Below are 92794 nucleotides of genomic sequence, written 5' to 3' on the forward strand. Positions count from 1 at the left end.
GCCCGGGGTCAGTGCGAACAGGGTGTCGTCACCGCCACGGCCAACGCCGGCGCCCGGGTGGAAGTGGGTGCCACGCTGGCGGACGATGATCTCGCCTGCGGAAACTACCTGGCCGCCGAAGCGCTTGACGCCGAGGTACTGAGCGTTGGAATCGCGACCGTTGCGAGTGGAGCTCGCGCCCTTTTTATGTGCCATCTGAAATGCCTGCCTTTAAAATTCTGGGGAATCTGTTGGAAAACCTGAACAGTAACCGGTGGGTTACTTGATGCCGGTGATCTTGACCTTGGTCAGTTCCTGGCGGTGACCCTGGCGCTTCTTGTAGCCGGTCTTGTTCTTGTACTTCTGGATGACAATCTTAGGACCACGGAGGTCCTGGAGGATTTCAGCCGTAACAGTTACCTTGGCCAGGTCAGCGGCGGCGGAGGTGACTTTGTCACCGTCAACCAGGAGCAGTGCGGGCAGCTCGATGGTGCTGCCGGCTCCACCGGCGACGCGGTTCAGGGTAACGAAGTCTCCAACGGAAACCTTCTCTTGGCGGCCGCCTGCGCGGACAATCGCGTACACCACTTGGGAACTCACTTCTCTCGACGTTTATTACAAAATTTGCGTGCGGCACCCGGCTCGGAAATTGGCTGGGATCCCGCTGTGCCTCAACGCCGTGGATTCCCCGGGGAAATCCGTGAGCCGTCCCGGTGGAGCAGTCCGCTTGTTATACACAGCAGAATGCCCCAGGGTCATAACCCAAGTGTTGGCGTAAGCACCGAAGATCCAGAATACGCTAAATCCGTCCACGGCCGCAAATGAGGCTGGTTCCGGCGGCCCCGCTGTGGTAGTAACCACAAACCCGGCGGGCAGCACCGCAACCATGCCACTCCATCATAGCGGCGGCGCTGCCGGCAGCGGTCAGGAATGAAGTCTCGGCGCGTCGAAGAATTCCACTTCCAAGCGGCAGGACTGCTTGAACGCGGTGACCATCGCTGCTCTTTCATGGTCCGACGCTTTCCGCCCCGCCCCATCCACGATGGCGATGGCCCGGCGGGTGGCTTCGGCGAAGCCCTCGTCGGCGTAGGTGCGCAGCCACGCCGCGTAGGCGTGCCCTTCAGGCTCACAGCTGGAAAGGAACTGGGAGTGCAGCTTCCTGCCCACCTCGGCGTAGAGCCAGAAGCAGGGCAGGACGGCTGCCGCCAGGACTGCGTAGCTGCCCGACGCCGATGCTGCTGTGAGGTGGTCAACGTAGGCCTTGGTGACGGGGCCCAGGCCGCCCTGGACCGGCCGTGTGCTGAGCCAGGAGCGGTGGAGTTCCGTTTCCACTTCGAGGCAATTCTGGGCCGATCCTGCCCAGAACAATTGTTCGGCCTCCGAGGGGGCCAGGGCGCTGGTGCGGGCCAGAACGCGGGAGTACCCGTTGAGGTAAAGGGCGTCCTGGGCCAGGTAGTAGGCGAAGTCCTTCTCGGCCAGGTCTCCCGCGGCCAGGCCGCGGATGAAGTCAAGCGCGTAGATGTCGTCGAGGTCCTGTTGGGCTTCCGTCCATAGCCGGGCCGCGAAGCCGCCTTCCTGCAGTGCCGGCCGCAGATGGTGGAAGTGGTGCACTGGCCCGTTCCCCCGGCCCACTGACAGCTGGCCCGAGTTCTCGAGGGCGCCGGCCAGCCAGGGCTTGACGGTCCGCAGTGTTGCTTCCCAGTCGCCCAGGCGTGCCTGCACGGTTGCCATTGCGGAGGAAAGGGAGCATCCCGTGCCGTGGCTGTTGCGGGTGGCAATACGGGGTCCCGGGACTTCCACTATCTCCTCCCCGAGCAGGCCCGCGGTGTTGACCAGAGCGTCCGGACAGCGCTCCCCCGCCAGGTGCCCGCCCTTGACCAGGATTGTGGCCCCGGTGGCATCGGCCAGGCGCCTGCCCTGGGCCAGCGCCTCATCCCAGCTCTCCGCAGGGGCAGCGCCCATCAGCATGGCAAGCTCGGGCAGGTTGGGGGTGATGAGGTGGGCAAGGGGCAGCAGTTCCCGAAGTGCCGCTTCCGCCGATTCCTTCAGCAGCCGGTCGCCGCTGGTGGCAACCATCACCGGATCGAGAACCACGACGTCGGGACGCACCTTTTCGAGCCAGCCGCGCACAGTGCGGATCACTTCCCTGTCACCCAGCATGCCGATCTTGACGGCGTCGATGTTGATGTCGTCGCTGACGGCATCCAGCTGCTGGGCCAGGAAAGCGGCCGGAGGAACGTGCACGGCCTGCACGCCCTGGGTGTTCTGGGCTGTGAGGGCGGTGATGGCGGCCATGCCATAGCCGCCATGCGCGGCGATGCTCTTAAGGTCTGCCTGGATGCCCGCTCCGCCTGACGGGTCCGAGCCCGCGATGGAGAGGACGCGTGGAACGTCACGGCCTGCCGGCAACTCAATGGGTGCATCGAATGCAGCTGGCAGGGGCATGGAAAGGGTTGAAGACAAGAGACATCCCTTCGCCGGTACTAGCCGGACAGGTTCAACGGGTGTGGATCTCAGCCGGCCTTTTGCGCGGCACCCCGTGTCGGTTTCCAGCCTAGCCGCTGGGGCGTATTCCCAGGAAAGGTGACAGCACCTGCCGCAAAGGGGTGGGTGCCGCACGCAGGAGTCCCCGCCCTGGGACTGTTCCCCGTGTCATTCACCGGGGAACCGTCCACAAAGCGGGGACTCCTGAATGTGTCTTTGTTGCCTGTCCGGGGCTTCCGGCTTACAGCTCCGAAGCCGGGACGCCGACGCCGAGGATAATCGGTTCCGCTGCCGCCTTGCCCGGTTCGGCGGTGGCCTGTGCCTTATCCATTTCCGGGGCCTTGGCCGCGTGCGAATGGCCTCCGGCAGTCGACTGGACGTTTTCGTGGTGCTGGACGGCGGTCTCGTTGGCGGCACCCTGCGCACGGCTGGCACCCCGGTGGCGCCGCGGACGGCGCTGCCGGGACTGTTCCAGCGTGTGGTCCGAATAGTCCTTTTCGCCTGGAACTTCCACCGCGGTGCGGGCTTCCGCTCCCCCGGCTTCAGCCCCTGATTCCGGCGTGGCCGGTGCCGGTGCGGACGGTTCGGCTGCCTGCGGCACCTCCGCGGTCCTGGCCGGAGCGTCCTCCACGGACGACGCCGGCTGGCCCAGGTGGGCGAACGCTTCAGCGAGCCGGTCCAAGGTGAGAGCCGGCTTGGGCTGCTGCTCCTCCGCATGCTCCACGAACGGAAGCGGGACTTCCTCGCCACCGAATGTCAGGACAGCCGCCGGACGCGTGGGGGCGTCGGCGTCGTGTTTCTCCTCCGCCGGAGCCGGCGCAGGCGGGGCGGCGGGCACCTGCCGGGTTGCCGCCACCTCTTCGTCGTGCAGGTGGGCGGCGTGGGCAGCAGCGGCGATGTTGGCCAGGGCAAGGCGGGTTGCTTCTGCCTTGGCATGCCGCTCAGCGTCCGTAGGGTCCGGGTGGACGGTGTGGACCTGGACGGCAGGAGCCGGAGCGGCCTCGGGCTGCTGGCCGTTGCGTCCGCGCCGCCGCTTTCGTTCCGAACGTGCGCCCGGCTGGTTGTTGTCGGTCCGCTGGCTTTCGGTGCGGTGGGCTTCCGGCCGGGCTTCGGGCCGGTTGTCATTGCGCTGGACGTGGTGGTGCTCGGCGGCCACGACATTGGCCCGGCGGTGCTCCACGGGATCGTCGTGGGTCACCACGCCGCGGCCGGCGCAGGCCTCGCACTGCTCGCCGAAGACTTCCAGGAGCCCGGTGCCCATGCGCTTGCGGGTCATCTGGACCAGGCCGAGAGAGGTCACTTCGGCAACCTGGTGCTTGGTCCGGTCGCGGCCCAGGCATTCCACCAGGCGGCGCAGCACCAGGTCGCGGTTGGATTCGAGCACCATGTCGATGAAGTCGATCACGATAATGCCGCCGATGTCGCGCAGCCGCAGCTGGCGTACCACTTCCTCGGCAGCTTCGAGGTTGTTCTTGGTGACAGTTTCCTCGAGGTTGCCGCCGCTGCCGGTGAACTTGCCGGTGTTGACGTCCACCACGGTCATGGCCTCGGTGCGATCGATCACCAGGGAGCCGCCCGAGGGAAGGAAGACCTTCCGTTCGAGGGCCTTGTGGATCTGCTCGTCGATGCGCCAAGCGGAGAAGATGTCCTGGTCCTTGGTCCACTTCTCGAGACGGCCCACCAGGTCCGGGGCCACGTAGGTTACGTAGGCCTCGATGGTGTCCCAGGCTTCCTCGCCCGAGATGATGAGCTTGGAGAAGTCCTCGTTGAAGACGTCGCGGACCACCTTGATGGTCAGGTCCGGTTCGCCGTAGAGCAGTTCGGGGGCCAGGATCTTGGTGGAGGCCGACTGGCTTTCGATGCCTTCCCACTGGGCCCGCAGCCTGTTGATGTCGTGCGTGAGCTCTTCCTCGGAAGCGCCCTCGGCGGCAGTGCGGACAATGACGCCGGCGTGCTCGGGCAGGCGGTCTTTGAGGATGCGCTTGAGGCGGTTCCGTTCGACGTCGGGCAGCTTGCGGGAGATGCCGGTCATGGACCCGCCGGGTACGTACACCAGGTAGCGTCCGGGCAGCGAGATCTGGCTGGTGAGGCGGGCACCCTTGTGGCCCACGGGGTCCTTGGTGACCTGGACCAGGACGGTATCGCCGGACTTCAGCGCGTTTTCGATGCGGCGCTGCTTGCCCTCGAGGTTCACCGCTTCCCAGTTGACCTCGCCGGCGTACAGGACCGCGTTGCGGCCGCGCCCGATGTCCACGAACGCCGCTTCCATGGACGGCAGGACGTTCTGGACCTTGCCCAGGTACACGTTGCCGATCAACGAGTCCTGCTGGGTCTTGGATACGAAGTGCTCGGCCAGCACGCCGTCTTCGAGGACCGCGATCTGGATTCTGTCGTCGCGCTGGCGAACGATCATCTGCCGGTCAACGGACTCCCGGCGGGCCAGGAACTCGGCTTCGGTGATGACCGTGCGGCGGCGGCCCGTGTCGCGGGATTCACGGCGGCGCTGTTTCTTGGCCTCCAGGCGGGTGGAACCCTTGACGCTGGTGACGCGGTTGCTGGCGGGCGCCTCGGTCACAGCGCGCGGGGCGCGCACGCGCGTGACCGTGTTGGGGGGATCGTCGTCCCCGCCACCCGTAAGCTCAAGGTCCTGGTCCCCACGGCGGCGGCGACGGCGACGGCGGGAGGTCACGCCGTCCTCCACCGTCCCGGCCGTGTCCTCGTCGGCTTCGTCCTGGGCGTCGGCGTCAACGCTGCCGTCCTCGTTGTCCTCTTCAGCCCTGTCGCCGATCCGGCTGCGGCCCCTGCGGCCACGGCTGCGGCGCCGGCGGCGGCTGGAGGAATCGTCCGTGTCTTCGGTTTCTTCCTCCTCAGGCTCCTCGGCGACGGGCGCTGCGGGACGGACCACAGTGCTGAGGTCCGGTGCCTGGAAGAGCACGGAGGTGGGCGAAGCGGGTTCCAGGAACAGGGAAGCGAAGGGGCTTGCGGCGGCTTCAGGTTCTCCGCCGCTGGACGCAGCCGGGGTTTCCTGCGCCGGTTTGGCGGCTTCCGCGGCCGGCGCGGGCTCCTGGGCGGCGACAGGTTCCTGCGCCTGCTTGGCAGTTTCCGCGGTCGGCGCGGACTCCTGCACCGGCGCCTGCGCGGCGGCGGGCTCCTGCACTGCTTCCTGTACTGCGGCTTCAGGTGCTGCTGATCCCGCAACCACGGCTTCGGCTGCGGCAGGTGCCGGTTCGGCGCTGGCGGGGGAAGCAACCTTGCGGGTGGCTACCCGACGGCGGCGGACCGGTTTGCTTTCGACGTCTGCCGCTGGTTCGGCAACAGGTGCGGCGGCGGGACTGCCAGCGGCGGCAGCATCAACAACGGGGCCGGCAGCAACGGCAGCCGACGCCCCGGCGGAGGCGTCAACGCCGGCACCGTCGGCGGCGACACGCTCGTCAGCGGGGCCGGCTTCCTCCGCGAAGGTGGGCAGCGGTTCCGCAGCCTCCACCTTCTTCCGGGCGCGGGTGCGTCGGGCCGGAGCCTTGGGCGCCTTTTCCGCGTCATCAGCCTGTGTTGCGTCGACGTGGGGGGAAACCGCTGCTTCCGGAGCCGTGGCGACGGCTTCCGTCACGTCGTCCATCGCCTTGGGAGCTGCTTTGCGCCGGGCGCGTGGGGCCCTCTTCGGTGCCGCAGCATCCGCCGCGGCTTCTACGTTAACGGCCAGTTCCTGATCATTGTCCATATGTGGCAACACTCCTGCCCCTGACGTACCGCCACATCCGGCACCCATTGGGGCACATATTGTCAAAACCCGCAGGCGTTGACAGAAGTCAAGTGGATACTCCCAGGTTCGCACCGTCGTTGGGGTGCGGCAGCCCGTAGGAGCCGGTGGATGTTCTGAAAACCCGTTGTTCTGCGTGCCACAACCAGGTGCCGCCCAATGGAGTTGCGGGTGTGCCGGAAGAATCCGAAGCCTGCCCTGCTCATCATTGGCGGTCTTGGGAACAAACCACCGGACCGGAGTCCGAATGTGGATCGGCTTCCAGCCACGTTTATTCTCTCATACCCAAGCTGGATCGCCGCGGAGGCAGGGGCGGCTGTTCCCGTTACTGTGTAGTGGCACCAGCTGCCGGCGTTACAATCAGGCACAGGAGCACCGGACGAAAAGGACGCCAAACCCATGCCCAGCATCTCCCCAGTCAGCGCCCGTGAAGAGGATCGGAGCGCCGATCAACAAGCTACGCCGGCCGCTACCGTTCCGCCGATGGCCCGGAAGCGGCCTTTCGGCTGGCTGCTGGTCATCACCGGCGTCGTTGGCTGGCTTGCCTCCGGAACCCTGGTGCTGGAAAAGCTCGAAGTGCTCAAGGACCCCAGCCACACCACGGTGTGCGACGTGAATCCCTGGATCTCGTGCGGGCAGGTAATGCAGACGTGGCAAAGTTCCGTCTTCGGTTTCCCCAACATGTTTATCGGCATCGTGGCTTTCGCGATCACCACCACCGTGGGCATGGCCCTGCTTTCGGGAGCCACTTTTGCCCGCTGGTACTGGCTGGGACTGCAGGCAGGCGTCACGCTCGGCTTCGCGTTCGTGGTGTGGCTGTGGTCCCAGGCCCTGTACTCCATCCACATCCTGTGCCCGTTCTGCATGATCGTCTGGGCGGCCATGATCCCGCTCTTTGTGTGGACCACCATCAGGAACATCACCGCTGGCGTCATCCCCATGCCTTCAGGCGCAGCCCGCATCCTCGGTGATTCCGGCTGGATCATCACTGCGCTGCTGTACGTGGCCGTCATCGCCACCATCTTCTTCGCGTTCATCCAGGTCTTTGTGGGGACCTCGGGCTTCTAAGTCCGCTCCGCTCCCCCGCCAGGTGACAGATAAGGCCAATGTTCATGAAGAACATTGGCCTTATCTGTCAGTTCGCGGTCATCAGCCCCTGGGGCGGGCGAGCGGTTACTGGAACCAGATCTTGATCTCGCGCTCAGCGGAATCGGTGGAGTCGGAGCCGTGCACCAGGTTCTGCTGCACCTTCAAGCCCCAGTCCCGGCCGAAGTCGCCGCGGATGGTGCCCGGCGCCGCCGTCGTGGGGTCCGTGGTGCCGGCCAGCGAGCGGAAGCCTTCAATGACGCGGTGGCCTTCGAAGATGGCAGCCACCACGGGTCCGCTGAGCATGAACTCCACCAGCGGCTCGTAGAACGGCTTGCCCACGTGCTCCTCGTAGTGCTGCTCCAGCAGTTCACGGGTGGCGTCAACCTTCTTCAGCTCAACCAGGCTGTAGCCCTTGGCTTCGATGCGGGCCAGGATGGCGCCGGTCAGGTTACGGGCGACGCCGTCGGGCTTGATCAGGACGAGGGTGCGCTCTGTAGTCACAACTGCTCCAATGCGTTGGTGGGATTTGGGGATAAGTCTACGGGGACAGGCCTACGGGGACTGTGGCTGGGCCGGACCGGAGGCCTGGTCGGGATGGGCCGCTTCCCATTCCGCCTGCTCGCGGGCGCGCTGTGCAGCTTCGCGGTCCAGCCGGATGCCGGTGCGGATGCCGTACCACCAGGCAACCGCAAAGAGGGCGCCCACCAGGAACATGGCCGGCTCGAATATGCCCGTGAGGATCAGGACGAGCTGCAGGATCCATCCCAGCCCGATGCCCCAGGGCCTGTTGAGGACTGCACAGGCGCCGATCATCACCACGCTGAGGGCAATGCCAACGCCCAGGATCAGCGCCGGCGGGAACTCACCGCGGCGGAGGCCGAACACCACCAGGGTGGCGAAAAACATCACGAAGGCTTCGAGGAGCAACACCGTGGAGGCGAACATGACCTTGGTGGAGCGCCGCTTCTTCGGCATGCCGGGGCGCCACTCGCGCTGCGCTTTGGTCAGTCTGGCCATGGTCACGCCTCCGTTTTTCCAAGCAGGATCCGTGCTTCGGCCACCAGCGTGATGGACCCGGTGACCAGCACGGCGCCGGAGAGGTCCTCGTTGGCTTCGGCGCGTTCCACTGCCCACTCCAGTGCGTCGTCCAGTTTCTCGGCGATGTGCACGTTGTCCTCGCCGAAGCCCAGGTCGATCGCGAGCTCCGCCAGTTCGGCGGCGGGGACGGCACGCGGCGAGTTGGACTGGGTGAAGCAGTATTCCTCCGCCACGCCTCCCAAGGATTCCTTGAGTTCGCGCAGGATCTCCTCGGCGTCCTTTTCCTTCAGTACGCCCACTACCGGCACCAGCCGGGTGAAGGTGAATGCTTCCTGGAGCGCCACTGCGGAGGCCTTGATGCCGTCGGGGTTGTGGGCAGCGTCAACGATGATGGTTGGCGCAGTGCGCACCACCTCGAGCCGGCCGGGCGAGGTGACGGCGGCGAAGCCTTCCTGCAGGACGTCGAAGGGCAGTTCCTTCTCACCGCCGAAGAACGCCTCCAGGGCGGCGACCGCCACGGCAGCGTTCTGTGCTTGATGCGCGCCGTGCAGCGGCACCAGCAGGTCCGGGTAGCGGCCGGCGATGCCCTGGATGGTGACCATCTGCCCGCCGACGGCCACTGTCCGTGACTCGACGCCGAACTCCACGCCCTCGAAGCGGAACGGTACGCCCACCTCCCTGGCCTTCTCCAGCAGCACCTGGGCGGCGTCAACCGGCTGGGCTGCACTGATGAGGAAGCCGCCGGGCTTGATGATGCCGGCCTTTTCGTAGGCGATGTCCGCCGTCGTGTCCCCCAGCAGGTCCGTGTGGTCCAGCGAGATGGGGGTGACCACCGACACCTGGCCGTCGCCCACGTTGGTGGCGTCCGTGATGCCGCCCAGGCCCACTTCGATGATGGCCACGTTGACGGGCTGGTCGGCGAAGATGGCGAAGCCCAGGATGGTGAGGCATTCGAAGTAGGTCAGCCGCGGCTGGCCCTCGGCTTCGAGCTCGGAGTCCACAATCTCCAGGTAGGGCCGGATTTCGTCCCAGATCCGGACGAACGTTTCGTCGGATACCGGGTGGCCGTCGATGCTGATCCGTTCGGTGACCTTGGACAGGTGCGGGCTGGTGTAGCGGCCGGTGCTCAGGCCCTGGGCGCGGAGCACGGACTCGATCATGCGGGCCGTGGACGTCTTGCCGTTGGTGCCGGTCACGTGGATGATCGGGTACGCCTTGTTGGGCTCGCCGAGCACGTCCATGGCACGGAACAGCGGCGCCAACCGGGGCTCCATTTTGTTCTCGGGCGCCCGCCCCAACAGTTCGGCGTAGACGCTTTCCACGGAAAATTCGTCGGACATGTCCTAGGCCTCCACTTTTTCAACCACGACGGCGGGTTCGGAAAGGTCAGCCGGTTCAGCCGCCAGATCCACGGTCAGGGTCTCGCCCTTGACCAATTCGGCGTTGGCCAACAAGGCATCCACCACGTTCTGCCCTGCTTTGACGGTGGTCCGGATCCGGTCGCTCACGTTGAGCCCTGCATCCTTCCGGGCCTGCTGGATGGCGCGGACCATGTCGCGGGCCAGGCCTTCGGCTTCAAGCTCCGGGGTAACTTCCGTGTTCAGCACCACGAACCCGCCGCCGGGCAGCACGGCGACAGCTGCCGAACCGCCGTCGGACTCCGCCACCACCGTCTCCAGCGTGTACTCCTGGGGCTCCAACTGAAGGCCGCCCGCGGTGACAACACCGCTTTCGTCCACCGACCAGTCGCCGGACTTGGAGCCCTTGATGGCCACCTGGACGTTCTTGCCCAGGCGCGGGCCTGCGGCGCGGGCGTTAACCACCAGCTTCTGCTGGATGCCGAACTCCTCCGGGGAGGCCGTGGCGGCGTCCAGCAGGCGGACGGACCGGAGGTTGAGTTCATCGGCGACGACGGCGGCAAAGCCTTCCAGGGCGTCTGCGCCGGGTGCCACCACGGTGAGTTCCTGCAGCGGCAGCCGGACCCGAAGGTTGGCTGCCTTGCGGAGCGAGGAGCCGGTGGAGCAGATCTGCTGGACCCGGTCCATGGCTTCCACCAGTGACGGGTTCGCCGGGAAGAGGTCCGCATCCGGCCAGTCGGCAAGGTGCACGGACCGGCCGCCGGTCAGGCCGCGCCAGATCTCTTCCGAGACCAGCGGCAGCAGCGATGCCGCGGCCCGGGTAACGGTCTCCAGGGCGGTGAACAGCGCATCGAAGGCGTCCTGGTCCTCGTCGAAGAACCGCTGCCGGCTGCGGCGGACGTACCAATTGGTCAGCATGTCCAGGTAGCTGCGCAGCGAGTCGCAGGCACCGGAGATGTCGTACGTGTCCAGCTGCGCGGTCATGCTGCGCACCAGGTCGCCGGTGTTGGCCAACAGGTACTGGTCCAGGGTGTCCCGGTAGCCCTCGTAGCGCAGGTTCGCGTCATAGCCGGCACCGCCGTTCGCGGCGTTCGTGTACAGGGTGAAGAAGCTGTACACGTTCCACAGCGGCAGGATGACCTGGCGGACGCCGTCGCGGATGCCCTGCTCGGTGACGATCAGGTTGCCGCCGCGGAGGATGGGGCTGGACATGAGGAACCAGCGCATGGCGTCCGAGCCGTCGCGGTCCAGGACCTCGGAAACGTCGGGGTAGTTGCGCAGGCTCTTGGACATCTTCTGGCCGTCGGAGCCCAGCACAATGCCGTGGCTGATGACGTTCCGGAAGGCGGGACGGTCGAACAGCGCCGTGGACAGGATGTGCAGCATGTAGAACCAGCCGCGGGTCTGGCCGATGTACTCCACAATGAAGTCAGCCGGGTTGTGCGTGTTGAACCAGGCTTCGTTCTCGAACGGGTAGTGCACCTGGCCGTACGGCATGGAGCCGGAGTCGAACCAGACGTCCAGGACGTCCTCCACGCGGCGCATCACGGACTGGCCCTCTTCGGGGGTGCGGGGGTCGTCCGGGTTGGGCCGCGTGAGTTCATCGATGAACGGGCGGTGCAGGTCCACCTGGCCGTCCTTGTTCAGGGGCAGCCGGCCGAAGTCCGCCTCGATCTCCGCAAGGGAGCCGTAGACGTCGGTGCGCGGGTACTCGGGGTCCGTGGACTGCCACACGGGGATGGGGCTGCCCCAGAACCGGTTGCGGCTGATGGACCAGTCGCGGGCGTTTTCCAACCACTTGCCGAACTGGCCGTCCTTGACGTTGTCGGGGATCCAGTTGATCTCCTGGTTCAGTTCGGACATCCGGTCCTTGAACTTGGTGACCTCCACGTACCAGGAGGACACGGCGCGGTAGATCAGCGGGTTCCGGCAGCGCCAGCAGTGCGGGTAGCTGTGCTCGTAGCTGGCCTGGCGGACCAGGCGGCCCTGGGCGCGGAGCACCTGGGTGATGGGCTTGTTGGCCTCGAAGACCTGCAGGCCGACGATGTCGTGCAGGTCGCCGTGCTTGAACAGCGGCAGGAACTTGGCGCCCTCGTCCACGGAGAGCACCACGGGGATGCCTGCCTCCTCGCACACCTTCTGGTCGTCTTCGCCGTAGGCGGGCGCCTGGTGGACGATGCCGGTACCGTCGGTGGTGGTCACGTAGTCGGCCACCACGAAGCGCCAGGCGTTCTCCATGCCGTACTTCTCGTTGTCGGCGAAGTCGTCCCAGAGCCGCTGGTACTCCAGGCCTTCCAGTTCGGCGCCGGTGTGGGTGGACACGACTGCGGCTTCCGCAGCTTCGAAGCTGTCGTAGCCCAGGTCCTTGGCGTAGCTGCCCAGCAGGTCGGCTGCGAGCAGGAAGCTGCCATTGACGGGGGCGTCGGCAGAGGCGGCCTTGATGCCGTTGGGCCCGGCGGGCAGCACGGCGTAGGTGATGGAAGGCCCGACGGCGAGCGCGGCGTTGGTGGGCAGTGTCCAGGGGGTGGTGGTCCAGGCGAGGGCCTGCACGCCGGCAAGCTCCTTGGAAAGCTCCGACTCCCCCGCAAGGATGGGGAACGTGACGGTGACGGTCTGGTCCTGCCGGTTCTTGTAGACATCGTCATCCATGCGCAGCTCATGGTTGGACAGCGGTGTTTCGTCCTTCCAGCAGTACGGAAGGACGCGGTAGCCGTTGTAGGTCAGGCCCTTGTCGTGGAGCTGTTTGAAGGCCCAGAGGACTGATTCCATGTACTCGACGTTGAGTGTCTTGTAGTCGTTGTCGAAGTCCACCCAGCGGGCCTGGCGGGTGACGTAGCTGCGCCATTCGTCGGCGTACTTCATCACGGACGCACGGCAGGCATCGTTGAACTTGTCGATGCCCATGGCTTCGATCTGCGTCTTGTCCGTCATGCCCAGCTGCTTCATGGCTTCAAGCTCGGCGGGCAGGCCGTGGGTGTCCCAGCCGAACCGGCGTTCGACGCGCTTGCCGCGCTGGGTCTGGTAGCGGCCCACCAGGTCCTTGGCGTAGCCGGTCAGGAGGTGGCCGTAGTGGGGCAGGCCGTTGGCGAAGGGCGGCCCGTCGTAGAACACGAACTCGTTGCTGCCCGGCTCGCCGCCGGGAACGTCGGCGCTGCGCTGGTCGATGCTGGCCTGGAAGGTGCCGTCCTGGTCCCAGTACTTCAGGATGCGCTCTTCGATCTCCGGAAACTTCACGGAGGCGGATACGCCGGCGCTGCCGTTGGGGGAAGTGCTGGAGGCTGAGGCCTTGGGGTAAAACGTCATGTTCGACATCCTGGGTTGAGCGTGGTGAACCCCCGGCAGGGCCGGACGTTCCGTTCAGGATGCGAGGACGGCTGCCGTGCCGTCCCGAAGACGTCACGCCCACCGCGGTACCACCTCACTTACCGGCGCTGCGTGTTCCGTGAGGAACACCTGCCGCTCCGGCCTCTCATTACTGCTGTGACGGGCTTACCCGTCCGGTTCTACTGACGCGATGTGCCTTGGAGGCAGCGGCCGCGGGTTCTTCCGGAAGCTCACCGGTGATTGCCGGGTCATAACCATTGAAAAGTCTACTATCGCCGCAGCTCCAGTGCCATTCAGAGGGCCGGGGCGGGACAGGCCTTCCCGCCCGAAGCCCTTCCTGCCCGCTCAGCCCTTCCGGATGAGCTTGTAGTTGGCGGCCTGCGCCACCGGCCGGATGACGATCTGGTCCAGGTTGACGTGGTGCGGGACCGTCACCGCGTACCGGACGACGTCGGCCACATCCTCCGCCGTCAAGGGCTTCTCCACGCCCTGGTACACCTTGCCGGCGGCCTGCGGGTCCCCCAGGCGGTTCAGGGCGAACTCCTCGGTCTGCACCAGTCCCGGCGCCACCTCGATGACCCGGAGGTTGTGCTCTGCTTCCTCAAGCCGGAGGGCGTTGGTGAGGGCGTGCTGGCCGAACTTGGCGGCGTTGTAGCCACCGCCGCCCTCGTATGCATCCAGACCGGCGGTGGAAGTCAGGTTCAGCACCGTTCCTTCCCCGGTGGCCCGCAGCATCGGCAGGAAGGCCCGGGTGAGCTTCATGGTGCCCAGGACGTTGACGCGGTACATCCACTCCCAGTCCGCCGTGCTGGCGTCGGCCACCTTGTCGGCGCCGCGGGCGCCGCCGGCGATGTTGATCAGTGTGTCGATGCCGCCCGCCTCGGTGACCCGCGCGAGCAGCCGGGACACGTCGTCGTCCTCTGCAATGTCCGCGGGAATTGCGATGGCGCCTGTTTCGCTTTCCAGGGCCGCCAGGCGCTCTGCGCGGCGTGCCACGGCGAAGACCGTCCACCCGTCGGCGCGCAGCGCACGCACTGCTGCCTCCCCGATTCCGCTGCTCGCTCCGGTTACCAGTGCTGCCTTTTTCTGCAAGTCCTCAGTCATGGCACCACCCTAGCGGGATCAGCCGGGTGGCCGTCCCAGGAGGTAATCAAGCAGGACCCTGGCATTGTTTTCCTCTGTATTGCGGGCAGCGTAGAGGAGGGTGACCCGGGAGTGGCGGGCGGCCAGCACCAGCAGGGTCTCCACTGCCGGATTGGAGTCCAGTTCCAGCCGGTAGCGTGCGCTGAAATCGGCGAACCGCTCCGGGCGGTGGTTGAACTCCTTGCGCAGTTCCGTGGAGGGCGCAACGTCCTTGAGCCAGAGGTCGACGGCGGCACTTTCCTTGGGCACCCCACGGGGCCAGAGCCGGTCCACCAGCACCCGGAAGCCGTCGTCGATCGCCGGCTGCTCGTAGATGCGCTTTACTCGAAACGTGCCCTGAATATCGCCCATACGGCGCATGCTACCCGCGCCCGTGCCCCGCCGGGTGGTGCGGGTTGGGTGGGATGGAAGCCGGCATGAAAGAATTGCCCAATGGCTGAAGACACGCAGGGTACAGACACGCCCATCACCGCCCCCATCAACGTCCCGGACAAGCCGGCCCTCGAAGGCCTCGAAACCGCGCTCACCCAGCGCTGGCTGGCCGAGGGAACCTACAAGTTCAACCCCGACACCACCCGGGAGCAGGTCTACTCGATCGACACTCCCCCGCCCACCGCGTCGGGATCCCTGCATGTGGGGCACATGTTCTCCTTCACCCAGACGGACGTCCAGGCCCGCTACATGCGCATGACCGGCAAGAACGTCTTCTACCCCATGGGCTGGGACGACAACGGACTGCCGACGGAACGCCGCGTGCAGAACTACTACGGCGTCCGCTGCGATCCCGCCATCCCCTACAACGCGGACTACCGGCCTCCGGCACAGCCTGCCAAGAACCAGCGCGATTTCGACGTTGTGTCGCGCCAGAACTTCATCGAACTGTGCGAGGAACTGGCTGTCGAGGACGAGAAAGTCTTCGAAAACCTGTTCCAGACCCTGGGCCTGTCCGTGGACTGGGACCTGACCTACCGCACCATCGATGACACCTCCCGGGCAGTGTCCCAGCGCGCCTTCCTGGCCAACCTGGCCGCCGGCGACGCCTACATGGCCGAAGCGCCCACGCTATGGGATGTCACCTTCCGGACGGCCGTTGCGCAGGCCGAGCTGGAGGACCGCGAGGTTCCCGGCGCCTACTACCGCTACCCCTTCTTTACCGAAGACGGGGACAAGGTCTTCATCGAAACCACCCGCCCGGAACTGCTGGCTGCCTGTGCCGCGCTGGTGGCAAACCCCGACGACGAGCGGTACCAGCCGCTGTTCGGCAAGACGGTGAAGTCCCCCCTCTTCGGCGTCGAGCTCGAGGTCAAGGCCCACCCGCTGGCCAAGGCGGACAAGGGTTCCGGCATCGCCATGGTGTGCACCTTCGGTGACCTCACAGACGTCACCTGGTGGCGGGAACTGCAGCTTCCCACGCGCGCCATCATGGGCCGCGACGGCCGTATCATCGCCGAAACCCCCGACTGGATCACCAGCGAGGCCGGCAAGCAGGCGTACGCGGCGATCGCCGGCAAGACTGCCTTCTCCGCCAAGGAAGCCGTGGTGGAACTGCTCAAGGAAGCGGACCTCCTGGACGGGGAACCGAAGAAGATCACCCACCCGGTGAATTTCTTCGAGAAGGGCGACAAGCCCCTGGAAGTGGTCACGTCCCGGCAGTGGTACATCCGCAACGGCGGGCGCGACGAAGAACGCCGCGAACGGCTCATCGGCCGGGGCAAAGAGATCGACTTCCACCCGTCGTTCATGCGCTCCCGCTACGAAAACTGGATCGCCGGCCTGAACGGTGACTGGCTGGTTTCCCGCCAGCGCTTCTTTGGCGTCCCCATTCCGGTGTGGTACCCGCTCGATGCACAGGGCAACCCGGACTACGACAACCCCATCCTGCCCTCCGACGACCTGCTGCCCGTGGACCCCGCGGCCGACGTCGCCCCCGGCTTCGACGAGGCACAGCGCGACCAGCCCAACGGCTTCACGGGTGACGCGGATGTCCTGGACACCTGGGCCACGTCCTCCCTGACCCCGCAGATCGTGGGCGGGTGGAGCCGGGACGAGGACCTGTTTGCCAAGGTCTTCCCCTTCGATCTCCGCCCCCAGGGCCACGACATCATCCGCACCTGGCTGTTCTCCTCCGTGGTCCGCGGTGATGCACTCCAGAAGTGCGCGCCCTGGAAGCACGCGGCCATTTCCGGCTGGATCCTGGACCCGGACCGCAAAAAGATGTCCAAGTCCAAAGGCAACGTGGTGGTCCCCACTGATGTCCTGAACGAGTACGGCTCCGACGCAGTCCGCTACTGGGCTGCCTCGGCGCGGCTCGGCGCCGACACCGCCTACGAGATCGCCCAGATGAAGATCGGGCGCCGCCTGGCCATCAAGCTGCTGAATGCCTCCAAGTTCGTGCTGAACCTCGGCGCCACGGAGAACTCTGTGCTGTCGGGCGACCTCGGCGTCCTGACCAATCCCTTGGACCGCGCACTGCTGGCCCAGCTGGCCGACGTCGTGGCCCAGTCCACCAAGGCGTTCGACAACTACGACTACGCCCGCGCCCTGCAGCTCACGGAGTCATTCTTCTGGCAGTTCACGGACGACTATGTGGAGCTGATTAAGGACCGCGCGTACGGGGCTGCGGGCGAAGCGGAGCAGGCATCCGTGCTTGCCGCCCTGGCCACCACCCTGGACACCCTGCTGCGGCTGTTCGCACCGTTCCTGCCCTTCGCAACGGAGGAAGTATGGAGCTGGTGGCGCAACGGGTCCGTGCACCGGGCCGCGTGGCCGGCAGCGCTGGAGATCCCCGGTGGGGACACCACCATGCTGGCGACGGTCGGCGTGGCCCTCAGCGGTGTCCGCAAGGCCAAGTCCGAGGCAAAGGTCAAGCAGCGCACCGAAGTGCTGTCCGCCACCATCACAGCCCCGGAGATGCTGACTGCACAGCTGCAAGCCGGGCTGGCTGATTTGAAGGCGGCGTCCAACGCCCGGGAAATCACCCTGGTGGTGGGAGAGGGAGACCTCGCCGTGACCGATGTTGCCCTCGCTCCGAGCGACGAGCCCGCCAAGGCCTGATCCTGATCACGCCTGGTCCCGGACACCCCGGGTTCCAGACACAGGGGAAGCCCCATCAGCGTGTTGCCGTTGGTGGGGCTTCGACTGTTTCGACCATCCGGTGACGTGCTCTGATGGTCTGGCAGGATCCGCTGATCTTCAGGTCTTACTACGCCGTCACTGGTAGCTGCATTCAACTTTGCCGATGGCTGCGTCAAACTACATATCACTGAATCTTTGGTTCCTGCGTCCCCTTCTTTCGAAGTGGTAAGGACAATTGTTCTCCCGCCCCGGTCCACGTGCAAGGGCCCCGGGAAAACTACATATTGGTAGTTTTCCCGGGGCCCTTGGCGTCCCGGTTCGGCGGCCCGAAGCTGGTCAGGCAGTCCTGGGCGTCAGTGGAATTCGGGGCTTTCCGTGCGGCTGCGCTTCAGCTCAAAGAAGTGAGGGTAGGCGGCGATCGTGGTAGTGGCGTCCCAGATCCTGCCGGCTTCCTCGCCCCGCGGTATGCGGGTCAGGACCGGGCCAAAGAATGCGGTTCCATTGAAGGCGACTACGGGGGTGCCGACGTCCTGGCCCACCAGCGAAATGCCTTCCTCGTGGCTGGCCCGGAGCAGCTGGTCGTAAGCGTCGGTGTTGGCTGCGTCAGCAAGGGAGGCCGGGAGACCGCAGTCGGCAAGGGCCTTGGAAATGACCGCCGTCCGGTCCTTTTCACCCTGGTTGTGGATCAGGGTGCCCATGGCGTCATAGAGCGGTTTGATGAACTGCGGCCCGTGTTCTTCCCTGGCGGCGATGATCACGCGGACCGTGCCCCAGGCGTTGTCCATGGACTCGCGGTACCCGGGGTCCAGGTCCCGTCCCTCGTTCAGGACGGCCAGGCTCATCACGTGCCACTCGGTCTCGATGTCTCGGACGGTTTCGACCTCGCCAATCCACCGGGAGGTGACCCAGGCAAACGGGCACAGGGGGTCAAACCAGAAATCGGCCTTGTTCTTGGCAGGTGAAGTCATGAAGGTCCTCTCGGTCAGGCAGATTTACGGCGCTTGGCCACGTGCGGAATCATGGTGGGCTCGGCTCCCCGCAGGACCACGTCTTCAGTGATTACCACGCTGGCAACGTCCTCGCGGCTGGGAAGATCGAACATCACGGGAAGCAGGACCTCTTCGAGGATGGCCCGGAGGCCGCGGGCACCGGTGCCGCGCTCCAGGGCCTGGTCCGCGATCGCGTCCAGGGCGGTGTCATCAAAGACCAGTTCCACGCCGTCGATCTGGAACATCTTCTGGTACTGCTTCACCAAGGCGTTCTTGGGGGTGGAAAGAATCTGGATCAGGGCGTCCCGGTCCAGGTTGGACACGGTGGTGATCACCGGGAGCCTGCCGATGAATTCGGGGATCAGTCCGAATTTCAGCAGGTCCTCCGGCATGACCTCGCCGTAGGAGTCCACCTTCTTGCTGGCCTCGTTGAGCGGGGCACCAAAACCAATGCCCTTGCGGCCGGAACGGGACCCGATGATCTCCTCCAGGCCTGCGAAGGCGCCGGCCACGATGAACAGGACGTTGGTGGTGTCGATCTGGATGAATTCCTGGTGCGGGTGCTTCCGTCCACCCTGCGGCGGAACGGAGGCCACTGTGCCCTCCAGGATCTTCAGGAGCGCCTGCTGCACACCCTCACCGGAGACGTCACGGGTGATGGAGGGGTTCTCGCTCTTGCGCGAGATCTTGTCGATCTCATCGATGTAGATGATGCCCTGTTCGGCCTTCTTGACGTCGTAGTCCGCGGCCTGGATGAGTTTGAGGAGGATGTTCTCCACGTCCTCACCCACATAGCCGGCCTCAGTCAGTGCGGTGGCGTCCGCCACGGCGAAAGGAACGTTGAGCCGCCGCGCAAGGGTCTGGGCGAGGTAGGTCTTGCCACAGCCCGTGGGGCCGATGAGGAGGATGTTGGACTTGGCGATTTCGACGTCGTCGTGGTGGCCGCCCTCCCCCAGGCTCCCGGACTTTGGCGCATGGCCTGCCTGGATCCGCTTGTAGTGGTTGTAGACCGCGACGGCGAGGGAGCGCTTGGCAGGCTCCTGGCCGATGACGTATTCCTGGAGGAAGTCGAAGATTTCACGCGGCTTGGGCAATTCGAAGCTGCCCAGATCGGCGACCTCAGCCAGCTCCTCTTCGATGATTTCGTTGCACAACTCGATGCATTCATCGCAGATGTAGACACCGGGCCCGGCAATGAGCTTGCGCACCTGCTTCTGGCTCTTTCCACAGAAAGAGCACTTCAGCAGATCCGTGCTCTCGCCAATCCGAGCCATATGTGAACCCCTTAGTATCCTGCTGCCAGGCAGCCCTGCACCATTGCTGAAATCTTCCGGGCCAGCGAGGACCGGTTTGTGACACCATCCACTCTAGGTCACATTCGGCCCCAAGGGTGGAAAGAAAAGGCCGGTGCGGCCAAATGAACTGGCCGCACCGGCTTTCCGTACTGCTACCTGGTGATCGCCTGGGGCTTGATCTTGCGGGAATCAAGCACCTGGTCGATGAGGCCGTATGCCTGGGCCTCGTCGGCGGTGAGGATCTTGTCGCGTTCGATGTCATTGTTGACCTGCTCCGACGTACGGCCGGAGTGCTGTGCCAAGGTGTCCTCAAGCCAGGAGCGCATGCGCATGACCTCGGCTGCCTGGATCTCCAGGTCGGATGCCTGCCCGCCCTGGCCGCCGGACAGCGCGGGCTGGTGGATCAGGACGCGGGCGTTGGGCAGGGCAAGCCGCTTGCCGGGGGTGCCGGCCGCGAGCAGGACTGCAGCGGCGCTGGCGGCCTGGCCCAGGCAGACAGTCTGGATCTCCGGGCGGATGTACTGCATGGTGTCGTAGATGGCCGTCATGGCCGTGAACGAACCGCCCGGGGAGTTGATGTAGAGGGTGATGTCGCGGTCCGGGTCCGTGGACTCCAGGACCAGCAGCTGCGCCATGATGTCGTCAGCGGAAGCATCGTCCACCTGCACGCCGAGGAAGATGATGCGGTCCTCGAAGAGTTTGGTGTACGGGTCCTGGCGCTTGAAGCCATAGGGGGTGCGTTCCTCGAACTGCGGCAGTACGTAGCGGCTGGACGGAAGATTGCCGGCTGACCACCCGAAGTTGTAGTTCATTGTTTTTGCTCCTGATCGAAAGGGTTCTGGATGCCGGTTAGCTCTGGGAGGCGGATTCGCCGGAGGAACCGTTCGAGGTTCCGCCGCCGCCTGACACGGAGCCGGCGTGCGCGGCGATCTTGTCGAAGAAGCCGTACTCGAGGGCCTCGGTGGCGGTGAACCACTTGTCGCGGTCGTTGTCCTTGAGGATGGTTTCAACGGTCTGGCCGGTCTGCTCAGCGGTCAGTTCCGCCATGACCTTCTTCATGTGCAGGATGAGCTCGGCCTGGATCTTGATGTCCGAAGCCGTGCCGCCGATGCCACCGGAGGGCTGGTGCATCAGGACGCGGGCGTTGGGGGTGGCGTAGCGCTTGCCCTTGGTGCCCGAGGAGAGCAGGAACTGGCCCATGGACGCGGCCAGGCCGGTGGCGACGGTGACGACGTCGTTGGGGATGAACTGCATCGTGTCGTAAATGGCCATGCCTGCCGTGACGGAGCCGCCGGGCGAGTTGATGTAGAGGTAGATGTCCTTTTCCGGGTTCTCGGCCGAGAGCAGGAGCAGCTGCGAGCAGATCGCGTTGGCGTTGTCGTCACGCACCTCCGAGCCCAGCCAGATGATCCGCTCCTTGAGAAGGCGGTTGTAAATGTAGTTGTCCTGGGCTGCAGGATCGACGGTCGCCATCCGGGGGGCCTCTGAGTGCTGTGACATGTTTACTTACCTCTCACTGGTGACGGTGACATCACTGAAAATCACTACTTGGACACTAACCGGTTTCCCCGGTGTTTTGTTCGCGCACCGACGGCTGTTCGCTGACGGCGCACGATCGTCGAATCCGCAGTGTGTTGTTACAGCTCCAACGCGAACGGCCCCCGGATCGGAACGATCCAGGGGCCGTGCTGCGGGTCCGGTGAGGACTAGGCCTTGGCCTCTGCGGTGGCGTCCTCAGCTTCGACAGCCTCGGTGTCAGCGGCGTCAGCTTCGATGGCGTCAGCGTCGGCTGCAACGGCTGCGGGAACTTCCTCGCCGCCGGGGCGGACGAAGTCGCTCAGGTCCACTGCCTTGCCCTCGGTGTCGGTCACCGTGGCCTGGCCGAGGACGACGGCCAGCGCCTTGCGGCGGCGAACCTCGGAGACCATCATGGGCACCTGGCCGCTCTGATCGATGATCTGGGCGAACTGGTTGGGGTCCATGCCGTACTGGCTGGCGGTGGTGACGATGTAGTCGATCAGCTCGTTCTGGCTGACGTTGACTTCTTCCTTCTCCGCGATGGCGTCGAGGATGATTTCGTTCTGGAAGGCGCGGGCCGTGTTGGCGCGGACCTCTTCGCGGTGCTCCTCGGTGTCGTGCTCGCCGTCTCCGTGGCCGTTGGCCTCCTGGAAGTGCGCTTCGAGCTGCTCTTCGACGACGGAATCCGGAACGGGAACCTCAACGAGCTCCACCAGCCTGTCCAGGACCTTGTCGCGGGCCTCAACGCCCTGCTCCACGATCTTGGAGTCAGCAGCCTGCTTGGCGAGGTCTTCGCGCAGCTCGGCGAGGGTGTCGAACTCGGAAGCCAGCTGGGCGAAGTCATCGTTCGCCTCGGGCAGTTCGCGTTCCTTGACGGCCTTGACCACTACCTTGACCTGGGCTGCTTCGCCGGCGTGGTCGCCGCCCACCAGCGTGGTGTCAAAGATGGCGTCCTCATCGGCGCTCAGGCCGGTAACGGCCTCGTCCATGCCCTCGAGCATGGTGCCGGCGCCAACCTGGTAGGACAAGCCGGCAGCGGAGTCGACCTCTTCGCCGTCGATGGTGGCGGTGATGTCGATGGTGAGGAAGTCGCCGTCAGCAGCGGGGCGGTCGACGGACTTCAGGGTGCCGAAGCGGCCGCGAAGTTCGTCGAGGGCCTTGTCCACGTCGGCTTCGGAGGATTCGGCAGCCGCAACCTGGACCTCGATGCCGGAGTAGTCCGGGAGTTCGATTTCGGGGCGGACGTCAACCTCGGCGGCGAACTTCAGGCCGCCGTCGGTTGCTGAGGGATCGGGCACCTCGGTGATCTCCACCTCGGGACGGCTCAGGGGACGGATGCCGGACTCCTGCACGGCAGCCTGGTACCAGCCGTTAAGGCCCTCGTTAATCGCGGTCTCCAGGACGTAGCCGCGGCCGACGCGCTGGTCGATGAGCTTGGCGGGAACCTTGCCCTTGCGGAACCCGGGGACCTGGATCTGCGAGGCAACAGTCTTGTAGGCCGAGTCGATGCTGGGCTTCAGTTCCTCAAAGGGGACCTCAACATTGAGCTTGACCCGCGTGGGGGTGAGGTTCTCGACAGCGCTCTTCACGGTCTAAGTACTCCTGGGTTGTGGGATGGGTTTCTGCAAACGCATTGGATGTCCAGGCCGACTGGTCCTGGCCGCAGAGTCGGGGTGACAGGATTTGAACCTGCGACTTCCTGCTCCCAAAGCAGGCGCTCTAGCCAAGCTGAGCTACACCCCGTAAGTGCACAGGCAAGTCTACGGTGATACGCGTCGGGATTGCACATTTGACACGTAGGCCATGGATTAGGTTTAGTTGTATCCGGCTTGAACAGCCAGCCCGGAGTTTCCGCGAAAAACGGATCTTCCTTCGGGGACGTAGCTTAATGGTAAAGCCTCAGTCTTCCAAACTGATTACGCGGGTTCGATTCCCGTCGTCCCCTCCATAAAAAGGGACCCCTCTGCAGAGGGGTCCCTTTGGTTTTAAGCCGTGTCGCGAACCGTCATGGGGCATTTTGACGGCGCATCAGCAGTAATTCCCGACGGCGGGCGGCGTGTCCGTGCCAAAGTGCCCCGCGAAGGCGCGGCCCAGGCAGGCTGGCCTACTCCTGCGGCTGCTGGCAGAACGGGCACCAGTAGAGGTTCCGTCCGGCCAGCTCGGCAATCAGCACGACAGTGCGGCACACCCGGCACGGCAGGCCCTGCCGCTTGTAGACGAAATGGACGTCGTCACCGTGCGGGAAGCCGGCGCTCTTGGCCGGCACGGGCACGCCCGCCGCGGCGGCCTTGGCTGCGGTGGTGCCATCGAGCCTCCAGTACTTGGGCGGGGTGGTGATGATCCGCCCGTCCGCCACCCCGTCGGTCATGACGGCGACGATGTCCCGCCAGAGCTTCCGGGCGTCGCCGTCCGGCAGCGCGCTTCCGGGGAGCCACGGGTCCAGGCGGCGGCGGAACAGGACTTCCGCCCGGTAGACGTTCCCGACGCCGGCAATCACCTTCTGGTCCATGAGCAGGGCTGCGAGCGGGGTCTTCCTGGATCGAAGCTTCGCGGCGAACCGGCCGGCGTCACCGCGCAGGTTCCGCAACGGGTCGGGCCCCAGCCGTGCCAGCACCGCATCCGCTTCCGCTGCGGTGATGGTTTCACAGGTGGTGGCACCGCGAAGGTCCGCCCAGCCGTGCCTTCCGGCGAGCCTGACGCGCACCGCCCCAACGGGTGCCGGCGGCCCGGCGTAAGGTGCGCTGCCGTCGTCGTCCGGGTCCCCGAAGGCCTCCTGCTCCCCTACCCGCCTGTGGGCGCCGATGCTGGAGGCACCGGTGAAGGTGCTGTCGCCGCCGAAGCTCCAGGCGCCGTACAGTCCCAGGTGGACGTGCAGCACCAGCGAGTTGTCGAAATGCAGGAACAGGTGCTTGCCGTGTGCCTCGGCGGCGACCATGGTGCGGCCGTCCAGCAGCGCCGCTCCCCCGCTGAACCTGCCCTGCGGACTGGACACGGCCAGGGCCTCGCCGGTGAAGACATCACCGAACTGCCGGGCGAGCCTGCGGACGGAATGGCCTTCAGGCACTACTCGATGACCTCGCCGGTTGCCTCGAACACTGCGATCTTTTCGATCCTGCGGATGTGGCGTTCATCGTTGCTGAACGGTTCGGCCAGGAATGCCTCGACCAGTTCGGTGGCTTCTTCCACCGTGTGCTGGCGGCCGCCCAGGGCCACCACGTTGGCATCGTTGTGCTCGCGGGCCAGGGTTGCAGTGGAGAGGTTCCAGGCGAGGGCGGCGCGGATGCCCCTGACCTTGTTGGCGGCAATCTGTTCGCCGTTGCCGGAGCCGCCAAGCACGATGCCCAGGGCGTGGATGCCGGCCTCCCGGTCCGCTACTACGGCAAGGGCCGCGTTGATGCAGAAGGACGGGTAGTCGTCCTGGGCGTCGTAGACCTTGGGCCCGTGGTCCACCACCTCGTACCCCTTCCCGGTCAGGTGGGACACCAGGTGGGCGCTGAGCTCCATGCCTGCGTGGTCGGTGGCAATGTGGACCCGCGGGAAGGCAGGGGTTGTGGTCACGTGCTAAGTCCGTTCATTTCGTGGGGCTGGCAGGCCGCCGGTGGAGGCCGGAACGACACCGATAAGGATACTCGGACTGCCGCGGGTCAGGTCCCGGGGCGTCCGGTGGCGGGTGGCGTGCTTCCGCCGCGCCGGGCCCGGGCGGCCACCCGGGTGAGGACTTCGGCCAGCCGCGCGGCCGAGGCCTGGCTGCCGCCGCTGACGGCGACGCGCTGGCCGTCGGTCTTGCTGACGACGACGGCGGGCCCGCTGCTGACCAGCATGGCCGCGGTTCCGCCGTGGTGCCGGTAGCCCCACCCGCCGTAATCGGCGGCCTTGACGTCCGCGGCGCTGGCATCCGCAATGGCGCCGGCCGGCACGTCCATGACCGGGACGAGCCCGGCCAGCATGACCTTCAGCCCTCGGCGGTCTGCCCGGACGCGGGCGAAGAGGAACGCGGCGCCGATGACGGCCAGGACCACCAGGAGGATCCCCAGCCACGGCACCACCACCGCAATCAGGGCTGCCGGGAACAGGGAAGCGATGGCGATCATCACGAAGACCGAACTCCTGGCATGCACCCAGAGCCTGATGCTGTCCCGGGCAAGGTCTGGATCCAGTTCCCTGGCGATGGCTATCTGCAGTGCGCGGTCGTCATCGGGAGACCATTGCCGGTCAGCCTTGTACACCATGCCCATGGCCACGCCGAGCGAGACTGCGGCACCGCTGCCGAGGGCGAGGACCGTCATGTCCACGTGCGACTGCCGGGCGTCGGCCAGCCCGGTTTGGCCAATCAGCCCTGCGGCAAGGGCGGAGGTCATGAAGAGGCTGAGGAAAAGCCCTGCCCCCATCATGATCCGGCGCATCATGACCGGCCGGCCAAGGGGTACCGCCTGCAGCAGGACCAGCCAGCCTGCCACGACGATTCCCGCCGCACCAACCCCCACGTAGGCGCCGAACGGCGCAAAGGCGGCACCGCCGTCGTCCGTCCACTGGATGGCGAGTGGATCCGGAAGGTCCGGACGCAGCAGGAACGCGCAGTAGACGAAGGCGGCGGCCAGCACGACGGGGAACCCGACAGCGAAACGCATTGCCTTGGTATCCACCGAATCCAGCAGCTTTCCCATGTATTTAACGCTACCCCTGGGGCCGCCCCGCCAATCGCCGGACCCTGCGGGGAGCACGCTGTGACCTGCGCAACTTGCCAAGGCCTGCAGGGATGGAAGAATGCATCACAGTGCCGGAAACCGGGACCACCGGCCGGCAGCCGAAACTTCTCTGGAGGACCTCCTTTGCCAGGCATGAACCTGACCCGCGCCGAAGCCCGTGAGCGCGCCGATCTGATCACCGTCGAATCCTACGATGTCAGCCTCGACCTGACCCGCGGCGGCGAGGTCTTTGGCAGCACCACCACCGTGAAATTCACGGCGGCGCCGGGGTCATCCAGTTTCATCGACGCCATTACCCGCACAGTGCACGGCGTGACCTTGAACGGCCGCAGCCTTGATCCGGCCACCGTCTCAGATGGCGTACGCATCCAGCTGCCGGACCTGGCGGAGCAGAACGAACTGACCGTTGTGGCCGATATGCCGTACATGAATACCGGGGAAGGTTTGCATCGGTTCGTGGACCCGGTGGACAACGAGGTCTACCTGTACACGCAGTTCGAGGTTCCCGACTCCCGCCGGATGTTCGCCGTCTTCGAGCAGCCGGATCTGAAGGCAACCTTCGCCTTCACGGTCGCGGCGCCGTCGCACTGGGACGTCATTTCCAACTCCCCCACGCCTTCTCCGGCGGAAGCCGCGCCGGCCGAGGACGGCTCGGCAAGATCCGTGTGGACGTTCGCCCCGACGCCCCGGCTGTCCTCCTACGTCACGGCCCTGATTGCCGGCCCCTACCAGGCCGTCCGCAGTGAGGTCACCAGCTCCGACGGCCGCGTGATCCCGCTCGGCGTCTTTGCCCGGAAATCACTGATGCAGTACCTGGATGCGGACAACATCTTCGAACTCACCCGCCAGGGCTTCGGGTTCTTCGAGGCCCAGTTCGGCTGCCCGTACCCGTTCGAGAAGTACGACCAGCTGTTCGTTCCGGAGTTCAACGCCGGCGCCATGGAGAATGCCGGCGCCGTGACCATCCTGGAAGGCTACGTTTTCCGCAGCAAGGTCACCGGCGCCCAGATCGAGCGGCGCGCCATCACGGTCCTGCACGAACTGGCCCACATGTGGTTCGGCGACCTGGTGACCATGCGCTGGTGGAACGACCTGTGGCTCAACGAGTCCTTCGCCGAGTACATGTCCCACCTGGCGGCGGTGGAAGCCACGTCCTTCACCAGCGCCTGGACCACGTTCGCGTCGGTGGAGAAGTCCTGGGCCTACCGGCAGGACCAGCTCCCCACCACGCACCCGATCTTCGCCGAAATCAACGACCTGCAGGACGTTGAGGTCAACTTCGACGGCATCACCTACGCCAAGGGTGCCTCGGTGCTCCGGCAGCTGGTGGCCTGGGTGGGGCCCGAACAGTTCATGGCCGGTGTCCGTGAATACTTCGCCAAGCACTCCTGGCACAACACCGAACTCCAGGACCTGCTGGTGGAACTGGAAAAGGCCAGCGGCCGCGACCTGGATGACTGGGGCCGGCAGTGGCTGGAGACCGCAGGCGTCAACACCCTGGCCCCCGAGCTGGATGTGGACCCGGACGGGAAGCTGCGCTCCTTCGCGGTCCTGCAGTCCGCGGTGCCCGAGTGGCCCACGCTCCGCCCGCACCGCCTGGCCGTAGGGTTGTACAACCTGAACGGCGCCGGCAAGCTGGAGCGGGTGCACCGCGAGGAGCTGGATGTCGACGGCGAACGTACTGAAGTGCCGGCGCTGGCCGGCCTTGCCCAGCCGGACCTGATCCTCATCAACGACGACGACCTCGCTTATGCCAAGGTGCGGCTGGATCCCAAATCGCTGGCCACCGCCACCGCCCACCTCAAGGACTTCGCCGGAAGCCTGCCCCGGACCCTGGTCTGGAACTCGGCGTGGGACGCTGCCCGGGACGGCGAGACGCCTGCCCGGAAGTACGTGGAACTGATCCTGGCCAACGTGGCCGCAGAGACCGACTCGTCCGTGATCCTGGTCCAGCTCCGCCAGCTGGCCACCACCCTGAACTTCTATGTGGCGGAAGAGCACCGCGAGGCCGCCACAGTGGCGGCGGCGGACCGGCTGTGGGACCTGGCTGCGGAGGTTCCGGCGGGCTCCGACGGACAGCTGCAGTTCATCAAGGCCTTTGCCCTCCTGGCGCGCAGCGGGTCCCAGTTGGACCGGGTGGCCGGCCTGCTGGATGGGTCGGTGGCTTTGGCGGGACTGAGCCTGGACCAGGACCTCCGGTGGGAACTGGTGGCCTCGCTGGTGGCGGGTGGCCGGATGGGGCAGGACGGCATCGACGCGGAACTGCAGCGGGACAACACCTCCAGCGGACAGAATGCGGCCGCGCTGGCCAAGGCTGCCATCCCCACCCCGGAGGCGAAGGCCGCGGCCTGGGAGTCCATCGTGGTCAAGGGCGAACTGTCCAACGCGCTGCAGGGATCGGCGGTGACCGGCTTCATGCGGGTGCTGGACCGCTCGCTGCTGGAGCCGTACTCCGAAAAGTATTTCGCGGCTGTGCCGGGCATCGTGGCAACCCGCACCCACGCACTGGCCCAGCAGATCGTCGTCGGGCTCTACCCGGCGCTGCTGACCACCCAGGCCACCATCGACCGGACCGACGGCTTCCTGGCGTCGCTGCCGGCTGAAAGCGCCGCGCTGCGCCGCATGATGCTGGAAAACCGCGACGGCGTTGCCCGCGCCCTGCGTGCACGCGCCGCCGACGTAGTGGCGGACGGCAGCCTGCAGTGAGCCTCGATGAACACCGCTACTCCCTGACAGTCCAGTGGACCGGCAACCGTGGGGACGGGACTTCGTCCTACCGGAGCTACTCGCGCGACCACGATGTGCTCATTCCGGGCCTGCCGCCCCTGAAGGGCTCGGCGGATCCCACGTTCCATGGGGACCGGGAACGGTACAACCCGGAGCAACTGCTCCTGGCCGCGCTGGCCCAGTGCCACATGCTGTCCTACCTGCACGTGGCGGTGAAACACGGTGTGGTGGTCACGGACTACCGGGACGAGGCAACCGGGCTGATGCGGCTGAACCGGGACGGCAGCGGCCAGTTCGAGCGGGTTGTCCTGCATCCGCAGGTGACGGTGGCCGACGCCGCGCAGGCCGAACTGGCGGCGTCGCTGCACCACGAGGCCAACCAGGTTTGCTTCATCGCCCGCAGTGTGAACTTTCCGGTGGAGCACCAGCCGGAGACTGTGGCGGGCTAGCGTCCGGGGCCGCTGCGGAGCAGGTTCACAAGCCGTTGTTCCGTGGCGGGAGACAGGCCGGCCTTCCGGGGCCGGTCCAGCCCGCGGGCGCGTTCGTCACCCAGGGTATCCCCCAGGGTTTCCTGCCATGGCCTCAGCGCCATGCCGGCGGCTTTGGCTGCCCGGTTGCTGCGGGCCATGAAGCCCTCGTGGTGGGGTGGCAGCCAGAGGGGAAGGGACTCCGGCCCGGACCAGTAGTTGACCCCCTGTTCCACCAGCCAGTCTGCGGAAGCAGCAACGGCGGCGGTGTCCGTGGCGGACGCCGCGCGGCAGGCGCTCACGAGGTCCGCGAAGGGGACCTGGTCCCCCATGGCGTTCAAAGGACCCGGTATCCTGCGTTCTGCGGCCAGCAGGATCCAGGCCGCCAGGTCCCGGACGTCGATGACCTGCGTGGGGTGGCCGCCGATGTCCGGGACAAGCACTGGTCCGGAGTCACGGGCAAAGCGGCCCGGCCAGTACCCGTAACGGTCGGTGGGGTCGCCGGGGCCGCTGATAAGGCCTGCGCGGCAGACGTGGGCCTTGCCGTTCGTGGCCAGCACCGTGGCTTCCTCGATGGCCACCTTGGATTCGCCGTAATTGTCCGGGGTGGAAGGCGTCCCGGCGGGCAGGGGCGGCAGCAGCGATGCGTCCCCCGCCGCACCGGGGACGGAGTTGTCCGCATAGGCCGAACAGCTGGACACGAAGGTCCAGTGCCCGGCCCGGCATGCCAGGGCCGCCAGGGCTTCCCGTGCCGGTTTAGGATCCCGTGCCACCTCGACCACGGCATCCCAGACGCCGGCCAGTTCCCCATACGCGGCCTGGCCTGTTGACCGGTCAGCCCTGATCCACGCTGTGCCGGGTGGTGCCGCGACCGTTGTTCCGCGCGCCAGGCAGGTGACGTCATGCCCGGCAGCAACCGCCTGCGTGGCAATCTCCTTGGAGAGGAAGGCCGTTCCGCCGAGGATGAGGATGCGCATTGCTCCACGCTACGGCGCTAGGGTTGAAAGAGAACAGAGCAATATCCCAAGGAGCTACTTCCACCAATGGTCAGCATGTTGTCCCTTCTTCCCCCTGCCACCAGCCAGCCAAGCGGCGTGAGCATCCCGGGCATCGTGATCAGCCTCGGCGTTGGCGTGGCCGTCTGGCTGGTGGCGACATTCGTCATCTCGCGCATCACCAAGCGCGTCGCGGCGGGAAGCAACTTCTTCAAGAAGCCAACCTTCAAATGGGTGGCCCCGGCTTTCCGCGCCCTGGACCACGAACGGCGGGTCCAGCGCGCGGAGACGATCGGTTCGCTCCTGAACAGCGTGGTGGGCGTGCTGGTGGTCATTATCACCGGCATGTACGTGCTGCAGAACCTGGACATCAATATCGCCCCGCTGCTGACCAGCGTGGGCATCCTGGGTGTGGCCATCGGCTTCGGCGCCCAGCAGCTGATCCGGGACTTCCTGGCCGGAATCTTCATTACCATTGAAGACCAGTACGGGATCGGCGACGTGATCGAAACCAGCGAAGTGGTGGGCGTGGTGGAGTCCATGGGCCTGCGGATCACCCGTGTCCGCTCCGACGACGGCGCCATCTGGTACCTGCGCAACGGTGAGATCCTGCGCGTGGGCAACCGGTCGCAGGGGCGCTACGTCCCGCTGCACGAATCCGACGACGGGACCACCGACCAGGGCTCGGCGCACGTTGAGACCAAGAAGACAGACCAGAAAGCCGGGGACTAGCATGTCGCTTCCCATCGAGCCACGCCGCCCTGTCCCAGGGCAGCGGCCCCAGTTGATGCAGAACGATCCCTTCAGCAAGCCGGAGTACACCGACAGCTTCTATGATGCCGTGGGCGGCCACGACACCTTCGTAAAGCTCATCGACGTCTTCTACGACGGCGTGGCCACCGATCCGGTGCTGCGGCCGATGTATCCGGAAGAGGATCTGGCCCCGGCGAAGCGCCGGTTCCTGATGTTCCTGGAGCAGTACTGGGGCGGCCCCACCACATACGGCGAGGAACGCGGCCACCCGCGCTTGCGGATGCGCCACATGCCGTTCAAGGTCACGCCCGAGGCGAAGGACCGGTGGCTGTTCCACATGCGGACCGCGGTCGATGCGCTGGAACTGCCGCCACTCTACGAAGGCACACTGTGGGACTACATGGAGCGGGCCGCCTTGTCCATGGTGAACAGCCCTTCCGGAGCCTAAGCCCGATTTTCCCGCCGCCCCAACGCGGCCGCGGCAGCCTGGCCTTAGAGCAGGCCGCTGCCGGTCCGCGCCAGGACGTGGCCGCGGGGCCCGGTCAGCCGGAACCAGCGGCCGGCCCGGTAAAGCTTCTGGTCTCCGTCACCCAGGAACCCCAGCGCGAAGGCCGCGAAGGCTGCACCGGCGGGCAGGCCGGCGTCGTCCAGTTCCCGCCCCCACACCGCAGCCCGTGCGTTGTTGACGATGAGGGCGCCCGGCTTGTCCGGCACAATGCCTGCCACCTCGGCGATGCCCGCCTCCGCCGCAGCCCGAAGGCGGGCGTCGCTGACGGACCCCAGCAGCTCCCAACCGCCCCGCGGTGCGCCGACCCCCGTCCATGATTCGCTGACAGTGGTGGGCGGAACTGGGAATTCGACGTCCTGATCCCCCGCCCGTGCCAGCCGGTCCAGGACCGATGACAACGCAACGGTGACATCGGTCCCCGACGGTTCCGCCAGGGCCATGGTGCGCAGGCCCAGGATGGTGGGCGTCGATTCGCCCAGGAGCCTGGGCCGCAGGACGCAAACGTAGGCGGCAAGGACTATGCCGGCGGCCTGCAGGCGCATCGCTCCGCCGTCGTCTATGGCTTTGGCGCGGGTGGCGAACGTCTTGAGGTCGGCCAGATCCCGGGGATCGGCGAAACGGAAGGACGAAGTGAGAAGTTCAGACACACCTAAGACACTACCGGCTGCACTCCGGTTGAGTGGTTCCCGGGGCGCCGTCTAGAGTCGGACCATGACTGAAGCCGAAGCCGGACTGCTGGCGCCGCCAAGCGGAGACCCAACCTCATCGCTGATCGAACTGCTGGACCTTGGTGAGCTTGAGGGCGCACGGACGGATGAGGATATTTTCCTGGGCCCTTCCCAGCAGCAGCCCCACCATAGGGTTTTCGGCGGGCAGGTGCTCGCGCAGTCACTGGTCGCGGCCACCAGGACGGTGGATCCGGAGCGGTTCGTCCACTCCATGCACGGCTACTTCCTGAGGCCGGGCGACGCCAACAAGCCCATCACCTTCGGGGTGCAGCGGTTGCGCGATGGCCGGTCCTTTTCCGCCAGGCGCGTCCACGCCTATCAGGACGGGGTGCCCATCCTGTCAATGATTGCCTCCTTCCAGGGTGACGATGCAGGCATCGACCACTCCTCCGTCATGCCGGCCGGAATCCCGGACCCCGAGTCGCTGCCCAGCACAGCTGACCTGCTGGGGAAGTTCGACCACCCCGTGGCCCGGCATTGGGCGTACGAGCGCCCCTTCGACATCCGGCACGTGGACCCGCCGCTGTATGTCTCCGCAACCGGCCCGCGCGAGGCCCGCAACGCCGTCTGGATGAAGACCTTCGGCCCGATGCCGGACGACTCCAACCTGCACCGTGCCGCCCTCGCCTATGCCAGCGACTACACGCTCCTCGAGTCGATTCTTCGACGCCACGGCCTGAACTGGACCACCCCGGGCATGAACGTCGCAAGCCTGGACCACGCCATGTGGTGGCACCGCCCGGCACGGGTTGATGAATGGCTTCTCTACGTCCAGGAGTCCCCCAGCGCCCATGGCGCCCGGGGCCTGGCCACGGGCAAGATCTTCAACCGTGAGGGCCACCACATTGCCTCGGTGGCGCAGGAGGGCATGGTTCGGGTTCCCAACCTCCCGGAAGACGCCTAATCCTGCCGGGACGACGGGCCGCGCATGAAGAAGGCCTGCATCCGACGTGAAAAGCTCACCTCGGATGCCGGCCTTCTTCCTTTGCCCTGCTAGTCGCGGGTGAGGCGCCGGTGGGTGACACGGTGCGGCTTGGCGGCGTCGGGACCCAGCCGCTGGACCTTGTTCTCCTCGTAGGATTCGAAGTTGCCCTCGAACCAGTACCACTTGGAGGGGTTTTCGTCGTCGCCTTCATAGGCCAGGATGTGGGTGGCCACCCGGTCCAGGAACCAACGGTCGTGCGAGACCACCACGGCGCAGCCCGGGAACTCGAGCAGCGCGTTTTCCAGGCTGCTGAGGGTTTCGACGTCAAGGTCGTTGGTGGGCTCGTCAAGCAGCAGCAGGTTGCCGCCCTGCTTCAGGGTGAGCGCGAGGTTCAGCCGGTTCCGCTCACCGCCGGAGAGGACGCCTGCCTTCTTCTGCTGGTCCGGGCCCTTGAAGCCGAATGCGGCCACGTAGGCGCGGGACGGCATTTCGACGTTGCCCACCTGGATGAAGTCGAGTCCGTCGGACACGACCTCCCACAGCGTCTTGTTGGGGTCGATGCCGCCGCGGCTCTGGTCCGCGTAGGAGATCTTGACCGAGTCACCGATCTTCAGGTCGCCGCCGTCGAGCGGTTCCAGGCCGACGATGGTCTTGAACAGGGTGGTCTTGCCCACGCCGTTGGGGCCGATGACGCCCACGATGCCATTGCGGGGCAGGGTGAAGGACAGCCCGTCAATCAGGACCCGGTCCTCAAAGCCCTTCTGGAGGTTCTTGGCCTCCAGCACCAGGCCACCCAGGCGGGGTCCCGGCGGGATCTGGATCTCTTCGAAATCAAGCTTGCGGGTGCGGTCTGCCTCTGCGGCCATTTCCTCGTAGCGGGCCAGGCGGGCCTTCGACTTGGTCTGGCGGCCCTTGGCGTTGGAGCGCACCCAATCGAGTTCCTCGGCGAGGCGCTTGGCCTGCTTGGCGTCCTTCTTGCCCTGGATTTCCAGGCGGGCGCGCTTCTTCTCCAGGTAGGTGGAGTAGTTGCCCTCATAGGGGTACAGGTGGCCGCGGTCCACTTCGGCAATCCATTCAGCCACGTGGTCGAGGAAGTAGCGGTCGTGGGTCACGGCAAGGACGGCGCCGGGGTAGCTGGAGAGGTGCTGTTCGAGCCACAGTACGCTCTCGGCGTCCAGGTGGTTGGTGGGCTCATCGAGGAGCAGCAGGTCCGGCTTCTGCAGGAGCAGCTTGCACAGCGCCACGCGGCGGCGTTCACCACCGGAAAGGTTGGTGACATCGGCATCGGCCGGCGGGCAGCGCAGCGCGTCCATGGCCTGTTCCAGCTGGGAGTCGAGATCCCAGGCGTCGGCGGCGTCGATGGCTTCCTGCAGCTTGCCCATCTCTTCAAGGAGGGTGTCGTAGTCAGCGTCGGGGCTGGCCATTTCCTCCGAGATCTCGTTGAAGCGCTGGATCTTTCCGTAGATCTCGCCAACGCCTTCCTGGACGTTGCCCAGGACGGTCTTTTCCTCGTTAAGGGGCGGTTCCTGGAGCAGGATACCCACGCTGTAGCCGGGGCTGAGCCTGGCCTCACCGTTGGAGGGCGTGTCCAGCCCGGCCATGATCTTGAGGATGGTGGACTTACCGGCACCGTTGGGGCCCACAACACCAATCTTGGCGCCCGGGAAGAAGGACATGCTTACGTCATCAAGGATGAGTTTCTCGCCAACGGCCTTGCGGGCCTTGGTCATTGTGTAGATAAATTCCGCCATGGTCTCAAATCTAGTGGGTTGGCGGGCAGATCTCACATTTGCGGCCGGCAGGCTGACGCGATCAGGATCCGACGAAACATTTACCGCTGGCCAGGACCGGAAGGACCGTGACGGTTACGGCTCCTTCGCGCACCTGTCCGATGACGCAATCCCTCCCCTGCAGGACAGCCGCCTCGATGGCATCTGCTTCCAGTCCGGTGGGCGTCCGGCTTTGCGAGACCTGGAGAACGGCGGGCGCTATGCCGGCACCGGTGAGGGCTTCGCTGACCTGGCCCGTCGCAGGCTTTGGAGTTCCGCTTGCCAATTTGGTCAGGGTGTCCGTAACGGTGCGCTTCACCTTGTCGGTGGCCGCTTCAGCCGCAGCCGCGGAGGCCGCAGCGGATGTGCCTGGGACCCCGCCGGATGTGCTGGCCAGCGGCTCTCCGCCGGGACGGCTGCTGCCCGGGGCCGAGCCAGCGGCCTGGGCCGGCTCCTGCGTTGCACCGGCGGCTGCCGTCGCCGGCAACGACCCCTGCCCTTCACTGGATCCAAGTACCGGTTGACTTGCGGAAGGGCCGGCAACACACCCTGACAGGGCAAACGCCAGGACGGCGCATGCCAGCGCTGCACCGGCGCGTTTATTCGGCCGTTGGTAAGGGGTGGGACGCATGGAGTCATTCTGCCATGGACGCAGGCACGGGCCGGGGTGAGTGAACGGCACCGGGCGTGGTCGTGCGGGAGACACATCGTGCGGAAGCATCGCCGGCAATAGGCGCCCGGCATCAGGCATGTGGCGGGCGGACGGAGGGCGGCCGGGGGGTGCCGCCGTCCGTCCGCGCGCGAATGAACGGGGACACTGATACCTGATACGTGATTCCTAGACTTCCGCGAGTTCCCCCGTTTCCAGGTCCAGCGAGGCGAGGGCACCATCACTGTCCTCGATGACGACGGCGGGCTGGCCGTGGTCTTCGGGGTGTTCGTCCTCGTGGTCCTCCAGGTCATCCGGAACCTGGTCCATTCCGGCGGCGTCGTCAGGAACCGGCGGCTGCTCCACCAGGGAGAGCGCCGGCCTGGAAGCGGTACGAATGAAGTTTGCCGATCCAAAGGTGAGATCGTGCCCCACGGCCTCAGCATCGATGATGGTGGAGTGATACACCCGGCCGTCCTTCTCCCAAGTGTGGATCTTCAGCTTGCCCACGACGATGACCGGTTGTCCCTTCGTGATGCTGCAGCCAAGGGTTCCGGCAAGGTTGCGGTAGCCCTGGACCGTGAACCAGTTGGTGTGTCCGTCACCCCAGGTCCTGGATGCCCGGTCAAAACGACGGGCGGTGGAGCCGAGCCGGAAGGAGGCCGTTGCCACTCCGCCTGGCGTGGTGGAACTCGTAATCTCCGTGGCCACGAAGCCCCGGATGGTGATGATCGTTTCGCTCATGTCTACGTCCTGTCTGGATGGTGGCGCCTTTAGCAGGCATGACCAGCATCGCGCCGGACAACACCGGACGGCAGGCATGGATTTTCCTATGTGGACAACGAGCGCCGACAAGGAAGGTGTGGAGGAGGGGTGGCGGCAGAATGCCGCTCCCGGCGCCCCGGGCAATGTAAACTTTTTGAGGCGCCGGCTTGCAGGCCGGAAGCCGATGCCTCAGTAGCTCAGGGGATAGAGCAGCGGCCTTCTAATCCGCCGGTCGGGGGTTCGATTCCCTCCTGGGGCACTTTGAGGGCAATGCCCCGGTCTTCGGACCGGGGCATTGTGCATTCCGGTTAAGCGTGCAGCCGGTGCGGCGCCTCCACCAGGGAGCGGATGACGCTGCCGGCCGCACCCAGCAGGGCTCCCGACTCGCCCACGGCGGAGACAGTGACCTGCTCCGGCGCGTACTTGCCCGGCGCGTACTTCTGCACGCTGTCGAGCAACGGACCGCGCAGCCAGGGCTCAAGGACCGCGAAATGTCCGCCCAGGACGGCCGACTGGATATTGACCACCCGGGCCGTTGACGCGAGCGCTATGCCCAGGCAGCGGCCCGCCTGTTTGACGGCGGACACCGCGTTGGGGTCTCCGGCCTCCAGCGCCTGCAGGAGCGCGGACATGCTGGCGGACCGTGACGCAGCGTCCGGAGCCAGGCCGGCTGCAGCGAAAATGGCGTCCTGGCCGGCGACGGTTTCCAGGCAACCGGTCCCCCCACAGGAACAGTGACTGCCGTCCGGGTCCACCACGATGTGTCCGACTTCGCCGGCATGGCCTTCCGGGCCCGAGAACAGCTCGGACCCGATGACGATCCCGCCACCGACGCCCACTTCACCGGAAACGAACAGGAAGTCGGAGGCACCGTCCGGCCGGTACCGCAGTTCTGCCAGGGCAGCTGCGTTGGCCTCATTGAAGAGCGCCACGCCCAGGGGCGTTTCGGGCAGCAACGCATCAAGGTCAAGGTGCACATCGACCCAGCCAAGGTTAGGGGCGGTGAGCACCCGCGCCGCAGCAGGGTCAACAAGGCCCGGAACGGCCAGCCCTCCGCCGAGGACCTCGACGCCCTGCTCCCCCGCCGCGCTCCGTACCCGGGCGGCCAGGACTGTAAGCGCCGCCAGTACCGGGGCGTCCGGGCTGTTGCGGTTGTCCCGCTCCTTCACCTCCCGGATCAGGACACTGCCGGCCAGGTCAACCACGGCCGCAGAGATGTAGTCCACGTTAATTTCCATCCCCATGACAGCGCGGCCCGGGTTAAGCTCCAGTCCGACGCCCGGCCGGCCGCGCCCCTGCGGGTTCAGGCCTACTTCCCGGATGATGCCGACGTCCAGGAGGTCCAGCACCAGGCTGGACACCGACGCTTTGGTCAGCCCGGTGGCGCCCGCGATCTGTGCGCGGCTGGGGCAGGTGCCGCGTGGGAATTCCGCGATCGCACCCAGGACCAGGGCAAGGTTGCTGCGCCGGACGTCCCCCACACTGCCGGGGGCTGCGCCTCCCGGTCCCGCCACTGCAGGCACCGGCATCACCATCACAAAGCTCCTCGATCTATGGCTCCGTTAATTTTTCCGGCTGTCGCAAGCTGGACCTCTTGACCCCACCCTACGTCGGCTCATATAGTTCAGGCACTGAACTAATGCTTCGCAATCCCGCGGAGCGCTCGATCGCAAGGACGCGTCATGACTCTTTCCCCCACCCCCGCCGACAAGTTCACTTTTGGCCTCTGGACGGTCGGCTGGACCGGCGCCGACCCGTTCGGCGTCGCCACCCGCTCGGCGCTGGACCCCGTCGAAGCCGTTCACCGCCTGGCCGAACTTGGCGCGTACGGCATCACCTTCCATGACAATGACCTCGTCCCGTTTGGTGCCTCCGCTTCCGAGCGGGAGCTGATCCTGAAGAACTTCAGAGCAGCCCTTTCCGAGACCGGGCTGAAGGTTCCGATGGTTACCACCAACCTGTTCAGCCACCCCGTTTTCAAGGACGGCGGCTTCACCTCCAACGACCGTTCCATCCGGCGCTTTGCCCTGTCCAAGGTGCTGCGCAACATCGACCTCGCCGCCGAACTCGGCGCCGAAACATTCGTCATGTGGGGCGGCCGCGAAGGCAGCGAATACGACGGATCCAAGGACCTCGCCGCAGCCCTGGACCGGATGAAGGAAGGCGTGGACACCGCCGCAGGCTACATCAAGGAGAAGGGCTACAACCTCCGCATCGCCCTCGAACCCAAGCCGAACGAACCGCGCGGCGACATCTTCCTGCCCACCGTGGGCCACGGCCTGGCCTTCATCGCCCAGCTGGAACACGGCGACATCGTGGGCCTGAACCCCGAGACCGGACACGAGCAGATGGCGGGGCTGAACTTCACCCACGGCATCGCCCAGGCACTGTGGGCCGGCAAGCTCTTCCACATCGACCTCAACGGCCAGCGCGGGATCAAGTACGACCAGGACCTGGTCTTCGGCCACGGCGACCTCACCAGCGCCTTCTTCACCGTGGACCTGCTGGAGAACGGCTTCCCGAACGGCGGCCCGAAGTACGACGGCCCGCGCCACTTCGACTACAAGCCCTCCCGCACCGACGGCTACGACGGCGTGTGGGAATCCGCCAAGGCCAACATGGCAATGTACCTCCTGCTCAGGGAACGGGCCCTGGCCTTCCGCGCAGACCCGCAGGTGCAGGAAGCCCTCAAGACCTCCGGCGTCTTCGAACTCGGCGAAAGCACCCTCGCCGCCGGTGAGAGCACCGCGGACCTGCTCGCTGACGCCGCAGCGTTTGAGGACTTCGACGCCGACAAGGCCGCCGAGCGCTCCTTCGCGTTCGTCCGGCTCAACCAGTTGGCCATCGAGCACCTCCTGGGCGCCCACTAGCCACCCGATACCCGCTGCGGGGCCTGGGAGACACAACCTCCAGGCCCCGCAGCGTTTCCATTCCTGCACTGAGACATTCCTGCACTCAGACATTCCTGCACAAAGAAAAGAACCCCATGCCGCTTGTAGCCGGAGTCGACAGCTCCACCCAGTCCTGCAAGGTAGTCATCCGCGACGCGGACACCGGAGCGCTGGTCCGCCAGGGCCGCGCCGCCCACCCCGAAGGCACCGAGGTCAACCCCGACCACTGGTGGACGGCCCTGCAAAAAGCCATTGCCGACGCCGGCGGACTCGACGACGTCAGTGCCGTCTCCATCGGCGGCCAGCAGCACGGCATGGTCTGCCTGGACAGCGACGGTGCAGTGGTCCGTCCGGCGCTGCTCTGGAACGACACCCGCAGCGCAGGCGCAGCGGCGGAACTTATCGAAAGTGCCGGCGGCGGCGATCCCGCCGCCGGCGCGCAGTACTGGGCCAACGCCACCGGTACCGTCCCGGTGGCGTCCCTGACCGTGACCAAGCTGCGCTGGCTGGCAGCCCACGAGCCGGACAACGCCGCAAAGGTGGCCGCCGTCTGCCTTCCGCACGACTGGCTCACCTGGCGGCTCGCCGGCTACGGCCCCGGCAGCGGAGAAGAGGGATTGGCCGCCCTGGCCACCGACCGCTCCGACGCCTCAGGCACCGGGTACTACTCGACGGCCGAGGGCAAATACCTTCCTGACGTCCTCACCGCCTCCCTTGGGCACGTGCCCGTCCTCCCCAGGGTCCTTGGGCCGTTGGAAGCGGCGGGAAAGACGACGGCAGGCGCTCTCCTGGCTGCCGGCGCCGGGGACAACGCCGCCGCGGCCCTCGGCGCGGGGGCGGGGCTGGGCGACGTGGTGGTGTCGCTGGGCACCTCCGGCACAGTGTTTGCGGTTTCGGATAAGCCGGCGGCAGACCCCTCGGGACTGGTGGCAGGGTTCGCCGCCGCTGACGGCCACTACCTGCCGCTCGTCTGCACCTTGAATGCCACCCGCATCTTCGATGCCACGGCCGCGCTGCTGGATGTGGACCTGCCGGAGTTCAACCGGCTTGCCCTGTCCGCTGGGCCCGGCGCCGGAGGCCTCACCCTGGTCCCCTACTTCGATGGGGAGCGGACGCCCAACCTGCCCGACGCCACAGGTTCCCTTCATGGAATCACCCGGGCCAACTACACCCCCGCCAACCTGGCGCGCGCCGCCGTCGAAGGCGTGGTTTGCTCCCTGGCCGACGGTTTGGCGGCCCTGCAGGCGCAAGGCGTGCAGCCAAAGCGGATCCTGCTGGTGGGCGGGGGCGCCCAGTCGGTTGCCGTGCAGGAAGTCGCCGCAGGCCTTTTGGGAACGGCCGTCACCGTCCCCCAGCCGGGTGAATACGTTGCCGACGGCGCCGCACGGCAGGCAGCCGCGGCACTCACCGGACAGTTCCCCGCTTGGGCGGCAGACGCCGTCGACCTTCCACACGGAACGGACGACGCCGGCGTGCTGGCGAGGTACCGCAGGTTCGCCTCGCTGTACGCCCAGGGCTAGCAGCAAGGGCGGGCAGCGGGGAACGGGCAGGAAAAAGGACCCGGGCCAGCGGTGGGAAACCACCGCTGGTCCGGGTCCTTCCATGTGGGGCGCAGGCTCCTGCCGTGACGTAGCAGGAGCCCGCGGTCTGGTATCAGATCAGGCGTACGGGAGGACAAGCTCCGCGTACCGCTCCTTGACCGTGGCCAGGACAATGTTGCCGTCCGTGTCCCAGATCTCCTGATTGAAAATTTCCACCTCAATGTCGCCGGTGTACCCGGCGTCACGCACCCAGGTGCCAATGGTGGCAAAGTCCACCACGCCGTCGCCCATGTACCCGCGGGACAGCAGCGGGTCTGCGGCGATGGGCATGTTGAAGTCACACACCTGGTAGGAGGCGATCCGGTTCTCACGTCCGGCACGCTCAATCTGCGCCTTAAGTTCCGGGTCCCACCACACATGGAAGGTGTCGACGGCGACACCTACCGTCGCGGCATCGAACGGCGCCGCGAGGTCCAAGGCTTGGCCCAAGGTGGAGATGAGCGCCCGGTCAGCGGCGTACATCGGATGCAGCGGCTCCAGCACCAGGCGGACGCCGTTCTCTTCCGCGAATGGGACCAGGTCCGCGAGCCGGTCGGCGACGCGTTGGCGTGCCGCCACGACGTCCTTCTCCCCCGGCGCCAGGCCACCGACCACCAGGAACAGCTCCCTGGTGTCCAGGGCCACGGCCTCGAGGATGGCGGCGCGGTTGTCGGCGAGCGCTGCCGCCTGCCCCTGGGCGTCGGCGGCGGTAAGGAACCCGCCACGGCACAGGGACGAGACGCGGAGGCCGGCGTCCTTGATCAGGCGTGCCGCTTTGTCCAGTCCGGCTTCCTCGACGCGGTCCCGCCAGGGGCCGATGGCCGGGATGCCGCCCTTGACGCAGCCCTCGACGACCTGGGCGAGCGTCCACTTCTTGGTGGAGGCGCTGTTGATGGAGAGGCGCGAAAAGTCGCTCATACGCCCACCCCGTTGATCCGCAGGTAGTCCGACATCCGGAAGGCTGCCAGTGCCGGGTCCTTCAGCAGGCCGGCCTGGTCGGCCAGTTCGAAGGTCCTGGACAGGTGGCACACCGAGCGCCCGGAATGCAGTCCGCCCACCATCTGGAAGCCGGGCTGCTTGCCGTTGAGCCAGGACATGAAGGCGATGCCGGTCTTGTAGTAGAACGTGGGGGCGCTGAAGATGTGCTTGCCCAAGTCGCGGGTGGAGTCCAGGATTTCGCGTGCCTTGGCGGCGTTTCCGGTCTCGTAGTTCTGCAGGGCCACCGAGGCGGCCGGGTAGATGGCGGCAAAGATGCCGAGCAGGGCGTCGGAGTGGTGGGTTCCGTCCCCGTCAATCAGTTCGGGGTAGTTGAAGTCGTCGCCGGTGTAGAGGCGGACGCCTTCGGGCAGGGCTGCGCGCAGGCCAACCTCGTGGCTGGCGTCGAGCAGCGAGACCTTGACGCCGTCCACCTTGTCCGCGTTGTCCCGGATCAGGCCCAGGAAGGTTTCGGTGGCGGCAGCGACGTCGTCAGAACCCCAATATCCTGCGAGGGCGGGGTCGAACATGGTGCCCAGCCAGTGCAGGATGACCGGCTGGTCCACTTCCTGCAGCAGCGTGGAGTAGACGCTGAGGTAGTCCTCCGGGCCACTTGCCACCTTTGCCAGGGCCCGGGACGCCATCAGGATGACCTTGGGTCCGGCCTCGGTGATGACGGCAATCTGTTCACGGAAGGCCTCCAGGACTGCCTTGATCCCGGCCTCACCGGCGGGCAGGGAGTCGATGTCCAGCTGGTCGGTGCCGGCCCCGCAGGACACGAGGTCCCGGACGGATTTGCCCGCGGTGGCCGGGGTGTTGGACGACACCACTGCGGCGGCCTCCACCCCTGTGCGCTTGATGAGCTGCTGCGTGGCAGCCCAGTCCAGGCCCATGCCGCGCTGGGCTGTGTCCATGGCATCGGCAACGCCCAGGCCGTAGGACCACAACTCGTGCCGGTAGGCCATGGTGGCGTCCCAGTCGAGGCGCGCGGGGGCGCCCGGGGTGTTGTCGGCGAGGACCTCGGGAATGACGTGGGCGGCCGCGTAGGCACGGCGTGCCGTCAGGGGGGCAGTGGGCCGTGCCCAGGCAGTGCCGCCCTGCAGGCGGTACTCCCTGGTGCCGCCGTCTTCGGAGGGAAGAATGAGTGAAGTCATTAGAGGGTGATCTCCGGGATGTCGATGGTGCGGCGTTCGTCGCTGGAGCGCAGGCCAAGCTCGGCCAACTGGACGCCGCGGGCTGCGGACAGCAGGCCGAAGCGATGTTCGCGGCCGGCAACCACATCGCGCAGGAACTCTTCCCACTGCAGCTTGAAGCCGTTGTCCAGCTCGGCGTTGGCGGGAACTTCCTGCCACTGGTCGCGGAAAGACTCGGTGACGGGCAGGTCCGGGTTCCACACCGGCTTGGGGGTGTGGGCGCGCTGCTGGGCGACGCACTTGTTCAGGCCGGCCACGGCCGAACCGAGGGTGCCGTCCACCTGGAATTCCACCAGTTCGTCACGGTAGACGCGCACGGCCCAGGAGGAGTTGATCTGGCCGATGACCTCGTCGCCGCCCGGGGTCTCAAGCTCGAAAATGCCGTAGGAGGCATCGTCCGCGGTGGCCTTGTATTCCTTCCCGGCCTCGTCCCAGCGGGTGGGGATGTGGGTAGCGGTTTTGGCGTTGACGCTCTTGACCTGGCCGATGATGCCTTCCAGGACATAGTTCCAGTGGCAGAACATGTCCGTGGTCATTCCGCCGCCGTCTTCCTTTCGGTAGTTCCAGGACGGACGCTGGGCCGCCTGAATGTCACCTTCGAAGACCCAGTAGCCGAACTCGCCACGGATGGAGAGGATGCGGCCGAAGAAGCCCTCATCCACCAGGCGGCGGAGCTTGACCAGGCCGGGAAGGTAGAGCTTGTCATGGACGACGCCGGCGGTGACGCCGGCTTCCTTGCCGATCCGCGCCAACTCGATGGCCTCTTCCAGCGTTTCCGCAGTGGGCTTTTCGGTGAAGATGTGCTTTCCGGCCAGCATTGCCTTCTTCAGGGTGGCGGCGCGCAGGCTGGTCATGGAGGCATCGAAAACGACATCGACAGTGGGGTCGTTGATCACGGCGTCCAGGTCGGTGGTCCATTCTGCAACCTTGTGCTTTTTCGCCAGCTCGCGGATCTTGGCCTCGTTGCGGCCCACCAGGATGGGTTCCACCTGGACCCGGGTGCCGTCCTCAAGGGTGAAGCCGCCGGCGTCACGGATGGGCAGGATGGAGCGCAGCAGGTGCTGGCGGTAACCCATCCGGCCGGTGAAGCCGTTCATGGCGATGCGGATCGTTTTCGTTTCGAAGCCCATGTGTCCTCCACGGTGAGTGAGCGATGTACTGAAGCTGACTGGGAAAGCGCGTTCCCACTGCTTCAATGATGCACGGCGCGGTTCCCGCTGGCAAGCGCTTTCCGGAAGTAGTTTGAACTGCCATAATGTGCTTAGCCTTTGAGCCCCGACCGACGACCAGGAGATGCAGTGGCTGCAAGTACCCTTACCGAGGTGGCACGCCTTGCCGGCGTCTCCCCCGCCACGGCTTCACGCGTCCTGAACGGCTCGGCCCGAAAGCCGGGCAAGGACATCGCCGAGCGGGTCCGGCAGGCGGCGGACTCGCTCGGCTACATTCCGAATGCGCAGGCCCAGGGGCTGGCGAAATCCAGTTCGGGCCTGATTGGCTTGATTGTCCACGACATCGCGGACCCCTACTTCGCCGCCATCACACGGGGAGTGCAGGAAGCCGCGAGGGAACAGCGCAAGATGGTGCTGCTGGCTGCCACCGGGGGTGGCCCGGCCGAGGAGAAGGAGGCGGTGGCCGCCTTCGCTGCCCGCCGCGCAGATTCGATCGTCATCGCCGGATCCCGCTCCTGCCGAAAGGAGGACCAGGACGGCAACGCCGAACTGGCGGCGGAGCTTGACCGGTACTGCCGGAACGGCGGCCAGGTGGCTGTAGTCGGACACCCCGTGGTGGGTGCCACCGTCCAGGAGGGGTACCACGTGGTCAAAGTCCCCAACCAGGAGCTCGCCGGCCAGCTGGCCACCGAACTTGCGGCAGGCTGGGACGGCGGCTTCGTCATTGTCGCCGGTCCCGAGGGCCTCCTGACCTCCGATGACCGCGTGCGCGGCTTCCAGGAGGGACTGGAGCGGGCTGGGCGGGGGCAGGCCGAAGTGCTCAGGACCGCATTCAACCGGTCCGGCGGATATGAGGCCGGGCTTCGACTTGCCGGACGGATCAAGGCCGACCAGTCCGGCGGGACGGCAGAAGGGAAACTCTGCATTTTCGCCGTCAACGACGTGATGGCCATAGGGACGGCGGCTGCCCTCCGCGCTGAGGGGCTGCGTATCCCGAGGGACGCTGCGATCGCCGGCTTCGATGACATCGAAACCCTCCGGGACTTCCGGCCGGCCCTTTCCACTGTCCGCCTGCCGCTGGAAGACATTGGACGCTTTGCCACCCGGGCCACGGGTCCGCAGCCCAACGGCGAAGATGCGGACGACGCCCTCCCCGGTGACGTAACCGGCGAGGTCACGCTGCGGCGCAGCACGGAAGCGGCAGCGTGACGGCGCCCCGCGGGCTAACCTCCGTTCCCGCACATGCGGAAGCTGCGGGGCCCCGGCCGGCTATCCTGGTCCTCCCCGGCGGAGGTTATGCCCGGCAGGCGGATCATGAGGCCGAACCAGTGGCGGAGTGGCTCGCTTCCCTTGGCATCCACGCCTTCATACTCCGCTACCGCGTGGCACCGCACCGGCATCCGGCGCCGCTGGAAGACGCCAAGGAAGCCATGCTCCACATCCGGAGCGGGCAGCACGGCCTCGCTGTGGACCCGGACCGCGTGGGCGTGCTGGGCTTCTCGGCCGGGGGACATCTCGCCGCCACCCTGAGCACGGCCGCGGCCACGGGGAATCCGGAGCTGGACCTTCCCGCCGCGGTGCCGGATCTTTCGGTGCTGTGCTACCCCGTGGCGTCGCTGACCCACGAAACGCACCAGGGATCGGTAGCGAACCTCCTTGGCGACCCACCGCCGTCGAACCTCCTGGCGGCCCTGTCGGCAGAACTGAACGTCACGCCCAGGACTCCCCCGGCGTTCCTCTGGCACACCGCCGACGACGAAGCCGTGCCGGTGAGCAACAGCCTGAACTACGCCGGAGCCTTGTTCGCTGCCGGTGTTCATGCCGAGCTCCATGTCTTCCCGCACGGACGGCATGGACTGGGACTTGCCCCGGGCGAGCCAGGGCCGGAGCAGTGGACTTCGTTGTGCGCCGCGTGGCTGGAACGGGCCGGGTGGGCGGACGCACGCGCGGGGGCCGCCCCGGCCGGCCGGCGCTAGTGCAGGGCCCGGATGGTCCAGGCAGCTGAATGGGACTGGCCGGGCTGCAGGTGCACCAGGTCCGTTCCTGAGTGCAGGGCGTCCGGCGGGCAGGTCATGGGTTCAACGGCCAGCCCCAGCCGGTCCGGGCCGATGGGCTTGTCGCCGGTGTGCACCTGGACCCAGGGCCACTCGGTCCCCCATTCCAGCTCCACGCCGGTGCCGGAAGGGTCGTGCACCCGCACGCGCGCCAGGCCGGAAGCGTCCCATGAAATGTCGGTGAAGGCGTGGTCGATCCTGACCTGTCCCAGGCGCCGGACCGAACGGAAGTCGAAGGCGTCCCCGGCAACCTGGCGCAAGCCTATGGGCAGCAGCCGGTCGGGCGTGACCTCCAGATAGGTGCTGGCAGGAAGCTCCAGCGACCAGTCATCCAGTGGGGAGGGCCCGGCCACCAGATAGGGGTGGGGGCATACGCCGTACGGCGCCGCAGCGGATCCAGTGTTGACCGCATGCACCATGCCGTGGAGCCCTCCGTCCGACAGGGAGTACGTGACGGTGAGCTCAAGGTCGCCGGGGTAATCGGGACCGGATGGGATGTGGCAGCCCAGGACGGCCCGGTCGACGGCCGCTTCCTTAACCTCCCAGGCCTGGTGGATCGCCAGGCCGTGAAGGGCGGAGCCGCGTTCCGGTTCGTTGACCGCCGCAGCATATGACTTTCCGGCGTAGGTGTAGGTGCCGTCCGCCAGCCGGTTAGGCCAAGGCGCACAGATGACGCCCCTGTAATCGGGTACGGCGCCTTCCGGGCCGAAGCCCACCACCAGGTCCCTGTCCCCATGGCGCAGTTCGCGAAGCGCTCCTCCCCGGACGGTGACGACGGCGGAGTAAGCTCCGTGGGCCAGGTGGACTTCGGTTCCGGGCATGGGTTCCCTCTGTTTCCTACGTGTTAGCGCTCACCAGCGTACCGTACGCCGGCCGCCAATACTGGCTAAAGTGGCGCACATGGAAACGGCCGCTGACCAGGACCTCGTTGCCGCCGTCAGGGGTGGGCTCCGGGAGCTCGCCGATCCCGAACGGGCGGCAGGCGCCCAAGCGTACATGAAGTCCTCACTCCCCTGTTTGGGTGTGCGGGTTCCCGACGTTAGGCGCATCGCCGCATGGGCTGCCCGGGAGTTTCCACCGGCCTCTGCCGGGCAGCTGCGCGCCACAGTCCTGGAGCTGTGGCGCAGCTCGACCTTCCGGGAGGAGCGCTACGCCGCTATTGACCTGACGGCACACCGGATGCTGGCCGGGGACCTGGCCATGCTGCCGGTCTATGAGGAAATCATCCGCACAGGCGCCTGGTGGGATTTCGCCGACGGGGTGTCCGGCCGGATCTGTGCCCTGCTGCTGGCCCACCCCGCCGAGATGTCCAGGGTGCTCACCCAATGGAGCCGGGATCCGGACCTGTGGATCCGCAGGGCCGCCATCACTTCACAGTTGAGGGCCAAAGAGGCCACCGATCCGGAGCTGCTCGCCGCCGTCATTGAGCCGAACCTCTCAGACCGGGAGTTCTTCATCCGGAAGGCGATCGGCTGGGCGCTGCGCGAGTACGCCAAGACGGCGCCGGAGTGGGTGGAGGGATTCGTCATCCGGCACAGCGGGGATATGAGCCCGCTGTCACGGAAGGAAGCCCTGCGCCGGCTGACGGCCGGCCTACAGCAGTAAGCGGAGGCCGCTAGATCACCGGACGTTCGACGACGGGCCGGCGCGTCTTGCGGAACAGCCGGCGGGTGCCGGGGTCCCAGAAGATCAGGTACAGCGCAAACAGGAGGGCTGTCAGCGCCGCAGCCACGCGGGCCAGGGCCAGCGCGAAGCCCAGATCCTGGGTCTGGAGGTACGGGAAGACGTCCAGCTGATCGGAGATGGCGTAGATCATGAAGAACGACACCACAAAGTACAGTGCCTTGACCTGCCAGTCGTTGCGGATGCCCGTCACGGCAAAGAGCGGAATCAGCCACACGACGTACCAGGACTGGATGATGGGGGCCAGCAGGACCACGGCGGCAAGGGAAAGCGTCAGGCGGCGCATCAGCCGGTCGTAATCCCCCTTGAAGATCTGCCAGGCGATGATGCCCACGGCAACCAGCTTCCCGGCGTCGAACACCCACCCTGCGGGCACCGACCCGTCAAAGCCAAGCGCACCGGCCAGCGACCCCACCACCATGCCGATCAAACCCACCGGGGCGTACCAGATGGAGATGCTGCCCGGGGCGGAAAGCCCGTTGATCCAGCCGAAGCCGAAACCGTTAACCATGCTCATCGCGGTCAGCAGGACCAGGCTGAGGCCGGCCGTCATCGCCCAGAACGCCACCTTCCGCAGCCACCCGGCATTCCTGCCCGCCCACAGCAGCCCGATGAACGGCAGGAAGACAATGGTGATGGGCTTCACCGCAATGGACAGGGTCACCAGCAGGATGCCTCTGAGCTGCCGCCGGGTGGCTGAGTAGTACAGTCCGGCCAGGGCCAGCCCGATCATCAGGGAGTCGTTATGGACACTGGCGATGAAGTTGGTCAGGAAGAGTGGGTTGGCTACGGTGAGCCAGAGGGCGCGGTGCGGGTTGATGCCGTGCAGCTCGGCCAGCCGGGGGACATAAATGACACACAGCACCACGCCGGCCAGTGCCACCAGCCGGAAGAGCATGACGCAGGCCTCCGGCTGGACATTGGTCACCCAGACGACGAACTGCTCGATCCACAGGAACAGCTGGCCATAGGGAACGGGCGCTTCGGTCCACATCTTGTCTGCGCCGAGCTGGAAGTAGTTGGACAGTGCGGAGATGCCGTTTTCATAAGGGTTGAACCCCTCCACCATCAGCCGGCCCTGCCCGATATAGGCGTAGACGTCGCGGCTGAACAGCGGCACGCTGAACATCATGGGCAGGCCCCAGGCCACCACTGCGGCCAGGGTTGCCCTCCGCGCCTCTCCGCCCCACACCCGGACCTTCTGGCCGAGCCGCAGCCACGCGCGCACCAGAAGCATGCCACCCACAGCCACCAGGATGATGGACAGCGCGACACCGGGGGCTTCGGTGCGCATCCAGATGAAGAGGGGCATGCGGCGCAGTTCCGAGACGGGGGCCAGCCAGCCCACGCCGAAGGATCCGACCAGCATGAACATGGAGCCCACGAAACCGGCAATCAGGGGTGAGCGCGGATTGTCCACCTCGGCACTGCCGTCTCCGGCAATGCCGGCCGCCGCCATCTCCCCCGTTGCGGGCACAGGCGCCGTCATCTCAGGATCGTCCAATCTTCTTGTGTTTCCGCGGTTCGCCCGGCGGGCCATGCGGGCCGGGCCGGGACATGGTTCAGGGTCGAAGGGCGACCCGCCGCGTACCCGAAATCCTAGCATCGGCCGGGCGCCGAGAGGTGTAACGGTAGGCTGGTCCGGTGCCTATATCTAACGAACGAATCGTCTGGATCGACTGTGAAATGACCGGTCTGGACATCAAGAACGACGCCCTCATTGAGGTGGCAGCCCTGGTCACCGATTCGGAATTGAACATCCTGGGTGACGGCGTGGACGTGGTGATTAAGCCCGACGATGCCGCGGTGGCCCAGATGTCCGATTTTGTCCGGGACATGCACACCAAGTCCGGGCTGCTGGCGGAACTCCCGCACGGCAAGACGATGGCAGAAGCAGAAGCCGCCGTGATGGAGTACATCTCTGCCTGGGTTCCGGATCCGCGGAAAGCACCGCTGGGCGGCAACTCCGTGGGCACCGACAGGGTGTTTCTGTCACGTGACATGCCGGCCGTGGTGGAGCACCTGCACTACCGCGTGATCGACGTCAGCACCATCAAGGAGTTGTCGCGCCGCTGGTACGCCAGGGCCTACTTCCAGTCGCCGGCAAAAAAGGGCGGCCACCGCGCGCTTGGGGACATTAAGGATTCCATCGACGAACTGCGGTACTACCGCGAAGCGGTCTTCGTGCCCGCGCCCGGACCGGACAGTGCCACGGCCCAGAAGATCGCCCAGGGAATCGTCAACGGAGACGCCGCCGGGCAGCCCGCGGAGTAATCTGCGCCACGTTTTAATGATTTTTGCTCCAAATCGCAGAAAGTGGACAAAGCACCCCTTCCGAGCAGGTAAGCTATTTGAGTTGCGTTTCCGGGGAGCCGCTAAGGCGGAAATCCCCTGAGGCACATGGTGGGCGTAGCTCAGTTGGCAGAGCGCCTGGTTGTGGTCCAGGAGGTCGCGGGTTCAACCCCCGTCGCTCACCCTCACGGGGCGGCACATGCAGCCGTCAACAAAGGAGGCCGCACCGGATATCCGGTGCGGCCTCCTTTGTCGTGCCCCACCGGGGTACGTGCACTGCAGCCGGGGACACCGCGAAGCCGAAGGACTACTGAAATGACTGTTCTGCCGATCACCATCTGGGGCGAACCTGTCCTGCACCGGCGCGCCAGCGAGGTGGAGGTTTTCGACGACGAACTGCGGAGCCTGATAGCCGACATGTTCGAAACCAACGACGCCGCCAACGGCGTGGGCCTTGCAGCCCCGCAGATCGGTGTCGGCAAGCGGATCTTCGTGTACAAGTACGCCAACGACGACGGCGCTCCCCCAACAGGCGTGCTGGTGAATCCCGTCCTGACCCTGTCCAAGGTCTCCGGTGCCGCCCCCGACCCCGACGAGGAGGAAGAGGGCTGCTTGTCCTTCCCCGGCGAGCAGTATCCGCTCAAACGGGCAGAGTGGGCACGGGTGGAAGGCTTTGACGGGCACGGAAACCCGGTGAAGTTCGAGGCGACAGGCTGGTTCGCCAGGGTCATCCAGCACGAATACGACCACCTGGACGGCAAGCTCTACGTCAACCGCCTGATGGACCGCTATTCCCGAAAGGCCATGAAGCAGGCCAAGAAGAACGGATGGGGCGTGCCCGGACTGACGTGGATGCCGGGCGTGGATCCCGACCCGTTCGGCCACTGAGGCTTGAAAGCCCCGTTCCACTGACACGCGCAAAGGCCCAATGGCCCTTGGACAGCGCGTTGCTTATCGGGCAGTGACGGCCTGCTGCACCCTGATGGTTTGCTGCTGCGGGCAGGATGAGAGGGCACGTTTCATGGCGTCCTTTTCAGCTGCCGTCACCCAGAGGCCGTAAGCCGCCTTCACCGAGATTTGTCGCGCAACGTAATGGCATCGGATAGCAGTGTTTTTCGGCAGCCAGGTGGCTGCATCCCCTGCGCTCTTTTGCTGATTGGCAGCGCCGTCGGCGGCAATGAGGTTGAGGGGGTCGTTCGCCAGGCTTTGGCGTTCCTTCGGCCCCAGTCCCTGGGCTCCCTTTTGCCAGGCATCGCCGAGGGCCACCACATGGTCGATTTGGACGGCACGGCTGCTGTCGGAGCCGCGGCGGAAGTCCACATCCTGGCCTGTGTAGGGTTCACGGAAGTGCCCGGCCGTTACCTTGCACGTGGACCCCTCGGCGAAGACCACATCGGCAAGGTCCCTGCGCAGGATGTCGTTGCGGGTGTCGCAGCCATTACGGTCAACATCCAGCCAGGCCTGCCCGAACGCCTCCCGGCTGTAACCAGTGTTGGGCGCCCGGCCCTTCACGGCGAGGCCCTCCAGCGCGGATGCGGCGGTCCCGGCAGGTACGGGGTTGGGCTCCTGTACCGGTTTCATCCACGCGGCGTCGAAGACCGGTGCCTCAGTTGGTCCCTGCGGTGCGGGTCCGGCCGCGGCGAACTGGCCGGCGGTGAAGAACCAAAAGAGCGCGGCCAGGATGCCGGCGGCCGCTGTGATGAGCAATGCCCAGGCCTGCCGGGAACGGCGGCGTGCGCGGCGGTAGGCAGACCAGCTGACGGTCACGGGGTGGACGGCGGAAGGGAATAGTCGGGCACCCCAGCGAGCTTAGGACAAAGAGCCCGTCCCGCCGTTGATATCCACACTGTTGGGGACGAGTGATGGGTCACACGGCGGGCGGTGAGTACTGGGCTACTGCTCCTTGGTGACCCTGCGGAGGTCTTCCTCGGCGATGGCCAGCAGTCCCTCGAGCTGGCGCACCCGCTCGTCGGAGACGTCGCCGGTCTTCTGCGCGGCGCGGGCACGCTCCAGCAGCCGGACGGCTTCCTTGTGGTTGGCCTTGGCTACGTCCAGGGCGTGTTCGAGGGTGGTTTCGTGCTGAAGTGTCGATTCGTTGTCCATGCCACCAGTGTGGTCCCGATTCCCGGCTGATTCCAGAGAACCAGCCGGGAATTCGCAGGACGACACCTAACTCGTTAGACAGCGATCGCGGCCAGGGCGGCGGCGCTTTCCTTGGCAGGGAACGAGGGCGGGTTGACCCCTGCCATTTCTTCCATGACCCGGACCACCTGGCAGCTGTAGCCGAACTCGTTGTCGTACCAGACGTAGAGGACCAGGTTCTTGTCCGTGGACACGGTGGCCAGGCCGTCCACGATGCCGGCGCGGCGTGAACCAACGAAGTCGGTGGAGACAACCTCGGGCGAGTCGATGTAGTCGATCTGCTTGCGCAGGTCAGAGTGCAGCGACATCTCGCGCAGGTAGTTGTTGATCTCGTCCTTGGTGGTGCCGTTCTCCAGGGTGAGGTTCAGGATGGCCAGGGACACGTCCGGGGTGGGAACGCGGATGGAACTGCCGGTGAGCTTGCCCAGGAGTTCGGGCAGGGCCTTGGCCACTGCCTTCGCGGCACCGGTTTCGGTGATGACCATGTTCAACGCTGCGGAACGGCCGCGGCGGTCGCCCTTGTGGAAGTTGTCGATCAGGTTCTGGTCGTTGGTGAACGAGTGGACGGTTTCGACGTGGCCATGGACCACGCCGAACTTGTCGTTGATGGCCTTCAGGACCGGCGTGATGGCGTTGGTGGTGCAGGACGCCGCGGAAACGATCTTGTCCGAATCGGTGATGTCCCGGTGGTTGATGCCGTGGACGATGTTCTTCAACTCACCCTTGCCGGGGGCCGTCAGCAGGACCCGGGCAACGCCCTTGCTCTGCAGGTGCTGGCCAAGCCCTTCGGCGTCGCGCCAGCGGCCGGTGTTGTCCACCACCAGGGCGTTGTTGATGCCGTAGGCCGTGTAGTCGATCGTGGCGGGGTCGTTCGAGTAGATGACCTGGATTCGGACGCCGTTGGCCGTGATGGTGTTGGCTTCCTCGTCGATCCGGATGGTTCCTTCAAAGGAGCCGTGGACGGAGTCCCGGCGCAGGAGGCTGGCGCGCTTGGAAAGGTCGTTGTCGGAGCCGCGGCGCACCACGATGGCGCGCAGCCGCAGGCCGTGCCCGCCGCCGGCCTTTTCGATGAGGAGCCGTGCCAGGAGCCGCCCGATGCGGCCAAAGCCGTAGAGCACGACGTCGGTGCTGGTGCGGTCGTCGGCACCACGCTTGCCTACGATCTCTGCCAGCTCGTCCCGCAGGAATTCTTCAAGGGTGGCGCCGTTGCCTTCTTCCTTGAACTTCTGGTTCAGCCGCGCGATGTCGATCGCGGCGGCGCCCAGCTCGAGTTCGGCCAGGGTGTTCAGCAGGGGTGCGGTCTCCTCCAGGAGCAGTTCGTCCTTGGCCATCCGGCGCGCAAAGCGGTGTGCCTTGAGGATGTTCATGGTGGACTTGTTGATCAGGCTCCGTCCGTGGATGCTGGTCACCACGTTGTTTTCGCGGTACAGCCTGCCGATGACCGGGATCATGGCCTCGGCAAGGGCCTCCCGGCCCATCCACGTATCAAGACAAGAATCAGACGTCTGGCTCACAGAAATACCTTCCTCGGTTCAGCCGTGTACGTCCTCGTACACAGATGTTGGCCACCTGATGATGTCCAGGGGCACCGGCACCTGCAGGGATGACCCCCGGGCGCCTGGATCGCGTGCAAAGAAAAACCGCCGGCTGCGAACGCAACTTTCGGCGGTAGAACTCCTGCGTCCGGGTTCCATTCTAATTTGGCGCGCCCCGGGGAACACGCTTGCACTGCGTGAAATCACTCACACAGGCCCGGCCCGCCCGCAAGGCTGCAGCTGCGCCTCAGTTGTGGATGGCCGAATACAGGTTGAGGCTGGCGGAAAACACCAGCCAGGAAAAGTACGGCAGCACGAGGTATCCGGCGGCGGCGTCCACCGGTCCGAACCTCAGGACGAGGAACCCCAGGGTTGCGGTGAGGGCACAGATGACCGCGAAGGCAGACCACAGGGCCACCTCTCCGAGCATTGGGTACAGGGCAAAGAAGGTCACCGGCCACGCGGTGTTGAGCAGCAGCTGAAGTGCGTAGCCGACAAGGGCGCCTCCGGTGAGTCCGCCCTTGCGCCAGACCAGCCAGGCGGCAGCGGCCACACCCGCATACAGCGCCATCCAGGTGGTCCGGAACATCCACGACGGCGGCATCCACGGGGCCTTCAGTGACGTTGCGTACCAGCCGTTGGAGTTGAGGACGATCGGAAGGGAGGCGAGGACGCAGGCCAGGGCGGAAAGGCCCAGGAAACCGGCGAGCGCCACACCTTGTGAACGGGCGCCGGGAATGCCCGCGGCAGGTGCGGGGCGGGATTCAGGAATTACGGGCACGGTTCAGCATCCCCGACACGTTGCCCGTGGTCAAACACGGGTTTGCGGATGGGACAGCCGGTACGCCGGGTTCTGTTCTCCCCCTCCGTTACCGGATGTGGGAGCGACGGCCATCCATCTACGAGTGCCGTTGCCGGCACCCTCCAGCGGCCTACCCGGACACTCGGGCGGGCAGCCCTCGAACGTGTCCTGTCTGGCCTTGCTCCGGGTGGGGTTTACCTAGCCTTCCCGGTCACCCGGGAAGCTGGTGGTCTCTTACACCACCGTTTCACCCTTACCTGCTCTCCCCGGCCGGAACCGGAAATGCGGGCGGTCTGTTTTCTGTGGCACTGGCCTGCGGGTTACCCCGAGTGGGCGTTACCCACCACCCTGCCCTGCGGAGCCCGGACGTTCCTCGAGCCACTTGCGTAGCGCGCGGCCGTCTGGCTGTCCCATCCGCGTCCAGTCTACCGGCGCGGCCGGCCGCTTTCGTCGCCGGTAGGATCGGACGGTGCTGATTCTGCTTCCCCCTTCCGAAGGCAAGACGCCCGCCCTGCGTGGTTCCGCCATCGACTGGTCCGCCCTGGGTTTCCCGGAGCTCAACCCATACCGCGCCAAGGTCCTTGAGGCATTGGGAACTGTCAGCGCACACCAGGACGCCCTCGCCATGCTGGGCGTGGGTGCGTCGTTGCGTGGCGACGTCGAACGTAACACGCGCCTGCACGCCGAACCGGCGGCGCCGGCACACAGCATCTACTCCGGCGTCCTCTACGACGCGCTGGGTTACCGGACACTGACGTCGGCCCAGCGCCGCAAGGCCGATGAATCGGTCCTGGTGATCTCGGCGCTGTGGGGGGCCCTGCGCTTTTCCGACAGCGTTCCCGCCTACCGCCTGTCCATGGGGACGGCCTTGCCCGACATCGGCCGGCTGGCTTCGTTCTGGAAGGCGCAACTCACCGATACTTTGGGCGCCGCAGCCCAGGGGCACCTGCTGGTCGACTGCAGGTCCAGCACCTATGCCGCTGCCTGGGCGCCGCCGCCCGAACAAACGGTCTCCGTGAACGTCTTGACCGAGACCGGCGGGGTCCGCAAGGTGGTAAGCCACTTCGCCAAGCACACCCGCGGCGAACTGGCGCGGCACCTGCTGGTACGCCGCGGAAAAGCCCCCGCCGCGCCGTCGGACCTCTTGAAGGCCGCCCGCGAAAAGTGGGATGCAGAACTCGTGCCGGGCATCGCCCGCAAGCCGCACGCCCTCAACATCATCCTGGCCGGCTGATCTGTCGGGTTGATGAAGCCGGGCTAGGCCACCGGGCGCTCAGGACCACTCGTCGGAGCGGACCAGGATGGCGCCGGAGTCCGGGCAAAAGACGATCTCGTCGGCAGCTGCAGCCTTGATCTCGGCGAGGTCGCCGGGGCTGAGCTTCATGCCGGAGGCTTCCGAGGTGCCGTGGAAGAGCCGTGCCGCGCCCACTCCGCGCTTGGCCAGGGTCTTTTCGTAGACCGCGAGCATGGCCGCGTCCAGGCCGGCGGCGAATTCGGCGCGCTGGGAGCGCAGCCCTGCGGCTTCAGTTTCCACCTCGGCCAGGGCGCCATCAAGTTCGGCCCGGATGGTGCCGAAGGAGCCCTTGATGTCATCGACGATCTGCTGCTGGGCCGCCTGGCGTTCCCGCAGCGATTCGAGCCGCTCCATGACTTCCAGTTCCGCATCTTCCAGGTCCGAGCGGCGCTTGTTCAGGGAAGCGATGTCCTTTTGCAGGGCCACCAGGTCCTTGGAAAGGCCGGTACCGCTGTTGAGCCGGGCCTCGTCGCGTTCGATGCGCGAGGCAACCTGTTCGACGTCGGCCTCGGCCCTCTTCAGCTCGGCCTCGGCGTCGTGCACGGCCACCTTGGCCGCGCCCAGTTCACCGTTCGCTAAGGACAGCGCGGCCTCAAGGTCTTTGATGCGGGGATCGTTTTCCAGCGTCCGGCGGCGGTTGGCGAGGCCCTTCAGCCTTGCATCAAGGCCCTGCAGTTCGAGCAACTTCAACTGTTCCGCCGGTGCTGCCTTGGCCACTGTTACCTCCGCTAGATTCCTTCCGGCCGGGGCCGGGCACCGTACCGGCGCTTCCTAGACTCTAGCGCCTGCCCTGCTCCCCCGCCTCGCTTAGCCGGGAGTCAGGATGAAGTCCCAGGGATCGGTGTTGGTGGTGCTGACCCGGAGCTCCACCTCATGGCCCTGGTCAGCCAGGACGTTGCCCAAAGCTGCTGCCGCGGCAGGCAGCCAGAGCCACTCACTGGCAAAATGCGAGACATCCACCAGGTAGGGCCGGCCGTTGAGGGCAGCCTCGCGTGCCTCCGATGCCGGGTGGTGGCGAAGGTCGGCGGTGACGTAGACGTCGGCGTTGCTGGCCCGTACTTCAGCGAACAGCGAGTCCCCTGCACCTCCGCACACCGCGATGCGCCGCACCAGTCCGTCCTTGTCTCCGGAGACGCGCACTCCCCCGGCAACGGACGGAAGAATCCCGTACACGCGCGCCGCGAAGTCACCCAGGCTCATGGCTTCAGCCAGGTCGCCCACCCGCCCAATGCCTTCCTCCGGCAAGCCGTTGGCGGCAGTGGTGAGCGGGGCCGCGTCCTGGAGCCCCAAGGCGTCGGCCAGGACATCGGAAACACCTCCGACGGCGGAGTCCCCGTTGGTGTGCACGGTCAGCAGCGCCGTGCCCGATTCGATGAGCCGGTGGACAGCCCGGCCCTTGGCCGACGTGGCGGCCACCGACGTGACGGCCTTCAGCAGCAGCGGGTGGTGGGTGATCAACAGTTCGGCGCCCCACTCAACGGCTTCCTCGATGACCTCGAGCGTGGGGTCGACCGCGAACATCACTTTGGATACGGGCGCGGACGGGTGCCCTGCCACCAGCCCAACCTCGTCCCATCCCTCCGCCAGGGACTCCGGCCACAGTTCCTCCACCGCGAGGAGCAGTTCGGCCAAGGTGGGAGCCTCCGCGGAACCGGCCGGAGCCGGCGTGTCGGAGGAGGCTTCGCCGTCGTGATCTGCCTTGCCGGTAACGTCGGTGTTCTCAGGTTGCATAGTCTTAGTTTTACCCCATCGGCTTCGGGCCGCCGCAGTTTGCGCCGGGCGCGCTGCAGGGTGCCGGGAATGATCCGGCGCCGCCAACCATTGAAGAGGTCATGAAAACTTTTGTTCTGGGCGGAGGCTGCTTCTGGTGCCTTGACGCCGTCTACCAGAAGACCAGGGGCGTGACCTCGGTGGTATCGGGCTACACCGGCGGCCACGATCCCGAGCCCGACTATTACTCTGTCTGCAGCGGCACCACCGGGCACGCCGAGGTTGTGGCGGTGACTTTTGATGAGGAGGTCATCCCTGCCGAAGTCGTCCTGGACATGTTCTTTGCCCTGCATGACCCCACCACCCTGAACCGCCAGGGATACGACGTGGGCACCCAGTACCGTTCCTCGATGTTTTACGAAACCGACGAGGAGAAGGTCCTGTTCGAGGAAGCGATTGACCGCAACCAGGCGCTGTGGTCCCACCCGATCGTCACGGAAGTCAGCCGCCTGCCCCGTTTCCACGTGGCGGAGGAATTCCACCAGGATTACTACGCCAAACACCCGGAACAGGGATACTGCCAGGTGATCATCAACCCTAAGCTGGCCAAGGCGCGGAAATATTACTCTGCATGGCTTAACGCTTAGCCACCGTTACACGGCCTCGTTAGGCTGACCTCAGTATCCACCCCTTAGAGATAGGCGTATGTACATGGCACGGATCTATGACGATGTGACGCAACTGGTCGGCGGGACCCCGCTGGTTCGGTTGAACCGGCTCAGCGAGGGGCTGGACGCCACCGTTGCCGTGAAGCTGGAGTTCTACAACCCGGCCAACAGCGTCAAGGACCGCATCGGTGTTGCCATCATCGACGCCGCTGAAAAGTCGGGCGCCCTGAAGCCCGGTGGCACCATCGTCGAAGGCACCTCGGGCAACACGGGCATCGCCCTTGCCATGGTGGGTGCTGCCCGCGGCTACAAGGTCATCCTGACCATGCCAGAGACCATGTCCACCGAACGCCGGGTCATGCTGCGCGCCTTCGGTGCCGAGATCGTCCTGACCCCGGGTTCCGAGGGCATGCGCGGTGCCGTGGAAAAGGCCCAGGAAATCGTCGCCAACACCGAGAACTCCATCTGGGCGCAGCAGTTCGCCAACGAAGCCAACCCGGAGATCCACCGCAAGACCACCGCTGAGGAGGTCTGGGCCGATACCGACGGCGCCGTGGACATCTTCGTTGCCGGCATCGGCACCGGCGGAACCATCACCGGCGTCGGCCAGGTGCTGAAGGAGCGCAAGCCCGGCGTACAGATCGTGGCCGTGGAACCGAAGGACTCCGCCATCCTGAACGGCGGCGCCCCCGGCCCGCACAAGATCCAGGGCCTGGGCGCCAACTTCATCCCCGAACTGCTGGACACCAACGTCTACGACGAGGTCCTGGATGCCACGCTGGAAGATTCCGTCCGCGTGGCCCGCGACCTGGGCATCAAGGAGGGCATCCTGGGTGGCATCTCCTCCGGTGCCATCGTCTGGGGTGCGCTGGAACTGGCCAAGCGTCCCGAGAACGCGGGCAAGCTGATCGTGGCGGTCGTATGTGACTTCGGTGAGCGTTACATCTCCACCGTGCTCTATGACGACATCCGCGGCTGATCAGTCCGCTGTCCGCCCGTTTCCTGTAGAAAGAACTTTGTGGGCTTTTTCGCAAGACTGAAGGAAGACCTCGACGCCGCCCGGTCCCATGACCCGGCGGCTCGAGGTTCTTTTGAGAACTTTTTCGCCTATTCCGGCCTGCACGCCATCTGGATCCACCGGCTGACCCACCGCATGTGGCAGAACCCCGCCCTGCGTTTCCCGGCGCGGCTCCTGTCGCAGCTGGGGCGCTCCTGGACCGGTATCGAGATCCATCCCGGCGCCACGATCGGCCGGCGGTTCTTCATTGACCACGGCATGGGCGTGGTGATTGGTGAGACCGCCGAGATCGGCGAGGACGTGATGATCTACCACGGAGTGACGCTCGGCGGGCGCTCCCTGGCCAGGATCAAGCGGCACCCCACCATCGGCGACCGGGTCACCATCGGGGCCGGAGCCAAGGTCCTGGGGCCAATCACCATCGGCCGCGACAGTGCCATAGGCGCCAACGCAGTGGTGGTCAAGGACGCGCCGCCGGAATCGATCGTCACCGGGGTTCCCGCCAAGTGGCGGCACCGGGATGCGCAGCGGGAAACCAAGCCCGCGGTTGATCCGGCCGAGTACGACATCGAATACCGCATTTGATCCAATAGCAGGTACAGCAAGAGGCGGGCAGTTCCACCGGGAAACCGGGGAACTGCCCGCCTCTTGCTGTACGGCGGCAGTTGCTAGTGCGTGTCCACCGCTTCAACTTCGGACTTGTCTTCGCCCCACAGGGTGTGGAAGGTGCCTTCGGTGTCGATGCGTCCGTACGTGTGTGCACCGAACAGGTCGCGCTGGCCCTGGATCAGGGCGGCGGCTACGCGCTTGCGGCGCAGACCGTCGTAGTAGGCCAGCGATGAGGAGAACACCGGCACCGGAATGCCGAGCTGGACGGCGGTGGCAACGACGCGGCGCCAGGCCGGCAGGGCGTCGGCGATGGCCTTGGTGAACGCCGGGCCGAACAGCAGGTTTGCAGGCTTCTCGTCAGCGGCATAGGCCTTGGTGATGTCCTTGAGCAGCTCGGCCCGGATGATGCAGCCTGCGCGCCACAGGGAGGCGATTTCGTCAAGCTTCAGGTCCCAGCCGTATTCCTTGGCAGCGGAGGTCAGCATGTCCAGCCCCTGGGCGTAGGAGACCAGCTTGGAGGCGTAGAGGGCCTGGCGGACGTCCTCAACGAACGTCTCGGGGATCTCGACGGTTGCCTCGTTGCCGGCCAGCAGTTCCTGGCCCAGCTTGCGCTGTGCGGCCTGGGAGGAGAGGGCGCGGGCGAAAACCGATTCGGCGATGCCGGACACCGGCGAGCCAAGTTCCAGCGCGGAGATAACGGTCCAGCGGCCGGTGCCCTTCTGGCCTGCGGCATCAACGACGACGTCGACGAACGGCTTGCCGGTCTTGGCGTCAACGTGGCCCAGGACCTCGGCAGAGATCTCGATCAGGAAGGAGGACAGCTCGCCCTTGTTCCACTCGGAGAAGATCTTCGCCTGCTCCGCGGGCTCGATGCCTGCGCCGGAACGGAGCAGGTCGAAGGCTTCGCCGATGACCTGCATGTCGGCGTACTCGATGCCGTTGTGGACCATCTTGACGAAGTGCCCCGCACCGTCGGTGCCGATCCAGGCGCAGCAGGGCTCGCCGTCGACCTTTGCGGAGATCTTCTCCAGCAGCGGGCCAAGGGCCTTGTAGGACTCCTTGGAGCCGCCGGGCATGATGGACGGGCCGTTCAGGGCGCCTTCCTCGCCGCCGGAGACACCGACGCCCACGAAGTGCAGGTCCTTCTTGGCCAGCGCCGCTTCCCGGCGGCGCGTGTCCTCGTAGTGGGAGTTGCCGGCGTCGATGATGATGTCGCCCGGCTCCAGCAGCGGCTCCAACTGCTCGATGACGGAGTCCACGGGCTTGCCGGCCTTCACCATGATGAGCACGCGGCGCGGCTTCTCCAGGGAATCAACCAGTTCCTGCAGGGTTTCAGTCCGGATGAAGTCACCCTCTGAACCGTGCTTTTCCAGCAGCGCGTCCGTCTTCTCCACGGACCTGTTGTGCAGGGCAACCGTGAATCCGTTGCGGGCCAGGTTGCGCGCCAGGTTGGCGCCCATGACGGCGAGGCCGGTGACACCGATGTGTGCAGACATCAATAACTCCAATTCATTGTTCGCCTCGGCTGCCGGCTTCCGCAGGCGGGAAGTCACCGGGGCAGATCAGGGGGTCGGAATAAAGCATATATATTCTGGCGGTGACGCGAAAGTAACGTCCGCGTCATGGAACCCGTTGTGTGTCGTTGCCAGTCTAGGACGACTGCCCGGGACCCACCCCGCTCCCTTCCCAGACGCCCGGCCTGCACAGTTCCCGGCTGCAAACGCGGGGTTTCCAACAACTAGGCTTAGCAGCATGACCAGCAGCCTCCACCACCGTGCCATCGAAAACCTGGGCACCCGGATTATCTCGGGGGACCTCCCTGCCGGCCACGTCATGCTCGCCGAGCAGCTTGAGGATGAACTGAAGGTTTCCCGTTCGGTAATCCGGGAAGCAGTCAGGGTTTTGCAGTCGCTGGGGCTGGTGGAGACCACCAAGCGGGTGGGCATCCGGGTACTGCCGGCAAGCCGCTGGAATCCCTTCGACCCGCAGGTAATCCGGTGGCGGCTGGCCAGCGATGCCCGCGGCGCGCAGCTGCGCTCCCTTGCCGAACTGCGGGCCGCGGTGGAGCCGGCGGCTGCCGAACTGGCAGCACAGAACGCCCCGGCCCCGTTGCGGATGGAGCTCGTGGATGTTGCCCATGCCATGCGGGAGGCCGGCAACAACGGGGAAGTTTCCCGCTTCCTGGAATTGGATATCCGGTTCCACTCGCTGCTGCTCTCGGGTTCGGGTAACGAGATGTTCGCCAACCTCATGGGCCAGGTGGCCGAAACCCTGACCGGCCGTACTGTCCACGGACTGATGCCGGACCACCCGCACAAGGCAGCCCTGCAGTGGCATGAGGACGTGGCGGAGGCGATAGCCAGGGGTGACGCCGAAGCTGCCCGTGAAGCGTCCGACCGGATCATGCGGCGCACTATGTCCCAAATGGCCGATACCTGGACGGAGCAGCCACGGGTGTTCATCCCCGTCCGGCAATAAGCGGTACCCACTGTCGCAGCCAAAGCTCCGCCCAAAGCCATGGGCGCCATGCCCAAGTGACAGTCATGAAATGCGGACAGCTTTTTGTTTCCGGCAGTTCACGGTATATTCATCCCAAGCCCTCCCCCGCGGCATCCCCCAATAGTCGCGGTGGAGGGTTTTCCAATGCCCGCGATCGGCCGGCGGCGAGCGGCTCCTCAGGCCGCCCCTGCTGCGGATTCCCTCAGCCGCCACCCGCCTCCCAGGCCGTCGCGCTGCAGGTACATGGTGGCCAGGGCCGACTTGGCGTTGTTTCCCAGCCTGACCTGCAGCTGAAGGACCTCCACGTCCACTCCGCCGCTGCCCTTTGGCATCCGGCGGCTGGTTTCCCACCAGTTGATGCGCTCGAACCATCTGACTGGCTCGGCACCCACGGCCCATTCCCTGCCCCTGCTCAGCACCGCCGTCGGCATCCCGTCGCTGTCTGTGTGCACTATGACGTGTTCCATTGCTGCAACCTATGGCAAGGGTCAGACAATCGGCCTACAGGAGGACCGGCAAGAAAAAACCCCGCTGCCTTCGCCGGGTGGGCGGGCAACGGGGTTTTGCTGGTGGGTCCTACCGGGATCGAACCGATGACATCCACGGTGTAAACGTGGCGCTCTACCAGCTGAGCTAAAGACCCAAATCGCGTTGATCCCGGCCGTTCCGCCGCAACCAACGAACATAGACTCTACCGGACTGGAGGCAGGAAACGCGAATCGGCAGGAAACGCTTCCTAAAGGGAGGGAAGTTCAGCCGCAAGGTATTGCAGCGCCTGGCTGACCCCTGCCTCGAGCTTGATGGTTGCCTTGTCGTCGCCCCGGGTGGCACCACGGTTGATGATGACCACGGGCTTGCCCTCCTTGGCGGCGTGCCTGACGAACCGCAGGCCGCTCATGACCGTCAGGGACGAACCGGCAACCAGCAGGGCAGCTGCCTGGTCCACCATGGCGTATGAGCGTTCAACCCGGTCTTTAGGGACATTTTCCCCAAAGTAGACGAAGTCCGGCTTCAGGGTTCCGCCGCAGGCAGGACAAACAGCCACCACAAAGCTGTCAATGAGGGCCTGGTCTTCAACGGTGGCGTCAGCGTCCGGCGCCACTTCCACCAGGCCGGTGGCTGCGGCCCGTTCCAGGAAATCCGGGTTCAGTTCCTCGAAAACACCGGCAAGGAGCCGTCGCGAGTAGGTACGTCCGCAGTCAAGGCAGATGACCTGGTCATACCTGCCATGGAGGTCGACGACGTTTGAGCTGCCCGCGTCCTGGTGCAGCCGGTCAACGTTCTGCGTGATAAGCCCGGTGAGGTAGCCGCGCCGTTCCAGTTCGGCGGCGGAGTAGTGGCCCTGGTTGGGGTCGGCGTGCCGCATGTGCGACCATCCGATGTGGTTCCTGGCCCAGTAACGCTGCCGGTTTGCTGCGTGGCGGACGAACTCCTGGTACGTCATGGGCGACCGGGGCGGCGAGTCCGGACCGCGGTAGTCCGGAATGCCGGAGTCGGTACTGAGCCCGGCGCCCGTCAGCAGGGCGAACGGGGCGCCGGCGAGCAGGTCCCGGATCTGGACCAGAACCGCCAGTTCCTCCCCGGATGGCGGCACAGGGAGGACCGGCGGCCTGCTGGCAAAGCCGGTAAGGCCCGTCCCCCGCCGCTGCCCGGGCATGACGTCTCAGGCCTGCTTCAGGTCCGCCAAGGCGGTGCGGTACTCGTTGAAGTCGCGCGCCTGGCCCCGTGGATTCACCACGCTGTAGCGGACCTTGCCTTGGGAATCGATGATGAAGGTGGCCCGTTTGGCCATGCCGCTGCCGGCGTCGAACACTCCGTAGGCTGTGGCCACCGCTCCGTGCGGCCAAAAGTCGGCGAGGAGGTCGAAGTTGTAGCCTTCCTGGGCCGCGTACGCGCGGAGGCTGTACTTGCTGTCCACGGACACGCCCAGGACCACCGCGTTCGAGTTTTCGAACATGCCCAGGTTGTCCCGTATTTCGCACAGTTCTCCGGTGCAGATGCCGGAGAACGCAAAGGGATAGAAAACCAACGCCACGTTTTGCCCGCGGAAGGATGACAGCCGCACCGGCTCGCCATACTGGTTGGCGAGCTCGAAGTCAGGTGCTGTTGCTCCCAGCGCAGGGACAGCTGGAGAAGCGGCCTCAACCGCTGCCGTCACTTGTTCTTCCTGCTGACCAGGCGGGTGGCGCTCCAGTCCTTCGAAACTCCGGCGGAGGTGGTGACATGCAGGCCGGCGGTTGGTGCGGCCTCCTGGATGTCTGCGGGTGAGACGTAGCCGTCCCTGCCGGATTTGGGGGTGAGGACCCAGACGACGCCGCTTTCGCTCAGGGTGGTGAGGGAGTCCACCAGGCTGTCCACCAGGTCTCCGTCGCCGTCGCGCCACCACAGGATGACGGCGTCCGCCACTTCATGGTCGTCCTCGTCCAGCATCTCGGAACCGGTGAAGTCCTCAATATCGTCACGCAAGTCGAAATCGACATCGTCGTCGTAACCGAACTCCTGAATCAGATCCCCGTTTTTGAAACCCAATTTTTCCGCCACATTTACCGAAGTGGCGGCGTCGGCCTCGCTCACGTGTTCCTCCAATACCTCATATATGCGGTGTGCATAGTGATTTCCATTACTCCCAAGCCAACACCCTTTGTGCCTGCGCTTCAAGCTGCCGCCCCCGGGATTGCGCATATTCTGCGTCACATCCCGCGACAACAGCCCCGTCGCAGGGGCTTTTGGTCACACAACCAGTATGACGAACGAAATACAACTGGAGCGCCGGGGCCGCAGCTACGCATCGGGTTCGCGTCAGGGCTAGAGTGGCTGGTGACAACTATGCCTGCGGGACGACAACCGTGTGACTCCGTGCAGACATAGGAGCGCTAGGAAGCTGCCCGGCACACATAACCGGGCTGTTGTAACCGATACGTCGCACACGGCGTATATACGCCGGGCAGTCACCCTGCCTGGCCTGAGTGCGCCGATTCATGCGCGCAAAGAGAGGTTGGACGTGGCTGCAGGAGAAGAGACCTCCCATATCCTCAGCGGGTTGACTAACCAGCTGCCTGATCGTGATCCGGAAGAGACTGCCGAGTGGGTTGAGTCCCTGGATGCGTTGATCAGGGAACAGGGTACCGAGCGTGCCCAATACATCATGCGGAGCCTGCTGCAGCGCGCGGGCGCGCAGAGCGTGGGTGTGCCGATGGTGACCACCACCGATTACGTGAACACGATCCCGGTGGACCAGGAAGCAGAGTTCCCGGGCAACGAGGAATACGAACGCCGCTACCGGGCCTACATGCGGTGGAACGCCGCGGTCATGGTGCACCGGGCGCAGCGGCCCGACATCGGCGTCGGCGGGCACATCTCCACGTACGCCGGCGCAGCGACCCTGTACGAGGTCGGGTTCAACCACTTCTTCCGCGGCAAGGATCACCCCGGCGGCGGGGACCAGGTCTTCTTCCAGGGCCACGCCTCCCCCGGCATGTACGCCCGGGCATTCATGGAAGGCCGGCTCTCCGAGGAAGACATGGACGGGTTCCGGCAGGAAAAGTCCCGCGCCGGCCACGCCCTGTCCTCCTACCCGCACCCGCGCCTGATGCCGCACTTCTGGGAATTCCCCACCGTGTCCATGGGCATCGGGCCGATGAACGCGATCTACCAGGCCCAGAACAACCGCTACCTGCACAACCGCGGCCTGAAAGACACCTCCGACCAGCAGGTCTGGGCGTTCCTGGGCGACGGTGAAATGGACGAGCCCGAGTCCCGCGGCCTGCTCCAGCTCGCCGCGAACGAGAACCTGGACAACCTGAACTTCGTGATCAACTGCAACCTCCAGCGCCTGGACGGGCCGGTCCGGGGCAACGGCAAGATCATGCAGGAACTCGAAGCGTTCTTCCGCGGCGCGGGCTGGAACGTGATCAAGGTCGTCTGGGGCCGGGAATGGGATGACCTGCTCACCCGCGACACCGACGGGTCCCTGGTGAAGATCATGAACGAAACCGTCGACGGGGACTACCAGACCTACAAGGCCGAATCCGGCGGGTTCGTCCGCGAACACTTCTTCGGCAAAACCCCGCAGACCAAAGACCTCGTCGCGGACCTGACCGATGACCAGATCTGGAACCTCAAACGCGGCGGCCACGACTACCGCAAGGTCTACGCCGCCTACAAGGCCGCCACCGAATTCAAGGGCAAACCCACCGTCATCCTCGCCCACACCGTCAAGGGCTACGGCCTCGGCCCCCACTTCGAAGGCCGCAACGCCACCCACCAGATGAAAAAACTCACTCTGGACGACCTGAAGAAATTCCGCGATCACCTCCGGATCCCCATTACGGACGAGCAGCTGGAGAACGACTCGTACCGGCCGCCGTACTACCACCCCGGTAACGACGCCCCGGAAATCAAGTACATGATGGAGCGCCGTGCCGCGCTGGGCGGATCAGTCCCGGAGCGCCGCAACACCCACGCTGAGATCGTGCTGCCCGAGGCGAAGTCCTACGAGGTGGCCAAGCGCGGTTCGGGCAAGCAAATGGCCGCCACCACCATGGCGTTCGTCCGCCTGCTCAAGGACCTGATGCGGGACAAGAACTTCGGCAAGCACATCGCCCCGATCATCCCCGACGAAGCCCGCACCTTCGGCATGGACGCGTTCTTCCCCACGGCGAAGATCTACAACCCCAAGGGCCAGAATTACTTGTCGGTGGACCGTGATCTGGTCCTGGCGTACAAGGAGTCCCCCGCGGGCCAGCTGATCCACCCCGGCATCAACGAAGCCGGCGCCGTGGCAGCGTTCACCGCCGCCGGAACCTCCTACGCCACCCACGGCATCCCCCTGGTCCCGGTCTACGTGTTCTACTCCATGTTCGGCTTCCAACGCACCGGCGACGCCTTCTGGGCAGCAGCGGACCAAATGACCCGCGGCTTCATCATCGGCGCCACCGCGGGACGGACCACCCTCACCGGCGAAGGCCTCCAGCACGCCGACGGCCACTCCCCCCTGCTGGCCTCCACCAACCCGGCCGTACTCACCCACGACCCCGCCTACGGCTACGAGATCGGACACATCGTCCGCTCCGGCCTGGAACGGATGTACGGGGAAAACTCGACGGATAAGAACGTCATGTACTACCTCACCGTGTACAACGAACCCATCATCCAGCCCGCAGAACCGGAGAACCTCGACGTCGAAGGCGTCATCAAGGGCATCTACCTGCTCGCCCCGGCAAAGATCGACGGTCCCCGCACCCAGATCCTCGCCTCCGGCGTCTCCGTACCCTGGGCCCTCGAAGCCCAGCGCGTACTGGCCGATGACTGGAACGTCTCCGCCGACGTCTGGTCCGTGACCTCCTGGAACGAACTGCGCCGCGACGGCCTCGCCGCCGAAGAAGAAGCCTTCCTCAACCCCGGCCAGCCCGCCCGCGTCCCCTTCGTCGCCCAGCAACTCGAAGGAGCCACCGGCCCCATCGTCGCCGTCTCCGACTACATGAAAGCAGTCCCGGACCAGATCCGGCAGTTCGTCCCCAACGAATTCGCCACCCTCGGCGCCGACGGCTTCGGCTTCTCCGACACCCGCGCAGCAGCCCGCCGCTACTTCAAGAACGACACCCACTCCATCGTGGTCCGTGCCCTTGAAATGCTGGCGCGCCGCGGCGAGGTGGATGTCGACGCCCCGGTGAAGGCGATCGAGAAGTACAAGCTGCTCAACGTCAATGCCGGCACCACCGGCAACGCCGGAGGCGAAGCCTAGCCTTCGGGCTGGACAGCGGAACCAGCAGCGAACGACGGCGGCCCTCACCCCACAAGGTGAGGGCCGCCGTCGTTCGTTTCAAAAGCAGCCGGAGCGCTGTGACGCAGCGCAAAGCGAATTGTAGCCTTCGCACAAATGGAGCTTGCGGGGCGGTGGCCGTATGCTCAAAGAATGCCAGCACCAGCAAGCCCGTCTTCGAAGCGGAAACCGCCCGCACCGAAGGTCACCCCGGAGAAGTCCGAGACCCTCAAGCAGCTTCGTGCCAATGTGGGACAGCTCTCCACCGCCACCATGCGCAAGCTGGAGCAGTCGCTGCCGTGGTACAGCCGGCTCAGCGCTGACGAGCGGTCGGCCCTGGGCATGGTGGCGCAGAACGGAATCGCGGCCTTTGTCACCTGGTATGAGCGGCCCAGCTCGCCGTCGTGGATTCTCACCGACGTCTTCGGGACCGCCCCCACTGAGCTGACCCGTTCCATCAGCCTCCAGAAGGCACTGCAGCTGATCAGGATCGTGGTGGAGGTGGTGGAGGACCAGGTGCCGGTCATCGCACCGGAGGCAGACCAGCCGTCCCTTCGCGAGGCGGTGCTGCGCTACTCGCGGGAAGTCGCCTTTGCAGCCGCAGATGTTTACGCCAGGGCTGCCGAGTCCCGCGGATCCTGGGACACGCGCCTGGAAGCCTTGATCGTGGATGCGATCCTGCGCGGCGAAAACACCGACGCACTGCGCTCACGCATTGCAGCGCTTGGCTGGAAGGCGCAGGAACGGTTCACGGTCATGGTGGGCAATTCGCCGTCCGAACCCAGCGCCAGCTACGTCAGCGAGCTGCGCCGAATGGCTGGGCGGTACGCCGAGGATGCGCTGGTGGGGATCCAGGGCGACCGGCTGATCCTTATCCTTGGCGGGGTCCAGGACCGCGAAACCGCGTACGTGAAGCTGAGCGACATGTTCGCCCCCGGGCCTGTGGTCTATGGCCCGGAGGCCAGCTCGCTGCTGGAGGCCAGCAGCTCCGCCCAATCGGCGTTTGCCGGGCTGACCGCTGCCCGGGCCTGGCCGTCCGCACCCCGTCCGGTGGCCGCCGATGACCTGCTGCCGGAACGGGTTATTTCCGGCGACGACGCTGCCCGCCGTTCCCTGGTGAAGAACATCTACCGGCCGCTCCTGGCGGCCTCCAACGGCCTGGTGGAAACGCTGGGAACGTACTTGGAACTGGGCCACTCGCTGGAGGCCACGGCGCGCGAACTCTTCGTCCACGCGAACACCGTCCGGTACCGGCTGAAGCGGGTCTGCGACGTCACCGGCTGGGACCCGCTGCTCCCGCGTGAGGCGTTCGTGCTGCAGGCGGCACTGGTCGTGGGCCGTCTTTCAGCCCCGCCGAAGGCCGCCACGGAGCGGCAGGCTTCCCGGAACCAGGCCTGAGGCATTGTAGACTTCCTACAACCTGACCCCGTGAGCTTGGTGCGGAGAAACACCGCTGGATCACACAGTAATTTGGAAAGCTGGTTACGTGCTTGCAATAGTCTGCCCTGGACAGGGCTCACAGACCCCGGGTTTTCTGGCCCCTTGGCTGGAACTACCCTCGGTGGCAGGCCAACTGGCCTCCCTGAGTGACATCGCAGGGATCGACCTGATCGCCCACGGGACTACCTCCGACGAGGAAACCATCAAGGACACTGCCGTGGCGCAGCCCCTGATCGTTGCCGCGGGGCTGGTCACCGCCGCCTCCCTCTTCGATGTTGAACTCAACTCCCTTCCGGTCATCCTGGCCGGCCACTCGGTGGGTGAGATCACCGCTGCCGCCCTCGCCGGAGTGCTGACGGAGCAGGAAGCCATGACGTTTGTCCGGGAGCGCGCCAACAGCATGGCCGCCGCGGCAGCCGTCACACCCACCGGCATGAGCGCTGTCGTGGGCGGTGACCCCGCAGGGGTGCTTGCGGCGATCGAGGCATCCGGTGCCACACCGGCAAACGTCAACGGTGCCGGCCAAACAGTTGCCGCAGGTACCTTTGAACAGCTCAAAGCGCTTGCTGACAACCCGCCCGCCAAGGCGCGCGTCATTCCGCTCAAGGTTGCCGGCGCATTCCACACCAGCCATATGGCCCCTGCAGTCGCCGCCCTGGAGGCGCTGGCGCCGCAGCTGAACCCGGTGGCCCCGAAGGTGCCCCTCCTGTCGAATTACGACGGCGGGGAAGTCACCGACGGAGGCGCCGCCGTCGAAAGCCTGATCGCCCAGGTGTCCCGCCCGGTGCGCTGGGACCTGTGCATGGAGACCATGGTGAAGCGCGGCGTCACCGGCCTGATCGAGCTGGCTCCTGCGGGCACCTTGGCCGGACTCGCCAAGCGCGGGATGCCCGGCGTCAAGACCGTTGCAGTCAAGACCCCCGACGACCTTTCCGCCGCGCTGGCGCTCTTCGCAGAACTGGAGGGCAACGCATGAGCGTTCCCACACTGAAGCAGGCTCCCATCCAGGAGCACACCCGGATCGTGGGCCTGGGGGCTTACCGGCCGGATGTCATCGTCACCAACGAGGACGTATGCCAGTGGATCGATTCCTCTGATGAGTGGATCCGCCAGCGCACGGGCATCATCACCCGCCACCGCGCTGCTGCCGACGTTAGCGTGATCGACATGGCTGAGGGAGCGGCCCGCGAAGCCATGGAGAAGGCCGGCATTGATGGCTCGGACCTGGGTGCCGTGATTGTCTCCACCGTGACCCACCCCTACGCCACGCCCTCCGCCGCAGCCAGCCTGGCCGACAGGATCGGGGCCACTCCGGCTCCTGCCTTTGACATCTCCGCGGCCTGTGCCGGTTACTGCTACGGCATTGCCCAGGCGGACGCCCTGGTCCGCTCCGGCGCCGCCAAGTATGTCCTGGTGGTCGGCGCAGAGAAGCTGTCGGACGTCATCGACAACCGCGAACGCACCATTTCCTTCCTCCTTGGGGACGGTGCCGGCGCCGTCGTCGTCGGCCCCTCCGACACGCCGGGCATCGCCCCCTCGGTGTGGGGTTCTGACGGCAGCAAGTGGAATGCCATTGGCATGACCCGCTCCCTGCTGGATGTCCGCGACCTGGGACTCGCCGCCCGCCAGTCCGACTCCACGGGCGACCTCGCGCTTCTGGAAGAGGCGCAGGAGCTGTACCCCACCCTCCGGCAGGACGGCCAGACCGTCTTCCGCTGGGCAGTGTGGGAGATGGCCAAGGTGGCCCAGCAGGCACTCGACGCCGCCGGCATCGAGGCCGAAGACCTGGTGGCCTTCATCCCCCACCAGGCCAACATGCGCATCATCGACGAGATGGTGAAGAAGCTGAAGCTGCCCGAGACGGTTACAGTGGCACGGGACATTGCCGAGGCCGGCAACACATCCGCTGCCTCCATCCCGCTGGCAACGCACCGGCTCCTTCAGGAGAACCCCGGACTGAGCGGCGGGCTGGCCCTGCAGATCGGTTTCGGTGCCGGGTTGGTGTTCGGCGCACAGGTAGTTGTCCTTCCCTAGATACGCCCAAGGGCCGCAACCGCGGCCTGGACCGTTTCCGGCAGCCTCTGCCGGCAATACAAGAAAAGGAGCCACACATGGCTAGCAACGAAGAGATCCTGGCCGGCCTGGCTGAAATCGTCAACGAGGAAACCGGCCTGGCCCCGGAGGCCGTCGAGCTGGACAAGTCCTTCACTGAGGACCTGGACATCGACTCCATCTCCATGATGACCATCGTGGTCAACGCCGAGGAAAAGTTCGGCGTCCGCATTCCGGACGAAGAGGTCAAGAACCTCAAGACTGTTGGCGACGCTGTCAGCTTCATTGCCGGAGCACAGGCCTAGTCACAGGCTTTTCGCCGTCTTACGGCTTGGCAGGGCTGCCGGTCCGGATTGACCGGACCGGCAGCCCGCCGCATTTATCCGGCGCAGTACCCCGACCGGGACTGGCCGATCATCAACATGTGCGGGACCCTGCGGCGGACGCAGCCGGATTCCCCACCGACGAAAGAGTGATCCCATGACACGCAAAGTAGTCATTACCGGTCTGGGTGCCACCACGCCCATCGGCGGCGATGTCCCCACCATGTGGAACAACGCCCTCAAAGGGGTCTCCGGTGCCCGCACCCTCGAGGACGACTGGGTAGCCAAGTACGAGCTCCCTGTCCACTTCGCCGCCCGGTGCAGCACGCCGGCCCTCGACGTGCTGAGCCGCGTTGAGGCCAAGCGGATGGACCCCTCCACGCAGTTCGGCGTCATCGCCGCCCGCGAAGCCTGGGCTGATTCCGGCATCACGGAATTCGACCAGGACCGGCTTGCCGTGGCCTTTGCCACCGGCATCGGCGGCGTCTGGACCTTGTTGGACGCCTGGGACACCCTCAAGGAAAAGGGCCCGCGCCGGGTCCTGCCCATGACCGTCCCCATGTTGATGCCCAACGGTGTTGCCGCGGCCGTCAGCCTGGATCTTGGCGCCCGAGCCGGCGCCCACACGCCCGTATCTGCCTGCGCCTCGGGCACCGAGGCCATGCACCTCGGCCTGGAACTCATCCGCTCCGGCAAGGCAGACGTGGTGATGTGCGGTGGCGCGGAAGCCGCCATCCACCCCATGCCGCTGGCAGCGTTCGCATCCATGCAGGCCCTGTCCCGCCGGAACGACGAGCCCGAGCGTGCCTCCCGTCCGTACGACACTGCCCGTGACGGCTTCGTCATGGGTGAAGGCGCCGGCGCCCTGGTCCTCGAAGCAGAGGAACACGCGCTTGCCCGTGGAGCCCGCATCTATGCCGAGCTCGCCGGTACCTCGGTTACGGCGGACGCCTACCACATCACGGCCCCGGACCCCGAAGGGCTGGGCGCCACCCGCGCGCTGAAGGCTGCCATGTTCGATGGCCGGATCCACGCTGAAGACGTGGTTCACGTGAACGCGCACGCCACCTCCACCCCCGTTGGCGACAAGCCCGAGTACACGGCGCTGCGTGCCGCCCTGGGCGCCCACGTGGAGAACGTGGCCGTCTCCGCCACCAAGTCGCAGATGGGCCACCTCCTGGGCGCCTCCGGTGCCGTGGAGGCTGTCCTCACCGTCCTGGCCGTCCATGAGCGCAAGGCCCCGGTCACCATCAACCTTGAAAACCAGGACCCTGAAATCCCGCTCGACGTTGTCACCTCCGCCCGCGAACTGCCCGCAGGCAGCATCGTGGCGCTGAGCAACTCGTTCGGCTTCGGCGGTCACAACGCCGTGGTGGCCATCCGCAGCGTGTAGTCCGTGCGGGTTGTCCCGGATACGAAAGGAGGCCCCGCCGGCTGGCGGGGCCTCCTTTGTGCTATGGAAGTGTTGCTGCTGTTTTAGCCGCCCGGGAATGGACGACGGCGGTCAGCCCACCTGGTGGAGCCAGCGGACCGGGGCGCCTTCGGCAGCATGGCGGAACGGCTCAAGTTCCTCATCCCAGGCTTCGCCCAGGGCGAGGGACAGTTCATGGTAGACGGCGGATGGGTCGCCGGCGCCGGACTCATAGGCGTACCGAATGCGGTCCTCGGACACCATGATGTTGCCATGGACGTCAGTGACAGCATGGAAAATTCCCAGCTCGGGGGTGTGCGACCAGCGGCCGCCGTCCACGCCCTGGCTGGGCTCCTCAGTAACCTCATACCGAAGGTGCGCCCAGCCACGGAGGCAGGACGCCAGTTTCGAACCTGTACCGGGCGCGCCGGTCCAGGACAGCTCGGCCCGGAACATTCCGGGCGCGGCTGGCTGAGCGGTCCACTCAAGGTCCGTCCGCTTGTCCACCACAGCGCCGACCGCCCACTCAACGTGGGGGCACAGCGCCGTAGGGGCCGAGTGAACGAACAGCACACCACGGGTCGTTGCAATAGACATTCCATCCTCCATAGCTCTAGGTACGTCTTCCCCAACGACCTCTGCCTGGATGGAACTGCCATGCCTTCACTGCGGCGGTGGTTCCCTGTATTCAGATGTATCAGATAAAGCTGTGTCCGGACTTGCCGCGCCGAACGAAACCACAGGGGCTTCAAGCGGTACTTGAAAGTTGCCGGACGTGACTCTTATTGTGCCGTACCTCATGGAATTACGCCAGTGCGATTAGCTGCGGTGGTCAAGCCCTGGGATGGGCCTGCTGATAACTCTTCCGCAGGCGGTCCACCGAGACGTGAGTGTAGATCTGGGTGGTGGCCAGGCTGCTGTGGCCCAGAATCTCCTGCACCGCGCGAAGGTCGGCTCCGCCGTCGAGCAGATGGGTGGCGGCAGAGTGCCGGAGCGCGTGGGGTCCAGTCGCGGAGGTATCTCCCAGTGCTTCAAAGAGCATATTGACCAGGGCGCGGACCTGGCGCTGGTCCACCCGTGCACCGCGGGCGCCGAGAAAAAGGGCCGGTCCGCTGGTGTCCTTGGCCAGTGCCCGGCGTCCCCGCCGGAGCCAGTCGTCGAGGGCCACGGCTGCGGGAACTCCGAACGGGACGGTACGTTCCTTGTTGCCCTTGCCGATCACCCGCAGCGTCCGGCGGTCCGGATCCAGGTCATCGATGTCCAGGCCCACAAGTTCGCCTACCCGGATACCCGTGGCGTAGAGGAGTTCGACCATGGCCCGGTTCCGCACGGCGATGGGTTCGCCCTCAAAGGCCGAGATCTCGAGCCGCTCCAGGATCCGCGTGAGCTGGGAGGCCTGCAGGACGCCAGGCAGGGATCCTTCGCGTTTGGGTGCCTTGAGCCGCAGCGCAGGGTCCACGTCGATGAGTTCCTCACGGAGCGCCCAGGCGGTGAACGTCCGGGCCGTAGCAGCCCGGCGCGCGAGGGTCGCCCGGGAGGCCCCCGATGAGCTTTGATTGCCCAGCCAGCGGCGGAATGTCCCCAGTTCAAGGTCGTTCAGCCCTGCCACGCCTTCTGATGCCGCATGGGACAGGAGGCTGCGCAGATCACCCAGGTAAGCGCGCCGGGTATGGGCCGATACCGCACGTTCCCCTGACAAGTAACCGGCAAAGCCGTCCAGGGCCGCGCTGAGCTCCGCGGGCAGTTCATCATTATCCACTCCTCTACCTTCCCAGTTGCATGGCTTCCTCCCCAGGCAGACACGGTCATCCCCTGCCGCGTTTCCACCCGCCCCGCTCGGAGACAGCGAGTCCAAGCAGCCCCAGCCTCCCCAGTCCTGCCCGGACCGAATCCTGGCCAAGGCCCGCCACCGCCGAAAGCTTTTCCACGGAAGTGGTGGAACGCAGCGGCAGCGCGTCCAGCAGGATCAGGTCCTCCAGGGTCAGCCCGTCCTGCACTGCGGCTTCCGCCGTACGCTGTTCCGGCAGGGCCGTTCCGCTGGGTGAAGCCAACTCGGCCACCTCGGCTGCATCGGTGACGCAGACGGCACCCCCGTCCCGAAGCAGGCGGTGGCAGCCGGCGGAATTGGCGCTGTGGACCGAGCCGGGAACGGCACCGACGGCGCGGCCCAGGGTTTCGGCGTGGTGGGCCGTGTTGAGTGCTCCTGAGCGCCAGCGTGCCTCCACCACCACGGTCACCGCGGAGAGGGCAGCTATCAGGCGGTTCCGTTGCAGGAACCGGAAGCGGGTCGGTGCCGACCCAGGCGGCACCTCGGCCAGTACCGCGCCCTGGTTTGCCACAGAACGCAGCAAATCATCGTTGCCCGATGGATAGAACCGGTCCACTCCCCCGGCCATGACGGCGATGGTGGGGACGGCGGCGGAGCCACCGGCAAGCGCTGCCCGGTGGGCGTGGGCATCAATCCCGTAGGCTCCGCCTGAAACCACGGTAAAGCCGCGCTGCGCCAGCGAGTACGCGAGATCCCCTGTGACGGCTGCTCCATAGCTGGTGCTGTCCCTTGATCCCACAAGGGCGATGCATTTGTCCACGGCCGGCAACGGCTGCTGCTGGCCGCGCCACCAGAGACAGATGGGCTCCTGGATTCCCAAGTCCGCGAGTTGGACCGGCCACAGCTCATCGCCTGGAATGATGAGACGGCCACCAAGGCGTGCCATGGTGGCAAGGTCGCGTTCCGGCGCAAGGTCGGGAAGCCGTGGCTGCCAGCGCTTCAGCGCGGCGGCCAGCCCCGCCCAGCTTCCGCCGGCACCACTGTCCGCCAGCAGAAGGGTGATCTCGCGCTCCAGGTCGGGACCTGCCGATATCTGGCCGGTGGCGATGCGCAGGGCGTCAATTGCCCCGGCGATCTGAACGAGGGCCAGGCCGGCCGTATCCTGCGGCTCCATCAGCCGCGAAAGCGCGGCCCGGGCCACTCGTTCCGCGTCCAAACCCGTTTCCTTCTTCACACCCGGTTCCTTTTCCACACCCAGTTCCTTCAACCCGCTCCGTCCTGCCACTCCTGTCATGCCGCAACCGCCGCGGCCTGCCGCAGGCCCAACGCCTGCCCGATGTCGTTTGTGTCCGGCGCGTCCCGGTGCCCCAGGTCCGCCAGGGTCCAGGCAAGCCGGAGGACCCGGTCATACCCCCGCGCGGTGAGCACTCCCCGTTCCAGGGACTGGTCCAGGATCCGGGTGGCACCTGCCGGGAGCCGCAAGACACCACGCAGGACCCGTCCCGGCACCTGCGAGTTCGTCTCGAGGCCGAAGCAGTGCAGGCGTTCGGCCTGTCTGGCACGGGCGTCCAGCACCCGGCGCGCGATCGATGCGGTGTCCTCTTCGGTACCGGCCTGTCCGAACTCAGCCAGGGACACACGCTCCACCTGCAGCTGGATGTCCACCCGGTCCAGTAGCGGCCCGGACATCCTGGCGAGGTAACGGCGGCGCATCATAGGCGTGCAGGTGCAGTCCAGGCCCTTCCCCGAGGCCTTGCCGCAGGGGCAGGGATTCGCGGCGAGCACCAGCTGGAACCGGGCCGGATAGGCCGCCGTGCCCGCAGACCGGTGGATCACCAGTTCTCCGCTCTCCAACGGCTGGCGCAGGGCATCCAGGACCCGCCGTTCGTATTCGGGGGCCTCGTCTAGGAAAAGCACACCGCGGTGGGCCCTGGACGCAGCGCCCGGCCTGGGCAGACCCGAGCCGCCGCCGATGATGGCTGCAGCGGTGGCTGAATGATGTGGGTTTTCGAAGGGCGGGCGGCGCAGGAGCTGCACCGCGGAGGCCGGCAGGCCGCACAGCGAGTGGATGGCGGTGACCTCCATGGACTCCTGGTCGCCAAGATCCGGCAGCAAACCGGGCAGCCGCTCGGCCAGCATGGTCTTGCCCGCACCCGGCGGCCCAGTGAGAAGCAGATGATGTGCCCCTGCGGCTGCAACTTCCAATGCCCTGCGGGCGTCGCCTTGGCCGGAGACATCTGCCATGTCCGGACACGGCCCCGGCGGCGAAGCACCATCCGCGTGATCGTCGGAGTCGTCCGGTTCGAAATCCAGGGCAAGCTCCTGGGGATCAGCGCCGAAGTCGAGGGCCAGCCGCGCCAGTGTGCGGTACCCGCGAACACTGGCACCCGGGACGAGGGAAGCCTCGGCAAAATTCGCTTGTGCCACCACGATCTCGGAGTAGCCTGCCTGGACCGACGCCATGACCGCAGGCAGAATGCCACGGACGGGCCGCAGCCTTCCATCGAGTCCCAGCTCAGCGATGAAGACAGTGCGTCCGGTGGGCTTGATGTCGTTCGCTGCCCGGAGCACCGCCATGGTCACGGCGAGGTCGAACCCGGATCCCCGCTTGGGCAGCGAGGCGGGTATGAGATTGGCGGTGATCTTCCTGCGGCTAAGCGGGATGCCGGAGTTCTTGGCGGCGGAACGGATACGCTCCTTGGCCTCGTTCAGCGAAGCATCCGGCAGGCCCAAAATGACAAACGCCGGCAGCGTCTGGCCGATATCCGCCTCGACCTCGACCAGGTAGCCATTCAGTCCCACCAGGGCGATGGAGTAGGTGCGGCCAAGCGCCATCACCCCACCCCCTTGAGGTGCTCCACCACAGGTTCGCCGCCGCCGTCGTCCACTACGGCGATGACGTCCACCCGGCGCAGCGGCATTCGCAGTTCCCGGTCCCGGCACCAAGCAGCGCCCAAACGGTGCAGCCGTGCCAGCTTTTCCGGGCCCACTGCCTCGAAAGGGTGGCCATAGTCCAGGGAGCGGCGGGTCTTTACCTCGGCGATGACCAGGGCATCGCCGTCAAGGGCAACGATGTCAATCTCGCCCTCGGCGCACCGCCAGTTGCGCTCCACCACCAGCATGCCCAAAGCTTCAAGGAAGCCGGCGGCGAGGTCCTCGCCGTGCCTGCCCAACAGGTCTTTTGATTTCATTTCTACCTCCGCAACCAGCCTGGCGGCGGAGGTCTGCGGGAGACAGAAGGGCCCTGCCGTATGTGGACAGGGCCTGATGTGGAGGGAAAGTGGTGGCGCTAGTTGCCCAGGTCCACATCCTTGGGCAGGGCCAGCTCCTCGTTGCGGGGCAGTTCCTCGACGTTGACGTCCTTGAAGGTCAGGACCCTGACGCTTTTGACGAACCGGGCCGAACGGTAGACGTCCCACACCCAGGCATCCTGGAGGGTCAGGTCGAAGTAGACCTCGCCGTCGGCGCTGCGGGCCTGGAGGTCCACGTGGTTGGCAAGGTAAAAGCGGCGCTCGGTCTCGACAACGTAGCTGAACAGGCCGACGACGTCGCGGTATTCACGGTAGAGCTGAAGCTCCATGTCGGTTTCATAGTTCTCAAGATCTTCAGCACTCATGCTTCCATCTTGCACCATGTGCGGCGCGCCTGGCGCCGGGCGCAGGAGTCAGTCTTCGTACGACTCTTCCCCGTCAGGGACGTCCACGCCCTGCAGCTCCCCGCCGAACAGCCGCCAGCTGACCCGGTGGTAGGGCGTGGGGCCGGCAGCACGCAGCACGTTCCGGTGGCCAGCGGTGGCGTAGCCCTTGTTGATGTCCCATCCATAATCGGGATACTCAGTGTGCAGTTCCCGCATCATCCGGTCCCGCTCCACTTTGGCGATGACACTGGCGGCGGCCACGCTGAGGCACTGCATGTCCGCCTTGACCTTGGTGTGGACCGGAGCCTCGCAGCCCGCCTCCAGCACGGGCTGGTCAAACAGGGACAGCTGTTCCGCCGGGGAAAGCCAGTTGTGGCTTCCGTCCAGCAGCACAGCGTCCGGGATGGTTCCGGCGTCCAGGATGCTCCCCCAGGCGCGGGTTCCCGCCAGCCGCAGGGCGGCAATGATCCCCAGGGAGTCGATCTCGTCCGCACTGGCGTGCCCCACCGCTGAGGCCACGCTCCACCGCCGCACCAGGGGATCCAGCCGTTCCCGCTCGGCCGGGCTGAGCAGTTTACTGTCCCGCACGCCTGCCAGCGGCTTCTGGCGCTCCAGGTCGACGACGGCGATTCCCACGCTGACAGGGCCTGCAAGGGCCCCGCGGCCCACCTCGTCCACGCCGGCCAGGAACCGTACGCCCTGGGCCTTGAAGGTCCGCTCATACCTCAGGGTGGGCGCCTTGGCGCCACGTGCAACCGGCTTGGAGGCTGCGCGCGCCTTCGCTGCCGGAGAAGCCTGCACTGACGGGGAAGCCTCCACCGACGGTGAAACCTCCACCGATGGAGAAGCATGCACTGCCGGGGACATGGTCACTTCGCCGCCGGGACGTTCTTGAACACGTCCGGATAGTTGTCCAAGGTCTTGATCCTGTTCAGCGGCCACGCGATCACGGCGGCCTTGCCTTCCAGATCCTTGAGGTCGATGAATCCGCCGTCGGTCTCCATATGGGCGCGCGAATCGGCGGAGTGGTTCCGGTTGTCACCCATCACCCACACCTTGCCTTCCGGGACGGTGACGTCAAAGTTGCGGACCTGCGGCACCTCGGCGGGATTGATGTAGGTCTCGTCGAGCGAGGTTCCGTTAAGGGTCAGTTTACCGCCGGCGTCACAGCAAACCACGTGGTCGCCCGGCAGTCCGATGACGCGCTTGACCAGGTGCTGCTCCGAATTGTCCGGCAGGAGGCCAACGAACGTGAGGCCGTCCTGGACCCAGGTGAACGGGCCCTGTGCCTTGGCCGGTGCCGGAGGCAGCCATCCCTTGGTGTCACGGAACACCACAACATCCCCGCGGCTCAGGGCAAACGGTTCCGGGACCAGGAGGTTGACGAAGATGCGGTCGTCCACGTCCAGGGTGTTCACCATGGATTCGGAGGGGATGAAGAATGCCCGGAAGAGGAAGGTCTTGATGAGGAAGGACAGCACCACCGCGATGACCACCACCGTGGCGATTTCCTTCAGCCACCCGAGGAAGGGGTTGCCGGTGGACTTGCCGGCAGCCTTGGACTCCGCCCGGTTCCGCCGGTGGACGGGTGCGGTTGACTCCGGATCCTCCCCCGGAGCCGACGTGGAGGAGGCCTGGACGGCGGGCGTTTCTGAAGCGCCGTCGTGGCGCGGTTCAGGTTTCCGCGCGTGGTTCTCGGGCATTTACCGTCCGTTCTGTGTTGTTGGCCCCGTTGCGGGCGGCCGTGCTACAGGAGCAAATCTATCAAGCGGCCAAAGGATCTGGACCGGCCGGCCGATCACCCGGTCCAGCGGCACCAGGCCACCGCCCGGGGCGCCGAGCAGGCTGCGGGAATCGGCGGAGACGGAGCGGTGGTCCCCCATCAGCCATAGCCTGCCTTCCGGAACCAGGGTGCTGAATTTCTGGGTGCTGGGCACGTCCCCCGGAAAAACATAGGGCTCGTCAAGGGGAACGCCGTTGACGGTGACCTTCCCGGCAGCGTCGCAGCAGACCACTGTGTCGCCTGGAACGCCGATGGCCCTTTTGACGTAGGTGGTGTCGCTGCCGGCGACGCCGAGCCACTGCAGGGCGGACGCCGCGGCGTCCGCGAAGGGGCCCTTGCCGCTATTCAGCGGGGCGAAGCTGCCGCGGCCGTCAAAGACGACAACGTCCCCGCGCCGGATGGGTTCGGACTGGAAGTCCGTGCGCGATACCAGGATGCGGTCCCCGCCTTCCAGGAGCGGCTCCATGGACTGCGAGGGGATGAAGTAGACATCCAGCCACAGTGACCGGACCAGTCCGCTGATGGCAACAGCAAGGAGCAACGCCGCTGCAACGACAAAACGCCAGCCCTTTTTGCGGGGCTGGCGTTTTGTCTGGTGCATGGTCCGTATCCTGGCGCTGGTGTTGCTCCGGCGCTTGCCGGCTACGGCCGCGCTCCGGCGTGGCAGTGAGTCCGGGCTGGACTTACTTGGCGGAGCTGAAGTCGCGCTTTTCCTTGATCTTGGCGGCCTTACCGCGCAGTGCACGCATGTAGTACAGCTTGGCGCGGCGGACGTCACCCTTGGTGACAACCTCGATCTTTTCGATGATCGGGGAGTGCACCGGGAAGGTACGCTCCACGCCGACACCGAAGGAAACCTTGCGGACGGTGAAGGTTTCGCGAACGCCATCGCCCTGGCGACCCAGGACGAAGCCCTGGAAGACCTGGACACGGGTGTTCTTGCCTTCGATGATGTTCACGTGCACCTTCAGGGTGTCGCCCGCGCGGAACTCGGGAACATCGTTGCGCAGCGAGGCTGCATCGACGGAGTCGAGAATATGCATGATTGCACTCCTGGTGAACGCCACAGGTCATTCACTTTGGGTAACGGCAGGCAAGTCGGCCCACTGGAAAGCAGGCCGGGCATCACCGCCGAAGTAAAGTAGTCCGGCCGCTTCAAGGCTTGATGGGGCCGGTTGCCACGCTGTTGGCCGCGCTACCCCCTGTGGCAGGTGCGGACCCAGCAGACACAAGGGTTAATTTTGCCACAGCAGCAGGGTTACGCCAATTCCGCCGGGGTTAACCCTCCTGTGCGGCGTCCGGTTCCGGGCGGCGGACCAGGCGGCCGTCCACGACGTCGTAGCCCAGGTTGTGCAATTCGGTGCGGTCGGCACGTGGGAGGCTGCCGGCGTCGAACCCCTGCAGGAGGTCCGGGCGGCGCTCTGCCGTCCTGCGGTACTGTTCGTGGCGGCGCCACTGGGCGATCCTGCCATGGTTGCCGCTGAGGAGCACCGGCGGCACTTCGCGGTCCCGCCAGACCGAAGGCTTGGTGTAGACCGGGTATTCCAGGAGCCCGTCGGAGTGGGATTCCTCCACCAGGGACTCGGGATTGCCGACAACGCCGGGGAGCAGGCGGCCGATGGCCTCCACCATGGCAAGGACGGCCACTTCCCCGCCATTGAGCACATAGTCGCCCAGGCTGACGGGGCGGACGGTGAAGTGTTCCTGCGCCCATTCGATGACGCGTTCATCGATGCCTTCGTACCGCCCGCACGCAAACGCCAGATGCTGCTCCTCCGCCAGTTCATAGGCTAGGGCCTGGGTGAACCGCTCGCCCGCAGGGGACGGAACGATGAGCACGGGCTTGCGCTGCGGATCCGGGCGCCCTTCCGCCACGGCGGTGAGGGCCTGCGCCCAGGGCTCGGGCTTCATGACCATTCCAGCGCCACCGCCGTACGGGGTGTCGTCCACGGAACGGTGCTTGTCAGTGGTGAAGCTGCGCAGGTCGTGGACGTGCAGGTCCAGGATTCCATCCTGGCGGGCCTTGCCGATCAGCGAGAGTTCCAGCGGGGCAAGGTATTCAGGAAAGATGCTGACGACGTCGATCCGCATCTAGTCCCTGCCTTCCGTTTCGGGGGCAGCAGCTTCGTCGGAGTTCAGTTCGAAGAGCCCGTCCGGCGGGGTGAGGAGGATGTAGCCCTCCTCGACGTTGACTTCCGGCACGATTTGTTCCACGAACGGGATGAGGATTTCTTCACCGCCGGGGGTGGTGACCATGAGCAGGTCCTGGACGGGCATGGTGTTCAGCGCCGTCACCTTGCCCACCACCCGGGAGCCGATCCTGGCCTCAAGGCCGACCAGTTCGTGCTCGTACCAGCCCTCGTCATCGTCGTCCTCGTCAAGCTCCTCGGTTTCGATGAACAGCTTGGCGCCGCGAAGGGTTTCAGCCTGGTTGCGGTCAGCCACTTCCTCGAATCCGAGCAGCAGGATGTCCTTGTTCCAGCGGGCGCTGCTCACAGTGAGGGGACCGGACGCAGCAGGCTCAACCACGAACGTGGTACCGGGGACAAACCGGTCCTCCGGGGCGTCCGTCAGCACCTGGACCGTGACTTCCCCGCGAATGCCGTGCGGCTTGCCGATCCGCGCCACCTGAAGCTGCATCTGTTCCTCTGTTCCGGGTTGTGGTGTTTCTGATGAAAGGACTGTGTTGTTGAAAGCAAACCGGCCCCTCCACCTGATGGTGGAGGGGCCGGAGCAAGAACTGAATGTTGCCGAGCGCTCAGCGGCGGCGGTCGGTGTCGACGACGTCGACGCGTACCGGTTCGCCACCGGCCAGTGCTGCCACCACGGTGCGCAGTGCGCGTGCCGTGCGGCCCTGGCGGCCGATCACCCGTCCAAGGTCATCCTGGTGAACGCGCACCTCGAGGGTATCCCCGCGGCGGTTGTTCTTCGAACTGACCTTGACGTCATCCGGGGAATCGACGATTCCACGGACCAGGTGCTCCAGCGCTTCTGCCAGCAATCTACTCAGCCTCGGTGGTCTCAGCTTCGGCGTCGGCAGGGGCCTCGGCAGCGTCAGACTTGGAGGCCTTCTTGGTGATGGCTTCCGGGATGATGACCGAGCCCTTCTCCGGGGCGACGAAGGATTCCTTCTCGACCTTGGTCTTGAGGGTGCCTTCCTGGCCCGGCAGGCCCTTGAACTTCTGCCAGTCACCGGTGATCTTCAGGATCGCGGCAACCTGCTCGGACGGCTGGGCGCCGACGGACAGCCAGTACTGGGCACGCTCTGAGTTGACCTCGATGTATGAGGGCTCTTCGGTGGGGTGGTACTTGCCGATCTCCTCGATGGCACGGCCATCACGCTTGGTGCGTGAGTCCGCGACGACGATGCGGTAGTACGGTGCGCGCATCTTACCGAAGCGCTTAAGGCGAATCTTTACGGCCACTTTTGTGGTCACTCCTGTTTCAGAAAAGGGGTGAACCCGGCTTTCTGCACCCGTGGGGCGGGCCGTACTTGCGGGCTCGAAGGACAGGATCCGGACGCGGAGAGAGGGGCCGCGCAGATCGAGTACCTGTCCATTGTGCCAGATGAGCGCGGTTAATTCGACTTGGCGCGGGCGTGGCTGGCGCGCCGGCCATACGGGGAGCGCCGAAGGGTTCCAGGACCCGGCTCAGGCGGACCAGACGTACAGTCCGGTCCGTTCTGAATCGTCGATTCCGGCGGCGAGCTGCGCCAGTTGCTGCACATAGGTCCGGGCCTGGCCTGCGTCGAAGGGCATGTCCTCCTGGGCGGCCCACTGTTCGGCAACGTCGTCGAGGACGTTGCCTTCGCCTTCGGTTTCGTATGAGAGCAGATCCGCCAGGGCGCGGACCATGGCCGGCGGCACGGCGAGGAGCGAGTCGCTGGCAACGTCCACCATGGTCAGCTCGTAGTCGGCGCCGCCCGCGTGGACGGCCGTTCCCGCCAGGTCGCCCAGCTGCTCAACCTCGAAGTCGCTGATTCCCTGGATCCGCACCGCATGGGCGGCAGGGCCGCCAGCCGCGGAGCCGCTGCCCTCGTCGAGGATGCCGGCGCGTTTCAGCGCGGCGTCATGGGTGGCGACAAAGATCTCGGTGAAGCCCATGGGGTTGCCCTTCTTCCGTTAGCGGGACAGCGCGCCGGGCGCTGCCCGGCCGTACGGGATCAGCCTAGTAGTTGCCCGCCTGCCCGCGCACGCCGGACCCTTTCTGTGCTGCCCCGCCGCGCAAACGGGGGCCAAGTCCACCCGTCAGCGGACGGCTACCCGGATCCGGTTGCGCCACGGGTCCTCGAAGCGGAGCTCGGCACCGGTGTGGTGCGAGGCCACTCCGGCAACCTTGAGGCAGTCCGCCAGCGCCCCGACGTCGTCCCCTGAAGGAACTTCAATCAGCACCTCGCCGAGCCCCAGGGTGTCCTTGCGCGGCCCGGCACCGCGGCTGTTCCAGACGTTCATTGCCATGTGGTGGTGGTAGCGGCCGGCGGAAACAAACAATGCCTGCCCGTGCCAGCCGGCCGTCTTTTCGAAGCCGAGGGTTCCCACGTAGAAGTCCCGGGCGGCCTGGACGTCACCCACCTGGAGGTGCACGTGGCCAACGCCTGCGGTTGTCCGGCGCTGGCCTTCCAGCGACTCTTCGGTGAGGTACTGCTCCAGGTAGCGCTGCGGCGGGAGGGCAAGGCTGTCCATGACGACGTCCGTCCCGTTCCAGGACCAGTTGCTGCGCGGGCGGTCCCAGTACAGTTCAATGCCGTTGCCCTCGGGGTCGGTGAAATAGAAGGCCTCGCTCACCAAGTGGTCGGCGCTGCCGGTGAAGGACCGCGGCTCGTACTGGGCGGCCGTGGCGACGGTGGCGGCCAGGGAAGCCTGGTCTTCGAACAGCAGGGCGGTGTGGAACAGGCCCGCCTCTCCCCTGCCGGGAATATGCAGTCCCGGCGCCGGGGCCAGGTGGACCAGCGGCCTGCCGAGCCGGCCAAGGTAGAGTCCGCCGTCCTGCTCAGCCACCACCTCGAGTCCCAGCGCGCGCTGGTAGTAGTCGGCCATGAGCTTCATGTCGCCCACCTTGAGCATCACGGTGCCCATGGCGAGGTCGGCAGGAAGAAGATCCTGGCTGCTGGCTGCTGCGGTCATTGATGGCTCCTTGTGTTGGAGGCCGTCCCAATGGCGGCCTGTCACACATTAAAATTACTTGAAGCTTCAATTTATTCCAAGTCCCCAAGGGCCCTCTGGTCAGCGGATGATGCGGCCGCCCAGCACCACATGCTCAAGCGACCTGATGGTCTCCGGCACGGCCCGGGGGTCTTCCCGGCACACCACCGCGTCGGCCCGCGCTCCTTCCGCCAGGACGCCCGCCCCCAGCCAGGTCCGGGCGGCCCAGCATGCGGCATCCAGTGCTGCCGTCATTGGCAGGCCGGCGCCGTGCAGTTCAAGGATTTCGTCCGCGATCCTGCCGTGGCGGATTGTGCTGCCGGCATCGGTTCCGGCAAAGATGCGCACGCCGGCTGCGTGGGCCTCGGCCGCCCGTTCCAGCCTGCGTTCCCACAGGGCGCGCATGTGGGCGGCGTAGCGCGGGAACTTGGAATCCGCCTGCGCCGCGATGTCCGGAAAGGTGGCGATATTGATGAGGGTGGGCACGATCGGTATGCCCTGTTCGGCGAACCGGGGCAGGTGGCGGGGCAGGAGGCCCGTGGCATGTTCAATGCAGTCGATTCCGGCATCCAGCATCTGGTCCAGGGTGTCCTCGGCGAAACAGTGGGCGGTCACCCGGGCACCTTCGTCATGCGCTGCCTGGACGGCGTCACGGACGACGGCGGCGGGAAAGGAAGGAGCCAGGTCACCGGCGCCGCGGTCAATCCAGTCCCCCACCAGCTTGACCCAGCCGTCGCCGTCGCGCGCCTGCTTGCGGACGGCCTCCACGAGGCCCTCCGGCTCCACTTCCTCCGCGAAGCCGCGCAGGTAGCGCCGCGTTCGGGCGATGTGCCGCCCGGCACGGATCAGCAGCGGGAAATCCCCGCGGCCCTGCATCCAGCGGGTGTCGGCCGGTGAACCGGCGTCACGGACCAGCAGGGTTCCTGCGTTGAGGTCAGCCAGGGCCTGCTCCGCAGCCGTGGCGGCGTCAACGGGGCCGCCCGGTCCCAGCCCGATGTGGCAGTGCGCGTCAACGAAACCCGGCAGTACCCAGCCATGGAGGACCCTGCCCGGCTCCGTCACGGGACGGGTGAAGGTGAGGCTCCCGTCCACGGACCAAAGCCCGTACCGGATGCTGTCGGGTCCGGTCAGGACGGGTCCGCTGAATTCAATGACTTGTGGCATCAGGACTTCCTTTCATTGCCCGGACAGGCTAGCACCGCGGATTGTGACAACGCGGTCCCAGGGGCCTGTGGTAGCTTCGTTCCTGACCACACGGGTGCCCCTGCAGGGGCTGAGATCGGGCTGACGCGGCCTGCGACCGTTGAACCTGTCCGGGTAATGCCGGCGAAGGAAGTGAGTATTCCCTTGAGTACACAAAACACCCAGTTAAACGCTGCCCAAATCCAGGCAGAAACAACAGCGGACGCTCAGACAGCACTTCAGGTGACCCAGTCCCTGAAGTCGCATTCGCTGGCCTTTATCGAAGATCCCGGCGCCGGGATCCGGGTGCCGGTAACGGAAATTTCCCTTGAGCCATCCCCCAACGGCCGGCCCAACGAACCGTTCCGCACCTACCGGACAGCGGGGCCGGGCAGCGACCCCGTCCGGGGCCTTCAGCCCTTCCGTTCGGAGTGGATTGAGGCACGGGCAGACACCGAGGCGTACACCGGCAGGGAGCGCAACCTGCTCGATGACGGCCGCTCGGCAGTCCGCCGGGGTGCCGCCTCTGCAGAATGGAAGGGCGCCCGGCCGGTGCCCCGCCGCGCCGTCGACGGCCGGACAGTGACGCAGATGCACTATGCCCGGCAGGGCATCATCACCCAGGAAATGCGGTTCGTGGCGCTGCGGGAAAACTGCGACGTCGAGCTGGTCCGCAGCGAGCTGGCCGCCGGCCGCGCGATCATCCCCAGCAACATCAACCATCCCGAGTCCGAGCCGATGATCATCGGCAAGGCCTTCCTGGTGAAGATCAACGCCAACATCGGCAATTCCGCGGTCACCAGCTCCATCGCGGAGGAGGTGGACAAGCTGCAGTGGGCCACGCAGTGGGGCGCCGACACCGTCATGGACCTGTCCACCGGCGACGACATCCACACCACCAGGGAATGGATCATCCGCAACTCCCCCGTCCCCATCGGGACAGTACCGATCTACCAAGCCCTGGAAAAGGTCAACGGCGAGGCCAACGCGCTGACATGGGAGATTTTCCGCGACACTGTCATTGAACAGTGCGAGCAGGGCGTTGACTACATGACCATCCACGCCGGCGTGCTGCTGCGGTACGTCCCGCTCACAGCCAACCGCGTAACGGGCATCGTCTCGCGCGGCGGCTCGATCATGGCCGGCTGGTGCCTGGCCCACCACCAGGAAAACTTCCTGTACACGCACTTCGATGAGCTATGCGAGATCTTCGCGAAGTACGACGTTGCGTTTTCCCTGGGTGACGGTCTGCGCCCCGGTTCCACCGCTGACGCCAACGACGCCGCCCAGTTCGCGGAGCTGGACACGCTGGCCGAGCTGACGCAGCGCGCCTGGGAATACGACGTGCAGGTGATGGTGGAAGGCCCTGGCCACGTCCCCTTCCACCTGGTCCGGGAAAACGTCGAGCGCCAGCAAGAGCTGTGCAAGGGCGCGCCGTTCTACACCCTGGGGCCGCTGGTGACTGATGTTGCCCCGGGCTATGACCACATCACGTCGGCCATCGGTGCCACCGAGATTGCCCGGTACGGGACCGCGATGCTCTGCTACGTCACCCCGAAGGAACACCTGGGCCTGCCCAACAAGGACGACGTGAAGACCGGCGTGATCACCTACAAGATCGCCGCCCATGCTGCGGACCTGGCCAAGGGCCACCCGGGCGCGCACGAGCGGGACGACGCGCTGTCCAAGGCCCGTTTCGAGTTCCGCTGGCGGGACCAGTTCGCGCTGTCCCTGGACCCTGTCACCGCCGAGGCGTTCCACGATGAGACGCTGCCGGCCGAGCCCGCCAAAACGGCGCACTTCTGCTCGATGTGCGGGCCTAAGTTCTGCTCCATGCGGATCAGCCAGGACATCCGTGATGAATTCGGCTCCGCGGAGGCCCAAGCGGCGCTTGCCGGCGTGGCATCGGGGATGCGGGAGAAGAGCGAGGAGTTCCTGGCCGCGGGCGGCAAGGTGTACCTGCCGGAGCTGCGGGTTCCCGCGGAAAGCTAGGACGCCCGGGCCGGCTGGCTCCGGCTGACCTGCCGAATGAACTGCCGGATTGCCTGGTCCCCCTCCGGGGAGTCCTGGGGCCGGTGCCCTCCCGTGGCAACGCGGTGCAGGGCGCCGGTCTCCCGAAGGTACCCGGCGATTTCCTCATACAGCGGCTCCCAGCCGCCGGTCAGGACCAGCGTGGGCACGCCGGGGACGATGTGCAGCGGCGCCTCCCAGGACGGCGACTGGAGCCGGAGCCTGCGGGCGGACCTCTTCTCCTCGGCGGTGGCCGGCTCCTGGAGGTCCGTGGCATAGACCCGGCGGACGAATTCGCGCTGGAAGTCCTCGTCGCTTAGCTGGTGGCGCACCTCGAAGAGGGGCTGCATCAAGCTGATGTGGGCGGCTGTGGCCGGCAGTTCCGCGGTCAGCGACAGGCACGCCGGTTCCACCAGGGTCAATGAGAAGACCAGGTCCGGGCTTTCCACCGCGGCCATCATGGCGGCGATTGCCCCTTGGGAATGGGCCACAACGTGCCCGCCGGCGGCGCCGCGGCCGTCATCGGCGAGGGAGCGCAGGATGATGGCGGTGTCTGCGGCGAAGGAGGACTCCAGCGGCTCCGCGACGGCATCGTAGCCGTGCCGCCGGAGGAACAGGGCGTCATAGGACAGTGCCATGCCGTGCTGGCGCGGCCACGCGGCAGCGCCAAAGTTTCCGGCGCCGTGCACGAACACTACCCTCTGCTTGAACATGTCCCAACCCTATTCCACGGTGCCGACATCCCCACCGAAAAGCGCCAGGTGTCGTCTTGAGCGATCAAAACGACACCTGGCGCTGCACGATGATGGTGAACTGCTACTTGCCCAGGAACTTGTCGAAGCCCTTGGGGAGGTTCAGCTGGGACGGGTCGAAGTCGCTGCCCTGCTGGCCGAAGGCGGCCCCGGTGGGCAGTGCCTTGGCCGCATTGGCGCGCCGGGCTTCGGCTTCCTTGCGCTCCTGCGCAGCCTTGGCCGGGTTGCCGGACTTTGCCTTTTTCTTGGGCGCGTTCTTGGCGTTCTTGCGGGCACCGCCGCCGGCACCAGGCAGGCCGGGCATCCCGGGCATTCCCGGCATGCCGCCCTGGGCCATCTTCTTCATCATCTTCTGGGCCTGCGCAAACCGCTCCAGCAAGCCGTTGACCTCCGACACGTGGACGCCGGAACCACGGGCGATGCGGGCGCGCCGCGAGCCGTTGATGATCTTCGGGGCAAGCCGCTCGTGCGGGGTCATGGACCGCACGATTGCCTCGACGCGGTCAATCTCCCGCTCGTCGAACTGCTCCAGCTGCTGCCGGATGTTCTGCGCGCCAGGCATCATCATGAGCATTTTCTTCATGGAGCCCATGTTGCGGATCTGCTGCATCTGGGCGAGGAAGTCCTCGAGGGTGAAGTCTTCCTGGTCGGCGAACTTCTTCGCCATCCGGGCGGCTTCATCCTTGTCCCAAGCCTTCTCAGCCTGTTCGATGAGCGTGAGGATGTCGCCCATGTCCAGGATGCGCGAGGCCATCCGGTCCGGGTGGAAGAGCTCGAAGTCGTCCAGGCCTTCGCCCGTGGAGGCGAACATGACCGGCTTGCCGGTGACCGACGCGACGGACAGCGCGGCACCGCCGCGGGCGTCGCCGTCGAGCTTGGAAAGCACGATGCCGGTGAAGTTCACGCCTTCGTCAAAGGCAAGGGCCGTGTTCACGGCGTCCTGGCCGATCATGGAGTCGATCACGAACAGGACTTCGTTGGGCACGATGGCCCGGCGGATCTGGCGGGCCTGCTCCATCATGTCGGCGTCCACGCCAAGGCGGCCGGCGGTATCAACAATCACCACGTCGTGCAGCTTCTGGCGTGCTTCCTCGACGCCGGCACGCGCCACGGCGACCGGGTCGCCGGCAGGCTGGTCCAGCTCAGTCGAGGTGGCGCCCGGGTGGGGTGCGAAGACGGGGACGTTGGCGCGCTGGCCCACTACCTGGAGCTGGGTGACGGCGTTGGGGCGCTGGAGGTCGCAGGCCACCAGCATGGGGCTGTGGCCCTGGGCCTTCAGCCACTTGGACAGCTTGCCCGCGAGGGTGGTCTTACCCGCACCCTGGAGGCCGGCGAGCATGATGATGGTGGGGCCGTTCTTGGCCAAGCGAATCCGCCGGGTCTCGCCGCCGAGGATCTCCTGGAGTTCCTCGTTGACGATCTTCACGATCTGCTGGCTGGGGTTCAGAGCGGCAGAGACCTCCGCACCCAGCGCACGTTCGCGGACCCGTCCCGTGAATTCGCGGACCACCGGTACGGCGACATCGGCGTCCAGGAGGGCACGGCGGATCTCGCGGACGGTGGCATCAACATCGGCCTCCGTGAGGCGGCCCTTGCCGCGGAGATTCTTGAAGGTTGCTGTCAACCGGTCAGAGAGTGAATTGAACACGCGCCGTGAACTTCTTTCAGGAGATGATCGGGACTCGACTATCTAGGGTATCAAGTCAGACACCTAAGATGGCATGCTGGCAAAATGACGAGCCAAACAACTGTCAAGACCCTGCTCATCCTCGGCGCCTCGGGCGACCTCACCGGCCGCCTCCTCCTGCCGGGGCTGGCGCGGCTGCTTGCCGCCGGCCGTGCAGAGGGCCTCAGCCTGGTGGGGGCCGGTTCGGACCCCTGGACGCCTGAACAGTGGCGGGAGCGCGTGCAGTCATCGTTCGCGGCGGCAGCCGGTGCAGCGGACCAGCCGGGCAAGGAAGCCCTCGAGCTGTTGCAGAAGGAGACGGTGTACCACCAGCTGGATGTCACGGCCAATGGCGCCCTGGCGGCCTTGCTGAAAACCCTGGAAGGCCCGGTGGCCGTCTACTTCGCTCTGCCGCCCCGGATCAGCCAGCTGGCCTGCGAGACGCTTCAGCCAGAGGAGGTGCCGGCCGGTACCCGCCTGGTGATGGAGAAGCCTTTCGGCTCCAGCGAACAGTCCGCGCGCTCCCTCAACCAGACGTTGGCGCGCCTCGTCCCGGAAGACCACATCCACCGGGTGGACCATTTCCTGGGCAAGGCCACAGTCCTCAACATCCTGGGCCTGCGGTTCGCGAACAACTTCCTGGAGCCGGTGTGGAACCGGCAGCACGTGGAAAAGGTGGAAATCTTCTTCGACGAGGATCTGGCCCTGGAGGGACGTGCCCGCTACTACGACGGCGCCGGCGCCCTGCGCGACATGATCCAAAGCCACCTCCTGCAGGTCATGGCCGTGATGGCCATCGAGCCTCCGGCCACCATTGGCGAGCGCGACCTCCGCGATGCGGTCTCCACCGTCCTTCGCGCCAGCAGCGTCAGCGCCCCCTTCACCAAGTCAACGCGCAGGGCCCGATACACCGCCGGCACTGTAGCAGGCAAGGAGGTCCCCGACTACGCCAACGAGGAGGGCGTGGACGCCGACCGGGAAACGGAGACCCTCGCGGAGATCCAGGTGGGGATCGACAACTGGCGCTGGCGTGGCGTTCCCTTCATCCTGCGTTCGGGCAAGGCCCTGGGCGACAAGAGAAAGGAGGCGGTGGTCACTTTCCTGCCGGTGCCCCACCTCCCCCAGGGTTTCACCGGGGTGGACTCCCCCAACCAGCTGCGGATCGGTTTTGGCCCGGACACGCTGGAGTTCGATGTGGATGTCAACGGTCCCGGGAACATTTTCAGCCTGGGCCGGGTCACCCTGGAAGCCGAACTGAGTGCCTCCGACCTGCTGCCCTACGGTGAGGTGCTGGAGGGGGTGCTGTCCGGGGATCCGCTGCTGTCCGTCCGGAGCGACACGGCTGAGGACTGCTGGCGGATTGTTGAACCGGTGCTGAAGGCATGGGAAAAGGGTGAGGTCCCGCTGGAGGAGTACGACGCCGGGTCGGCCGGGCCGGCGTCCTGGCCCACCAACCGGCGTCAGGACTGAGCCGTCCACACAAGGCGGGTTTAGCGCCTTAGACGTCAGCAGGGCGGGCTGGACCTTCCGGTTCCCGCCCGCCCTGCTTTCGTTTTCAGTTCCTGCCGTCCGCTGGGGGCCGCAGTGGTGAGGCCTAGATGTATTGACCACGGAGGTTAGGAACATGCGGCGTGGTTAGGTGACAAAAAGAAGACCTCCAAGTGGAGTGGGGCTTGTCTAAGAGTCCGATCCACAAGGAGGTCTTCAATGTCC

General features: G+C 66.0%; 86 protein-coding genes, 5 tRNA genes, 1 other RNA gene and 2 riboswitches (1 of these 94 running past the window's edge). Of the genes, 30 read left to right on the plus strand and 62 right to left on the minus strand.

Annotated elements, in window-relative coordinates; translation table 11 throughout:
• The 4 genes from rpmA to ACETK3_RS12355 all read right to left on the minus strand — a co-directional run.
• A protein-coding gene (rpmA, locus tag ACETK3_RS12340) for a 50S ribosomal protein L27 (RefSeq protein ID WP_009372867.1) crosses the window boundary here: on the minus strand, positions 1–195 show its 5' portion. Its footprint begins 69 nt before the window's first position; the window shows 195 of its 264 coding nt (coding positions 1–195); it begins with the start codon at positions 193–195; its stop codon lies beyond the left edge, outside the window.
• Positions 196–258: 63 nt separating this feature from the next.
• A complete protein-coding gene (gene rplU / locus ACETK3_RS12345) occupies positions 259–567 on the minus strand; it encodes a 50S ribosomal protein L21 (protein WP_141946370.1) in 309 nt (102 codons plus the stop codon).
• Between the two features lie 336 nt (positions 568–903).
• A complete protein-coding gene (gene thiD, locus ACETK3_RS12350; RefSeq protein ID WP_237428311.1) occupies positions 904–2424 on the minus strand; it encodes a bifunctional hydroxymethylpyrimidine kinase/phosphomethylpyrimidine kinase in 1521 nt (506 codons plus the stop codon).
• 7 nt (positions 2425–2431) lie between these two features.
• Positions 2432–2529: riboswitch (TPP riboswitch) on the minus strand.
• Between the two features lie 175 nt (positions 2530–2704).
• Positions 2705–6181 carry an Rne/Rng family ribonuclease gene (locus tag ACETK3_RS12355; protein ID WP_237428312.1) on the minus strand — a complete coding sequence of 1159 codons (3477 nt, stop codon included), beginning with the start codon at positions 6179–6181 and terminating at the stop codon, positions 2705–2707.
• 438 nt (positions 6182–6619) lie between these two features.
• Between ACETK3_RS12355 and ACETK3_RS12360 the strand changes: the two genes are divergently transcribed.
• Positions 6620–7288 carry a vitamin K epoxide reductase family protein gene (locus tag ACETK3_RS12360; protein WP_236819756.1) on the plus strand — a complete coding sequence of 223 codons (669 nt, stop codon included), beginning with the start codon at positions 6620–6622 and terminating at the stop codon, positions 7286–7288.
• A 105-nt stretch (positions 7289–7393) separates the two neighbouring features.
• Here ACETK3_RS12360 and ndk read toward each other — a convergent pair whose 3' ends face one another.
• The 6 genes from ndk to ACETK3_RS12390 form a co-directional block, all read right to left on the minus strand.
• Positions 7394–7810: a nucleoside-diphosphate kinase gene (gene ndk, locus ACETK3_RS12365; RefSeq protein WP_141941779.1), complete on the minus strand. Its 417-nt coding sequence runs from the start codon at positions 7808–7810 to the stop codon at positions 7394–7396.
• Between the two features lie 51 nt (positions 7811–7861).
• The gene (locus tag ACETK3_RS12370; RefSeq protein ID WP_236802875.1) at positions 7862–8326 is read right to left on the minus strand and encodes a DUF4233 domain-containing protein; all 465 of its coding nucleotides are present in this window, start codon (positions 8324–8326) and stop codon (positions 7862–7864) included.
• A 2-nt stretch (positions 8327–8328) separates the two neighbouring features.
• Entirely contained in the window at positions 8329–9687 is a 1359-nt protein-coding gene (locus tag ACETK3_RS12375; protein WP_237428313.1) for a folylpolyglutamate synthase/dihydrofolate synthase family protein, read from the minus strand.
• Between the two features lie 3 nt (positions 9688–9690).
• Positions 9691–13008 carry an isoleucine--tRNA ligase gene (ileS, locus tag ACETK3_RS12380; RefSeq protein WP_373992992.1) on the minus strand — a complete coding sequence of 1106 codons (3318 nt, stop codon included), beginning with the start codon at positions 13006–13008 and terminating at the stop codon, positions 9691–9693.
• A 366-nt stretch (positions 13009–13374) separates the two neighbouring features.
• Positions 13375–14133, minus strand: coding sequence for an SDR family oxidoreductase (locus ACETK3_RS12385; RefSeq protein WP_236798596.1), 759 nt, complete (start codon positions 14131–14133; stop codon positions 13375–13377).
• Positions 14134–14151: 18 nt separating this feature from the next.
• Positions 14152–14532, minus strand: a complete 381-nt coding sequence (locus ACETK3_RS12390) for a DUF488 domain-containing protein (RefSeq protein ID WP_373992993.1) — start codon at positions 14530–14532, stop codon at positions 14152–14154.
• 72 nt (positions 14533–14604) lie between these two features.
• On the opposite strand from ACETK3_RS12390, the gene valS reads away from it, so the two are divergent.
• Positions 14605–17226 (plus strand): valine--tRNA ligase, encoded by a 2622-nt coding sequence (gene valS / locus ACETK3_RS12395; RefSeq protein WP_373992994.1) that lies wholly within the window; start codon positions 14605–14607, stop codon positions 17224–17226.
• Between the two features lie 374 nt (positions 17227–17600).
• Here the strand turns inward: valS and ACETK3_RS12400 are convergent, their stop codons facing one another.
• From ACETK3_RS12400 to ACETK3_RS12425, 6 genes are all read right to left on the minus strand, one after another.
• Complete coding sequence (locus ACETK3_RS12400) at positions 17601–18215, minus strand: DsbA family protein (protein ID WP_236819781.1); 615 nt, start codon at positions 18213–18215, stop codon at positions 17601–17603.
• 14 nt (positions 18216–18229) lie between these two features.
• Positions 18230–19510, minus strand: coding sequence for an ATP-dependent Clp protease ATP-binding subunit ClpX (gene clpX, locus ACETK3_RS12405; protein ID WP_236819783.1), 1281 nt, complete (start codon positions 19508–19510; stop codon positions 18230–18232).
• 173 nt (positions 19511–19683) lie between these two features.
• Complete coding sequence (locus ACETK3_RS12410) at positions 19684–20343, minus strand: ATP-dependent Clp protease proteolytic subunit (protein WP_138606612.1); 660 nt, start codon at positions 20341–20343, stop codon at positions 19684–19686.
• Between the two features lie 37 nt (positions 20344–20380).
• The gene (locus ACETK3_RS12415) at positions 20381–21004 is read right to left on the minus strand and encodes an ATP-dependent Clp protease proteolytic subunit (protein WP_272910838.1); all 624 of its coding nucleotides are present in this window, start codon (positions 21002–21004) and stop codon (positions 20381–20383) included.
• 233 nt (positions 21005–21237) lie between these two features.
• The gene (gene tig, locus ACETK3_RS12420) at positions 21238–22638 is read right to left on the minus strand and encodes a trigger factor (protein WP_373992995.1); all 1401 of its coding nucleotides are present in this window, start codon (positions 22636–22638) and stop codon (positions 21238–21240) included.
• A gap of 79 nt (positions 22639–22717) precedes the next feature.
• Positions 22718–22792, minus strand: a tRNA-Pro gene (locus ACETK3_RS12425).
• Between the two features lie 131 nt (positions 22793–22923).
• Between ACETK3_RS12425 and ACETK3_RS12430 the strand changes: the two genes are divergently transcribed.
• Positions 22924–22997: transfer RNA gene (locus tag ACETK3_RS12430), tRNA-Gly, on the plus strand.
• 156 nt (positions 22998–23153) lie between these two features.
• Here ACETK3_RS12430 and ACETK3_RS12435 read toward each other — a convergent pair.
• From ACETK3_RS12435 to ACETK3_RS12445, 3 genes are all read right to left on the minus strand, one after another.
• Positions 23154–24113, minus strand: coding sequence for an Fpg/Nei family DNA glycosylase (locus ACETK3_RS12435; RefSeq protein ID WP_373992996.1), 960 nt, complete (start codon positions 24111–24113; stop codon positions 23154–23156).
• Positions 24113–24607, minus strand: coding sequence for a ribose-5-phosphate isomerase (locus tag ACETK3_RS12440; RefSeq protein ID WP_236798604.1), 495 nt, complete (start codon positions 24605–24607; stop codon positions 24113–24115). The genes ACETK3_RS12435 and ACETK3_RS12440 overlap by 1 nt, the downstream gene beginning before the upstream one ends.
• Positions 24608–24693: 86 nt before the next feature.
• Complete coding sequence (locus ACETK3_RS12445) at positions 24694–25713, minus strand: hypothetical protein (protein ID WP_237428318.1); 1020 nt, start codon at positions 25711–25713, stop codon at positions 24694–24696.
• Between the two features lie 174 nt (positions 25714–25887).
• On the opposite strand from ACETK3_RS12445, the gene pepN reads away from it, so the two are divergent.
• Together pepN and ACETK3_RS12455 are read left to right on the plus strand one after the other, a co-directional pair.
• Positions 25888–28461 carry an aminopeptidase N gene (pepN, locus tag ACETK3_RS12450; protein ID WP_373992997.1) on the plus strand — a complete coding sequence of 858 codons (2574 nt, stop codon included), beginning with the start codon at positions 25888–25890 and terminating at the stop codon, positions 28459–28461.
• Positions 28458–28931 (plus strand): OsmC family protein, encoded by a 474-nt coding sequence (locus tag ACETK3_RS12455; protein ID WP_236798607.1) that lies wholly within the window; start codon positions 28458–28460, stop codon positions 28929–28931. Before pepN ends, ACETK3_RS12455 begins: the two co-directional genes overlap by 4 nt.
• Here the strand turns inward: ACETK3_RS12455 and ACETK3_RS12460 are convergent.
• Positions 28928–29926, minus strand: coding sequence for an epimerase (locus ACETK3_RS12460; RefSeq protein WP_373992998.1), 999 nt, complete (start codon positions 29924–29926; stop codon positions 28928–28930). The genes ACETK3_RS12455 and ACETK3_RS12460 overlap by 4 nt on opposite strands.
• Positions 29927–29992: 66 nt before the next feature.
• Between ACETK3_RS12460 and ACETK3_RS12465 the strand changes: the two genes are divergently transcribed.
• Complete coding sequence (locus ACETK3_RS12465) at positions 29993–30676, plus strand: mechanosensitive ion channel family protein (RefSeq protein WP_373992999.1); 684 nt, start codon at positions 29993–29995, stop codon at positions 30674–30676.
• Between the two features lies 1 nt (position 30677).
• On the plus strand, positions 30678–31145 hold the full coding sequence (locus ACETK3_RS12470; RefSeq protein WP_272910795.1) for a globin: 468 nt from the start codon (positions 30678–30680) through the stop codon (positions 31143–31145).
• Between the two features lie 44 nt (positions 31146–31189).
• On the opposite strand, the gene ACETK3_RS12475 is transcribed toward ACETK3_RS12470, so the two are convergent.
• Entirely contained in the window at positions 31190–31852 is a 663-nt protein-coding gene (locus ACETK3_RS12475) for a hypothetical protein (RefSeq protein ID WP_373993000.1), read from the minus strand.
• 64 nt (positions 31853–31916) lie between these two features.
• Between ACETK3_RS12475 and ACETK3_RS12480 the strand changes: the two genes are divergently transcribed.
• Positions 31917–32837: an acyl-CoA thioesterase II gene (locus tag ACETK3_RS12480; protein ID WP_237428324.1), complete on the plus strand. Its 921-nt coding sequence runs from the start codon at positions 31917–31919 to the stop codon at positions 32835–32837.
• Positions 32838–32926: 89 nt separating this feature from the next.
• On the opposite strand, the gene ettA is transcribed toward ACETK3_RS12480, so the two are convergent.
• The 3 genes from ettA to ACETK3_RS12495 form a co-directional block, all read right to left on the minus strand.
• Positions 32927–34609: an energy-dependent translational throttle protein EttA gene (gene ettA, locus ACETK3_RS12485; protein ID WP_236798612.1), complete on the minus strand. Its 1683-nt coding sequence runs from the start codon at positions 34607–34609 to the stop codon at positions 32927–32929.
• A 61-nt stretch (positions 34610–34670) separates the two neighbouring features.
• Positions 34671–35258, minus strand: coding sequence for a hypothetical protein (locus ACETK3_RS12490; RefSeq protein WP_236798613.1), 588 nt, complete (start codon positions 35256–35258; stop codon positions 34671–34673).
• A gap of 207 nt (positions 35259–35465) precedes the next feature.
• Positions 35466–36020 (minus strand): single-stranded DNA-binding protein, encoded by a 555-nt coding sequence (locus tag ACETK3_RS12495; RefSeq protein ID WP_237428325.1) that lies wholly within the window; start codon positions 36018–36020, stop codon positions 35466–35468.
• A gap of 207 nt (positions 36021–36227) precedes the next feature.
• Between ACETK3_RS12495 and ACETK3_RS12500 the strand changes: the two genes are divergently transcribed.
• Positions 36228–36300, plus strand: a tRNA-Arg gene (locus ACETK3_RS12500).
• A 49-nt stretch (positions 36301–36349) separates the two neighbouring features.
• Here ACETK3_RS12500 and ACETK3_RS12505 read toward each other — a convergent pair.
• Positions 36350–37576, minus strand: coding sequence for an ROK family protein (locus tag ACETK3_RS12505; protein ID WP_236798615.1), 1227 nt, complete (start codon positions 37574–37576; stop codon positions 36350–36352).
• Between the two features lie 147 nt (positions 37577–37723).
• On the opposite strand from ACETK3_RS12505, the gene xylA reads away from it, so the two are divergent.
• Both xylA and xylB read left to right on the plus strand, forming a co-directional pair.
• Positions 37724–38911 (plus strand): xylose isomerase, encoded by a 1188-nt coding sequence (xylA, locus tag ACETK3_RS12510; protein ID WP_236798616.1) that lies wholly within the window; start codon positions 37724–37726, stop codon positions 38909–38911.
• A gap of 116 nt (positions 38912–39027) precedes the next feature.
• On the plus strand, positions 39028–40452 hold the full coding sequence (xylB, locus tag ACETK3_RS12515) for a xylulokinase (RefSeq protein ID WP_236798617.1): 1425 nt from the start codon (positions 39028–39030) through the stop codon (positions 40450–40452).
• A 138-nt stretch (positions 40453–40590) separates the two neighbouring features.
• Here the strand turns inward: xylB and ACETK3_RS12520 are convergent, their stop codons facing one another.
• From ACETK3_RS12520 to ACETK3_RS12530, 3 genes are read right to left on the minus strand one after another with little or no spacing between them, the layout of a single operon-like run.
• Complete coding sequence (locus ACETK3_RS12520; RefSeq protein WP_237428326.1) at positions 40591–41430, minus strand: sugar phosphate isomerase/epimerase; 840 nt, start codon at positions 41428–41430, stop codon at positions 40591–40593.
• On the minus strand, positions 41427–42641 hold the full coding sequence (locus ACETK3_RS12525; protein ID WP_237428327.1) for a dihydrodipicolinate synthase family protein: 1215 nt from the start codon (positions 42639–42641) through the stop codon (positions 41427–41429). The genes ACETK3_RS12520 and ACETK3_RS12525 overlap by 4 nt, the downstream gene beginning before the upstream one ends.
• Positions 42641–43810 (minus strand): Gfo/Idh/MocA family protein, encoded by a 1170-nt coding sequence (locus ACETK3_RS12530; RefSeq protein ID WP_237428328.1) that lies wholly within the window; start codon positions 43808–43810, stop codon positions 42641–42643. The genes ACETK3_RS12525 and ACETK3_RS12530 overlap by 1 nt, the downstream gene beginning before the upstream one ends.
• A gap of 168 nt (positions 43811–43978) precedes the next feature.
• Here ACETK3_RS12530 and ACETK3_RS12535 point away from each other — a divergent pair, with 168 nt between their 5' ends.
• Together ACETK3_RS12535 and ACETK3_RS12540 are read left to right on the plus strand one after the other, a co-directional pair.
• Positions 43979–45058 carry a LacI family DNA-binding transcriptional regulator gene (locus tag ACETK3_RS12535; protein ID WP_373993001.1) on the plus strand — a complete coding sequence of 360 codons (1080 nt, stop codon included), beginning with the start codon at positions 43979–43981 and terminating at the stop codon, positions 45056–45058.
• Positions 45055–45825, plus strand: a complete 771-nt coding sequence (locus tag ACETK3_RS12540) for an alpha/beta hydrolase (RefSeq protein WP_373993002.1) — start codon at positions 45055–45057, stop codon at positions 45823–45825. Before ACETK3_RS12535 ends, ACETK3_RS12540 begins: the two co-directional genes overlap by 4 nt.
• On the opposite strand, the gene ACETK3_RS12545 is transcribed toward ACETK3_RS12540, so the two are convergent.
• Positions 45822–46724, minus strand: a complete 903-nt coding sequence (locus tag ACETK3_RS12545; RefSeq protein ID WP_373993003.1) for an aldose 1-epimerase family protein — start codon at positions 46722–46724, stop codon at positions 45822–45824. The two genes, ACETK3_RS12540 and ACETK3_RS12545, sit on opposite strands and share 4 nt — an antisense overlap.
• Before the next feature lie 79 nt (positions 46725–46803).
• On the opposite strand from ACETK3_RS12545, the gene ACETK3_RS12550 reads away from it, so the two are divergent.
• A complete protein-coding gene (locus ACETK3_RS12550; RefSeq protein ID WP_373993004.1) occupies positions 46804–47508 on the plus strand; it encodes a DNA alkylation repair protein in 705 nt (234 codons plus the stop codon).
• A 10-nt stretch (positions 47509–47518) separates the two neighbouring features.
• Here the strand turns inward: ACETK3_RS12550 and mptB are convergent, their stop codons facing one another.
• The gene (gene mptB, locus ACETK3_RS12555) at positions 47519–49075 is read right to left on the minus strand and encodes a polyprenol phosphomannose-dependent alpha 1,6 mannosyltransferase MptB (RefSeq protein WP_306970585.1); all 1557 of its coding nucleotides are present in this window, start codon (positions 49073–49075) and stop codon (positions 47519–47521) included.
• A gap of 155 nt (positions 49076–49230) precedes the next feature.
• Here mptB and orn point away from each other — a divergent pair, with 155 nt between their 5' ends.
• The 3 genes from orn to def all read left to right on the plus strand — a co-directional run bounded on the left by orn (position 49231) and on the right by def (position 50766).
• Positions 49231–49860 carry an oligoribonuclease gene (orn, locus tag ACETK3_RS12560; protein ID WP_306970586.1) on the plus strand — a complete coding sequence of 210 codons (630 nt, stop codon included), beginning with the start codon at positions 49231–49233 and terminating at the stop codon, positions 49858–49860.
• Positions 49861–49989: 129 nt separating this feature from the next.
• Positions 49990–50062: transfer RNA gene (locus ACETK3_RS12565), tRNA-His, on the plus strand.
• A 131-nt stretch (positions 50063–50193) separates the two neighbouring features.
• Positions 50194–50766: a peptide deformylase gene (def, locus tag ACETK3_RS12570; protein ID WP_237428334.1), complete on the plus strand. Its 573-nt coding sequence runs from the start codon at positions 50194–50196 to the stop codon at positions 50764–50766.
• A 63-nt stretch (positions 50767–50829) separates the two neighbouring features.
• Here the strand turns inward: def and ACETK3_RS12575 are convergent, their stop codons facing one another.
• The 5 genes from ACETK3_RS12575 to rnpB form a co-directional block, all read right to left on the minus strand.
• Positions 50830–51645, minus strand: a complete 816-nt coding sequence (locus ACETK3_RS12575; protein WP_306970589.1) for an HNH endonuclease family protein — start codon at positions 51643–51645, stop codon at positions 50830–50832.
• A gap of 126 nt (positions 51646–51771) precedes the next feature.
• Complete coding sequence (locus ACETK3_RS12580; protein ID WP_236798628.1) at positions 51772–51981, minus strand: hypothetical protein; 210 nt, start codon at positions 51979–51981, stop codon at positions 51772–51774.
• Between the two features lie 74 nt (positions 51982–52055).
• Complete coding sequence (locus ACETK3_RS12585; RefSeq protein WP_306970592.1) at positions 52056–53534, minus strand: glyceraldehyde-3-phosphate dehydrogenase; 1479 nt, start codon at positions 53532–53534, stop codon at positions 52056–52058.
• A 268-nt stretch (positions 53535–53802) separates the two neighbouring features.
• On the minus strand, positions 53803–54336 hold the full coding sequence (locus ACETK3_RS12590; RefSeq protein ID WP_236798630.1) for a TspO/MBR family protein: 534 nt from the start codon (positions 54334–54336) through the stop codon (positions 53803–53805).
• 45 nt (positions 54337–54381) lie between these two features.
• Positions 54382–54770, minus strand: an RNA gene (rnpB, locus tag ACETK3_RS12595) — RNase P RNA component class A.
• 56 nt (positions 54771–54826) lie between these two features.
• On the opposite strand from rnpB, the gene ACETK3_RS12600 reads away from it, so the two are divergent.
• On the plus strand, positions 54827–55591 hold the full coding sequence (locus ACETK3_RS12600; protein WP_373993005.1) for a YaaA family protein: 765 nt from the start codon (positions 54827–54829) through the stop codon (positions 55589–55591).
• A 39-nt stretch (positions 55592–55630) separates the two neighbouring features.
• Here the strand turns inward: ACETK3_RS12600 and ACETK3_RS12605 are convergent, their stop codons facing one another.
• Together ACETK3_RS12605 and ACETK3_RS12610 are read right to left on the minus strand one after the other, a co-directional pair.
• Positions 55631–56368 (minus strand): zinc ribbon domain-containing protein, encoded by a 738-nt coding sequence (locus ACETK3_RS12605; RefSeq protein WP_373993006.1) that lies wholly within the window; start codon positions 56366–56368, stop codon positions 55631–55633.
• Positions 56369–56458: 90 nt separating this feature from the next.
• A complete protein-coding gene (locus tag ACETK3_RS12610; RefSeq protein WP_373993007.1) occupies positions 56459–57382 on the minus strand; it encodes a Nif3-like dinuclear metal center hexameric protein in 924 nt (307 codons plus the stop codon).
• A 101-nt stretch (positions 57383–57483) separates the two neighbouring features.
• Here ACETK3_RS12610 and msrA point away from each other — a divergent pair, with 101 nt between their 5' ends.
• From msrA to epsC, 3 genes are all read left to right on the plus strand, one after another.
• Positions 57484–58008, plus strand: coding sequence for a peptide-methionine (S)-S-oxide reductase MsrA (gene msrA, locus ACETK3_RS12615; RefSeq protein ID WP_236798634.1), 525 nt, complete (start codon positions 57484–57486; stop codon positions 58006–58008).
• 64 nt (positions 58009–58072) lie between these two features.
• The gene (gene cysK, locus ACETK3_RS12620) at positions 58073–59008 is read left to right on the plus strand and encodes a cysteine synthase A (RefSeq protein ID WP_236798635.1); all 936 of its coding nucleotides are present in this window, start codon (positions 58073–58075) and stop codon (positions 59006–59008) included.
• Between the two features lie 39 nt (positions 59009–59047).
• Positions 59048–59632: a serine O-acetyltransferase EpsC gene (gene epsC, locus ACETK3_RS12625; RefSeq protein ID WP_142133583.1), complete on the plus strand. Its 585-nt coding sequence runs from the start codon at positions 59048–59050 to the stop codon at positions 59630–59632.
• An 83-nt stretch (positions 59633–59715) separates the two neighbouring features.
• Here the strand turns inward: epsC and gndA are convergent, their stop codons facing one another.
• On the minus strand, positions 59716–61152 hold the full coding sequence (gndA, locus tag ACETK3_RS12630) for an NADP-dependent phosphogluconate dehydrogenase (protein WP_237428340.1): 1437 nt from the start codon (positions 61150–61152) through the stop codon (positions 59716–59718).
• Positions 61153–61408: 256 nt separating this feature from the next.
• Here gndA and ACETK3_RS12635 point away from each other — a divergent pair, with 256 nt between their 5' ends.
• Positions 61409–62134 (plus strand): FadR/GntR family transcriptional regulator, encoded by a 726-nt coding sequence (locus ACETK3_RS12635; RefSeq protein ID WP_237428341.1) that lies wholly within the window; start codon positions 61409–61411, stop codon positions 62132–62134.
• Positions 62135–62331: 197 nt separating this feature from the next.
• Here ACETK3_RS12635 and ACETK3_RS12640 read toward each other — a convergent pair whose 3' ends face one another.
• From ACETK3_RS12640 to ACETK3_RS12660, 5 genes are all read right to left on the minus strand, one after another.
• On the minus strand, positions 62332–62622 hold the full coding sequence (locus ACETK3_RS12640) for a hypothetical protein (RefSeq protein ID WP_236798638.1): 291 nt from the start codon (positions 62620–62622) through the stop codon (positions 62332–62334).
• Positions 62623–62722: 100 nt separating this feature from the next.
• Positions 62723–62798, minus strand: a tRNA-Val gene (locus ACETK3_RS12645).
• 93 nt (positions 62799–62891) lie between these two features.
• Entirely contained in the window at positions 62892–63812 is a 921-nt protein-coding gene (locus tag ACETK3_RS12650) for an NAD-dependent protein deacetylase (RefSeq protein WP_236819854.1), read from the minus strand.
• 6 nt (positions 63813–63818) lie between these two features.
• Entirely contained in the window at positions 63819–64313 is a 495-nt protein-coding gene (locus ACETK3_RS12655; protein ID WP_236798640.1) for a peroxiredoxin, read from the minus strand.
• The gene (locus ACETK3_RS12660; protein WP_236798641.1) at positions 64310–64729 is read right to left on the minus strand and encodes a DUF3052 domain-containing protein; all 420 of its coding nucleotides are present in this window, start codon (positions 64727–64729) and stop codon (positions 64310–64312) included. The genes ACETK3_RS12655 and ACETK3_RS12660 overlap by 4 nt, the downstream gene beginning before the upstream one ends.
• A 427-nt stretch (positions 64730–65156) precedes the next feature.
• On the opposite strand from ACETK3_RS12660, the gene aceE reads away from it, so the two are divergent.
• From aceE to fabF, 6 genes are all read left to right on the plus strand, one after another.
• On the plus strand, positions 65157–67898 hold the full coding sequence (gene aceE, locus ACETK3_RS12665; protein WP_373993008.1) for a pyruvate dehydrogenase (acetyl-transferring), homodimeric type: 2742 nt from the start codon (positions 65157–65159) through the stop codon (positions 67896–67898).
• Positions 67899–68069: 171 nt separating this feature from the next.
• The gene (locus ACETK3_RS12670) at positions 68070–69314 is read left to right on the plus strand and encodes a CdaR family transcriptional regulator (RefSeq protein ID WP_236798643.1); all 1245 of its coding nucleotides are present in this window, start codon (positions 68070–68072) and stop codon (positions 69312–69314) included.
• A gap of 88 nt (positions 69315–69402) precedes the next feature.
• On the plus strand, positions 69403–70332 hold the full coding sequence (locus ACETK3_RS12675) for an ACP S-malonyltransferase (protein ID WP_236798644.1): 930 nt from the start codon (positions 69403–69405) through the stop codon (positions 70330–70332).
• Positions 70329–71390, plus strand: coding sequence for a beta-ketoacyl-ACP synthase III (locus ACETK3_RS12680; RefSeq protein WP_236798645.1), 1062 nt, complete (start codon positions 70329–70331; stop codon positions 71388–71390). The genes ACETK3_RS12675 and ACETK3_RS12680 overlap by 4 nt, the downstream gene beginning before the upstream one ends.
• 77 nt (positions 71391–71467) lie before the next feature.
• Positions 71468–71713, plus strand: coding sequence for an acyl carrier protein (locus tag ACETK3_RS12685; protein ID WP_009359314.1), 246 nt, complete (start codon positions 71468–71470; stop codon positions 71711–71713).
• A 175-nt stretch (positions 71714–71888) separates the two neighbouring features.
• Positions 71889–73124: a beta-ketoacyl-ACP synthase II gene (gene fabF / locus ACETK3_RS12690; RefSeq protein WP_236798646.1), complete on the plus strand. Its 1236-nt coding sequence runs from the start codon at positions 71889–71891 to the stop codon at positions 73122–73124.
• 111 nt (positions 73125–73235) lie between these two features.
• On the opposite strand, the gene ACETK3_RS12695 is transcribed toward fabF, so the two are convergent.
• The 17 genes from ACETK3_RS12695 to ACETK3_RS12775 form a co-directional block, all read right to left on the minus strand.
• Positions 73236–73739 (minus strand): DUF3145 domain-containing protein, encoded by a 504-nt coding sequence (locus tag ACETK3_RS12695; protein ID WP_236798647.1) that lies wholly within the window; start codon positions 73737–73739, stop codon positions 73236–73238.
• A gap of 235 nt (positions 73740–73974) precedes the next feature.
• Positions 73975–74901 (minus strand): tyrosine recombinase XerC, encoded by a 927-nt coding sequence (locus ACETK3_RS12700; RefSeq protein ID WP_236798648.1) that lies wholly within the window; start codon positions 74899–74901, stop codon positions 73975–73977.
• A 46-nt stretch (positions 74902–74947) separates the two neighbouring features.
• Positions 74948–76084, minus strand: coding sequence for a DNA-processing protein DprA (dprA, locus tag ACETK3_RS12705; protein WP_236802878.1), 1137 nt, complete (start codon positions 76082–76084; stop codon positions 74948–74950).
• A gap of 116 nt (positions 76085–76200) precedes the next feature.
• On the minus strand, positions 76201–77745 hold the full coding sequence (locus ACETK3_RS12710) for a YifB family Mg chelatase-like AAA ATPase (protein WP_373993009.1): 1545 nt from the start codon (positions 77743–77745) through the stop codon (positions 76201–76203).
• A complete protein-coding gene (locus ACETK3_RS12715) occupies positions 77745–78101 on the minus strand; it encodes a YraN family protein (protein ID WP_236798650.1) in 357 nt (118 codons plus the stop codon). Before ACETK3_RS12715 ends, ACETK3_RS12710 begins: the two co-directional genes overlap by 1 nt.
• 98 nt (positions 78102–78199) lie before the next feature.
• Positions 78200–78526: a DUF2469 domain-containing protein gene (locus ACETK3_RS12720; protein WP_056335405.1), complete on the minus strand. Its 327-nt coding sequence runs from the start codon at positions 78524–78526 to the stop codon at positions 78200–78202.
• 48 nt (positions 78527–78574) lie between these two features.
• Positions 78575–79414 (minus strand): ribonuclease HII, encoded by an 840-nt coding sequence (locus ACETK3_RS12725; protein ID WP_237428434.1) that lies wholly within the window; start codon positions 79412–79414, stop codon positions 78575–78577.
• A 2-nt stretch (positions 79415–79416) separates the two neighbouring features.
• Positions 79417–80250, minus strand: coding sequence for a signal peptidase I (gene lepB, locus ACETK3_RS12730; RefSeq protein ID WP_237428435.1), 834 nt, complete (start codon positions 80248–80250; stop codon positions 79417–79419).
• A complete protein-coding gene (gene lepB, locus ACETK3_RS12735; RefSeq protein WP_237428436.1) occupies positions 80251–80931 on the minus strand; it encodes a signal peptidase I in 681 nt (226 codons plus the stop codon). It lies immediately after the preceding gene.
• A gap of 82 nt (positions 80932–81013) precedes the next feature.
• Entirely contained in the window at positions 81014–81373 is a 360-nt protein-coding gene (gene rplS / locus ACETK3_RS12740; RefSeq protein WP_018768283.1) for a 50S ribosomal protein L19, read from the minus strand.
• Positions 81374–81608: 235 nt separating this feature from the next.
• Positions 81609–82421 carry a tRNA (guanosine(37)-N1)-methyltransferase TrmD gene (gene trmD, locus ACETK3_RS12745; RefSeq protein WP_237428437.1) on the minus strand — a complete coding sequence of 271 codons (813 nt, stop codon included), beginning with the start codon at positions 82419–82421 and terminating at the stop codon, positions 81609–81611.
• Positions 82422–82970 carry a ribosome maturation factor RimM gene (gene rimM / locus ACETK3_RS12750; protein ID WP_237428438.1) on the minus strand — a complete coding sequence of 183 codons (549 nt, stop codon included), beginning with the start codon at positions 82968–82970 and terminating at the stop codon, positions 82422–82424.
• A 118-nt stretch (positions 82971–83088) separates the two neighbouring features.
• Positions 83089–83331: an RNA-binding protein gene (locus ACETK3_RS12755; RefSeq protein WP_018759999.1), complete on the minus strand. Its 243-nt coding sequence runs from the start codon at positions 83329–83331 to the stop codon at positions 83089–83091.
• Between the two features lies 1 nt (position 83332).
• Positions 83333–83755, minus strand: coding sequence for a 30S ribosomal protein S16 (rpsP, locus tag ACETK3_RS12760; RefSeq protein ID WP_236798655.1), 423 nt, complete (start codon positions 83753–83755; stop codon positions 83333–83335).
• 225 nt (positions 83756–83980) lie between these two features.
• Positions 83981–84433: a hypothetical protein gene (locus ACETK3_RS12765; RefSeq protein ID WP_236798656.1), complete on the minus strand. Its 453-nt coding sequence runs from the start codon at positions 84431–84433 to the stop codon at positions 83981–83983.
• Between the two features lie 144 nt (positions 84434–84577).
• Positions 84578–85453 carry a VOC family protein gene (locus ACETK3_RS12770; RefSeq protein ID WP_373993010.1) on the minus strand — a complete coding sequence of 292 codons (876 nt, stop codon included), beginning with the start codon at positions 85451–85453 and terminating at the stop codon, positions 84578–84580.
• A gap of 99 nt (positions 85454–85552) precedes the next feature.
• The gene (locus ACETK3_RS12775; protein ID WP_237428439.1) at positions 85553–86635 is read right to left on the minus strand and encodes an amidohydrolase family protein; all 1083 of its coding nucleotides are present in this window, start codon (positions 86633–86635) and stop codon (positions 85553–85555) included.
• A gap of 80 nt (positions 86636–86715) precedes the next feature.
• Positions 86716–86823: riboswitch (TPP riboswitch) on the plus strand.
• On the opposite strand from ACETK3_RS12775, the gene thiC reads away from it, so the two are divergent.
• Positions 86819–88645: a phosphomethylpyrimidine synthase ThiC gene (thiC, locus tag ACETK3_RS12780; RefSeq protein WP_237428440.1), complete on the plus strand. Its 1827-nt coding sequence runs from the start codon at positions 86819–86821 to the stop codon at positions 88643–88645. It overlaps the preceding riboswitch by 5 nt.
• Here the strand turns inward: thiC and ACETK3_RS12785 are convergent.
• Positions 88642–89376 (minus strand): alpha/beta hydrolase, encoded by a 735-nt coding sequence (locus tag ACETK3_RS12785; RefSeq protein ID WP_237428441.1) that lies wholly within the window; start codon positions 89374–89376, stop codon positions 88642–88644. The genes thiC and ACETK3_RS12785 overlap by 4 nt on opposite strands.
• 103 nt (positions 89377–89479) lie before the next feature.
• The gene (gene ffh / locus ACETK3_RS12790) at positions 89480–91063 is read right to left on the minus strand and encodes a signal recognition particle protein (RefSeq protein WP_237428442.1); all 1584 of its coding nucleotides are present in this window, start codon (positions 91061–91063) and stop codon (positions 89480–89482) included.
• A gap of 84 nt (positions 91064–91147) precedes the next feature.
• Between ffh and ACETK3_RS12795 the strand changes: the two genes are divergently transcribed.
• Positions 91148–92551, plus strand: coding sequence for a glucose-6-phosphate dehydrogenase (locus tag ACETK3_RS12795; protein ID WP_237428443.1), 1404 nt, complete (start codon positions 91148–91150; stop codon positions 92549–92551).
• Positions 92552–92794: the final 243 nt, after the last annotated feature.

The organism is Arthrobacter sp. E44 (assembly GCF_041877125.1).
In the GTDB taxonomy this organism is placed as follows: Bacteria; Actinomycetota; Actinomycetes; order Actinomycetales; family Micrococcaceae; genus Arthrobacter.

Bases quoted from the DNA above. Each gene is read 5' to 3' on its own strand.
- thiD (WP_237428311.1), bottom strand. From the start codon at position 2,424: ATGCCCCTGCCAGCTGCATTCGATGCACCCATTGAGTTGCCGGCAGGC.
- ACETK3_RS12355 (WP_237428312.1), bottom strand. From the start codon at position 6,181: ATGGACAATGATCAGGAACTGGCCGTTAACGTAGAAGCCGCGGCGGAT.
- ACETK3_RS12360 (WP_236819756.1), top strand. From the start codon at position 6,620: ATGCCCAGCATCTCCCCAGTCAGCGCCCGTGAAGAGGATCGGAGCGCC.
- ACETK3_RS12370 (WP_236802875.1), bottom strand. From the start codon at position 8,326: ATGGCCAGACTGACCAAAGCGCAGCGCGAGTGGCGCCCCGGCATGCCG.
- ACETK3_RS12375 (WP_237428313.1), bottom strand. From the start codon at position 9,687: ATGTCCGACGAATTTTCCGTGGAAAGCGTCTACGCCGAACTGTTGGGG.
- ileS (WP_373992992.1), bottom strand. From the start codon at position 13,008: ATGACGTTTTACCCCAAGGCCTCAGCCTCCAGCACTTCCCCCAACGGC.
- ACETK3_RS12385 (WP_236798596.1), bottom strand. From the start codon at position 14,133: ATGACTGAGGACTTGCAGAAAAAGGCAGCACTGGTAACCGGAGCGAGC.
- ACETK3_RS12390 (WP_373992993.1), bottom strand. From the start codon at position 14,532: ATGCGCCGTATGGGCGATATTCAGGGCACGTTTCGAGTAAAGCGCATC.
- valS (WP_373992994.1), top strand. From the start codon at position 14,605: ATGGCTGAAGACACGCAGGGTACAGACACGCCCATCACCGCCCCCATC.
- ACETK3_RS12400 (WP_236819781.1), bottom strand. From the start codon at position 18,215: ATGACTTCACCTGCCAAGAACAAGGCCGATTTCTGGTTTGACCCCCTG.
- clpX (WP_236819783.1), bottom strand. From the start codon at position 19,510: ATGGCTCGGATTGGCGAGAGCACGGATCTGCTGAAGTGCTCTTTCTGT.
- ACETK3_RS12410 (WP_138606612.1), bottom strand. From the start codon at position 20,343: ATGAACTACAACTTCGGGTGGTCAGCCGGCAATCTTCCGTCCAGCCGC.
- ACETK3_RS12415 (WP_272910838.1), bottom strand. From the start codon at position 21,004: ATGGCGACCGTCGATCCTGCAGCCCAGGACAACTACATTTACAACCGC.
- ACETK3_RS12445 (WP_237428318.1), bottom strand. From the start codon at position 25,713: ATGGGAAAGCTGCTGGATTCGGTGGATACCAAGGCAATGCGTTTCGCT.
- pepN (WP_373992997.1), top strand. From the start codon at position 25,888: ATGAACCTGACCCGCGCCGAAGCCCGTGAGCGCGCCGATCTGATCACC.
- ACETK3_RS12460 (WP_373992998.1), bottom strand. From the start codon at position 29,926: ATGCGCATCCTCATCCTCGGCGGAACGGCCTTCCTCTCCAAGGAGATT.
- ACETK3_RS12465 (WP_373992999.1), top strand. From the start codon at position 29,993: ATGGTCAGCATGTTGTCCCTTCTTCCCCCTGCCACCAGCCAGCCAAGC.
- ACETK3_RS12470 (WP_272910795.1), top strand. From the start codon at position 30,678: ATGTCGCTTCCCATCGAGCCACGCCGCCCTGTCCCAGGGCAGCGGCCC.
- ACETK3_RS12480 (WP_237428324.1), top strand. From the start codon at position 31,917: ATGACTGAAGCCGAAGCCGGACTGCTGGCGCCGCCAAGCGGAGACCCA.
- ettA (WP_236798612.1), bottom strand. From the start codon at position 34,609: ATGGCGGAATTTATCTACACAATGACCAAGGCCCGCAAGGCCGTTGGC.
- ACETK3_RS12490 (WP_236798613.1), bottom strand. From the start codon at position 35,258: ATGCGTCCCACCCCTTACCAACGGCCGAATAAACGCGCCGGTGCAGCG.
- ACETK3_RS12495 (WP_237428325.1), bottom strand. From the start codon at position 36,020: ATGAGCGAAACGATCATCACCATCCGGGGCTTCGTGGCCACGGAGATT.
- ACETK3_RS12505 (WP_236798615.1), bottom strand. From the start codon at position 37,576: ATGGTGATGCCGGTGCCTGCAGTGGCGGGACCGGGAGGCGCAGCCCCC.
- xylA (WP_236798616.1), top strand. From the start codon at position 37,724: ATGACTCTTTCCCCCACCCCCGCCGACAAGTTCACTTTTGGCCTCTGG.
- xylB (WP_236798617.1), top strand. From the start codon at position 39,028: ATGCCGCTTGTAGCCGGAGTCGACAGCTCCACCCAGTCCTGCAAGGTA.
- ACETK3_RS12520 (WP_237428326.1), bottom strand. From the start codon at position 41,430: ATGAGCGACTTTTCGCGCCTCTCCATCAACAGCGCCTCCACCAAGAAG.
- ACETK3_RS12525 (WP_237428327.1), bottom strand. From the start codon at position 42,641: ATGACTTCACTCATTCTTCCCTCCGAAGACGGCGGCACCAGGGAGTAC.
- ACETK3_RS12530 (WP_237428328.1), bottom strand. From the start codon at position 43,810: ATGGGCTTCGAAACGAAAACGATCCGCATCGCCATGAACGGCTTCACC.
- ACETK3_RS12545 (WP_373993003.1), bottom strand. From the start codon at position 46,724: ATGCCCGGAACCGAAGTCCACCTGGCCCACGGAGCTTACTCCGCCGTC.
- ACETK3_RS12550 (WP_373993004.1), top strand. From the start codon at position 46,804: ATGGAAACGGCCGCTGACCAGGACCTCGTTGCCGCCGTCAGGGGTGGG.
- mptB (WP_306970585.1), bottom strand. From the start codon at position 49,075: ATGACGGCGCCTGTGCCCGCAACGGGGGAGATGGCGGCGGCCGGCATT.
- def (WP_237428334.1), top strand. From the start codon at position 50,194: ATGACTGTTCTGCCGATCACCATCTGGGGCGAACCTGTCCTGCACCGG.
- ACETK3_RS12580 (WP_236798628.1), bottom strand. From the start codon at position 51,981: ATGGACAACGAATCGACACTTCAGCACGAAACCACCCTCGAACACGCC.
- ACETK3_RS12610 (WP_373993007.1), bottom strand. From the start codon at position 57,382: ATGCAACCTGAGAACACCGACGTTACCGGCAAGGCAGATCACGACGGC.
- msrA (WP_236798634.1), top strand. From the start codon at position 57,484: ATGAAAACTTTTGTTCTGGGCGGAGGCTGCTTCTGGTGCCTTGACGCC.
- cysK (WP_236798635.1), top strand. From the start codon at position 58,073: ATGGCACGGATCTATGACGATGTGACGCAACTGGTCGGCGGGACCCCG.
- gndA (WP_237428340.1), bottom strand. From the start codon at position 61,152: ATGTCTGCACACATCGGTGTCACCGGCCTCGCCGTCATGGGCGCCAAC.
- ACETK3_RS12635 (WP_237428341.1), top strand. From the start codon at position 61,409: ATGACCAGCAGCCTCCACCACCGTGCCATCGAAAACCTGGGCACCCGG.
- ACETK3_RS12640 (WP_236798638.1), bottom strand. From the start codon at position 62,622: ATGGAACACGTCATAGTGCACACAGACAGCGACGGGATGCCGACGGCG.
- ACETK3_RS12650 (WP_236819854.1), bottom strand. From the start codon at position 63,812: ATGCCCGGGCAGCGGCGGGGGACGGGCCTTACCGGCTTTGCCAGCAGG.
- ACETK3_RS12670 (WP_236798643.1), top strand. From the start codon at position 68,070: ATGCCAGCACCAGCAAGCCCGTCTTCGAAGCGGAAACCGCCCGCACCG.
- ACETK3_RS12680 (WP_236798645.1), top strand. From the start codon at position 70,329: ATGAGCGTTCCCACACTGAAGCAGGCTCCCATCCAGGAGCACACCCGG.
- ACETK3_RS12685 (WP_009359314.1), top strand. From the start codon at position 71,468: ATGGCTAGCAACGAAGAGATCCTGGCCGGCCTGGCTGAAATCGTCAAC.
- fabF (WP_236798646.1), top strand. From the start codon at position 71,889: ATGACACGCAAAGTAGTCATTACCGGTCTGGGTGCCACCACGCCCATC.
- ACETK3_RS12695 (WP_236798647.1), bottom strand. From the start codon at position 73,739: ATGTCTATTGCAACGACCCGTGGTGTGCTGTTCGTTCACTCGGCCCCT.
- dprA (WP_236802878.1), bottom strand. From the start codon at position 76,084: ATGGAGCCGCAGGATACGGCCGGCCTGGCCCTCGTTCAGATCGCCGGG.
- ACETK3_RS12710 (WP_373993009.1), bottom strand. From the start codon at position 77,745: ATGGCGCTTGGCCGCACCTACTCCATCGCCCTGGTGGGACTGAATGGC.
- ACETK3_RS12715 (WP_236798650.1), bottom strand. From the start codon at position 78,101: ATGAAATCAAAAGACCTGTTGGGCAGGCACGGCGAGGACCTCGCCGCC.
- ACETK3_RS12720 (WP_056335405.1), bottom strand. From the start codon at position 78,526: ATGAGTGCTGAAGATCTTGAGAACTATGAAACCGACATGGAGCTTCAG.
- ACETK3_RS12725 (WP_237428434.1), bottom strand. From the start codon at position 79,414: ATGTCCCCGGCAGTGCATGCTTCTCCATCGGTGGAGGTTTCACCGTCG.
- lepB (WP_237428435.1), bottom strand. From the start codon at position 80,250: ATGCCCGAGAACCACGCGCGGAAACCTGAACCGCGCCACGACGGCGCT.
- lepB (WP_237428436.1), bottom strand. From the start codon at position 80,931: ATGCACCAGACAAAACGCCAGCCCCGCAAAAAGGGCTGGCGTTTTGTC.
- rplS (WP_018768283.1), bottom strand. From the start codon at position 81,373: ATGCATATTCTCGACTCCGTCGATGCAGCCTCGCTGCGCAACGATGTT.
- trmD (WP_237428437.1), bottom strand. From the start codon at position 82,421: ATGCGGATCGACGTCGTCAGCATCTTTCCTGAATACCTTGCCCCGCTG.
- rimM (WP_237428438.1), bottom strand. From the start codon at position 82,970: ATGCAGCTTCAGGTGGCGCGGATCGGCAAGCCGCACGGCATTCGCGGG.
- ACETK3_RS12765 (WP_236798656.1), bottom strand. From the start codon at position 84,433: ATGGGCTTCACCGAGATCTTTGTCGCCACCCATGACGCCGCGCTGAAA.
- ACETK3_RS12770 (WP_373993010.1), bottom strand. From the start codon at position 85,453: ATGACCGCAGCAGCCAGCAGCCAGGATCTTCTTCCTGCCGACCTCGCC.
- ACETK3_RS12775 (WP_237428439.1), bottom strand. From the start codon at position 86,635: ATGCCACAAGTCATTGAATTCAGCGGACCCGTCCTGACCGGACCCGAC.
- ACETK3_RS12785 (WP_237428441.1), bottom strand. From the start codon at position 89,376: ATGTTCAAGCAGAGGGTAGTGTTCGTGCACGGCGCCGGAAACTTTGGC.
- ACETK3_RS12795 (WP_237428443.1), top strand. From the start codon at position 91,148: ATGACGAGCCAAACAACTGTCAAGACCCTGCTCATCCTCGGCGCCTCG.